The following is a 114,070-nucleotide window of genomic DNA, read 5'->3' on the forward strand; positions in this document are numbered from 1 at the left end:
CCCCCACCGCCATGTCCGCATACGTTCGTCCCGCTGCGAGCCGCCGGGTCAACGGCGGCTCCCCATACGGGAGATCGGGGGTGCGCGGGTGCGCATCGGACTGCTTACGGAGGGTGGCTATCCGTATGTGAGCGGTGAGGCCAGACTCTGGTGCGACCGGCTCGTGCGCGGGCTCGGGCAGCACGCGTTCGACATCTACGCGCTCAGCCGCAGCGAACAGCAGGAGGACGAGGGCTGGGTCCAGCTCCCGCCGCAGGTCAGCCGGGTGCGCACCGCGCCGCTGTGGACGGCGGAGGACGACGGCGCAGCACACGGGCGCCGAGCGCGGCGCCGCTTCGCCGAGCACTACGGGGACCTGGCGCGAGCCGTCTGCGCGGGGGACTCGGCCGGGAGCGCGACGGCCGGAGGCATCCCGGGGGACACGTCCGAAGAGGTGGCGGACCGTTTCGGCAGCGCGCTGTACGGGCTCGCCGAGCTGGCCCGCGAAGAGGGCGGCCTCGTCGGCGCCCTGCGCTCCGAGACCGCCGTGCGCGCCCTGGAACGCGCCTGCCGCGCGCCCGGCGCCCTGCGTGCCGCGCGCGGCGCCCGCGTACCGGATCTGCTCTCCGTCGCGTCCCAGGTCGAACGCACCCTGAGACCGCTCTCGCTCGACTGGTACGAGGACGACGGTCTCGGTTCGGTCGACCTGTGCCACGCGACGTCCGGAGGGCCCGCCGCCCTGCCGGGACTGCTCGCGCGGCACTTCTCGGGCGTACCGCTGCTGGTCACCGAGTACGGCGTACAACTGCGGGCGCACTACCTGGGCGCGCACGAGGACCCGGAGGGGCGCACGACGCCCGCCCCGGCGCGGGCGCTGCTCGCCGCTTTCCACGGACGGCTGGCCGCCGAGACGTACCGGCAGGCCGCCGTCGTCACCCCCGGCAACACGCACGCCCGCCGCTGGCAGGAGCGCTGCGGCGCCGACCGCGCGAAGATCCGCACGGTCTATCCCGGCATGGAGGCGTCCCGCTTCGCGCACGTCGGGGAGGGCGCCGAGCACGCAGACCCGGACACCCTGGTGTGGGTGGGCCGCATCGAACCCGCCAAGGACCTGGTCTCCCTGCTGCACGCCTTCGCGGAGGTCCGCGCCGAGGAGCCGAAGGCACGGCTGCGGATCGTCGGCGCACCCGCCGACGGGCCCGAGGGCGAGACCTATCTGGCGCACTGCCGCGCCCTGGCCGCACGGCTCTTCCCCGACGAGACGGAGGGCGTCCACGCCGTCGGCGACAACCCCGTCTCCTTCGAGGCCATCGGCGGGCCCGAGGTGTCCACCCTCCCCGAGGCCTACACGGCCGGCGCCGTCGTCGTACTGTCCAGCGTCGTCGAGGGCTTCCCCATCAGCCTCATCGAGGCGATGTTCTGCGGACGCCCCACGGTGTCCACGGACGTCGGAGCCGTCGTCGAGGTCATCGGCGGTACGGGTCTGGTGGTGCCGCCACGCGATCCGCGGGCGCTCGCCGAAGCGTGCGTCGCCCTGCTGCGCGATCCCGAGCGCCGTGCGCGCCTGGGCGCGGCGGCACGCGCACGCGCGCTCGAACTGTTCACCGTCGAGCAGAACATCACGGCATTTCACAGCATTTACCTCGACATCGTCTCGCGCTGTCCGGTACAGCGCGTCGTCGTCGACGACGCGGGCGAACCCCTGCCGTTCGCCGTACCCGCCGAGGCGCATGTGCCGGGCCGTTGGGCGGAGTCGGGTCGATGGGCCGAGTCGGGCCGATGGGCCGAGTCGGGGACGCGGCTTGGCGCCGGGCGACCCCCTGGCTGGGCGGCGGGCCCGCCCGTACGGGGCGTACCGCTCGACCCCGACCCGTACGACATGCCGGCCGCGTCGGACCCAGGGGTGGCCGCGGTGGCCGCGGGTGCGGCGGGTGCGGGTGCGGGTGCGGGTGCGCTGGGCGAGTCGGATGTCTCGGGAGTCTCGGGCGTTGAGGACGCGATGGCGTCGGCGGCCTCGGACGTGTCGGACGCGCGCGTGCCGGCGGGGGAGGGTGCGCGGTGAACGCACGACGGGGCGCAGACGTGGAACGGCCTTCCGCGCCGGGAGGTGCGGGGGAGTCCGAGGCCGCCGGGCCTGCCGGTGCCGCCGGAGCAGTCGGGGCCGTTGAAGAGCCGGGTGGGCGTGGGGAGTTCGAGGGGCGCGCGGAACCCGGCGAGGTCGGGGAGCACCGGGAGGCCGCCGAACCGGCCGGACCCGCCGAAGTCGTCGGACCCTCCGAACTGGCTGGACCCTCCGAACTGGCCGGACCCGGCGAAGCCGTCGGACCGGCCGGGTCCGCTGAGGCCTCCGGCCCCGCCGACCGTGACGGTTGCGGCGAGCGCGGCGAGCGCGGCGAATTCGAGAACCTCGAGGACATCCAGAGCCTCGAGGACGCCCAGAGCCTCGAGGACGCCCAGAACTTCGACGACATCGGGAACTCGGACGCCGAGGTGGGCGAGACACGCGTCGTGGACGTCCGGCCGGGCGAGACACGCGTGGTCGACGTGCGGCTCGGAGAGTCGAGAGTGGAGGACGCGCCGCTCGCCGGAGCGCCAGCCGCGGTCCCCGGGCCACGCGACGCCCACGCGGCGGAGCGGGAGACCCGCGCATGGGAACAGGACGTCCTCGCGGGGGCGCGGAACGCCGTACCCGGGTCGTCCCACCTGCTCTCCGGCATCGAGGACGCCACGCCCGCCGGTTCCGGCTCCTCGGCCCGACGCGGCGGCGCCGACCCCGTGAAGGCCCTGATGGAGCGCCACCGTGAACTCTGCGAACGGGCCGTGGACCCCCTGGAGATCGCCGCGGGCCTGGAGGCGCACGGCGTGACCGACCGGACCGCCACCCGGTTCCGGCACCGGGACGTCTTCTCGCTCGCCGAGGAGATGTACGCACGCGTCCCCCGCGCGGCCGAGACCGAACCGCGAACCGAGACGCCCGGCTCCTCCGGGACCCGCGCCGACTGGGCCCTGCTCGCACTGCTCCCCGGCGCGCTGTGCGCCGCTGTCGTGGCCGGACTGCGGCTCACGGAGGGCCGGCCACGCCTCGCGGTGACCGTCGTCGGGGTGTTCGCCGTCAGCCTCGGCCTGCGCGCCGCCCTGCGACGGGGACCCCTGCACGCCACCCGCGCCTGGTACCCGACAGCGGCCACCCGCGCCTGGACCTACTGGCTGGTGGCCTACGCGCTCCTCGGCGAAGGCCTGCTCGTCACCGGTATCGACGGCGGCCCCGAGGGACTGCCGACCGGAGGCTCCGGCAGCCCCTGGCCGATCGCCCTGGCCCCGGTACTGGCACTCGCCCTGGCCTGCGCGCCCGCCGCCTGGTTCGCCCAACTCTTCGCCGTACGCGCCCGGCACCGCCTCGCCGCCAGCCGCGGCCTGGAGGAGTTCGCCTCCTCCGTGCGCCCCCTGCTCCTCGGCGCGGTCGGACTCTTCCTCTGCGCCCTGGCCGGACTCCTCGCCCTCTGCGCGGCGGTACTCGACGAGCCCGCCCCCTACGCGGCGACCTGCGCGCTCGGCGCACTCCTCCTGCTCGCCCGCCTCCTCACCGTGCACGGCTACACGCACGCGCCCGCCATCGCCCTGGCCGTCGCGGGCACCGCCGAGACCGCCGCGCTCGTCAGCGTCTTCGCCGGACGCGTGCCCGGCTTCTCGGCGCCGGCCGTGCCCGTGCGGACGCTGACCGACGCCTGGGGCCCGGGCGCCCTGCCCGCCCTCGTGTGCGGGGCCGCGGCGCTCCTCCTCCTCGCCCACGCGGCCAGGACCCTCACCAGGGCATCCGCCCACGCGACGCACGGCGACACACCGTGAGCCGCCCCCTCCGCCCGGCGTGCGCGCCGAGCCCCTTCCTTCCCGCGGGGCCGACACCGCGGGCCTTCCGTACGACCCACGGCAACACCCTGAAGGAGAAAGCCAGATGATCACCCTCCGCATCGGAGAATCCGCCCCGGGAGCCGCCCGATGAGGGTGCTGCTGATCGGAGCCAACGGATACCTCGGCCGCTTCGTCGCCGACCGTCTCCTCGCCGACCCCGCCGTCCAGCTCACCGCGCTCGGCCGGGGTGACGACGCCGACGTGCGCTTCGACCTCGCGAGCGGCAGCCCCGGCGCGCTCACCCGTTTCCTGGACGCGGTGCACCCCGGTGTCGTCGTCAACTGCGCCGGCGCCACCCGCGGCGGTGCCCGCGAGCTGACCCGGCACAACACGGTCGCCGTCGCCACCGTCTGCGAGGCGCTGCGGCGCAGTGGCTGCGGAGCCCGCCTCGTGCAGCTCGGCTGCGGCGCCGAGTACGGGCCCAGCCAGCCCGGCTCCTCCACCGCCGAGGACGCGGTGCCCCGCCCGGGAGGCCCGTACGGCGTCAGCAAGCTCGCCGCGACCGAACTGGTCCTCGGCTCCGGCCTGGACGCCGTCGTCCTGCGCGTGTTCTCGCCCGCGGGACCGGGCACCCCGGCGGGCTCCCCCCTCGGCCGCCTGGCCGAGGCCATGCGCCGCGCCATGCAGTCCGGCGACGGCGAACTCAAACTCGGCGGCCTCGGCGTCCAACGCGACTTCATCGACGTGCGGGACGTCGCCCGCGCCGTGCACGCCGCCTCCCTGTCCGCCGCGCAGGGCGTCATCAACATCGGCTCAGGGCGCGCCGTACGCCTTCGCGACGCCGCCAGTGTCCTGGCGCGCGTCGCCGGATACGGCGGAGCACTGCACGAACTGGACGGACCGCCCAACCCGCTGCGGCCGTCCATCGGCCACCCCCGCTCCGAATCGGAGCACACGGCACCGGCCGCGTACCCGTACCCGGACGGCTGCGGCAGTTGGCAGCAGGCCGACGTGCGCACGGCACGCGACCGGCTCGGCTGGCGGCCCCGGATCAACCTCGAGGAGTCACTCGCCGACATCTGGATGGAGGCGGCATGTCGTATCTGACGCGCGCCGCCACGGAGTCGCGGAGCACGGACCTGGGCCTCGGCTTCGGCGTACCCGGCTACGCGCACCCGCTTCTCGCCCCCCTTGAATGGGGCGGACTGACCCGCCCCGGAACGCCCCTGCGGTGGGTCGCCCTGAACGTCGCGGACGGACCCGGCACCCGGCCCGACCCCCACTGCCTGGAAGCCGCCGGACGGCTGCGCAACGGAGGAGTCCGGGTACTCGGCCACCTGGATGTGACGTACGGGGCACGTCCCTTCGGCGAACTCGTCTCCGAGGCACGCCGCTATCTCGACTGGTACCGCGTCGACGGCTTCCTTCTGGACCGCTGTCCCACGGAGCGGACCGCGCTCCCCGAGATCCGGCGCACGGCCGCCGCCCTGCGCGGGCTGCTCGGCGGGGGCCATCTCGTCCTCGGCCACGGCACCCATCCGTATCCCGGATACGCCGAGACCGCCGACCAGTTGGTGACCTTCGCCGGGCCCTGGGGCGACTACCGCTGGTCGCAGGTGGCCGAGTGGACCGCCGAGTACCCGCCCGAGCGGTTCTGCCACTTCGTGCACAGCGTGCCGCGCAGGCATCTCGACGAGGCGCTGCGCGTCGCCCGCTGGCAGGGCGCCTCGACGATCTACTTCACCGACCGCACGGATCAGGGCGGTTCGGTCGATCCCTGGGCGTCCCTGCCCGGCTACTGGGACGACATCGTCTCGCGGATCGGAACGGGTGTCTCGGAATGAAGAAGGGCGTGGCAGTGTTACGGGGAGAACAATTGTAGTGATTGACCGACCAACGGAGTCCCCGTGTCGCTGCCACCCCTGGTCGAGCCAGCTGCTGAGCTCACCGTAGACGAGGTCCGCAGGTACTCCCGCCACCTGATCATCCCCGACGTGGGCATGGACGGGCAGAAGCGGCTGAAGAACGCCAAGGTGCTGTGTGTGGGCGCCGGCGGCCTGGGCTCGCCGGCGCTGATGTACCTGGCCGCCGCGGGCGTGGGCACGCTCGGCATCGTGGAGTTCGACGAGGTCGACGAGTCGAACCTGCAGCGCCAGATCATCCACAGCCAGGCGGACATCGGCCGCTCCAAGGCCGCGTCGGCCCGCGACAGCGTCCTCGGCATCAACCCGTACGTGAACGTGGTCCTGCACGAAGAGCGGCTCGAAGCCGAGAACGTGATGGACATCTTCAGCCAGTACGACCTGATCGTCGACGGCACGGACAACTTCGCGACCCGCTACCTGGTCAACGACGCGTGCGTGCTGCTCAACAAGCCGTACGTCTGGGGCTCGATCTACCGCTTCGACGGCCAGGCCTCGGTCTTCTGGTCCGAGCACGGACCCTGCTACCGCTGCCTGTACCCGGAGCCCCCGCCGCCGGGCATGGTCCCCTCCTGCGCCGAGGGCGGCGTCCTCGGCGTGCTCTGCGCGTCGATCGGCTCCATCCAGGTCAACGAGGCCATCAAGCTCCTCGCCGGCATCGGTGAGCCGCTCGTCGGCCGACTGATGATCTACGACGCGCTGGAGATGCAGTACCGGCAGGTCAAGGTCCGCAAGGACCCCGACTGCGCGGTCTGCGGCGAGAACCCCACCGTCACCGAGCTCATCGACTACGAGGCCTTCTGCGGCGTCGTGTCCGAGGAGGCCCAGGAGGCGGCCGCCGGCTCGACGATCACTCCCAAGCAGCTCAAGGAGTGGATCGACGACGGCGAGAACATCGAGATCATCGACGTCCGCGAGGTCAACGAGTACGAGATCGTCTCGATCCCCGGCGCGAAGCTGATCCCGAAGAACGAGTTCCTCATGGGCACCGCCCTGGAGGGACTCCCGCAGGACAAGAAGATCGTGCTGCACTGCAAGACGGGTGTCCGCAGCGCGGAGGTCCTCGCCGTCCTCAAGTCGGCAGGATTCTCTGACGCCGTGCACGTGGGCGGCGGCGTGATCGGCTGGGTCAACCAGATCGAGCCGGAGAAGCCCGTCTACTAATCGGACGCGCCCTCCTGGACGAACGTCTCCTTCGAAGAACGGGCTCGGCACCTCGCGTGCCGGGCCCTTCTTCGTCGCCCGGGGCGGGTTCCGCCCCGGGGCCCGCGTGGGGTTCAGGAGGCGCAGACCTTGTTGTCGTCCGGCACCTTGCCGTCCAGCAGGTACTCGTCCACCGTGTCGTCGACGCAGTCGCTCCCGCTCCCGTACGCCCCGTGGCCCTCGCCCTTCCACGTGAGGTGGACACCGACGCCCTTGCCGAGCTCGTCCGCCATCTTGCGGGCGCCCTCGTACGGTGTCGCCGGGTCGCCGGTGTTGCCCACCACCAGGATGGGTTCCGCACCGGGCGCGCTCACCTCCGGGTTCTCGAACTGTCCGGGCACCGGCCAGTCGTGGCACCAGCCGGCCGTGTCCCAGCCCATCGACTCGCCGAACACGGGGGAGATCTTCCGGAACTCGGGGAGCAGGCGCTTCGCCTCCTCGGCCGTCGGCCGCTCCTTGTCGTCCAAGCACGATATGACCCGCTGGGAATGCGTCGTCGTGCCGTAGCGGCCCGACGGGTCACGGTCGTTGTAGCCGTCGGCCTGCACGAGCAGTTCCGTGCCGTCGCCGCTCTGCGCCGCTTCGAGCGCGCTGGTGAGGGCGGGCCAGGACGACTTGCTGTAGAGCGGGTACACGATGCCGGTGAGGGCGAGCTGCTGGGTGAGCACCCGGCCGCTCGACGTGGGCAGAGGCTCGGCGTCGATCCGCTCCAGGAGGTCCACGATCTTCCGCGAACCCTCCTCGGGATTCTGGCCCGCCGCCTTGAGGTAGTCCTCGAGAGCCCGCTGGAAGCCCTTGGCCTGGTTCTTGGCGTGACCGACCATGCCCGCGCTCGGGTCGACGACCGCGTCCAGGACCAGGCGGCCCACCCGCCCGGGGAACAAGTGGGCGTACACGCCGCCCAGTTCGGTGCCGTACGAGATGCCGAAGTAGTGCAGTCTCTCGTCGCCGAGGACGTGCCTCATCAGGTCCATGTCCCGGGCGGTGTCGGTCGTCGAGACGTGCTCCATGAGCTTGCCGGCGGACTTCCGGCAGCCCTTGCCGAAGTCGACGGCGTCCTTCAGGTACGTGCTCTGCTCGGCGGCGGTGTCCGGTGTCGTGTCGACGGCCTCGGCGGCTTCGATCTCCTTGTCGCCGCGGCAGCGCACGCCCTCGCTCGCGGCGACCCCGCGCGGGTCCCAGCTGACGAGGTCGTACCGCTCGTGGAGCTTCGCGAACGTGGGCCCGTACGGGGGCAGGTAGTCGACGCCGGAGCCGCCCGGGCCACCGAAGTTGAACAGCAGGGAGCCGACGCGCTCGCCCGAGGAGCCGCTCGACTCGCTGCGGATCAGCGCGAGGCCCATGGTCTCGCCGGCGGGCTTCGCCCAGTCCACGGGTGTCCTGAGCGTCGCGCACCGCCACTCACCGCCCGGCGCGGGACCTGTGGCGGTGGCCTTGCAGCGGTTCCAGTCGAGCTTCTGCGAGGTCAGGGAGGCCGGCAGCCCCGGAGTCGTGACGGTCGGCTTCGAGGCCGAGGGGCCGCTCCCGTCCCCGCTCTTGTCGTCGTCCCCGGACGATCCGCTGCAGCCGGCCATCAGCAACGCGGTCGCCACCAGAGCCGCGCACCGTGCGAAACGCGCCATGAGCACTCCCCCCTCGCGATGTCCTCCGCCGGATGTCGCGGATGACAGTCAGGCCATACTAGGCGGATCTCCGAAACCGGGTTCCTGGCCTGTGGATAAGTCCCTGACCTGCACTTACGCGAGTGCGGATGAGTGGGCAAGGGTGCTTCGCGGAGCGGCCGCGGGCGTTCCGGAGGGGCCGAACCCGCCCTCTCAGGTGCAGACCTTGCCGCTCGGCGGGACCTCGCCCTCCAGCAGATAGCCGTCCACGGCCTGCCGTACGCACTTGCTTCCGCTGTCGTAGGAGCCGTGCCCCTGCCCCTTGTACGTCAGCTCGACCCCGACTCCCGGGCCCAGCGCCTCCACCATCTTGCGGGTGCCCTCGTAGGGCGTCGCGGGGTCGCCCGTGTTGCCGACCACGAGGACCGGGGCGGAGCCGGGCGCGCTCACGTCCGGGTGGTCCGCCGCGCCCGCCACGGCCCAGTCCGTGCAGCCGACCATGCCCCACGCCAGGTAGTCGCCGAACACGGGGGAGGCAGCGCGGAACTCGGGGAGCCTCGCCCGCACGTCGTCGACGGTGTAGCGCGGCTTGTCGTCGGCGCAGTTGATGGAGACGTTGGCCGCGACGATGTTGCTGTACTCGCCGTCCTGGTTGCGGCCGTTCATCGCGTCCGCCAGCAGCATCAGGTCCTGGCCGTCCCCGTCGTACGCCTGCTGGAGCCCCTGCGTGAGGAACTCCCAGAAGTCCTGGGAGTACAGGGCCTGCGCGATGCCGCTGGTGGCGGCGGTCTGCGTCAGTTCCCTCGGGAAGATCCCCGGGATCGGTTTGCTGTCGAGGTCCTTGAGCAGTTTCGCGATCCGGTCCTTGACGTCCTGCGCGGTGTCGCCGATGGGGCAGTCCTCCACCTTGGTGGTGCAGTCCTCGGCGAAGTTGTCCAGCGCGCGCTGGAAGCCCCTGGCCTGCCCGAGCGAGCCCTGCTCCGGGTTCTGGGTCGGGTCGACGACCGCGTCGAAGACGGCCCGGCCGACCTTCTCGGGGAACAGGTGTGCGTACACGCCGCCGAGTTCGGTGCCGTACGAGATGCCGAAGTAGTGCAGTTCGTCGTCGCCGAGGACCTGCCGCATCAGGTCCATGTCGCGGGCCGCGTCGGTGGTGCGTACGTGCGGGAGGATCTTTCCCGAGTTGTCCTCGCAGGCCGCGTTGAAGTTCTTGGTGTTCGCCAGCAGGGTGTCGCGTTCCGCCGCGTCGTCGGGCGTTCCGTCCTGCTGGAAGTACTCGTCGAGCTGCTCGTTGTCCTCGCACTCCACGCCGTCGGAGCGGCCGACGCCGCGCGGGTCGAAGCTGACCAGGTCGTAGCGGGTGCGCAGGCGCGTGTAGTCCTGGCCGAAGGCGGGCAGGGTGGTCACCCCCGAGCCGCCGGGACCGCCGAAGTTGAAGATCAGCGAGCCGATGCGCTCGTCCTTCGGGCCGCTCGACTCGGCGCGGATCAGCGCGAGCCCGATCGTGTCGCCGTCGGGGTCGTCCCAGTCGAGCGGTGCCTTGAGGGTGGCGCACTGCCAGGTGTCGCCGTCCGGGAGGGGCGAGGGGGCGTTCCCGCCGCCCTCGGACTCCGACGGTTCCGGGCAGTCCTCCCAGCTGAGCTTCTGCGCCGTCAGGTCCTCGTCCTGCGAGTCGTCGTCACCGCTGCCGCAGCCGGCGAGAGTCGCTGCCAGCAGCACGGCGGAGACGGTCAGGGCAGCGGCGCGCAGCGGGGAAGGGTTCGGCATGATCCCATCCTGGGGCCGCCCGGGACGGGGCGCTCGGGGCGCGGTCCGTGCGGGTGAGGGCCCTGCGCGGTGCCTACAGCGCGCCCTTGCGCGTCAGGTGGTTGAAGAACAGCCATCCCGGCAGCACGGGCAGCCACAGGGTCAGGAGCCGGTAGAGGAGCACCGCGGGGGCGGCGACCTCCTTGGGGAGTCCGACGGCGATCAGGCCGACGGTGAGGGTGGCCTCGACCGCGCCCACGCCGCCCGGGGTGGGCGCGGCGGAGCCGAGCGCGTTTCCGGCGAGGAAGACGACGGCGACGCTGGCGATGCTCAGCGCGGGCATGTCCTCGCTGCCGAACGCCCTGATCGACGCGTCCAGGCACATCACGAAGCAGGCGGTCAGCAGCAGCATGCCGCCGATCCCGGTGATGAGCTTCTGCGGGCGCTGCAGGACGTCCAGCATGCGGGGTACGACACCGGCGAACAGCGACCTCACGCGCGTGACGACGAATTTCCGCAGGAACGGCACCGAGGTCACCACGAGGACGAGCACCGCGACCGTCAGCAGACCCGCGATGACGGTCCGGGACGGCGACAGGGAGGGCGTCTTCTCGGTACCGGTCAGATAGCCGAAGGCCAGCAGCATGAGGATGTGGCAGCCGAGGCCGAACAACTGCGAGGCTCCGACACTCGCCACGGCGAGCCCGGGGCGGACCCCCGAGCGCTGGAGGAACCGCGTGTTGAGGGCGACTCCGCCGACCGCCGCCGGCGCCACGATCTTCACGAACGACCCGGCGACCTGCGCGGCCACGGCCCGCATGAACGGCACGCGCTCGGGCACGAAGCCCAGCAGGCTCATGGCGGCCGCGAAGTAGCTGAGCGCCGAGAACAGGACCGCCGCGGCGACCCAGCCCCATTCGGCGTCGCTGAAGAGTCTGCCGAACTCGATGTGCGTGAGCTGGGAGAGCAGGAAGTACGCGCCGATCGCGCCCGCGATGAAGCTGATCAGCGTGCGCGGCCTGATGCGCTCCAGACGGGCCGGTTCCACCGGTGCCTGGGGTCTGATGAGCAGCACCTGGTGGCGGATCTGGGTGAGCAGGTCCTCCTCGCGCGCCTCGTCCAGGGCTTCGTCGATGGCCTGCTTCTCGGCCCGCTGCTCGGCGCGTACGGCCTTCTTGTCGGCCTTCTTGTCCGGCTTCTCCAGGGTGGGTCCGGACTTCTCGGAGAGGGCCGCGTGCTCCGCGGCACGGGCCAGCTTCGCCTGGTGCGACGCCTCCAGGACCGCCTCGCGTTCGCGCTGCGAGCGCTCCCTGGCCAGTTTCCGCAGCGTCCCGCGCGTGGCGCGCGTCAGCGCGATGGGCTGAAGCATCGGCAGGCAGTCGGCGACCACGTCGGGGCCGAGCACGCCCACGGCCGAGGCGACCGCGCGCTCGGCGCCCACCCGCAGTCCGACGGTGGTCACCAGCTGGGCGACGTCCATGCGCAGCAGCAGTTCGCCGGCGGCGATCTCGCCGTGCCGCATGTTCGTGAGGATCACCGTGCCGGAACGATCCACCAGGATCGCGTCGCCGGCGAGCCGGCGGTGCGCGATGCGCCGCGACTGCAGCGCCTGCACCTGGTGCCAGGTGTCGCGCAGCAGCTCGTCGGTGATGTCCTCCTCGGGCAGCGAGTCCAGGGTGCGGCCGCCGATGTGCTCGTAGACGAGCATCACGGCGTCCGGGCCCAGCTCGGAGGTGGCGATCAGCTTGGGCGCGTTGGCGCCGGCCGCGATGGCCGCGTAGGCGAGGAGCGCCTCCTGCTCCAGCGCCTGCCGCAGCGACTGGAGACTGCGCCGGGTCGCGAAACCACGGAGGGTCAGGTTCCGCCACGCGCGGTAGAAGAAGCCCTGGGCCTGTTGTTCCCGGTCGACGACGGTGACGTCCAGCGGTGGACCGTCCTCCAGGGTGACGAAGTACCGGCGGCCCCGGTCACCGGACTCCGTGGCGTCGGTCGTCTCCTCGCGGGCCGCGGTCACGGGGTGGAAGCCGACGTGCCGCAGTCCCGCCATGAGGGTGCGCCCGGTGGGCCGCACGTTGGGCGAGCCGACCGCGTACAGCGTTCCGTACGCGACGCTCCAGCCGATCAGGACCGTCAGGATGATCGAGAACGGCGTCGTGTAACCGGTGACCAGCATGGAGAACGCGTCGAGCAGCAGCACGACCCACAGCACCGCGCGCCAGCGTGGTCGGCGCGACATGCCGACGGCAGTCATGTACGCGATCACCGGCGCGAGATAGCCGTGCACCGGGTCGGTGAGGGCGTGCATGTCGGCCGGTGAGGGCTGGGTGAGCGCCTTCTGGATCGAGTCGGGGGCCGCCTTGGCGACCCACAGGTCCGTGGCGAGGGTCACGCCGTGGGCGAGGACCGCGGCCAGCACGCCGTCGGCGATCCGCAGCCCGTCCCGTTTGATCAGCCGTTCGATGGCGAACGCGACCGGCACGAGCAGGATCGCGATGCTCGACGCGAGCCCCGCGATCTTGATGAGCAGGTCAGGCGCCTCGTCGGTGCCCTTGTTGATGTCCTGCGCGAGCCCCGAGGTCGTGCCGTGGGCGAAGGCCGCGATCGACAGCAGGACGACGATCGCGAGGACGCCCACCAGCAGGCGCATCAGGTCGGAGGGGCGGTGCACGCGCGCGGGGAGCAGCGGTTCGTCGCCCTCGACCTCTTCGACCTGGGCGTCGTCGTCGCAGTCGTCGTCCGACCCGCCGGCCTCGTGGGATCCGCCGGACCCGTGGGATCCGCCGGACCCGTGGGATCCGCCGGCATCGTCGGACGCGCCGGACCCGTGCGACGTGCCGGACCCGGGAGGGCCGCCCCGCGTCTTCGGGCCCGTCCGCCCGTTCGCGGCCGGGTCCTCGGACCGGTCCGCCTTCGACCCGTCCGTCACCGCCCGCTCCGGGGACTTCCTGCTCAGCGCCGCGGAAGCGTCCGGAGCGGACCCTTCCGTCTCGGCGCCGGCGTCAGGGCGCGACGAAACCTCAGAGGTGCCCTCCGCGTCTTCGGGGTGCACGCCCTGCTGCTTCATCGTCTCTTCTTGATCTCGTATCACCAGTAACCGCCCGCACGATGGTGGCATGTCCCACCGACACAGGGGGGCATCAGGGTGCAATCCGGGGGCGCACAGTCTGCCTCAAGCGCTGCTCGGGGGCGAGGAATACGCACAGTCGCCGCCCCGTCACATTGTCGGTGGGGTGGGGCAGGATGGGCCGGATGAGCGAGCAGAGCCTTCCGGCGGACGCCCTGCCGGAGTACGCGGAACGAGTCCTCGACGTCGCCGAGCTGATCCCGCCCGGGCGCGTCATGACGTACGGGGACGTCGCCGAATGGCTGGAGTCGGGCGGGCCGCGCCAGGTCGGCCGGGCCATGGCCCTCTACGGAGGTGCCGTTCCGTGGTGGCGTGTCATCCGCTCGGACGGCGTGCTGCTCCCCGGCCACGAACTGGAGGCGCTGGAGCACTACCGGGCCGAGGGCACCCCCCTGAGACAGGCGGGCAGAGCCGCCGAGGGCCATCTCCCGCGCGTCGACATGAGACGGGCGCGATGGGACGGCGGCACGTGTGCGGATGGTCACACCTGACAGCTTCCGCCATGGGACGCCCGCGCGTGGCGTCGACCGCCCGTACGAGGGAAGCGGGGCACGTCCGCCGCATGCCGTACGTTCGTGATGCGGGGGACGGACGGGTCGTGAGCGAACCGGAGGAACACCGGCTTCCACCGCACCCGCAGGCGTAGCGTCGACGAGACGCATCCCGCTTCATCCCGCGGACACCGCCCTCCCCGCAGGGCGGCCCGCCCGCCCGTCGCCCGACCGGCAGCCCTCGACGGCCGGCGCGCCGCGCCGACCGTGACGAACCACAGCACACCCACCAGGACCGGCGAACCACGTGAGCTCCTCCTCCACCACCAGGCGCCTGCCGCACCCCCAGGGGCGACAGGGGGCCCGTGGCGCCTACCGACTGGTCCGTACCCCGCCGGTCCGGGTGGCTCCCCCTGAGCTGGACGCAGGGCAGCGCGCCGTGGTTGACCACGAGGGCGGTCCGCTGCTCGTCCTCGCAGGTCCGGGCACCGGGAAGACCACCACCCTCGTCGAGTCCGTCGCGGCCCGGATCGCCCGGGGCGCGGACCCCGAACGGGTCCTCGTGCTGACCTTCAGCCGCAAGGCCGCCGTGGAACTGCGCGACCGCATGGCACTGCGGATAGGAGCCGCCCGGTCGCCCAGGGCCACGACGTTCCACTCCTTCTGCTACGCCCTGGTCCGCTCCCACCAGGACAGCGAACTGTTCGTGGAGCCCCTGCGGCTGCTGTCCGGCCCCGAGCAGGACGTGGCCGTCCGGGAACTCCTCGCGGGCCAGCCCGGCCTGGAACGGCTCGGCCTCGCCCACGTCCGCTGGCCCGACGAACTGCGCGCCTGCCTGACCACACGCGGCTTCGCCGACGAGGTCCGCGCGGTGCTCGCCCGCAGCCGCGAGCTGGGACTCGGCCCCGACTCGCTCCAGGCCTTCGCACGCCGCACCGGCCGCCCCGACTGGCTCGCCGCCTCCGCGTTCCTCGCCGAGTACCTCGACGTCCTCGACATGCAGGGCGTACTCGACTACGCGGAACTGGTGCACCGGGCCGTCCTGCTCGCCCGGCGCCCCGGCGTGGCCGAACGGCTCGCCGCGCAGTACGACGCCGTCTACGTCGACGAGTACCAGGACACCGATCCCGCGCAGGTCCGCCTGCTGCACGCCCTCGCCGGCGGCGGCCGCACCCTCGTGGCCTTCGGCGACCCCGACCAGTCGATCTACGCGTTCCGCGGCGCCGACGTGAACGGCATCCTGGAGTTCCCCGACGCGTTCCCGCGCGCCGACGGCACGCCGGCGGCCGTCGAGGTCCTCGGGACGTCACGCCGCTCCGGCGCGGACCTCCTGGCCGCCACCCGGCTGCTCACCCAGCGCATGCCCCTGACCCGGCTCGCCGCCGAGAAGGTACGCGCACACCGGGAACTCGCCCCCGTACGCGGAGGGGGCCACGTCGAGGTCCACACGTACCCGACGGCCGGCACGGAACTGGACAACATCGCGGACATCCTCCGGCGCGCGCACCTGGAGGACGGCGTCCCCTGGAACGAGATGGCCGTCCTGGTGCGCGCGGGCTCCCGCACCATCCCGACGATCCGCCGCACCCTCACCGCCGCCGGAGTGCCCCTCGACATCGACGGCGACGACCTGCCCCTGCGCCACGAACCGTCCGTGGCGCCGCTCCTGACCGCGCTCAGGGCCGTGGCCGCGGCGGAACTCGGGGAGACGACGGGGGTACCGGGCGAGCCCGGAGCTCTGGAGGCCGACGGTCCCGAGGCGGTTGCCGGTTCGGAGACGGCCGAGGCTCCGGGGGCGGCCGAGGCTCCGGGGGCGGCCGAGATGGCCGAGGCTCCGGGGACGGCCGAGGCTCCGGGGGCGGTGGAGGTTCCTGGGGCGGTGGAGGTTCCGGGGACGGTCGGCGTCACGGGAGAGGCGGCCGATCCGACGGAACTCGGTGCTCCGGAGGCTGACGTTCCGGTCGATGCCGGTGCTGCGGAGGTCGGAGGTCCGGCGGATGCCGGTGCTGCGGAGGCCGAGGGTCCGGTCGAGGCCGAGAACCCGCGGCCGGAGCAGGCATGGCTCGACACCGAGACCGCGCTCACCCTCCTCGCGTCCCCGCTGGGAGGCATGGACGCCGCCGACCTGCGGCGCCTCGGCCGGGCCCTGCGCGAGGAGGAGCGCGCCGGAGGCAACCACGTACCTCCGCCCTCCGACGAACTGCTCGCGCGCGCCCTCGCCGAGCCGGAACGGCTGGTCGCCCACGACCCGTCGTACGCGCGCGGAGCACAGCGGCTCGGCGCGCTGCTGCAGAAGGCCCGCGAGCGTCTCGCGGGCGGCGGCACCGCCGAGGAGGCGCTCTGGGAGCTGTGGGACGGCACCCCCTGGCCGCAGCGACTGGAACGGGCCGCCCGGCGCGGCGGCGCCGCCGGACGCAACGCCGACCGCGACCTCGACGCCGTGTGCGCCCTGTTCGCGACGGCCTCCCGCGCCGAGGAACGCACCGGAGGCCGGGGCGCCCTCAACTTCCTGGAGGAGGTCGAGGCCCAGGACATCGCCGCCGACACCCTCACCCGCAGGGCCGTACGCCCCGACGCCGTACGCCTGATGACCGCGCACCGCTCCAAAGGCCTGGAGTGGCGCCTCGTCGTCGTCGCGGGCGTCCAGGAAGGGCTGTGGCCCGACCTGCGCCGCCGCGGCTCACTCCTGGAGGCCGACCGCATCGGACGTGACGGCCTCGCCGAACCCCTCACCCCCGGAGCGCTCCTGTCCGAGGAGCGCCGCCTGTTCTACGTGGCCGCCACGCGCGCGCGTGAACGCCTCGTCGTGACCGCCGTGAAGGCCCCCGCCGACGACGGCGACCAGCCCTCCCGCTTCCTCACCGAACTCGGCGTCGAGCCCAAGGACACGACCGGCCGCCCGCGCCGCCCCCTGTCCGTCGCCGCCCTCGTCGCCGAACTGCGCGCCACCACGGTCGACCCGCGCGTGTCGGACACCCTGCGCGATGCCGCCGCACGCCGGCTGGCCAGACTCGCGTCGCTCGGCGACGAGGACGGCCGCCCCCTCGTACCGTCCGCGCACCCCTACCGCTGGTGGGGCATGTACGACCCGACCGAGAGCAAGGTGCCGCTGCGTGACCGCGACCACCCCGTCGTGCTCTCCGGCAGCGCCCTCGACCAGCTCGCCAACACCTGCACCCTGCAGTGGTTCCTGGGGCGCGAGGTGAAGGCCGACGCGCCCGCCACCGTCGCCCAGGGCTTCGGCAACGTCGTGCACGTCCTCGCCGACGAGGTCGCCTCCGGCCGCACCCCCGCCGACCTCGCCGTCCTCATGGAACGCCTCGACTCCGTGTGGGACGCGCTCGCCTTCGACGCGCCCTGGAAGTCCGCTCAGGAGAAGGAGCACGCGCGCGTGGCGCTCGAACGCTTCCTGAAGTGGCACGTCATGGACCGCACCGGCCGCACACCGGTGGCGAGCGAGCACGACTTCGACGTCACCCTCGAAGCGGGCTCGTACGAGGTGCGCATCCGCGGCTCCATGGACCGCGTCGAGCGCGACGCGCAGGGCCGCGCGTACGTGGTCGACTTCAAGACCGGCAAGCAGGCGCCGAGCGCCGCCGACGTGGCCCACCACCCGCAGCTCGCCGTCTACCAGCTCGCCGTCCGCGAGGGAGCCGTGGACGAGGCGTTCGACGGGGAACGCCCCGAGGCGGGCGGCGCCGAACTCGTCCAGCTCCGCCAGGGCGCCCCCAAGAAGGACGGCGGCGAGACCCTGCCCAAGGTGCAGGGGCAGGAGCCGCTGGACGGGGAGTGGGTCGGCGACCTCCTCGCCACGGCCGCGGGGAAGGTCCTCGACGAGCGGTTCGGCCCGACGACCGGGCAGCACTGCACCCACTGCGCCTTCCGTGCCTCGTGCAGCGCGCGTCCGGAGGGACGGCACGTCGTGGAGTGACAGTCCGCTCACCGGCTCACCGGCTCACCGGCTGACCGGCTGACCGGCTGACCGGCTGACCGGCTGACCGGCTGACCGGCTCACCGGCTGAACGCCTGGCGGGCTGACCGGCGGCAGGGGGACGGGCGGCCCCCAGGGGGGACCACACCCCGCCCGGAGACCCGCCGGGGGGAACCCCTCGGACGGCACGGTTCCGCCCGGCGGACCGCATGCCTCCGGTGCCCGAGCGGTCCGCCGGCCACAACGTGACGTACCGCACCACCCGTGCTGACCAGCACATCTACCGACCCGGCCGTCGATACGGCACCGACTGTCAGTGGACGCGGCTAGCCTCTCTCACGTGCCAGCCCGTATCACTGATCCCGAGCAGCTCAAGGAGCTCCTCGGGATCCCGTTCACCCCGGAGCAGACGGCCTGCATCACCGCACCGCCCGCCCCGCAGGTGATCGTGGCCGGAGCCGGCTCCGGCAAGACCACGGTCATGGCCGCCCGCGTCGTGTGGCTCGTCGGCACCGGGCAGGTCGCCCCCGAGCAGGTACTCGGCCTGACCTTCACCAACAAGGCGGCCGGCGAACTGGCCGAGCGCGTCCGCAAGGCCCTCGTCAGGGCGGGCGTCACCGATCCCGACGTCATCGACCCCGACAACCCCCCGGGCGAGCCGGTCATCTCCACCTACCACGCCTTCGCCGGCCGACTCCTGACCGACCACGGGCTGCGCATCGGACTCGAACCCACCGCACGCCTGCTGGCCGACGCGACCCGCTTCCAACTCGCCGCACGCGTCCTGCGCGAGGCCCCAGGCCCGTACCCGTCGCTGACCCGGTCCTTCGCCGACCTGGTCAGCGACCTGCTCACCCTCGACTCCGAGCTCGCCGAGCACCTCGTACGCCCCGAGGACCTGCGCGCCCACGACGCCGGGCTGCTGCGCGAGCTGGAGAGTGCCCGGCTCACCAACGCCGACCTGCGCAGGATCCCCGAGACGGCCGCCGCCCGACGTGAACTGACGGACCTGGTCAGCCGCTACCGGGCCGCCAAACGCGAACGCGACCTGCTCGACTTCGGCGACCAGATCGCCCTCTCGGCGACCCTCGCCGACACCCGCCCCGAGGTCGGCGCCATCCTGCGCGACGAGTTCCGCGTCGTCCTGCTCGACGAGTACCAGGACACGTCCGTGGCCCAGCGCATCCTCCTGGCCGGCCTCTTCGGCGCCGGCACGGGCCACCCGGTGACCGCCGTCGGCGACCCCTGCCAGGCCATCTACGGCTGGCGAGGCGCCTCCGTCGCCAACCTCGACGACTTCCCCGAGCACTTCGCTCACGCCGACGGACGCCCCGCCACCCGCCAGTCCCTCAGCGAGAACCGCCGCAGCGGAGGACGCCTCCTCGACCTCGCCAACGGCCTCGCCGAGCCCCTGCGCGCCATGCACGCGGGCGTGGAGGCGCTGCGCCCCGCGCCCGGCGCCGAACGCGACGGCACCGTGCGCTGCGCCCTGCTGCCCACCCACGCCGAGGAGATGGACTGGCTCGCCGACTCCATCGCCCACCTCGTCCGCACCGGCAAGGCGCCCGGCGAGATCGCCGTCCTGTGCCGCACCGCCACCGACTTCGCCGAGATCCAGGGCGCGCTCGTGGCACGCGACGTGCCCGTCGAGGTCGTCGGCCTCTCCGGACTGCTGCACCTGCCCGAGATCGCCGACCTCGTCGCCGTCTGCGAGGTCCTCCAGGACCCCGGGGCCAACGCCTCCCTCGTCCGGCTGCTCACCGGTCCCCGCTGGCGCATCGGTCCCCGCGACCTGGCCCTCCTCGGACGCCGCGCCCGGCTCCTCGTGTCCCACGCGCGCGTAGGACACGACGACGACCCCGACCTGCGGCTGGCAGCCGCCGTCGAGGGAGTCGACCCCGCCGAGGTCATCTCCCTCGCCGACGCCCTCGACACCTTCCTCGAAACACCCCTGACCGGGGACCGCGACGACGACGGACTGCCCTTCTCCGCCGACGCGCGCGTACGGTTCGCCCGGCTCGCCACCGAACTGCGCGACCTGCGCCGCTCACTGGCCGACCCCCTCATGGACGTCCTGCACCGGGTGCTCGCCACCACCGGCCTGGAGGTCGAACTCTCCGCCTCCCCGCACGCCCTCGCGGCCCGCCGCCGCGAGACCCTCTCCAACTTCCTCGACGTGGCCGCCTCCTTCGCCGCCCACGAGAGCACGGCCACACTCCTCGCCTTCCTCGGCTTCCTGCGCACCGCGGCCCAGTACGAGAAGGGCCTCGACAACGCCCTGCCCGGCGGTGAGAACACCGTCAAGGTCCTCACCGCGCACAAGTCCAAGGGCCTGGAATGGGACGTCGTCGCGGTCCCCGGACTCGTCACCGGAACCTTCCCCAGCAGCCAGGGCCGCGAGAAGTGGACCGCCCAGGCCAAGGTCCTGCCGCACGTGCTGCGCGGCGACGCCGAGACGCTCCCCGACATCGACGCCTGGGACTCCCGCGGCATGAAGGCCTTCCAGGAGGCCATGAAGGAGCACCAGCACACCGAGGAACTCCGACTCGGATACGTCACCTTCACCCGACCCCGCTCCCTGCTGCTCGGCTCCGGGCACTGGTGGGGGCCCTCCCAGAAGAAGCCCCGCGGCCCGTCCGACTTCCTGCACGCCCTCCACGACCACTGCGCCGCGGGACACGGCGAGATCGAGGCCTGGGCGGACGAACCCGACGAGGACGAGGAGAACCCCGCGCTCCGCGAGGCGGGCGCCGACCACGCCTGGCCCCTCCCGCTCGACGACGCGGCCATGGCACGCCGGCGCGCGGCCGCGCAGACGGTGCTCGACCACCTCGAAGCCGGCCACTCCCACGAGGCCGCCCACCCGTCCGCCCACGAGGCCCACGACACCCCGGGCCCCTACGGCGACCCGGACTGGCCGCCCCCGCCCGAGGACGACGAACCCCCCTACGACGCCGACGACAACTACGACGCCTACGCCGACTACGACGAGTACCCCGACCACGACGGCGACCCCGACCGCGCCCCCCACAAGGGCCACGTTCCCGCGGGCGAGGACCCGGGCGACTGGGACTCCTGGACCAGCGCCCGGCCGAAGGTCCCCCACCAGGCCCCCGCTCCCGACGCCCGCCCCCACCCCTCCACGCCCGGGGACGCCGACCCCCACCCGCCCGCGGCCCGGAGCCGGAACGCCCGCCACCACCCGTCCGGCACCCCGCCCCTCACCCCCGAGGAAGCCCGCACCATCGCCTCCTGGGACCGAGACCTGGACGCCCTCTCCGGAGAACTCCTGCGCGCCCGCGCGAGCGTCACCGACGTACCCCTGCCCGCCTCCCTCACCGCGTCCCAACTGCTCCGCCTGGCCGCCGACCCCGACGGCTTCGCACAGGAACTCGCCCGCCCCATGCCCCGCCCGCCCCAGCCCGCCGCCCGCCGCGGCACCCGCTTCCACGCCTGGGTCGAAGCCCGCTTCGAAGCGCTCCGGCTGCCCATGCTCGAACCGGAGGACCTGCCCGGCAGCGACGCCGAGATCGCCGACGAACGCGACCTCGACGCCCTCAAGGACGCCTTCGAACGCACCCCGTACGCCCATCGCACCCCCCACCGGGTCGAAGCGCCCTTCCAACTCGCCATCGCAGGACGCGTCCTCAGCGGCCGCATCGACGCCGTCTACAAGGAAGAGGACGCCGACGGAGCGATCACGTACGAGATCGTCGACTGGAAGACCGGGCGCACCCGCACCGGAGACCCCCTCCAGCTCGCCCTCTACCGACTCGCCTGGGCCGAACAGCACGGCATCCCCCCGGAATCCGTACGCGCCGCCTTCCTCTACGTACGCAGCGGAGAGGCCGTACGGCCCGACCCCCTGCCCGACCGCGCCGCCCTGGAACGACTCCTCCTGGAGGAACCACCCGAACGGGTCCCCGAAGAACCGTCCGACGAGCACGCACGCGTGGACGGATAGGCTCGTGACCATGAGCAAGACTCCGGACAGCGCCGTCCGCGCGTACATCGAGCAGCACCGCGCCGCCTTCCTCGACGACCTCGCCGAATGGCTGCGCATCCCGTCCGTGTCGGCACAGCCCGAACACGCCGCGGACGTACGGCGCAGCGCCGACTGGCTCGCCGCCAAACTGCGGGAGACAGGCTTCCCCACCTGCGAAGTCTGGTCCACACCCGGCGCCCCCGCCGTCTTCGCCGAATGGCCCTCCGACGACCCGCAGGCACCCACCGTCCTCGTCTACGGGCACCACGACGTACAGCCCGCCGCACGCGAGGACGGCTGGGACACCGACCCCTTCGAACCCGTCGTCCGGGGAAACCGGCTCCACGCGCGCGGGGCCGCCGACGACAAGGGGCAGGTGTTCTTCCACACACTCGGAGTCCGCGCCCACCTCGCCGTCACCGGCCGCACCACCCCCGCCGTCCACCTGAAGCTGCTCATCGAGGGCGAGGAGGAATCCGGCTCACCGCACTTCCGCTCCCTCGTCGAAGCACACAGCGACCGCCTCGCCGCCGACGCCGTGATCGTCTCCGACACCGGCATGTGGTCGGAGGACACCCCCACCGTCTGCACGGGCATGCGCGGCCTCGCCGAATGCGAGATCGAACTCCGCGGACCCGACCAGGACATCCACTCCGGCTCCTTCGGCGGCGCGGTACCCAACCCGGCCACCGAAGCCGCCCGCCTCGTCGCAGCCCTGCACGACGACCACGCACGCGTGGCCGTCCCCGGCTTCTACGACGGCATCACCGAACTCACCGACCGTGAACGCGACCTCCTCGCCGAACTGCCCTTCGACGAGACGCAGTGGCTGCGCACCGCAAGGTCCACGGCCACCCACGGAGAGGCCGGACACACCACCCTCGAACGCATCTGGGCCCGCCCCACCGCCGAGGTCAACGGCATCGGCGGCGGCTACCAGGGCCCCGGCAGCAAGACGATCATCCCGTCCACCGCCATGGTCAAACTCTCCTTCCGACTCGTCTCCGGCCAGGACCCCGACCACATCGAGAAGTGCGTCCGCGCCTGGGCCGCCGACCGGCTGCCCGCCGGAATCCGCCACGAGATCACCTTCGGCGCCGCCACCCGCCCCTGCCTGACCCCGCTCGACCACCCGGCCCTGCAATCCCTCGTACGCGCCATGGGCCGCGCCTTCGAGCAGGAGATCCGCTTCACCCGCGAAGGGGGATCGGGGCCCGCCGCGGACCTCCAGGACGTCCTCGGCGCACCCGTGCTGTTCCTCGGCATCTCGGTCCCCTCCGACGGCTGGCACGCACCCAACGAGAAGGTCGAACTCGACCTCCTCCTCAAAGGCGTCGAGACCACCGCCCACCTGTGGGACGACCTGGCCCAGAACTGGCGAGACACACCCTGACCGAGCACCGCAGCGCACCTCCCGCCGTACGACCCGCTGAACCACCCGCCGAAACAACCGTTCCACCGGGGGAGTTGGAAGCACCCGTGACCACCTGGACCGACCACACCGCCGACCGTCCCATCTCGCTCACCGTCCCGAGCGGCATCGACCGGGCCGCCCACCACCGGCTCGACGAGGCCTGGCTCGCCGCGGCGTGGAGCCACCCCACCACCCGCGCCTTCGTGGTCTCCGGCGGTCAGGTACTCATCGACGAGACACCGGACGGCACCACCGAACTCGTCATGACCCCGTCCTTCGAAGCACCCCTCACCGAGGCCCACCGCTACTTCCTCGGCACCGACGACGACGGCGTCAGCTACTTCGCCCTCCAGAAGGACACGCTCCCCGGACGCATGGACCAGTCCGCGCGCGCGGCAGGTCTGCGCGAGGCCGGACTGCTCCTCTCCCCGCGCGACGCGGGCCTCATGGTGCACGCCGTCGCCCTGGAGAACTGGCAGCGCCTGCACCGCTTCTGCTCGCGCTGCGGAGAACGCACCGTGATCGCCGCGGCCGGCCACATCCGACGCTGCCCCGCCTGCGGCGCCGAGCACTACCCGCGCACCGACCCGGCCGTCATCATGGCCGTCACCGACGAGGACGACCGCATCCTGCTCGGCCGCCAGGTCCACTGGCCCGAGGGCCGTTTCTCCACCCTCGCCGGATTCGTCGAGCCCGGGGAGTCCATCGAGCAGTCGGTCCGCCGCGAGGTCTTCGAGGAGGCGGGCGTCACCATCGGCGACGTCGAGTACATCGCCAGCCAGCCGTGGCCCTTCCCCTCCAGCCTCATGCTGGGCTTCATGGCCCGCGCCACCTCCGCCGAGATCAACGTCGACGGGGAGGAGATCCAGGAAGCGCGCTGGTTCTCCCGCGAGGACCTGCGGGCCGCCTTCGAGTCCGGCGAGGTGCTGCCGCCCTACGGCATCTCCATCGCCGCCCGACTCATCGAACTCTGGTACGGGAAGCCGCTGCCGACGCGGGGTGTCGCGGGCTGAGGCGGGGCTCCGGCCGGGGGTGCCCACGGAGCCGGGGGTTCCTTCCGGGCCCGCGGGGCCGAGGGCTCACCTTCGGGGCCCGCGGAGCTGGGGGCTTCCCGCGGGGGCCGCTGAGCCGGGGCTCCTTGCCGGACCTGCCCGGCACATCCTTCGGGACCCGCTGGGCGGGGGACTTTTCCTTAGGTGCCAGGTGCCAGGTGCCAGGTGCCAGGTGCCAGGTGCCTGGGGGCAGGTGGGCTGGCGGGTGGCGGGTGGCGGGCGTGCCGCGGCAGCCGTTCGGGCGTCTCTCGGGAACCTGCCCGGGCTCACCGCGGGCGCCCTAGCCGCAGAGGCATGAAAGAGGCTCCCCCGAGATGTTCTTCGGGGGAGCCTCTTGCCAACCGGTTGCCGGAGCCGGAGCCGGAGCCGGAGCCGATCTGTGCGGCGGTCCGCCTGCGCCGGCCGAGGGGCCGCCGGCGGGGTCCCGTTGACCGCCCCGCCGGTCGCCGCGGCCGGTCGCCGCGCTGTCAGCCTGCGGCAAGCGCCTGCTTGACCTGCGCCAGCGAGGGGTTCGTCATGACGGCGGACGGCGTCTCCTGCCCGGACGTGAAGACCACGACGGTCGGAACCGTCTGGTTTCCCCCGTTCGCCTTCTCCACGAAAGCCGCGGACGCCGGGTCGTGCTCGATGTTGATCTCTTCGTACGTGATGCCCTCGCGGTCCATCTGGCTCTTCAGCCGACGGCAGTAGCCACACCACGTGGTGCTGTACATCGTCACAGTGCCCGGCATGTCTCTCGTGCTCCTTCGCTGCGGGTCGGGGTTCGGGGTTGGTTCCCGTTCGGGGTTGGTTCGCTTCGGTTCGCTTCGCAGAAGGGGAACGTACGCGACAGGGCCGCCATTCCCGTAGCCCGCGGGGGCGGAACGGCAATCGGCCCGGCACGCAGCCAGGGACCAAGCCCGGCACCCGGTACGAGTCCGGTCGCCTGACAGTTGTCCCGTGCGGAGGTGCGCCGGGAGCAGTGAGTCCAGTCACCCGGACCGGACGTCGCGGCGCGAGGCCGGCAGCGTACGAATCAGGCCACACGGAAGCGCCCCCGGCTGGGTCCGCCAAGTCCCGCAGAGTCGAGCCAAGTCCTGTCTCGTCCTGACGGTCCCGTCTTGGAGGCGCCACCGAGCCCAGAGGCAGGCGGGCCCGCCCGGCACGGATGCCGAACGGCACCCGGACGCGAACATGAGCCTGGTCACCTGCCCGGGGCACGGCCCCGACGCGCCCCTGACCCACGGACACGGGACCCGGCCCGAACAGCCAGGCAAAGCCGCCACGGCAGCCGCCCGCGCCGACCACAGCGGCTGCCGCATTAGTACGACCGCACACGCTCCCCTGTGGACAACCGGCACACCCGCCCCCACCGACCTGGCAGCATGGCGGGGTGACAGCAGCAACGCATTCCACCCTTTTCCCGCAGGCCCCGGACTCGGCCGACGCGGTGCTCGAAGGGCTCGACCCCGAGCAGCGCGAGGTCGCCACCGCCCTGCACGGTCCGGTGTGCGTCCTCGCGGGAGCCGGCACGGGCAAGACCCGCGCCATCACCCACCGCATCGCCTACGGAGTGCGCGCGGGCATCCTCCAGCCCTCCAGCGTGCTCGCCGTCACCTTCACCAGCCGTGCCGCCGGAGAGATGCGCGGCCGCCTCCGCCAGCTCGGCGCCACCGGAGTCCAGGCCCGCACCTTCCACTCCGCCGCCCTCCGCCAGCTCCAGTACTTCTGGCCGAAAGCAGTCGGCGGCAGCCTGCCCCGGATCGTCGACCGCAAGATCCAACTCGTTGCCGACGCCGCGGCCGCCAGCCGCATCCGCCTCGACCGCGGAGAACTGCGCGACGTCACCGCCGAGATCGAATGGTCCAAGGTCACCCAGACCGTCCCCGCCGAGTACGCCGCCGCCGCGGCCAAAGCCGGCCGCGAAGCCCCGCGCGACCGCGCGGAGATCGCCGCGCTCTACGCCGCGTACGAGGACGTCAAGCGGGACCGCGGCGTCATCGACTTCGAGGACGTGCTGCTGCTGACCGTCGCCATCCTCCAGGACCAGCACGACATCGCCGAAGCCGTCCGCGCCCAGTACCAGCACTTCGTCGTCGACGAATACCAGGACGTCAGCCCCCTCCAGCAGCGCCTCCTGGAACTCTGGCTCGGCGAACGCGACAGCCTCTGCGTCGTCGGCGACGCGAGCCAGACCATCTACTCGTTCACCGGCGCGACCCCCGACCACCTCCTCGACTTCCGCACCCGCCACCCCGGAGCCACGGTCGTCAAACTCGTCCGCGACTACCGCTCCACCCCCCAGGTCGTCCACCTGGCCAACGGTCTGCTCATCCAGGCCCGCGGCCGAGCCGCCGACCACCGCCTGGAACTGATCTCCCAGCGCGCCTCGGGCCCCGAACCGACCTACGCCGAGTACACCGACGAACCCGCCGAGGCCGAAGGCGCCGCGCGCCGCATCCGCGACCTCATCACGTCCGGCGTCCCAGCGAGCGAGATCGCGATCCTCTTCCGGACGAACTCGCAGTCCGAGACCTACGAACAGGCCCTCGCCGACGCCGGAGTGCCCTACCAGCTGCGCGGCGCCGAGCGCTTCTTCGACCGGCCCGAGGTCAAGCGGGCCATCCACGCCCTGCGCGGCGCGGCCCGCTTCGGCGGCAACGACTCGCTCCTCGACGACGCCCCCGACCTGCCCGCACAGGTCCGAGCCGTCCTCTCCGGAGACGGCTGGACCAACCAGCCCCCGGCGGGCTCCGGAGCCGTCAGAGAGCGCTGGGAGTCCCTCGCCGCTCTCGCACACCTCGCCCAGGACTTCGCCACGGCCAAACCCGAGGCCACCCTCGGCGACCTCATGTCCGAGCTGGACGAAAGGGCCGGCGCACAGCACGCGCCCACCGTCCAGGGCGTCACCCTGGCCTCCCTGCACTCCGCCAAGGGCCTCGAATGGGACGTCGTGTTCCTCGTCGGCGTCGCCGAGGGAATGATGCCCATCACCTACGCGAAGACCGAGGAGCAGATCGAGGAGGAACGCCGCCTCCTCTACGTCGGCGTCACCCGCGCAAGGGAACACCTCTCCGTCTCCTGGGCCCAGTCCCGCTCGCCCGGCGGCCGCGCCAGCCGACGCCCCAGCCGCTTCCTCGACGGTCTGCGCCCCGGCTCCGGCAGCACCGCCACCCGCACCGGAACCGCCGCCGGCGGCACGGGAGGCATCGAGCGAGGTATCCCCGGCACCATCCCCAGCGCCGTCCGGCGCACCACCCGCACCCCCGCCCGCTGCCGCGTCTGCGGCCGCACCCTCAGCGACGCCGGCGAGATGAAGCTGATGCGCTGCGACGACTGCCCGTCCGACATGGACGAGGGCCTGTACGAGAGGCTGCGCGACTGGCGGGCCATCCAGGCGCAGCGCAGCGGGCAGCCCGACTTCTGCGTCTTCACGGACAAGACACTCATGGCCATCGCCGAGAACGTTCCGTCCAGCCCGGCCGAGCTCGCCCGCATCCCAGGCGTCCGCGCCCGCAAGCTCAACCGCTTCGGACCCGATGTCCTCGCCATCTGCGCAGGTCAAGAGCTTGAGGGTGAGGGTGACGACGAATGATTCAAACTCGTCGAGAAAATAGTTTGCGCATGCCCCAGCAATCCCCATAGGTTCTTAAGCACGGAGACGGTGGCCTTCTCGAAGGCCCTGGTTCCGTGCTGTACTTAACAACCGACGGACCGGCTCACCCCGGTCCCAGAGACGCCGAGAGGAGGCGATTCCAGTGATCAGCATCAACAGCAGCTCAGTCCGCGCCGTCAAAATGACCGATCGCTCGGTCGTCTCCGCCTGCCTGCTCGGCTTCTCGAACCTGGGCACCGGTCTGTCCGGCATTCCCGCCGTCCGGCCGGCCTCCCCTGTGTCTCTCGCGGTCCTTCCCGTCCGTGAGCGCAATGAGCGACCGATGAAGGCACTGGAAGCAGTAGACGCACAGGCCCAGGCCTATGCCTTTGCGGCCACCGGTGCCGGATCCAGCAAGCAGACGCACCACACGATGTGGGCCTTCCGTGGGCCTGAACCCTGGAGTGATCCAGCCTGATCGACGATCAGGCCGGCGCCTTCAGGGCCGCGGAACCCCACCCGGGATCCGCGGCCCTTCTGTTTGTCCCCGACCAGGGACGGCGGAGCGAAGGGGCCTCGGGACAAGACAAGAACCCGGTACCAGCCGCCAACCGGCCAACCGGCCGGCACGACCAGACGAGGAAGAACACCCCGTGCAACTCGAAGCGCACGCCCCGTCCGTACCGCCTTCCGAAACGCTCCCCCCGCCCGGTCTCACGGAGGACTCCACCTTGACCCCGCTCACTGCGCTCACCGCGCTTGACGACGCCATCGAGAACCTCGGCGTACCCGTCCCCTGCCGTTCCTACGACCCGGAAGTCTTCTTCGCCGAGTCCCCGGCCGATGTCGAGTACGCCAAGTCCCTCTGCCGCACCTGCCCGCTGATGGAGGCCTGCTTCGCCGGCGCCAAGGAGCGGCGTGAGCCCTGGGGCGTCTGGGGCGGCGAGCTCTTCGTCCAGGGTGTCGTTGTCGCCCGGAAGCGGCCGCGTGGTCGCCCGCGCAAGAACCCGGTTGCGGCATGAACACCCCAGGAACGATCGATCGCCCCCTCACGAACGACCCCAAGAAGCAGGCCCCGATGAAGCCGTCCGCCAACGAGCCCACCGGCTCCGCGACACCAGATTTCACCACCGCCGGCGCGAACGACTCGCGTCAGAACAGGACACGAGAGATGCAACTCATCCCAGAAGCCCTGGCTCGTGCGCATATGCACGACCGGCTGCACGCGGCTGAGCAGGAACGCCGGGCCATGCGCCTCGCGACTGCCCGCCGCATGCAGCGCCGCGCCGAGCGCGCGTCGCTGCGCGCCCGCCGCGCCCTGGCCATGGCAGTCATGCAGTAACAGCCGTTCACACAACGGCAACAAAGGAAAGCGCAGGTCGCGGGGGTCGGTCCGAACGGACCGACCCCCGCGGTGCGTTGTGCCTCCGGAACCGCGGGCGCCGGAGCTATTGTCGCCGCGTGACGAGTGATCACGGCGACAAGAACGACGACGGCGACAGCGGCAGCGGCAAGAACAGAGGCGACAGCGCTCTCACCGAACAGCCCCGGCCTGTCGTGTGCGCCCACTGCGGAACCACATCACCGGACCCGCAGCCGACCTGGACCTGCTCCGTGGAGAACGGCGCCCGCCACTACTTCTGCGACACGTGCGCCCGCGCCAACCTCCGTGCCATTGAAGGGCGGTTGGACTCGGGGTGGTGGTGAGGGGGAGTGGATCGGTTGTTGCCCCTCTTGGGGGCCTCCCCCCCCGCCCCTCCCCCCGACCCCCATCCCACCCCACCCCAAACCGGCAGCCCGAGGTCACGCCCCGGCGGCCGAACCCTCCTGGTCGAACTCGTCACCGTCGAGCGCAGACTGCTCCGCTTCCGATTCCTCTGCCCCCGGGACGACCTTCACTACCGCTTCCGGTTCGGTCTCCTCGTCCGGCAGGAAACCGGGCAGCCAGCCCTCGAGTTCCTCCCGCAGGCGCACGGTCGCGCCCAGTTGGCAGAGCACTCCGATGGTGCTCAGCGTGACGCGGTGGATGAGGAGATACGCCGGGGGCAGGTTGAGTTGCTTGCCGAGTTGGTGGGCGGGGGAGCGCGGGTCCGCGATCCTGGCCGCCTGGCTGCGCATCCAGCCCCGGGTGAAGGTGAACTCGTCGACTTGCGCCGGCTCGATGATCGGGAGCAGGTAGTCGAGGACGGCGTCGGGGTCCAGTTCTATGGACTCCTTGACGAAGCCGTCCGTGCGGAGCAGGTCGTAGACGGCTTCCGCCTCGCCGTCGAGGGTCATGCGGAGCGACTCGCCTATCGTGGACGGCAGGCCGCCGGGAAGGCGGTCGACCGTGCCGAAGTCCAGTACGCCCAGCCGCCAGTCGCCGTTCTCGAGGTCGTCCGGGTCGTCGGGCAGCAGGCGGAAGTTGCCCGGGTGCGGGTCCGCGTGCAGTAGCCCGGTGCGGGTCGGGCCGGAGAAGAGGAAGCGGGCCAGGAGCTGTCCCGCGCGGTCACGCTGTTCCTGCGTGCCGTCGGTGATCACCTCGGACAGGGGGATGCCGTCGATCCACTCCGTCACGAGCACCTGATCGCACTGATGGACCACGGCCGGCACCAGGACGTCCGGATCGTCCTCGAACTCCTCGGCGTGAGCCCGCTGGGCCTGCGCCTCCAGGCCGTAGTCGAGTTCCTCGGACACGCGGTCGCGAAGCTCCGTGATCAGGGGCTTGATGTCCATGCCCGGGATCAACGGGCCCAGCAGCCGTGCGAAGCGGCTCAGTTGGGTCAGGTCGGACAGCAGGGCCTCGCCCGCGCCCGGGTACTGGACCTTGACGGCGACCTCGCGGCCGTCGCGCCACACCGCTCGGTGGACCTGGCCGATCGAGGCCGCCGCGGAGGGCTTGTCCTCGAATTCCAGGAAGAGGTCCGGCCAGTCCGCGCCGAGCCGCTCCGCCAGTACGGCGTGCACCGTGCTGGTCGGCATCGGAGGGGCCGCTTCCTGGAGCTTCGTCAGCGCCGCGCGGTAGGGGCCCGCGACCTCCTCGGGGAGCGCCGACTCGAAGACGGACATGGCCTGCCCGAACTTCATCGCTCCGCCCTTGAGCTCGCCGAGCACCTTGAACAGTTGCTCCGCGGTGCGCTGTTGCAGCTCTCGGCCGACGATCTCCGCGGACTTGCCGCCGATCCGTTTGCCGAGTCCCCAGGTCGCCCGCCCGGCGAAGCCGAGCGGTAGGGCGGCGAGTTTGGCGGTCCGGGTGACCGCCTTCCGGGGAAGATCAGACATGCGCCCTCCAAGTACCGGACAGCCGTGCCGCGTGCGGCTGTTGCCCGGACATTGTCTCGTGCGGCCTCTCGTCGTCCGAGGTGTGCTCCCCCTTGGCTCTCTCAGCAGCCGCGCAGGTGCATGCCGGATGCTGCCACACCGGCTCGGCGTGCCAGTGGAAACCCGGTACGGAGACTTCCCAGCGGGCTCCCGTGCTCGTCGGCGTCTCCCCGTCCAGGAAGGCGAGGGCGTGCCCCGCCGCAAGCCCGGCGACTGCCGCCGACAGTGCCAGATCGCAGGCCTGTACGTCACGGGTCCGGCCGGAGCGCCATTGCGCGACCAGCCGGGGCCAGGTCGGGTCCCGGTCCGTGCGCCCCAGGTCGAGGCAGCCGGCGCAGGCTGTGTCGCCGGGCAGGACGAGGGGGCCGACGATCCCGGTGCCTTCCACGACCCCGGCGTACAGATGAGGGGTTCCCGAGTCGATCAGTGGCTCGGAGACGGCCGGGTCCGGTGCGTGGACGGCGAGCCCGTCGCGCGGCGCGACGACCACGAGGGAGAGCCCGGGCTGCTCCTCCTCGGTCGACTTCGCTCCGCCGCGCCGGGGAGGGCGGTCCGGGGCGGCCCGGTGCACCGCACGGCGCGCGGCTTCGTCCCTGCGCTCGCCGATGGACTCGACGGGCAGGCCGCCCGGTGCGACGTCCCACGGTTCGACACAGCCGCCGTCGCGCACGTCGACGTGTCCCACGCCCGCGCCGGCCAGCGTGGCGGCGATGACCGTGCCGACGCGGCCGGCGCCGCGCACCTGTACGCGCAGTGAGCGGCGGGCCGCCAGGCGGCGCGGGGCGTCGCCCGGTCCCCTGGCGACCAGCGAGAGGGAGGCGAGGTCGGGCCGCAGCCGGTCCATGACCTTGTGCTTCTCGCGCAGGGCGTCGACGGCGGGGCCTCCGCCGGTCGCGTCGTCGAGGAGTCCCGCTCCGGCGAGCCGCTCGACCAGACCGTCGACGTGGCCGTCGGGCAGACCCATGCCGCGCGCCTCGTCGCGGAGGAGAGGCAGCCCGCGGGTCCCGTCGAGCAGGTTCAGCAGGCTGCCGGTCGCCGTGTCCATCGGGCCGAGCACCATCGCGTGAGCGGGTGCCATGCCGAACTGCACGGTGTTCAGGTCCCGCCAGCCGCGCCGCAGCGCGGGCTTCACCCTCGGATGCATCATCGACCCCCGTATGTTGCAGTGTTCCCGTTGTCCTTGCCCGTTCAGCGGTGCTGCTGCCCAGTCGTCCGGCGGCTTCGTGGCTCGGCCTCGACGCCCAGGCGGCTGGCACCGCCGGTCCTGCCGGTCCTGCCGGTCCTGCCAGTCGTGCCGGTCCTGCCTGCCCAGCCAGTCGTGCCGGTCCTGCCAGTCGTGCCGGTGCTGCCGGCGTTGCGTGTGTTGCCCGTGTTGTTCATGTGGTGCGTGTTGCCCGTGTGGACCTTGTCGGCTGTGTCGGCCGCGCTGCCCTGGGGCGGGCCCGTACATCCCGCCGGGTCCGTGGCGTGGTGTCGGCGGGGTTCGGTCGGGTCGGCCGGACGAATGTCAGCATGCCCGGTTTGCCCGGCGCGTGGCGAAAGTTGTCCACAGGCGGTGGATGTTCGTCGTACAAATCTGGCTCGTGGGGTGCGGTTCGGCATCGATGCGTTCCGGGGGCGGGACTTCCCGCGTGTGCAGCGGGTAACGTCGGGGCGTGCCCGCCGACCCACTGCACCGCGCCGGAAACCCACAGCGCAGCACGACGAGCCAGCCGCCAAGCGGCTCGGGGGCGAGCGCGATCGAGGTCCGAAGGAGCGCGCGCCGGCGCAGAACGGTGTCCGCGTACCGCGAGGGCGATCGCACCGTCGTGCTGATCCCCGCCCGGATGTCCGAGGCGGAGGAGCAACGCTGGGTGACGGTCATGCTCGACAAGCTCGCCGCGCAGGAGAGCAAGCGGGTGCTCGGCGACACGGAGCTGTCCGAGCGTGCAGGGAGGCTGTCCGAGCTGTACTTCGCGGGCCGGGCGAGGCCCGCGTCTGTGCGCTGGGTCACCAATCAGAACACCCGCTGGGGATCGTGCACCCCGGCCGAGGGCAGCATCCGGCTCTCGCACCGCCTGCAGGGCATGCCCGAGTACGTCGTCGACTACGTGCTCGTCCACGAACTCGCGCATCTGCTGGTGCCCGGCCACGGCGCCGATTTCTGGCGGCTGCTGGAGGCCTATCCGCGTACGGAGCGGGCGCGCGGCTACCTCGAAGGGGTGGTGGCGGCCGACCGGCTGCCCCACCTGCCCGCCGCGCGCGGCGAGTGAGCGCCGGTCCGGCGGCGAATCCGCTGCCGGGCGGTTGCGGACGGTGATTCTGTACCGGGTCTGTACCGGCCTCGTCGGGGGCCGGATTTTGCCGTTAGCCTGACGCGACGCACTTGTATTCGGGATGGGGGACGGTCGTTACGCATGGCCAGGGAATTCCAACGCGGCCACAAGGCCAAGATCAGTGACCTCACAGCAGGCACCGATCTGTACGTAGGTGTGCAGATCACGGGCCCCGGGCTGACCTTCGACATCAGCTGCTTCGGTCTGGACGCCGACGAGAAGTTGTCGGACGACCGGTTCTTCGTCTTCTTCAATCAGCCGAAGACCCCCGAAGAGTCCATTCAGCTTCTCGGCGCGCAGGCGGGTGACACGGAGTCCTTCCGGGTCACGCTCGACAGGATTCCGCCGCAGATCCAGAAGCTGTCCTTCACGGCGACGATCGACGGCGGCGGGCAGATGTCGCAGGTCGCCCCCGGATACCTGCGCATCGTCGCGGGCGGCGAGGAGGTGGCCCGCTACTCCTTCAACGGTGGCGAGTTCTCCACCGAGCGTGCCGTGATGCTGGGCGACTTCTACCTGAAGGACGTGTGGCGGTTCGCCGCGGTCGGCCAGGGATTCGACGGCGGTCTCGACGCGCTGCTGAAGAACTTCGGCGGCGAGGTCGCCGAGGAGGAGCCCGCCGCGGCGCCGCAGACGGGCGCCCCGTCGTTCGCGCCGCCCGCCCAGGCGACCGCGCCTCCCGTGTTCGGCGCGCCCGCGGGTCCCGCCGCGCCGGCTCCGGCGCCGCAGCCCGCCCAGGGCTTCGCGCCGCCGCCCGGGGCGACGCCACCCCCGCAGCCCGCGCCGCCGGTGCACGCCGCGCCGACCATCGTCGCGCCCCTGACCCCGCCCGGCGGCGGCACGGTGCCGCCTCCGGCGCCCGCTCCGGCGCCGTACGGGCAGCCGCCGGCCCCGCAGCCCGCGTACGGCCAGGGCCAGACCGGGTCGCTGCCACCGGGCTACGGCCAGCCGCCGGCGCCGCACGCGCCCCAGGCGCCGACCGCGCCGCCCGGCTACGGCCAGCCGACCCCGCCTCCGGGGTACGGCCAGCAGCCGCCCTTCGGCCAGGTGCCCGGCCAGCCCGGCGCGCCGGGAGCACCCGCCGCGTACGGAGTCCCGCAGGGGACTCCCCAGGGTGCCGCCGGTGTCGCCGCCGCGCTGCAGCCCTACAAGGAGGCGCCCACCGGCCAGCGCTGGACCCAGCAGAACAAGAAGATGGTCCGTGTCGACCTCGGCACGGCCGGCGACCAGGCCGTACTCGCCCGTCAGGGCAGCATGGTGCTCTACCAGGGCAAGGTCGACTTCAGTTACAAGGGGGCCGGGTTCGCCGGCCGGATCGTGGGCAACGCGACCGGCCAGGAGATGCAGCTGATGCGCTGTTCGGGCCGGGGCCAGGTGTTCCTCGCGGACAACTCCTCGATGCTGCACCCGATCGAACTGCAGGGCGACGCCGTGTGCGTCTCCGCCGAGAACGTCCTCGCGTTCGACGAGACGCTCCAGTACGAGGTGCGCCGCATCGAGGGGCACGGCATCCCCGGTGGCGCCCTGTTCACGATGCAGTTCCAGGGGACCGGCACGATCGTCGTGAAGACCCGCGGTGTGCCCGTCGTGCTGCCGGTGACGCCGACGACGTTCGCTGACTGCAACGCGGTCGTCGCCTGGTCCGCCGCGTCCCAGGTGATCGTCTCCAGCCAGGTGCGGATGCGCCGCAACGCCTACCCGGGCGACACGGGCGAGAGCGTGAACCTGCAGTTCCGCGGCGCGCCCGGCAATTTCATCGTCGTCCAGCCGTACGAGGTCTGAGGGAGCCCGTCCAAATGAACCAGCAACTAGCGGGCTTCGCCCCGGCACCGGTCGCCGCGCGCATGGAGAACCATGGCAACCACATGCTCAAGGTCGCCATGCAGACCGGAAACGACCTCCTCGCGCGCGTGGGGTCGATGGTCGCCTACGAGGGCTTCGTCCAGTACGAGCCGAATCCGCCCGCCGTGCGCCAGATCGCGCGCGACTGGGCCACCGGTGAGGGCGCTCCCCTCATGAAGTGCTCCGGTGACGGCCTGCTGTACCTCTCCGACTACGGCGCGAACGTCGTCGTGATCAACCTCAACGGTGACGCGATCTCCGTCAACGCCACCAACCTGCTCGCCTTCGACGCCCATCTCACGTGGGGCGTGGAGCGCGTGAAGGGCCTGGCGAAGTTCGCCGGGCAGGGCTTGTGGAACACGAAGATCTCCGGGCAGGGCTGGGTCGCGCTGACCTCCCGGGGCAAGCCCATCGTCGTCGACTGCGGCGGTGGCGAGGACGAGACGTACGTCGACCCGGACGCGCTCGTCGCCTGGTCGCCGAACCTCAAGGTGAAGGGCAAGCGGAGCTTCAAGGCGCAGTCGCTGATCGGGCGGGGCAGCGGCGAGGCCTTCCAGATGGCCTTCTCCGGACAGGGCATCGTCGTCGTCCAGCCCAGCGAGGACAGCACCGACCGTCTCCGGGTCCGGGGCTGAGGGGGAGGACACACACCATGCAGAGCCCGCTTTTCGCCTACAACGACCAGCAGTCCCAGGAGCGCTACAGCCTGCAGAACAAGCAGATGCTGCGCGTCGTCCTGGAGGGCCACGACGACATGCTCGCCCGCAAGGGCACCATGGTCGCCTACCAGGGCCTGGTCGAGTTCGACGCCGAGTACCAGAACTCCGGTCAGCGGCGTTCCCGCGCCCACACCGGTGAGGGACTCGACCTCATGCGCTGCCACGGGCAGGGCATCGTCTACCTGGCCAACCTGGCCCAGCACGTCCATGTGGTGGACGTGGACCACGACGGGCTCACCGTCGACAGCAGCTATGTGCTGGCGATGGACTCGTCGCTGCACCACGACGTGATCGCCGTGGACAGCCAGTACGGCATCTCCGGATCCGGCAAGTACCAGCTCAACATCACGGGTCGCGGCAAGGTTGCCCTGATGACGTCGGGCATGCCGCTGATGCTGCACGTCACACCGGACCGGTACGTCAACTGCGACGCCGACGCCATCGTCGCCTGGTCGACGAGTCTGCGTGTCCAGATGCAGGCCCAGACGCACTCCTCCGGGGTGTTCCGCCGCCGCGGCAACACCGGCGAGGGCTGGGAGCTCAGCTTCATGGGCCAGGGCTTCGCCCTCGTGCAGCCCAGCGAGATGCTGCCGCCGCAGAACGCCGCGATCGGGTCGGGTCTCGGCGCGCAGTACGGCATGGGCCAGCAGGGGGTCCGCGCACAGAACCAGGGCAACGCCTGGAGCTAGGCGCCCAGGAGAGCACGGGTAAGGGGCGGTCGCCAATGGCGACCGCCCCTTACCCGTGGGTCGGGTCCACCGACCCGTCGGGCGTCACCGCGGCCACCGGCCGGGTCGCGCGGGCGGGCGGATCAGAGCCTCGCGCGCGTCGCGTCGAGGAGCCGGACGACCGACTCGTCGGCGACGTCCGCCACCTCGTCGTAGGCGAACCAGCGCAGGTCGAGGGACTCGTCGCTGATCTCCTGCACGGCTCCCGGCCCGGCCACGGCCGCGTACTGGACGTCGAAGTGCCAGTTGCACGGCGAGGGGATCGGATGCCGGTCGAGCCGCACGGGTCCGCCGGGGAGCAGCTTCAGGTCCGCGATGCCCGACTCCTCCGTGGCCTCGCGCAGCGCGGCGGCCTCCAGGGTGAGGTCCTCGGCCTCGCAGTGCCCGCCCATCTGGAGCCACATGCGCAGTTTCCTGTGGAGGGTCAGCAGCACCCTGCCCCGCTCGGGGTCGACGACCAGGGCGCTCGCCGTGACATGGCCGGCCGTGCACGCCTTCCACATGCCGTCCGGGTGGGCCCGCAGGTGGTCGAGATAGGCGTCTCGCAGCGCGTCCTGGCCCTCGGTGCCCTTCAGGACCAGGACGGCGTCGTCGTGCAGGGTCACTTGTTCTCGTCGTCCTTGCCGTCGCTCTTGTCGCTGCCGCCGTCGCTGTCGCCGCCTGTGGCCGGGTCGCCGTGCCCGCCCTTGGTGAGGTCCGGCTTGCCGGACGCGCCGCCCGCGGCCTCGCCGAGCATCTTGTCCAGCTCGGAGAAGTCCATGTGCTCGCGGTGCACGAAGCCGTCGGGGTCGTCCAGGTCGGAGGCGGTCGGCAGCATGTCCGGGTGGGCCCACAGGCCGTCGCGGCCGTCCACACCGCGCGCGTCCGTGAGCGAGGCCCACAGCCGCGAGGCGTCCCGCAGGCGGCGCGGACGCAGCTGCAGGCCGATGAGGGTGGCGAACGTCTGCTCGGCCGGTCCGCCGGTGGCACGGCGGCGGCGCAGGGTCTCGCGGAGCGCGTCGGCGGAGGTCAGACGGGGCTTCGCGGCGGAGTGGACCACCGCGTCGACCCAGCCCTCGACGAGTGCGAGTGCCGTCTCCAGCCGGGCCAGGGCGGCCTTCTGCTCGGGCGTGTCCTCCGGCTGGAACATGCCCTGCTGGAGTGCCTGCTGCAGCTCTTCCGGGTTCTGCGGGTCGAACTGGCCGACCACGTCCTCCAGCTTCGCCGTGTCGACCTTGATCCCGCGCGCGTAGCCCTCGACCGCGCCGAACAGGTGCGAGCGCAGCCACGGCACATGGGCGAAGAGCCGCTGGTGGGCGGCCTCGCGCAGCGCGAGGTAGAGCCGCACCTCGTCCTTCGACACGCCGAGGTCCTTGCCGAAGGCGTCGATGTTCAGCGGCAGCAGCGCGGCCTTGCCCGTCGGGCCGAGCGGCAGCCCGATGTCGGTCGAGCCGACGACCTCGCCCGCGAGGACGCCGACGGCCTGCCCGATCTGGGTGCCGAACATGGCGCCGCCCATGGAGCGCATCATCCCGAGCAGCGGGCCCGCCATGGCCTGCATCTCCTCGGGGAGCACGTCTCCCATGGCCGCGCCGACACGCTCGGCGACCGGGTCGACGAGCTCCTTCCACACGGGCAGGGTCGCCTCGACCCACTCCGCGCGGCTCCAGGCCACCGCGGAACCGGCGCCGGACGGCAGGGAGGTCGCGTCGTCCAGCCACAGGTCCGCCAGGCGCACCGCCTCCTCGACGGCCGAGCGCTCGGCGGGGCCGATGCTCGCGTCCTTCGTGCCGTCGGAGGTGCCCTGGGCGACGGTCTGGCGGGCGATCTGCTTGGCCATGTCCCAGTTCACGGGCCCGCCCTCGTACGAGAGCATCTGGCCGAGCTGCTGGAACGCGGCGCCCAGGTCGTTGGGGTTCAGCGAACCGAACATGGCTGCGAGCGGGTTGTCCGCCCCGGGGCCTCCGGGCCCGAAACCGAACGGGTTGGCAGGTCCCTGACCACCACCGCTCTCCTGGTCCTTCTTCTTGCCCTTGTCGCCGTCGTCCGGCTCCTCCGGCGGAAGGCCGAATCCGAATGGGGTGTCACTCACGGGATTCCTCGGCTGTTAAGGCCGCCGGTTCGTCCGACGGCGGCTGCCCTACATCACCACCCAGCGTAGACACCACAACCGGTTCGGGCCTCGGTGCTTCGCCGACACAGCGGCTGCGGCAGGATGGATGCCACCTGGTACGTACGCGTCACGCGCGTCCGTACTGAAGACAACCGCTGGAGACGCCCGGTGAGTTCCCCAGATCCGCAGGTTCGCGCAGCGCGAAACCCGTCAACCCACCCGTCGCCCGACCACCGTCCCACGCCGGCGCCGCAGCGTGTCGGCGAGTCGTCCGCCGCGCGCGGGCCCGTCGTCGCGGTCACCGGCGCCGCGGCCGGGATCGGCGCGCTGCTGACCGAGCGGCTCGCGGCCAGCGACGCGATCAAGCAGGTCATCGCCATCGACGAGCGCCGGGGCGAGTGCTCCGACGCGCAGTGGCACATTCTGGACGTCCGCGATCCGGCCATCGCCGAGAAGCTGCGCGGCGCCGACGTCGTGGTGCACCTCGCCCTCGACCTCGACCTGGAGACGGACGCGGCGGCACGAACGGCCTACAACGTGCGGGGGACGCAGACGGTGCTCACGGCCGCCGCCGCGGTCGGCGTCCACCGCGTCGTGCTGTGCACCTCCGCGATGGTCTACGGAGCACTGCCGGAGAACGAGCTGCCGCTGTCCGAGGACGCCGAACTGCAGGCGACCGCCGAGGCCACGGGCGTCGGCGACCTCCTGGAGGTCGAGCGGCTCGCCCGGCGCGCCCCGCGGGCCCATCCGGGGCTCAACGTCACCGTCGTACGGCCCGCCGTGCTGGTCGGCGGCACCGACACGGCGCTGACCCGGTACTTCGAGTCCCCGCGGCTGCTGGTCGTCGCCGGATCACGGCCCGCCTGGCAGTTCTGCCACGTCGAGGACCTGTGCAGCGCCCTGGAGTACGCCGTCCTGGAGAAGGTCGAGGGCGAGCTGGCCGTCGGCTGCGACGGATGGCTGGAGCAGGAGGAGGTCGAGGAGCTCAGCGGCATCCGCCGGATGGAGCTGCCGTCGGCCGTCGCGCTGGGGGCCGCGGCCCGGCTCCACCGGATCGGGCTGACGCCGTCGCCCGCCGGGGACCTCGCCTACACGATGTACCCCTGGGTGGTGAGCGGGAGCCGGCTGCACGACGCGGGCTGGCGACCGCGGTGGACCAACGAGGAGGTGCTGGCCGAACTCCTGGCGGAGGTCGCCGGCCGCCACACCGTCGCCGGACGCCGGCTCGGGCGCAGGGACGCCACCGCCGCAGGCGCCGCCGGTGCGACCGTCGCGCTGCTGGGCACGGCCGCGCTGGTACGGCGGGCGCGGAAGGCACGGCGTCGGTTCTGAGCCCGCGCGGCCCCGGGCGCGAGCGGAAACGGGCCGCGGCGCGGGCGCCCGCCTGTAGGAGTCTCCAATCGCCGACGCGCGCGTGCCGGGTGAAAACGCTGTTCCGCGCCGTCGGCGGCGTGGGGCACGATGGAGGGCATGGCGACCATGAGCGATCACCCCGGTGAGCAGGCGGCGCAGGACCCCATCAGGCTTCTGGCGATCAGGGACACGGACCTCTCCCTGGACGAGGTCTTCCGGGCCGTCGGCGACGACGCCTCCGGCGGTACCGCCCTGTTCGTGGGCACCGTGCGCAACCACGACGGCGGAGCGGACGTCGACGCCCTCGGGTACTCGTGCCATCCGAGCGCCGAGGCCGAGCTGCGCAGGGTCGCCGAGAAGGTCGCCGCCGAGTACCCGGTCCGGGCGCTGGCCGCCGTCCACCGGATCGGTGACCTGCGGGTCGGGGACCTCGCCGTGGTCGTCGCCGTCTCCTGTCCGCACCGCGGCGAGGCGTTCGAGGCCTGCCGGAAGCTGATCGACGACCTGAAGCACGAGGTTCCGATCTGGAAGCACCAGACGTTCTCCGACGGCACGGAGGAGTGGGTCGGGGCCTGCTGACACCGGCGCGCCGACGGAGCCCGCCCGCCCCCCGGTGACGCAGCGCGCCGCCTGCGCGCCGCGCGCGCCGCGCAGGTTCGGCCCTCCGGTTGCGTAACCCGACCCCGGGCGTGAGCGTTGACCATGCGGATGTTTAATCTGCTGATCAGTCAGTTGCGGTCGCTCTTGGGGTTGGGAGGTCGGCATGGCGGCGCTCGCCTGGTTGCTGATTCCGCTTTTTGCCGCGATCGGAGCCGGACTCTGGGGCAGTTGGGCGGGACGCAACCGCAAGACCATCGGGGACGGTACGGAGCTCGCGGGCTACACACGGTTCCGTGAAGCCATGGAGAAGTCGCACACGGACGCCTGAGCGCCTCCGGGGACCCCGGACGGACCGGCCCTGACGGCGCACTGACAGAGCGGTCCCGTACTGTCGTTCCATGCCACGCCGCACCGCGACGATGCTCGCCTCCACCCTGATGCTGATCGCCCTGCTGTGCGCGGGCGTCTTCATCACCGTGCCGTACTCGGAGCTGTCACCGGGCCCCACGGTGAACACACTGGGCGACCACGACGGCGAGCCGGTGCTCCAGATCTCCGGCCGGAAGACGTATCCGACGACCGGGCACCTGAACATGACAACCGTCCGGGTCACCAGCGCCGACTACCGGATGAACCTCGTCGAGGCCGTGTACGGCTGGCTGGCCCACGACAACAAGGTGGTCCCGCACGACACCCTCTATCCGGACGGCAAGACGGAGGAGCAGTCGACGCAGGAGAACGCCGAGGAGTTCAGCCAGTCCCAGGAGAGCGCCAAGGTCGCGGCCCTCAAGGAACTCGACATCCCCGTGAAGTCCTGGGTGATCGTCTCCACCGTCGTCAAGGACACGCCGGCCGAGGGCAAGCTCCACGCCGGTGACGTCATCAAGGCCGTCGACGGCACCGAGGTGAAGGCGTACGGCGACGTCGCCAAGCTGGTCACCAAGCACAAGCCCGGCGACAAGGTCGTCTTCACGATCGTGCCCGCCAAGGAGCAGGTCGCCGCCGAGAAGGAGAAGCGGACGCCGACGGTGACGCAGGACGTCACGATCACCACGGCGAAGTCCGACGACGCCCTGGAGGACCGTGCGATCGTCGGCATCTCGGCGGGCACCGACCACACGTTCCCCTTCACCATCGACATCAAGCTGGCCGACGTCGGCGGTCCCAGCGCCGGTCTGATGTTCGCCCTCGGGATCGTCGACAAGCTCACCCCGGGCAGCCTGACCGGGGGCACGTTCGTGGCCGGCACCGGCACCATCGACGACGCGGGCAAGGTCGGCCCGATCGGCGGCATCGAGATGAAGACCGTCGGCGCCCGCGACAAGGGCGCCAAGTTCTTCCTGACGCCCAAGGACAACTGCGCGACGGCCGCCCGTGACGTCCCTGACGGGCTCACCCTCGTCAAGGTCGACACCATCGACGACGCGGTGAAGGCCCTCAAGGACATCCGCGGCGGCGACACCGCCGACCTGCCGAAGTGCACCACGGGCAAGTAGCCGGCCCGCGGGCCCCGGAGACCCGCGAGGGCTCCGGAGGCCCCGCGGGGCGAGCGGGCGGTTCCTACTCCGCGAACGTCGCGACCAGGGCCTCGGCCAGCCCCGGCACCAGGTCGGACCCGGTCAGCACATCGGTCGCCGAGTCCTTCTCGCGCAGCCGCAGCGCCGACTCGCGCTTGCCGCCGCGCAGGACCGCCACGGTCATCCGGACCTCCTGGCGCTCCGGGTGCTCGGCGACCCACTTCGTCAGCCGCTTCCCGTCCAGGCCCTGCGGTACGGAGGCCTCCGCGGACGGCGGCAGCATCAGCCGCTCCACGGACAGTGCGCAGCCGACCACGGCGTCGGGCCAGGCGATGGTGCCGAGGAACTCGTCGAGGGGACTGCCCGCCGGGAGTTCGTCCTGCTCAATGGGGGTAAGGGTGCCTTCCGGGGCGTCCTCGGTCAGACCGAGGCGATCGGCGAGGCCGGGCTCCTGGGAGCGCAGCCGGGCGGTGTCGACCAGGGCGAAGAGACGGGCCGGCTGATCCCAGCCGAGCCCCGAAACGTACTCGTCGATCTCGAGGACGGCGCGGGTGAGTGGCCCGGCCGCCATGGGGGTGCCTGAGGAGGCGGTGTTGGACATGGTCACAATCCTGCCTCGTTCGCCCCCGGAAGCGGGAACCGAGTAAAGCATCAGTAAGTTGCATAGATGTGGCCCTGCGTTCGCGGGCCCCCGAACACCAACAGCGAACTTCGAGGTGCGCACCTTGGCTTTCCAGATGCCGGACCGCGGCGGAGGCCCGTCGGGCCCACGGATGAGAGTCGGCCGACCGTCCCGGCGCGTTCGGACCCTGCTCATGACACTGGGCGTGCTGGCCGTGCTGGCCATGGCCTTCGTCATGTTCGCGGGGTTCTGGACGGACTGGCTCTGGTATCGCTCGGTCTCCTACTCGTCCGTCTTCACCACCACCCTGTGGACCAAGATCGGACTGTTCTTCGTCTTCGGACTGCTGATGGCCACGGCCGTCGGCGTGAACATCTGGCTGGCCCACCGGCTGCGACCACCGCTCAGCGCCATGTCCATGGAGCAGCAGAGCCTGGACCGCTACCGGATGGGCGTCGCCCCGTACAAGAAGTGGATACTTCTCGGGCTCACCTCCCTGGTCGGGCTGATCGCGGGCGCCTCCGCCGCCGGCCAGTGGCGCACGTGGCTCATGTGGGTCAACGGCGTGCCCTTCAACCAGAAGGACCCGCAGTTCCACCTCGACGTGTCGTTCTACGCCTTCGACCTGCCCTGGTACCGCTTCCTGCTGGGCTTCGGCTTCGCGGCCGCGATCCTCTCGCTGATCGCGGCCGCGCTGACGCACTACCTGTACGGCGGGCTGCGCGTCACGAGCCCCGGCGCGCGCGCCACGGCCGCGGCGACCGGGCACCTCTCGGTGCTGCTCGGGATCTTCGTCACACTGAAGGCGGTCGCCTACTGGCTCGACCGGTACGGCCTGGCCGTGAAGTCCAGCGACTTCAAGGCGACGGGCAACTGGACGGGCCTGCGGTACGTCGACGCGAACGCCTACCTGCCGGCCAAGACGATCCTCTTCTGCATCGCCGTCATCTGCGCGCTGCTGTTCTTCGCCACGCTGTGGCGCAGGACCTGGCAGCTGCCCGTCATCGGCTTCGGCCTGATGGTCCTCTCGGCGATCCTCATCGGCGGCCTGTACCCGGCGATCGTGCAGAAGTTCCAGGTCCAGCCGAACGAGCAGGCCAAGGAAGCGCCGTACGTCGAGAAGAACCTCAAGGCGACCCGCGACGCGTACGGGATCAACGGCACCGAGGTCACGGACTACCCGGGCACGGCCGACACCCAGGACAAGACCAAGCTCCGCGACGACGCCGACACCGCCGCGAGCATCCGGCTCCTGGACCCGAACATCGTCTCGCCGACGTTCCAGCAGCTCCAGCAGGTGCGCAACTACTACGCGTTCCCGTCGAACCTGGACGTGGACCGCTACAGCAAGGACGGCAAGGACCAGGACACGGTCATCGGTCTGCGCGAGCTGAACCTCCAGGGCATTCCGAAGAACAACTGGATCAACGACCACTTCCGCTACACGCACGGCTTCGGAGTGGTCGCCGCCAAGGGCACCTCCGCCGACGCCGAGGGGCGCCCGGAGTTCACCGAGTACGACCTGCCGTCCAAGGGCGACCTCGGCGACTACCAGCAGCGGGTCTACTACGGCGAGAAGACCTCGCAGTACTCGATCGTCGGCGGTCCCCAGAAGGAGATCGACTACTCCGACGACTCGGGCGAGAAGACGACCAGCTACCGCGGCAAGAGCGGGGTCAGCCTCTCCAGCCCGATCAACCGCGCGGCGTACGCGGTCGCCTTCAGCGAGCCGCAGATCCTCTACTCCGGCGCCATCGGCGACGGGTCGCGGATCCTGTACAACCGCACGCCCAAGGAGCGCGTCGAGGCGGTCGCCCCCTGGCTGACCATCGACGGTGACGCCTACCCGGCGGTCGTCGGCAACAAGATCGAGTGGATCGTCGACGCGTACACGACCACCAACGGCTACCCGTACGCGTCCCGCACCACGCTGGGCGACACGACGGCCGACTCGCTGACCGCCGCGAACAACCAGCGTGCCGTGGTGGCCCAGCAGAACCAGGTCAACTACATCCGCAACTCGGTGAAGGCCACCGTCGACGCGTACACCGGCAAGGTGACGCTCTACGAGTGGGACACCAAGGACCCGGTCCTGAAGACCTGGAAGAAGGCGTTCCCGGGCACGGTGAAGGCCAAGGGCGACATCCCGCAGGCCCTCATGGACCACCTGCGCTACCCGCAGGACCTGTTCAAGGTCCAGCGCGAGCTGCTGACCCGCTACCACGTGAAGGACGCGGAGACGTTCCTCAGCGGCAGCGAGGTGTGGCAGGTGCCGGACGACCCGACCAACAAGTCGGGCAACGCGGTGCCGCCGTACTACCTCAGCATGAAGATGCCCGGCGAGCAGTCGCAGGCGTTCTCGCTGACGACGACGCTCACGCCGAACGGCCGGGACAACCTCAGCGCCTTCATGTCCGTCAACGCGGAAGCGGGCACGAGCGAGTACGGCCGGATCAGCATCCTCAAACTGCCCACCGGCAGAGCGGTCGACGGCCCGACACGGGTGCAGAGCCAGTTCAACTCCGAGCCGTCCATCGCCGAGTCGATCAGGCTCCTCAGAGGTGGTGACTCGGAAGTCGAGTACGGCAACCTGCTGACCGTGCCGCTCGACGGAGGCCTGCTCTACGTGGAGCCCGTCTACGTGCGCGGCGGCGACCTCAAGTACCCGCTGCTGCGCAAGGTGCTGGTGACCTACGGAGGCGCGACCGCCTTCGAGGACACGCTGGAGGCGGCGCTCGACAAGGTCTTCGGTGCGGACGGCTCGACCACCGAGCCACCGGACAAGGACGAGACCAAGCCGCCGCCGACGTCCAACGACCCCACGGTCCAGGAAGCGCTCGACGACGCGCAGACGGCCTTCGAGGGCGGCCAGGAAGCCCTCAAGAAGGGCGACTGGGAGGCGTACGGCAAGGCCCAGAAGGATCTTGAGGACGCGCTCCAGCGTGCCGAGGACGCACAGGCCAAGGTCGACAAGGGCGCAGGCAGCGGCGGCGGGGGCGGCGACGGGGACAAGAAACCCGAAGCGAGCGGCAGCCCCAGCAGCAGCCCGAGCGCAGCCGCCGACTGAGTCCGGAGCCCACCCCGCGCCGTGGTACGGTTGCAACACAACGGCGCGGGGTGGAGCAGCTCGGTAGCTCGCTGGGCTCATAACCCAGAGGTCGCAGGTTCAAATCCTGTCCCCGCTACTCAAGTCGAAGGACCCGGATCCTCTTAGGATCCGGGTCCTTCGCGTGTGCGGCCCGTGTGGGGGTGCCGTCGCTCAACAGTGCTGCCGCGGCGAAGGCCGCGTCGTGCAGGGGGAGTTGGCGGAACTGTGTTTGACTTGTCTCTCTGTGGGCATGTCGACAAAACGCTGAAGTGACCTCACTGGCTGCGGTATACCAGGTGTACCCAGGTTGCGGGTGGTGCGACGATGGACGTTATGGGGGACAAGGCAACTCTGTTGGAGACAGGGCGGTTTGTGCAGCCTTCCGACCGGGACGAGACCGGCGAGGCCGCTGAGGAGGCACGCCGACGGCCGGCCGCGGAAGCGGGCGACGTCGAGGCGATGAGTGTCCTCGGGGCCATGCTGCTCCGCCGCGGCGACCTCGACGGAGCCGAGTCCCTGCTGCGCGCCGCCACGGCCGCCGGCGACCGGGCCGCCGCCAACAACCTGGGTGTCCTCCTCCACCAGCGCGGCTACGCCGAGGAGGCCGCCGGCTGGTGGCGGATCGCCGCCGTCGCGGGATCCGCGGCCGCCGCGCACGCGCTGGGCCGCCATCACCGGGAGCGGGGCGACGAGCCCGCCGCCGAGTACTGGCTGCGCCAGTCCGCAGAGCAGGGGCACGCCCTGGGCGCGTACGCGCTCGCCGACCTCCTGGAGCACCGCGCAGATGCGGGCGCCGAGGAGTGGATGCGGGCCGCCGCCGAGCGCGGGCACCGCGAGGCCGCGTACCGGCTCGCGCGCGCACTGGACCGGAGGTCCGCCCCGGCGGGAGGCCCCGACCCGGACCACGGCGTCGGCGCCGACGAGCAGGAGGCCGAGCAGTGGTACCGGCAGGCGGCGGCGCGCGGTCACCGGCGGGCCGCCCTCCAGCTCGGCGGCATCCTCGAGAAGCGCGGCGAGCTGAAGGAGGCCGGCCGCTGGTACCTCAGCTCCGCCAAGGAGGGCGAGGCGCAGGCCGCCTGCGCCCTCGGCTTCCTGCTGCGCGACGCGGGCGACACCGAGAGCGCGGCCGTGTGGTGGCTGCGGGCCGCGCAGGACGGCGACGGGAACGCCGCCAACGCGCTGGGCGCGCTGCACGCCGAGCGCGGTGAGACGCAGACCGCCGAGCGCTGGTACCGGGCGGCGATGGACGCGGGCGACGTGAACGGCGCGTACAACCTGGGCCTGCTCTGCGCGGAGCAGGCCCGTACCGCGCAGGCCGAGCAGTGGTACCGGCGCGCGGCGTACGCGGGGCACCGGGAGGCCGCGAACGCGCTGGCGATCCTGCTGCTCCAGGTCGGTGACGCGGCCGGCGCCGAACCGTGGTTCTCCAAGGCCGCGGAGGCGGGCAGCGTGGACGCCGCGTTCAACCTCGGCATCCTGCACGCGGGCAGGGGTGAGGAGGAGGCCGCGCTGCGCTGGTACGAGCGGGCCGCCGCCGCAGGGCACACCGAGGCCGCGCTCCAGGTCGGCATCGCGCGGCTGCGGGACGGGGACGAGCCGACCGCCGAGCGGCATCTGCGGTGCGCCGCCGGGGGCGGTAGCGCGGAGGCGGCGTACCGGCTGGCCAGCGTGTTGGACGCGCGGCGCACGCCCGCGCCCGAGCACGAACTCGGCGAGCCGGCCACCGAGAAGAGCGAGTGCGAGGAGTGGTACGAGCGGGCCGCGACCCAGGGCCACCGGCGGGCCCAGGTGCGCGTCGGCATGCTCGCGTCCGCGCGGGGTGACGTCGTCGAGGCGGCCCGGTGGTACCGCGAGGCCGCGGAGGCCGGCTCGCGCAACGGAGCGTTCAACCTGGGGCTGCTCCTCGCCCGGGAGGGGAGCGAGCCGGAGGCGGCCCTCTGGTGGGCGCGGGCGGCCGACGCGGGGCACGGTCGGGCGGCGTTGCGGCTCGCCCTCGTCTACGCGCGGCGCGGCGAACTCGCCGAGGGGCAGCGGTGGGCGGACCTCGCCGTGTCGCTCGGCCCCGGCGAGGTGTCCGAGCGCGCGGCCCGGCTGCGGGACGCGCTGCGGCAGGAACTGTCCGCGTGACGGGCGGGCCCCTCGCGGGCCCGCCCTCCGGGCGGCCCTCCGACGGGTCGTCCACGCGGCGCCCGGCCTCCCTCCACGGGCTGCGGCGCCCGGCCCCTTCTCCGGTCCTCCGGCCCCGCGGCAAGCGATTTGCGCTGGTCGGCAGGGTGACGTACTGTTCAGTTCATCGACGCGGGGTGGAGCAGCTCGGTAGCTCGCTGGGCTCATAACCCAGAGGTCGCAGGTTCAAATCCTGTCCCCGCTACTGAAGGCCGAAGGCCCGGAACCAATGGTTCCGGGCCTTCGGTGTGTTTCGGGTGGGCACGACGCAGCAAGGCCCCGGCGTCCCGGGGTGGATTCCGGGGCTCGGGGCCTTCGAGGCGTCCTACGGGTCAGGCGGCCGCGCAAGTGGGGCAGACGCCGCGGTACGTCACCTCGACGTCCGACACCGTGAAGCCGAAGCGCTCGGAGTCGGGGAGGTCCGCCAGCGGGTTGCCGCCGGGGTGGACGTCACGGATCGTGCCGCACCGCGCGCAGACCAGGTGGTGGTGGGGCCGGTGCGCGTTCGGGTCGTACCGCTTCGCGCGCTTGTCCGTGGCGACCTCCAGCACCTCGCCGAGCGAGACCAGCTCGCCCAGGGTGTTGTAGACGGTCGCCCGGGAGATCTCCGGCAGCTTGGCGACGGCGCGGATGTGGACCTCGTCGGCCGTCAGATGTACGTGGTCGCCGTCGAGAACCTCGGCTACGACACGTCGCTGCGCGGTCATCCGCCATCCGCGTCCGCGCAGCCGTTCCAGCAGGTCGCTCATGGGGTCAGCGTAACAGCAGGTCGAACAGTTTCCGAATAGGTGTGACTTTGGAACCCGCCCGTAATTGGACTAAGTCCATTGTAGGATCGGATCGTCCGTGGCGGTGACTTCGCGCCGTGGGAGGCCTGCGGCGCCGGCCTCCGCGGGCGCCACGGGCCACCCGGTCGGCAACACCGTGGCCCTATGGCGAATGTCTCGCACGACGGCGTCGCCGGGCGTGCGATCGGCAACTACCGTCGGACGGGCAGGACTTCGGCAAGTGGCTGGTGGCCGCGGTCCAGGAATCGCGCGGCCGACGCCGGCACTGGAACGCTTGCCGTCGAGGGTGGGCCGGGCCCCGTACCGGGGGTCCGGCCCACCTGTCGTTCCGGCCCGGCCGGCCGCGGACCGGCGGTCCGCGCGTACGGCCCGTGCAGTGGCGGACTCGGTGGGTCAGGCCGGGGCGTGCTGCCGCAGCGGGGCCCAGCAGCGGATGATGTCGCGGACCGAGACGATGCCGACCGGCTCGCCGCGGTCGAGGACGACGAGGTGGCGGAAGCCGCCGTGGGACATGGCCTGTCCGGCCTCCTCCAGGGTCCAGGTGGGCGCGGCGAAGACCACGTCGTTGGTGGTGTGGGCGTGTGCCCTCTCGGTGTCCGGGCTCTGGCCCAGGCCGACGGAGTTGAGGATGTCGCGCTCGGTCAGGATGCCGATCCCGTTCTCGTCGGGATCGAGGACGACGGCCGCGCCGACGCGGCGGGCGGACATCAGCGCTGCGGCCTGCCGGAGAGTGTGAGCGGGACCGATGGTCAGGACCACCGTGCTCATGGCGTCACGGACGAGCATGGGCGGAGCCACCTCCTAGGAATCCGCTAGTTAACGGATTCACAAGTTCACAAGTGGGGGAGCTCTCAGAGTCGCAGTTAAAGAGAGGGTCAACAAGAGGGCGCGTGGAGCCGCCTCGGGGCGTGGGAGCCCGCGTCCGGTGCCCCCGATGTTCCCGGGGCGCCGGTTTCGCCGCCCGCAACGCGACCGCGGTCGTCGCCGTGCGGTCGTTGCGGGCTGCGGGCCGGTGGGTGTCGTCGGCGGTGTCGCCCCCGCGCGAAGGCCGGCGCCCGTCCGGTTTGGGACGGCCCGCCACGGCCACCGCGCCGACGGCGAGGCGGCCGCCCGGGCCGGGAGCAAGGGGCGGGCGGTGTCAGTAGCGCTGGTTCAGGTATCCCAGCAGCTCGTCGTGGAGGACCCCGTTCGACGCGGCCGCGTTGCCGCTGTGGGGGCCCGGGCGGCCGTCGAGGCCCGTGAAGGTGCCGCCCGCCTCGGTCACCACGATGGCGGTCGCCGCCATGTCCCACAGCGACAGCTCGGGCTCGGCGCAGATGTCGACCGCGCCCTCCGCGACCATCATGTACGGCCAGAAGTCGCCGTACGCGCGCGTGCGCCACACCTCGCGGGTCAGGTCCAGGAAGCCGTCCAGGCGGCCGCCCTCCTCCCAGCCGCTCAGCGAGGAGTACGCGAACGAGGCGTCCCGCATGTGCGCGACCTTGGAGACCTTCAGCCGGGTCGCCGACGACAGGCTCCGCCCGCTGTAGGCGCCGTGGCCCCTCGCGGCCCACCAGCGGCGGCCGAGCGCGGGCGCCGACACCACGCCGACGACCGGCCGGTAGCCGCCCTCGGCCGCCTCCATCAGCGCGATCAGCGTGGCCCAGACGGGAACCCCGCGCACGTAGTTCTTCGTGCCGTCGATGGGGTCGATCACCCAGCGGCGGGGGCCCGTGCCCTCGACGCCGTACTCCTCGCCGAGGATCGCGTCGCGCGGCCTGGCCCGCTGGAGATGACCGCGGATCAGCTCCTCGGCGGCCTTGTCGGCCTCGCTCACCGGAGTCATGTCCGGCTTGGTCTCGACCTTGAGGTCGAGCGCCTTGAACCGGTCCATCGTCGCGGCGTCGGCGGCGTCCGCCAGGACATGGGCGAGGCGCAGGTCATCGCGGTAGTCGGGCATGGGTGAACCGTATCTGCCCGGGTCCTGACGGGGCCACACCGGACGGGGGTCACCACGGGACCTCCCCGTCCCCCGCCGCCCCGCACGTCGGCGGCGCACGCCCCCGCGGTGCCGCCGCGAACCCTTGACAGTGCCCCGGTGCGCGTCAACCCTGAAGCGCAGAGCCGATCGCCCGGGGAGGCGACGATGCCTGGAGCGCGGGAATCCCTGCTGGACTCCGCCTACGCGGCGCTCGGACGCCGTCCGTGGTCCGCCGTGCGGATGGTCGACGTGGCCGCGGTGGCCGGGGTGTCCCGGCAGACCCTCTACAACGAGTTCGGCAGCAAGGAAGGGCTCGCCCGGGCGCTCGTACGGCGTGAGGTGGACGCGTATCTCGCGGGTGTGGAGCGGGCCCTGACGAGTCATCCGGAGCCCGGGGAGCGGCTGGTGGCCGCCGCGCAGTGGACGGTGTCCGCCGCCCGCGGCAACGTCCTGGTGAGGGCGATGCTCACGGGGTGCTGGAGCGAGAGGCTGCCCTCCCTGACCCTGTCGGCCGTGCCGTCCTCCTCCACCGTGCCGGCGCAGCGCAGGGCCGACGGGCCGCTGCCCTCGCCCGGGGACTTCGTGGGGCTGGTGCGGGACCGGGCCGTCGCCTCGCTCGCCCGGCCGGGCGCGTCCCAGGCCGAGTCGGGCGACCTGGTGCGGGCGTGCGAACTCGCGGTGCGGCTGGGACTGTCGTGCGTGCTGGCGCCCGCGGGGGAGAAGGGCACCGCCGAGATGGTCAGGCGCGTCCTGGCGTCCACGCGCGCGGCGGTCTGAGGCCCCCGACGCGTGGGACCCCTGGGATCAATGGGTCCGGTGGGGTCCGGTGGGGTCCGGTGGGGTCCGGTGGTCCGGGGGATCAATGGGTCCGTCGGGGACGGTGGGACCGGCGCGACCGAGGGGACCGGGCGGGCCGGGCGGCTCGCGAGGACGGGGCGGGGCGCGCGTTCGCGGGGCGGCCCTCCGGGCGGTGCCCGGAGGGCGGGCTCACTGCGCCGAACCCGACAGCTGGAGGCCGATCACGCCCGCGATCACCAGGCTGATGGAGACGATCTTCAGCGTGGAGACCAGGTCGCCGAGGAAGACCATCCCGTAGATGGCGGTGCCGGCCGCCCCGATGCCCGTCCAGACCGCGTAGGCGGGACCCACGTCGAGCTTCTTCAGGGACAGGGTGAGCAGACCGAAGCTGCCCAGCGCGAAGATGCAGAACGCGACCGTCGGCCAGAGCCTCGTGAAACCGTGGGACAGCTTGAGGCAGACCGCGAAACCGGTCTCCAGCAAGCCCGCCACGACGACCAGCAGCCACGCCATGTGATGCCCTCCCACGCTCCGTGACCGCTTCGTCTCGCTTGCATCCGGCTTGGTGCGATTATGCCTTTACCGTTGGCGCGGGGATGCAAACAACGCTGAGGTCACAGGGATCAGTCTCCCTCCCGCCGCTCCCGGGTGGAGAGCAGCCGGCGCAGCGAGTAGAGCCGGGCCGGGTCCGCGTGCCCCTGCGCCACCCACTCGTCGAGCGCGCAGTCCGGCTCGTCGTGGCTGCAGGCGCGCGGGCAGCCCTCGGTGCCCGGCTCCAGGTCGGGAAACGCCTTGATGACCCGGGACGGGTCCACGTGGTGCAGGCCGAAGGACCGTACGCCCGGTGTGTCGATGACCCAGCCGCCGCCCTCCGGCAGCGGGATCGCCCGCGCCGACGTGGTGGTGTGCCGTCCCCGGCCGGTCACCGCGTTGACGTGGCCCGTGGAGCGCCGCCGCTCCAGCGACACGAGGGCGTTGACCAGGGTCGTCTTGCCCACGCCCGAATGCCCCACGAAAGCCGTCGTCTTGCCGTCGAGCAGCTTGCGGACCCGGTCGACCGCCTCGCCGCTCTCCAGTTCCGCGCGGCTCGTCACGACGTACGGCACGCCCAACGCCCCGTACAGCTCCAGCAGTTCGTCGGGGGTCGCGAGGTCCGACTTGGTGAGGACGAGGAGCGGTTCGAGCCCGCCGTCGTACGCGGCGACCAGGCAGCGGTCGATCAGGCGCGGACGCGGCTCCGGGTCGGCGAGGGCCGTCACGATGGCCAGTTGGTCGGCGTTGGCGACGGCCACGCGCTCGTACGGGTCGTCGTCGTCGGCCGTGCGGCGCAGCACCGAGGTGCGCGGCGCGATGCGGACGATGCGGGCCAGGGTGTCCTTCTGGCCGGACAGGTCGCCCACGAGGGCCACCCGGTCGCCCACCACGGCCGCCTTGCGGCCCAGTTCGCGGGCCTTCATCGCCATGACGACCCGGTCGTCCACCAGGCAGGTCAGCCGGCCGCGGTCGACGGTGAGGACCATGCCGTCCGCCGCGTCCTCGTGCTTGGGCCTGATGCTCGTCCGCGGCCGGTTGCCCTTGCGGTTCGGGCGCGAGCGGATGTCGTCCTCGTCGGTGTGCTTGCCGTAACGGCGCATGATCCCGGTCCGCCCGTCAGTTCCCGAGCATTCCGGTCCACAGATCGGGGAAGTCCGGCAGGGTCTTCGCCGTCGTCGCCACGTTCTCGATCTGGACACCGTCGACCACGAGGCCGATGATCGCGCCCGCCGTGGCCATGCGGTGGTCGTCGTACGTGTGGAAGATCCCGCCGTGCAGGCGGCGCGGGCGGATGTGGAGTCCGTCGGCGGTCTCGGTGACGTCGCCGCCGAGCTCGTTGATCTCCTTGGTGAGCGCGGCCAGCCGGTCCGTCTCGTGCAGCCGCAGGTGGGCCACCCCGCGCAGCGTCGAGGGGGAGTCGGCCAGGGCCGCCACCGCCGCGATGCCGGGGGTCAGCTCGCCGACCTCGCCCAGGTCCACGTCGATGCCGTGGATCGAGCCGGAACCGGTGAACTCGAGCCCGCGGTCCGTCAGTTCGCAGGAGCCACCCATCTCGGTGAAGATCTCCCGCAGCTTGTCACCCGGCTGGGTGGTGCGCGCGGGCCAGTCGGGCACGACGACCCGGCCGCCGGTGACCAGGGCGGCCGCCAGGAAGGGCTGGGCGTTCGACAGGTCGGGCTCGACCGTGAGGTCGCGGCCGAGCAGCGCGCCCGGGGTGACCCGCCAGACGTTGGGCTCGCCGCCCGACTCCGGGGTGTCCACCTGGGCGCCGATCGAGCGCAGCATGTCGACCGTCATCCGGATGTGGGGCAGCGAGGGGAGGGTCGAGCCGGTGTGCCGCACCTCCACGCCCTGGTTGAAGCGCGGGCCGGACAGCAGCAGCGCGGACACGAACTGGGAGGACGAGGACGCGTCGATGGACACCGGGCCGCCCTCCAGCGCCCCGCCACCGTGCACGGTGAGAGGCAGGGAGCCCCGGCCGTCGTCGTCGATACGGGCGCCGAGGGCGCGCAGGGCGTCGATCACACCGTTCAGGGGGCGCTCGTGGGACCGTGCGTCGCCGTCGAACCGGATCGGGCCGTCGGCGAGCGCGGCGACCGGTGGCAGGAAGCGCATGACCGTGCCGGCGTTGCCGACGTCGACGGTGGCCGGACCGCGCAGGCCCGAGGGGATGACCCGCCAGGCCTCGCCCGAGCCCTGGCCGCCGCCCGCGACCGAGGAACTCGACGACACCGTCTCCTCGATGCCGACGCCCATCGCGCGCAGGGCACCCGCCATCAGCAGGGTGTCGCGGGAGCGCAGGGGCCGGCGGAGCCAGCCCGGCTCCGCCGCGAGGGCGGCGAGCACGAGCGCGCGATTGGTGACCGACTTGGAACCGGGCACGTGGACCGTCGCGTCGACGGCCGCGCTCGCTTGCGGGGCGGGCCAGAGGGAGGTGTGGGCGGGGTTCACGGTCATACCCCTCACTTTAGTGGGGGTTCGGCCCGTCGGGTTCGGCCGGGGAACGGGCCGGTCCGCCCCCGGAGGCGTTCGTCGCGGCAGGTCGCGCGGGTCGCGGGCCGTGCGTCACACGGACCCGGCCGGCCTTCTCCGCCCTCGGCGACGCAGGGGACGCACCTCTCGTACGGAGTCACGGGCGCCGCACCCCTCGTACGGAGTCACGGGCGCCGCACCCCTCGTACGGAGTCACGGGCGCCGCACCCCTCGTACGGAGTCGCGGGCGCCGCACCCAGCACACCGGTCGCACCCGGCACACCAGCCGCACCCGCCCACCGGGCCCCGCCTGCGCAGGACCGCGCGCACCCGGTCGGCGCCCCGCTCCGCTCGCAGGCCCCCCGGCCCGTGCCTGACGCCGCCCCGTGCCGCGTCACACCTGGAGCAGCCAGCGCCCGCCGCCTATCAGGGAGCACAGCGACACCGCGTGGAAGAGGAAGAGCCACAGGCCCGGCGGGACGTGGGTGAGCCGCGCCAGCTGGTCCGCGTCGGAGTCGCCCGCCCCGCCGCGGCGCCGCTTGGCCTGGAGCTCGAAGGCCGGGCGGACCCCGCCGAGCAGCAGGAACCAGACCACCGCGTACGCGAACGCCGCCTGCACCTGGGGGCCGGTCAGCCAGGACACCACCACGAAGGTGGCGCCGGTGAGGAGCACCGTGAGCGCGCCGTACGCGTTGCGGATCATCACCAGCATCGCGACGAGGAGCAGCGTGGCCAGCCACAGCAGGGCCGTGATGTGGCCGGCGGCCAGGAGCGCGGCGCCGCCGAGGCCGAGCAGCGGGGGAGCGGTGTAGCCCGCGGCCGCGGTGAGGATCATGCCGAGGCCCGTCGGCTTGCCCCTGCTGACGGTGAGGCCGCTGGTGTCCGAGTGCAGCCGGATGCCGCTGAGGCTGCGGCCCGTGAGCAGCGCGACCAGACCGTGGCCGCCCTCGTGCGCGATGGTGATCGCGTTGCGGGAGAGCCGCCAGAGGGCGGGCGGGACGACCACGGCGAGCGCCGCGACCAGAGTGGCCACGACCACCCAGGTGTCGGGGTCCGGCTGGCCGCCGAAGACCTCGTCCCAGAGGGTGGCCAGCGAGGTGGCTGCGGTGCTCTGCATGGTGGGCTCGGGCTCCCTTTGGCGATGGGGGATCTGGCAGTGTGGCACGTATGTGCGGACGGTATGCGGCGAGTCGTGGACCAGAGGATCTCGCAGGAACCTTTGAGGTCGAGCGGTGGGAGCCGGAGGAGGCACCTGACCCCGACTACAACGTGGCTCCGACGAAGGAGGTCTACGCGGTCCTGGACCGCCCCTTGAAGGACGCAGCGGACCCGAGACCGGTTCGGCAGCTGCGCAGGCTCACCTGGGGACTGGTCCCGTCCTGGGCCAGGACGCCCGAGGGCGCCGCCCGGATGATCAACGCCCGCGCCGAGACCGTGCACGAGAAGCCCTCGTACCGGCGGGCCTTCGCCGCCCGGCGGTGCATCATCCCGGCCGACGGCTATTACGAGTGGGTGACCGGGACCGGCGAGCGCGAGCTGGAGGTCGAGGGGAGGAGGAAGCGGCAGCGCAAGCAGCCGTACTTCGTGCTCCCCGCCGACGGGTCGGTCTTCGCGATGGCCGGGCTGTACGAGTTCTGGCGGGACCGCACGCTCCCCGACGACCACCCCCGGTCCTGGTGGGCGACGTGCTCCGTGATCACCACGGAGGCCGAGACCGCTCCGCTCGCCGTGCCCCCGGCCGAGGGTCCCGGCTCCCTGGCCGACATCCACCCGCGGATGCCGCTGATGCTCACTCCCGACCGCTGGGACGCCTGGCTCGACCCGTCCCGCACGGACGTGGAGGAACTGCGCACGCTGCTCGCCCCGCCGCCGCACGGCCTGATGCGGGCCTACCCCGTATCCACCGCGGTGAGCAACGTCCGCAACAACGGCCCGGAGCTGCTGAAGGAGCTGGAGGGGCCGGAAGAGGGCACACTCTTCTGACGTGACACAGATCATCGAATCGGTCGAGACCGTCGCGACGGACGCGGGCGAGGCCCGCGTCACCTGGCACCGGACGGGGAAGGCACGGCTCGTCCTCGCCGCGAGCCACGGAGCGGGCGGCGGGATCGAGGCGCGGGACCTGCGGGCGCTGGCCGCGGAGCTGCCCGCGCACGGCGTGACCGTGGCCCTGGTCGAGCAGCCGTGGCGCGTGGCCGGGAAGAAGGTGGCGCCCGCGCCCAGGACCCTGGACGAGGGCTGGCGGGGCGTGTGGCCGGTGCTGGCCGCGCCGGGCCTGCCCGTCGTCGCCGGCGGGCGCAGCGCCGGGGCCCGCGTCGCGTGCCGGACGGCCGCGGAGCTCGGCGCCCACGCCGTCCTCGCGCTCGGCTTCCCGCTGCATCCGCCGGGCAGGCCCGAGAAGTCCCGCGCGGCCGAGCTGCTCGGAGCCGGGGTGCCCACCCTCGTGGTGCAGGGCGGGAACGACCCCTTCGGCAGGCCCGCCGAGTTCCCCGAGGGCTCGTACACCCTCGTCGAAGTGCCGTACGCAGATCACGGGTTCGCCGTGCCGAAGCGGGCGCCGCTCGGCCAGGACGAGGCGCTGCGGATCCTCTCCGACGGCGTGCTGGAGTGGACTTCAGGGCTGGCGTGACGGCCGGGAATGCCGAGCCGCGGACCACTGTTGTGCGAATCAGACAGCACGACCGTGCTGTGACCGTTCGTACGAGAGGATGTCCGCCGCATGGGTTCGACCATCTGCCCGAGCCGCCGCAGCGCCGCTGACCTGGAGTGGACGGTGCTGCACTCGGCGAAGGCCGCCCCGATTCGAGCGGCGGGCGGACCGGATCGTCGTCTATCCTCCGATTCTGGTGGGTCCGGTTTCGGTCCTGCCCAGACTCTTGAGGAGGTGGGTCCGGTCACTGGGACCGACGCAGGGACCGAACACGGCCAGGCGGAGCAGCCCGAGGGCCCGGGCGGCAGCGAGTCGACCGCCGAGCGCAGTGCGCGCTTCGAGCGGGACGCGCTGGAGTTCCTCGACCAGATGTACTCGGCCGCGCTGCGCATGACGCGCAACCCGGCGGACGCCGAGGACCTGGTGCAGGAGACCTACGCGAAGGCGTACGCGTCCTTCCACCAGTTCCGCGAGGGCACCAACCTCAAGGCGTGGCTGTACCGGATCCTGACGAACACCTTCATCAACTCGTACCGCAAGAAGCAGCGTGAGCCCCAGCGCTCGGCCGCCGAGGAGATCGAGGACTGGCAGCTCGCGCGCGCCGAGTCGCACATGTCGACGGGTCTGCGTTCCGCGGAGTCGCAGGCGCTCGACCACCTGCCCGACTCGGACGTCAAGGAAGCCCTTCAGGCGATCCCCGAGGAATTCCGCATCGCCGTCTATCTCGCGGACGTCGAGGGCTTTGCGTACAAGGAGATCGCGGACATCATGGGGACACCCATCGGTACGGTGATGTCCCGGCTGCACCGGGGCCGCCGCCAGTTGCGCGGCATGCTCGAGGACTACGCCAAGGACCGCGGGCTGGTCCCGGCGGGCGCCGGGGAGTCGGACGGAACGAAAGGCTCGGGCTCATGAGCTGCGGAGAGCCGCACGAGACGGACTGCAGTGAAGTACTCGATCATCTCTACGAGTTCCTCGACCACGAGATGCCCGATGCCGACTGCACCAAGTTCGAGGTGCACTTCGAGGAGTGCTCCCCGTGCCTCGAGAAGTACGGCCTGGAGCAGGCCGTGAAGAAGCTGGTGAAGCGCTGCTGCGGTCAGGACGACGTGCCGACCGACCTGCGCGCCAAGGTGATGGGCCGCATCGAGCTGATCCGCTCGGGGCAGACCGTGCCGGAGCACGACCTGACGGCCTCGCCGCAGGCCGCCGCGAGGCAGGAGCCCTGACGGCCGGCCCGACCGCCGCAGAACCGACCAGGAGGCCGCGACACGCCGTCGCGGCCTCTTGTCACCCGAACGTGCTAATCCCAGGTCCGCAGGCCTGCTGAATCGGCTGTAGCCACCCCCGCGCCACCCCGCGTCGCAATAGTCTCCGGAACCGAACGGACGTGAGCGAAGTCCGCCGGACACGGGTCACGGGGAGGGGCGCGCGATGGGACCGATTCCGCCGCGGGCCCTGTGCTGCGTCGCCCTCGCCGTACTGGGCGCCCTGGCGTGCCTGGCCCGGCTGCCGGACGGCCGCACCCCCTGGGCGGCCCTCGCGCTCCTCGCCGCCCTGTGCGCCGGCTGCGAGCAGCTCAGCCGGTGGCGCCCCGCCGGGCGGCACGCCCCCCAGGGCATGGGCGCCTTCTTCCCCGTACTCCTCGCCGGGGCCTTTCTGCTGCCGCCGTCCGCCGCGGCGCTCGTCGCGCTGCCGGGGGCGCTGCTGACCCGGGTGGAGCAGCGGCCGCGCCGGATCCGCCGGGTGTGGCGGGCGGCCCAGCTCGTCGTCGCGGTGTGGACGGCGTCCCGGGTGCACGGGGCGCTCGGCGGCCGCGAGTCCGTGGTCCGGGCCGAGTCCCCGTACGCGCTCGTGCCGGCCGGAGCCGCGGTGCTCGCCCTCTGCGCGGTGCTCACCCTCCTCGACGGGGCCGTCCTCGTGGCGGCCGAACGCGTTCCGGCGCGGACGGCCTGGCGCGGGCTCTTCGCACGCTCGCTCGCCCCGCTCGCCGTGCACGGACTGGCCGGACTGATGATGGCGGTGCTGTGGCGCAGCCCCTACGGGCCCGCGGCGGCGCTGCTCGTGCTGCTGCCGATGTACGTCTCCTGGTGGGTGTTCGCGCAGTACCACCGGGAGCGCGCCGCCCACCAGGCCACCATCCGGGCGCTCGTGCAGGCCGTCGACATCAAGGACGGCTACACCCGAGGGCACAGCGAACGCGTCGGGCGGGCGTCGATGATGATCGCGCGCGAGATCGGCATGGACGACGAGCGGGCCGAGGTGCTCAGGTTCGCCGGAATCCTGCACGACGTGGGCAAACTCGGCGTGCCCACCCGGCTGCTGCGCAAGGACGGCCCGCTGACGCCCGAGGAGCGCCGGGTGATCGAGCTGCACCCCGAGTACGGGCACGAGATGGTGCGGGGCATCGGCTTCCTCGGCGAGGCGAGGTCCGCGATCCTGCACCACCACGAGCGCATCGACGGCAGCGGATACCCGTACGGACTGGTGGGACGTCAGATCCCCGAGTTCGCGCGCGTGGTGGCGGTCGCCGACGCCTTCGACGCCATGACGTCCACGCGTTCGTACCGGCGGGCCAGACCCGTCGCGGCGGCCCTCGCGGAACTGGAGCGGTGCGCGGGCAGGCAGTTCGACCCGCGCATGGTCACGGCTCTGGCGCGCGCCCTCGGCCGGCACGGCTGGCATCCCGCGGTCACCGCCGACGAGGCCCGGCCGGGGGTGCCCGCCCAGACACCGGGGGGCTCCCGGCGGACGGAGTCCGCGCCGTGACCGGGGCCGGGTGGGCGGGCGCCCGTCCGACGCTGCCGGTGCACGCGCTCGCCCTCGTCCTGGCCGCCGCCGCGCTGGCCCATACGCTCTGGCACGGAGTCGACCAGCGTGGCGCGGCCCTCGCCTTCGGGCTGCTGACGGCGGTCGGGGAGTTCGCGCGGTGGAGCGGCGCCGGGGAGCGCGAGCCCGCGCCGCTCGGCGCCGCGGGGGCCCTCGCGTACGCCCTGCTGGGGGAGAACGCCGGCCGGGCCACGCACCACGACGTGCCGCAGGTCGTCGCCGTGGTCGCGGCGGCCTCGCTGCTCGGCTGCGTCCCCCATGTGGCCCGGGGGCGGGGCCCCACCGCCGACCACCTCGCACGCCGCGTCCTGACGGTCGCCTTCGCCGCCGTGTGCTTCCAGCCGCTCTACAACCAGGGCCGGTGGCAGGAGTGGACCGGCGGGGGAGCCGGGTACGCGGCCCTCGTCGTCGCGCTGCTCGTGCTGACCGCGCTGTGGGACGCGGTGCTGGCGGCCGCGATGGCGCACGCGCGCACGCGCTGGCCCTTCGGGCCGCTGCTCAGGGACGAGCTGCGGGGCACGCCGGGCATCGGCTCGGCCGTCTGCGCGACCGGCGCGGTCATGGCCCTCGCGGTGGCCGTCGCCGGGCTGTGGGCGCTGCCCGTGTTCTCGCTGCCGCTGCTGCTCACCCAGCTCTCCTTCCGGCGGTACGCGGCCGTCCGGGCCACGTACCGCCAGACCATCGCCTCGCTCGCGAGAGCCACCGAGATCGCCGGGTACACACCCGCGGGTCACGCCCGGCGGGTGGCCGCGCTCAGCCGGGCCGTCGGCCGTGAGCTGGGCCTGTCCGAGCCGGAGCTGACCGTTCTGGAGTACGCGGCGCTGATGCACGACATCGGACAGCTGTCCCTCGTGGACCCGGTGCCCGCGGGCGCCACCGCCGTCCTCGCGCCGGAGGACCAGCGGCGCATCGCGCTGCTGGGCGGCGCCGTGGTGCGCCAGACCGGCGTGGACGCGGACGTCGCCGTGGTCGTGGAGCGGCAGGCGGACCCGTACCGGGAACAGCCGGTCAGCGCCAGAATCGTACGGGCGGTCAACGCCTACGAGGAGAAGGCCAGGGAGGCGGGCCCGGGCGGGCCGCTGCGCGCGCTGGAGGAGCTGCGGCTCGGCACGGCGCGCGACTACCAGCCGGAAGTGGTGGAGTCGCTGGCCCGGGTGCTGGCGCGGAGTGGAGGGGTGGCACGTGGACACCTCGGCTGAGGGGCGGTGGCGGGAGACGGGCAGGCGGTCTTACCCGCCCGCCGACTGGGTAACCCATGGGTAATGAGCGCCCGTCCGACCGTCCGTGGTTGGATGCGAGGAAGAGGACATCAGGGGGCACAGTCCAGCCCGAGGCTGCACGCTCTTCAAAGAACTGGCAGGCGGGAATCGTGAGGATCTTCGGCAAGGGACGGCACCGGCCCTCCGCCTCATGGCGGCAGGCCACCGACCGCGCGTTCACCCTGATCGGCGACGGCCGGTACGAGGACGCGGGGGCTCTGCTCACACGTGCGGCCGATCTGGAACCCTGGCTGTCCGAGTCCTGGTTCAACCTCGCGCTGCTGCACAAGTTCCGGCACGACTGGGAGCAGGCCCGGGCGGCGGGCCTGCGGGCCGTCGCGCTGCTCGACCGGGAGACCGGGGCCCCCGACTGGTGGAACGTCGGGATCGCGGCGACCGCCCTGCAGGACTGGCCGCTGGCCCGGCGGGCCTGGCAGGCGTACGGGCTGCGGGTCCCCGGCGGGGCCACGGTCTCCGGGGAGCCGGTGGGCATGGACCTCGGCAGCGCCGCCGTGCGGCTGTCGCCCGAGGGCGAGGCGGAGGTGGTCTGGGGGCGGCGGCTCGACCCCGCCCGCATCGAGGTCCTCTCCATCCCCCTGCCGTCCTCCGGGCGGCGCTGGGGCGAGGTCGTGCTGCACGACGGCGTGCCCCACGGCGAGCGCACCACGGCCGCCGGGCACTCCTACCCGGTCTTCGACGAGATCGAGCTGTGGGCGCCCTCGCCCGTGCCCACCTGGGTCGTGCTGCTGGAGGCGGAGACCGAGGAGGACCGGGACGCCCTGGAGCGGCTCGCGGCCGACGCGGGCTTCGCCGCCGAGGACTGGTCGTCGTCCGTACGGCTGCTGTGCCGGATGTGCTCGGAGTCCCGGATGCCGTCCGACGAGGGCGACGGCGAGCACCTGGACCCGCACGACCACAGCGAGCCGGGGCATCCAGGACCCCTCGGCCACCGCACCGACGGCCAGCTCTGGGTGCCCGAGCGCGAGTGCGGGGTCGCCGCCCCGGCCTCGCTGGTCAGGGGCCTGCTGGACGGGTGGGTGGCGGACAATCCGGACTCCAGGGCCTGGCGGGACCTCGAAGAGGTCTGCTGACACGGGGTCCCGCGGGCCGGGGCTCCGCAGGGACGGACTTCCGGGCCGGGACCTACCTCGCCGCGGCGGATCGCCGCGGGGACCGGGCCGCCGGGCCGCCGGGAAGCGGCCGGACTGCCGGGCGGCACCCCGGTGGGTGGTGTCCTCCGGGGCGCGGATGGCCGCCCCCCGATCGCCGTAGGCTGTACCCGCAACTTTTTTCTTGAGGATCCCAGGAAGGCATACGTCGGTCATGGCGCAGCAGGACACCGATCAGCAGCACGCGGGCGTGCTGCCCGTGGACGACGAGGGCTTCGTCATCGACACCGAGGAGTGCGAGGAGCGCGAGGCGGCCTACCGCGAGCGCGGCACCTCGCGGCCGATCACCGTCGTCGGGAACCCCGTCCTGCACAAGGAGTGCAAGGACGTCACGGAGTTCGGCGCGGAGCTGGAGGGGCTGGTGGCCGACATGTTCGCCAGCCAGCGCACAGCCGAGGGCGTCGGCCTGGCCGCCAACCAGATCGGTGTCGACCTGAAGGTCTTCGTCTACGACTGCCCCGACGACGACGGCAAGCGGCACACCGGCGTGATCTGCAACCCCGTGCTCGTCGAACTGCCCGCCGACCAGCGCCGCCTGGACGACAGCAACGAGGGCTGCCTGTCGGTGCCGACGGCCTACGCGCCGCTCGCCCGCCCCGACTACGCGGAGGTCACCGGGCAGGACGAGAAGGGCAACCCGGTCAAGGTGCGCGGCACCGGGTACTTCGCGCGCTGCCTCCAGCACGAGACGGACCACCTGTACGGGTACCTGTACATCGACCGCCTCTCCAAGCGCGAGCGCAAGGACGCCCTGAGGCAGATGGCCGAGAACGAGCCGCGGTACCCCGTCGTCGCCAACGACTGAACGACCGCTGTGAACGGTTGAGTCGGAGAACGACAACCGGGGCGCGAGTGCCCCGGACGAACGGCGCCCGGTCGGATTCCCCTCCGACCGGGCGCCGTTCGCGTGTGCGTCGCATGTTCGATCCCGTGTGCGCCCCCACCGATCCAGATTCAGTCACACAAGGGGAGATTCTCGGCATGCCGGGGTAGTGAGTGAAGCAAATCCGTTCCCAGAACGGTCAGTTGTGGTGCTGAATGGGAAGTGCGGGGATATGCAACGGCGCGCGCCCGGCACAGCGGGAGGGGTGTGCGGCCGACAGGCGGCTGAGAGGGGTTTGTTCGTGCCTGCCTTCCCACGGAGCACCACGACGTCACACACCGCGATCAGGGTTCCACCGGCACTCTCCCTCCCGGTGATCGAGACCGGGTTTCCCCGTCAACTCCATCCGTATTGGCCGCGACTGCAGGACAGGACCAAGGCCTGGCTCCTGCGAAAGCGGCTCATGCCGGCGGACAAGATTGAGGCATATGCCGACGGGCTTTGCTACACCGACCTCATGGCGGGCTACTACATTGGCGCGCCCGACGAGGTTCTCCAGGCGATAGCCGATTACAGCGCGTGGTTCTTCGTCTGGGACGACCGCCACGACCGCGACGTCATCCACGGCCGGCCGGCCGCCTGGCGGCGGCTCAGGACGCGACTGCACGCGGCACTCGACTCCCCGCGGGACCACCTGCACCACCAGGATCCCCTGGTGGCGGGGTTCGCGGACAGTGTGGGGAGGCTGTACTCGTTCCTGGGGCGGGGGTGGAACGCGCGATTCGCGGGTCATTTCCACGATGTCATCGAGGCCTACGACACGGAGTTCCGCAACCGCACCTCGGGAGTCGTCCCGACCGTCGACGAGTATCTCGAACTCCGGCGGCTCACCTTCGCGCACTGGATCTGGATCGACCTTCTGGAACCCAGTGCGGAGCTTGAACTCCCGGTGGCCGTGCGCAGGAATCCTGCATTTCTTCGCGCTGCCCTCCTGTGCCAGGATTTCGCCGCCTGGTACAACGATCTCTGCTCGCTTCCGAAGGAAATGGCGGGCGACGAGTTCCATAATCTCGGAATCAGTCTCATTCACCACGAGGGAATGCGGATCGAGGAAGCGGTCAGGGAATTGCGACGCCGGGTCGAGGGATGTGTCACTGAATTCCTCGGTGCCGAGCAGGAGGTATTGAGGTACGCAGCACGCCTCGACGACGGAACAGTTCGGGGCGCCGAGACGGCGAGTGCCGTAAGGGTCTGCGTCCGCAATATGCGGAACTGGTTCAGCTCCGTGTACTGGTTCCACCACGAGTCCGGCCGGTACCGGGTCGACAGCTGGGACGACCGCTCCACACCCCCGTACGTCAACAACGAAGCGGCAGGTGAGAAATGACCGTCGAGTCCTCCCCCGAGCTCTCGGACGCCGGCGGGCAGGGCGCTTCCGCGCCGCCCGCGGCCGCCCTGACGCAGCCGCGTGTCCCGCCCCTCGCGGGGGGCGGTGTGCCCGGCCTCGGCCATGGGCTGAAACTGGTCCGCGACCCGCTCGGCTTCCTCGGCCGGCTGCGCGACGAGGGTGATGTCGTCCGGCTGAGGCTGGGCCCCAAGACGGTGTACGCCGTCACCACGCCGGCCCTCACCGGGGCCCTGGCGCTCAGTCCCGACTTCAAGATCGACGGGCCCCTGTGGGAGTCCCTCGAGGGCCTGCTCGGCAAGGAGGGGGTGGCGACCGCCAACGGCCCGCGGCACCGGCGCCAGCGCCGCACGATCCAGCCCGCGTTCCGGCTCGACGTCATACCCGAGTACGGGCCGATCATGGAGGAGGAGGCGCACGGCCTCGCCGGGCGCTGGCAGCCGGGAGAGACGATCGACTGCACGGCCGAGTCCTTCCGCGTCGCCGTCCGCATCGCCGCCCGGTGCCTGCTGCGCGGCGAGTACATGGACGAGCGTGCCGAGCGGCTGAGCGTCGCGCTCGCGACCGTGTTCCGCGGCATGTACCGGCGCATGGTGATCCCGGCGGGCCCGCTCTATCGGCTCCCGCTGCCGGCAAATCGCAAATTCGACCGGGCATTGGCCGATTTGCACCTTCTGGTCGACGAGATCATCGACGAACGGCGGGCATCTGGTCAAAAGCCGGACGATTTGCTGACGGCATTGCTGGAAGCGAAGGACGGGAATGGCGACCCCATCGGGGAACAGGAGATCCACGACCAGGTGGTCGCGATACTCACGCCGGGCAGTGAAACCGTCGCCTCCACGATCATGTGGCTGCTGCAGGTCCTGGCCGAACACCCGGAACACGCGGACCGGGTGCGCGAAGAGGTCGAATCCGTCGCAGGGGACCGGCCCGTCGCATTCGCGGACGTAAGGCGGCTGACCCACACGAACAATGTCGTCGTCGAGGCCATGCGGCTGCGTCCCGCCGTATGGATATTGACGCGCCGTGCGGTGGCCGAGACCGAACTGGGCGGGTATCGCATTCCGGCCGGGGCCGACATCGTCTACAGTCCGTACGCGATCCAGCGCGATCCGCGTTCGTACGACGGCCATCTGGAGTTCGACCCCGACCGCTGGCTCCCGGAACGGGCCAAGGACGTTCCGAAGTACGCGATGAGCCCGTTCAGCGTGGGCAATCGGAAGTGCCCGAGCGACCACTTCTCGATGGCGCAGCTCTCGCTCGTCACGGCGGCGGTGGCCACGCGCTGGCGGTTCGAGCAGGTGTCCGAGTCCAACGACGCGACACGGGTCGGCATCACGCTGCGGCCCCACCGGCTGCTCCTGAGGGCCGTACCGCGGTGAACCCGCGGCGCACGTTCAGGCGGCCCGCGGGCCCCTGAACGTGCGCCGGTAGGCGTGCGGGGTCGTCCCCAGCGAGCGGACGAACTGGTGGCGCAGCGCGGCCGCGGTGCCGAACCCCGTGCGGTCCGCGATGAAGTCCACCGTCTCGTCCGAGCCCTCGAGCAACTCCTGTGCCAGCAGCACCCGCTGACGCAGCAGCCAGCGGTACGGGGTCGTCCCGGTCTCCTGCTGGAAGCGGCGGGCGAAGGTGCGTGGGGACATGTGGGCGCGCGCCGCGAGCTGCTCGACCGTGACCTCCTCGTCGAGGTGGCGCCCCATCCAGACGAGCACCTCGCCCACCGTGTCGCACTGCGAACGCGGCAGCGGCCGCTCCACGTACTGGGCCTGGCCGCCGTCGCGGTGCGGGGGCACCACCATGCGCCGCGCGATGCTGTTCGCCACCTCGGGGCCCTGCTCCTTGCGCACGATGTGCAGGCAGGCGTCGATGCCCGCTGCCGTGCCGGCCGAGGTGATCACCGGGTCCTCGTCCACGTACAGCACGTCCGGTTCGACGACCGCCCGCGGGAACTGCCGGGCGAGCTCGTCCGCGTGCTGCCAGTGCACGGCGCAGCGGCGCCCGTCCAGGAGCCCGGCCGCGCCGAGGGTGAACACCCCGGAGCAGACGCTGAGCACCCGTGCCCCGCGCTCCACGGCGCCGCACAGCGCGTCGAGCAGCCCGGGCGGGAAGCCGCGTACGGCATAGGTGGTCCCCGCCGGCACGACGACCAGGTCGGCCGCCTCCAGCCGGTCCAGCCGGTGCGGGGTCGAGACCGTGAACCCGGGAACATGGGTGGAGAGGGTCGGTCCTTCGGCCGAGACGACCGCGAAGTCGTAGACGGGCAGCCCCTCGTCACTGCGGTCGAGTCCGAACACCTCGCAGACGACGCCGAGTTCGAAGGGATGTACGCCGTCGAGCACGACGGCCGCCACGTTTTTCAGCATGGGGGCAGTGTGCACCCGCGGTGGCAGGAAATCGAGGGTTCGCGGCAGTCCTGCCACTCACGCGGGCGTCCGCCGCGCGGGAGAGTGGCGGCATGAACACATTCCTCGGCTACCTGACCGTCCTGTTCGTCGCCGCCGTCCTCGTCGGCCCGGCCCTCGTCGGCCTGGTGCGGGAGCGCGGCATCGACCGCCGCATCCGCGCCGCCGCGGACCGGTCCGTACCGGCCGCCCGGGTGCGCCGCGCCCTCGTCGCGCACGACGTGGCCCGCGCGGCCTGAGCCGGTCGCCCGAGGGCGACCGGCCCACCGCCCACCGCCCTAGAAGTCCTCGTCCAGGTCGACGGTGCCCTCCACCGCGACCTGGTACGCGGACGGGCGCCGCTCGAAGAAGTTCGTCAGCTCCTGGACGCCCTGCAGCTCCATGAACGAGAACGGGTTCTCGGAGCCGTACACGGGGGCGAAGCCCAGGCGGGCCAGCCGCTGGTCCGCGACGCACTCCAGGTACTGCCGCATCGAGTCGGTGTTCATGCCCGGCAGGCCCTCGCCGCACAGGTCCCGCGCGAACTGCAACTCGGCCTCCACGGCCTCCCGGAGCATGTCGGTCACCTGCTGTTCGAGCTGGTCGTCGAAGAGGTCCGGCTCCTCCTTGCGGACCGTGTCGACCACCTCGAACGCGAAGCTCATGTGCATCGTCTCGTCACGGAACACCCAGTTGGTGCCGGTGGCCAGACCGTGCAGCAGACCCCGGCTGCGGAACCAGTAGACGTACGCGAACGCCCCGTAGAAGAACAGCCCCTCGATGCACGCGGCGAAGCAGATCAGGTTGAGCAGGAAGCGCCGGCGGTCGGCCCTGGTCTCCAGGCGGTCCAGCTTCTCGACCGAGTCCATCCAGCGGAAGCAGAACTCGGCCTTCTCCCGGATCGACGGGATGTTCTCCACCGCGTCGAAGGCCGCGGCCCGGTCCCGGGGATCGGGCAGGTAGGTGTCCAGCAGCGTCAGATAGAACTGCACGTGCACCGCCTCCTCGAAGAGCTGCCGACTCAGGTACAGCCGCGCCTCGGGGGAGTTGATGTGCTTGTAGAGCGTGAGCACGAGGTTGTTCGCCACGATCGAGTCGCCCGTCGCGAAGAACGCGACCAGCCGGCCGATCATGTGCTGCTCGCCCTGCGACAGCTTCGCCAGGTCGGCGACGTCCGAGTGGAGGTCGACCTCCTCGACGGTCCAGGTGTTCTTGATGGCGTCCCGGTAGCGCTCGTAGAAGTCCGGGTAGCGCATCGGGCGCAGGGTCAGTTCGAAGCCCGGGTCGAGCAGGTTCTTCTCGTTCTTGGCGGACTTCTCGGGTTCGGTCGTCATCACTGGCAGGCCTCGCAGGACTCGGGGTTCTCAAGGGAGCAGGCGACGGCGTCCTCGTCGGGGGCCGCCTGCACGGGGATCGGCGTCTGCGCCCGGGCGGCGCGGGCGATGCGCGTCGCCGGGCGGGAGCGCAGGTAGTACGTCGTCTTCAGCCCCGACTTCCAGGCGTACGCGTACATCGAGGAGAGCTTGCCGATGGTCGGCGTCTCCAGGAACAGGTTCAGCGACTGGGCCTGGTCCAGGAACGGCGTCCGGGCCGCGGCCATGTCGATGAGGCCGCGCTGCGGGATCTCCCAGGCCGTGCGGTACAGGTCCCGCACCTCCTGCGGCACCCAGGTGAAGCCCTGCACCGAGCCGCCCGACTCGCGCAGCGCCTCCCGGGTCTGGGCGTCCCACACGCCGAGCCGCTTCAACTCGGCCACCAGGTACGAGTTCACCTGGAGGAACTCGCCGGACAGCGTCTCGCGCTTGAACAGGTTGGAGACCTGCGGCTCGATGCACTCGTAGACACCGGCGATCGACGCGATGGTCGCGGTCGGGGCGATCGCCAGCAGCAGCGAGTTGCGCATGCCGACGGCCGCGATGCGCTCCCGCAGGGCCGTCCAGCGCTCCGGCCAGTTCAGTTCGACGTCGTAGTGGTCCGGGTGCAGCACGCCCTGGGCGGTGCGGGTCTTCTCCCAGGCGGGCAGCGGCCCGTTGCGCTCGGCGAGGTCCGCGGACGCCTCGTACGCCGCGAGCATGATCCGCTCGGCGATACGCGTCGACAGGGCGCGGGCCCGCGGGGAGTCGAAGGGCATCCGCAGCTTGAAGAACACGTCCTGCAGGCCCATGGCGCCCAGCCCCACGGGCCGCCACTTCGCGTTGGAGCGGCCCGCCTGCTCGGTCGGGTAGAAGTTGATGTCGACCACGCGGTCGAGGAACGTCACGGCGGTACGGACCGTCGCGTCCAGCCGCTCCCAGTCGATGTCCCCGGCCGTCGTGTCCACGAACGCGCCGAGGTTGACCGACCCGAGGTTGCAGACCGCGGTCTCCCCGTCGTCCGTCACCTCCAGGATCTCCGTGCAGAGGTTCGAGGAGTGGACGGTGTGGCCGGGCAGCGCCGTCTGGTTGGCGGTGCGGTTGGCTGCGTCCTTGAACGTCATCCAGCCGTTGCCGGTCTGGGCGAGCGTGCGCATCATCCGGCCGTACAGCTCGCGGGCCGGGATGGTCCGCTTCGCCAGCCCCGCCTCCTCCGCCCGGCGGTACGCGGCGTCGAACGCGGTGCCCCACAGGTCGACCAGTTCCGGCACGTCCGAGGGCGAGAACAGGGACCACGGGCGGTCCTCGTTCACCCGGCGCATGAACTCGTCCGGAATCCAGTGCGCCAGGTTCAGGTTGTGCGTACGCCGGGCGTCCTCACCGGTGTTGTCGCGCAGCTCCAGGAACTCCTCGATGTCGGAGTGCCAGGTCTCCAGGTAGACCGCGGCCGCACCCTTGCGCCGGCCGCCCTGGTTCACGGCGGCGACCGAGGCGTCCAGGGTCTTGAGGAACGGCACGATGCCGTTGGAGTGCCCGTTGGTGCCGCGGATCAGCGAACCGCGGGAGCGGACGCGGGAGTACGAGAGCCCGATGCCGCCCGCGTGCTTCGAGAGGCGGGCCACCTGGTGGTAGCGGTCGTAGATCGAGTCCAGCTCGTCCAGCGGCGAGTCGAGGAGGTAGCAGGACGACATCTGCGGGTGCCGCGTACCGGAGTTGAACAGCGTGGGGGAGGACGGCAGGTAGTCGAGGCGGCTCATCAGCCCGTACAGGGAGGCCACTTCGTCGACCGAGCGGAGGCTGTCGTCCTCGGCGAGACCGCAGGCGACCCGCAGCATGAAGTGCTGGGGCGTCTCGACCACGGACCGGGTGATCGGGTGCCGCAGGAGGTAGCGGCTGTGCAGGGTGCGCAGCCCGAAGTAGCCGAAGCGGTCGTCCGCGCCGGCCGCCGCCGAGGCGTCGACCAGGGCGTCGAGGCGGTCCGCGTGCACGCGCGCGAACTCGGCCGTGCGGTCGGCGATCAGGCCCTCGCGGTGACCGACGGCGACCGACTCGGAGAACGAGCGCACGCCCTGCGAGGCGGCCTCCTCGGCGATGCCGATCGTCAGCAGGCGGGCCGCGAGGCGCGAGTACACCGGGTCCTCGGAGATGAGGCCCGCGGCCGACTCGGTGGCCAGCTCGCGCAGCTCCGCGGTGATCCCGGCCGCGCCCACGGCGGACCGGCCGCGCAGCGCCGCGGCGGCGACCCTGCCGGGGTCGGCGCCGGGGAGGTCCGCGGTGAGGTCGGTCAGGGTCCGCAGCAGCACGGTCCCGGGACCGTCGGCCTCCGCCTGGTCCTGTGTCGCTGTGGCCGGATCGACTGGCGCGATGGTCACGTGGGGCTCTCCCTCGCTCGGCACGGGGCCTGCGGGGAGAGGGGGACCGGGCACACGGGGGTACACGCGCTGCGCAGCGGTACGCCGCGTCCACCGGCCCACTCCGCGAGGCCCGGACGTCTGGCACCCGGGCCGGACGGCCTGGGTGCGCCGTCGGCAGGTGCTCGGACTCGACCGGTGCGACGCCTTCCCGGAGGGAATTCCGGGACGGAAGCGCACGGGTACACCGTTGCGGGACAGTTCCGGATTCGCACCGGATTCCCCTGCGGCGACAGCGAGCATGAGCATACATCTTGTGCCGGGCTGCGGAAGCACCCCCACATGTTGTGCCGTGTCGGCTCCGGAGGGTGTCAGAGCGTCAGTTCGTAGGTGAGCAGCACGAGGTCGTCGAGGTGCGGCACGGGGTTCCAGTCGCGGTCCGGGGTACGGGTGAAGCCGAGGCGTTCGTAGATCCGGTGGGCGCCGCGCATGGCGCTCTGGGTCGACAGCACGAGCCGTACGCAGCCGTCCGTCGCCCGGGCCCGCTCGACGCAGGCGCGGACCAGGGCCTCACCCGCCCCGGTCCGGCGCGCCTCCGCGGCGACCGCGAGCATCCGGATCTCCGCCTCGCCCTCCCGCGCGCGGTCGGCCATGGGCCCGCCGGACGGGACGAAGGTCACCCCGCCGACGACCCGGCCGTCCCGGACGGCCACCAGCACCTCCGCCGTGGCGGCCCGCTTGGCGACGTCCCGCAGCTCGACCAGGTAGGTGTCGCTCTCGCCGAAGTCCAGCAGCCCGTCACCGAGGTATGCCTGTGCGGTGATGCCGCCCAGCTCCGCGTACTCCGCGGGCTCCGCCCGTCTGATCACGATGTCCATGCAGCGCAGTGTGCCGGAGCGCGCGCCGGGTCCGCCGCCGGATTGCGGCGCGGGCCGCGGTGCGGGGTGCGGGGCCGCGGTGCGGGGTCGGGGCGTGGGCTGCCGTGCCGGGGCCGGGGTGCGGGTGTCGTTCGGGGAGGCGTGCGCGGAGGCGCACGGGAGTCGAGGGTGTCGCGCGGGGCGGGCCGCGCTCAGACCGTCGCGGGCCAGCGCGGCAGGGTCGCGACGAAGTCCTGCGTGAAGTCGCGGGGGCCGGGCCCCAGCGCCACCCGCCCGGTGCGGCGGATCCGCGCGGTCAGCGCAGGCGAGCCGGCGTAGTGGACCCGCTGGGCGGCCGTGGGGACGAACACGGTCTGGCCGCGGGTGAGTTCGCTGTCGCACTCCACGACCACGGCACCCTCGGCGAGGGTGACGAACGACGGGTCCGCGCACACGCCCACGGCGAGCGGGTCGTGCAGAGGACAGGAGTCGCCGCCACCGTGGCTGCGGTACGCCTCCAGGTAGAACCGCAGCAGCCGTACGGCGAGCCCGGTGCCGGGGCCGGCCGACTCCAGCGCCGCGAGCTCCCGGGGGCCGAGGAGCCAGCCGTGCGAGGCGTCCAGGTCGACCATCGTGAAGGGGATGCCGGAGGAGAGGACCACCTCCGCGGCGTCCGGGTCGGTCCACGCGTTGAACTCGGCGACCGGCGTGACGTTGCCCGGCACCCGGGCCGCCCCGCCCATGAACACCAGGGAGCCCACGCGCCGGGCGAAGGCGGGGTCCTCCAGGAGCGCGACGGCCACATTGGTGAGCGGACCGGTGGCGCAGACGGTCAGTTCGCCCTCGTACTCCCGGGAGAGCCGCAGCAGCGCCTGGGCCGAGGACTCCGCGGGACGGGCCGCCGTGGAGTCGGGCAGGGACTCGACGCCGAGGCCGCGGGCGCCGTGGAAGGCGGAGGCCGCGGCGTACGGGAGGCGGGTCAGGGGGCGGCCCGCGCCGCGGTGGACCGGGACGTCGGCGTCGATGCGCAGGGCGCGTGCCAGGGCCCGGGCGTTGCGGTGGGTGACGTCGCCGGGCAGGTTGCCGCCCACCGAGGTGTAGGCCCTGAGGTCCCAGAGTCCCGTGCCGAGCAGGTACTGGAGGGCCAGGGCGTCGTCGATGCCGGGGTCGCTGTCCAGCACGATCGGGCGGCGGGGGGTCACGACGTCCAGCCTAGCGGCGTACGGCCTCCGCACCGGGGAACGCGGGAGCGGGTGGCCGGGGTCGCGCCCCGGCCACCCGCTCACCGTCTCAGTGGCCCGAGCCCGCCGTGGCCGGGGGAAGCTCCACCTGGACACCCTTGTCGCCCGCGTCGGCCGTGTAGTCCTCCGGGGACGTCTCGTCCACACCCTCGGGAGCCTTGAGCGCCCTCAGGGCGAAGGTCACGACGACCGTCACCACCAGGTTCAGCACGAAGGCCGTCAGACCGATGTAGCCGATCTCCCCGATGCCGGGGATCTCCTTGGAGCTGCCGCCGAAGTGCTTCTGCGTGGGCGAGGCCACGCCGTACGCGGCGATCGTGCCGTACAGCATGCCGACCGCCCAGCCCGCGAGCAGCGCCCAGCGGTGGAACCAGCGGGTGAACAGACCGCCCACCAGGGCCGGGAAGGTCTGCAGGATCCAGATGCCGCCCAGCAGTTGGAAGTTGATCGCGACCGTCTTGTCCATGGTGAGGACGAAGACGAGGGCGCCCACCTTCACCAGCAGCGACACCAGCTTGGAGACCTTGGTCTCCTGCGCCGGCGTGGCGTCCGGCTTGATGAAGTCCTTGTAGATGTTGCGGGTGAAGAGGTTCGCGGCCGCGATGGACATGATGGCCGCCGGGACCAGCGCGCCGATGCCGATCGCCGCGAAGGCGACCCCCGCGAACCAGGCCGGGAACATCGTCTCGAAGAGCTGGGGGATCGCCAACTGCCCGTTGGAGACCTTGACTCCGGCCGCGATCGCCATGAAGCCGAGCAGCGCGAGCAGGCCCAGCATCAGCGAGTACAGCGGCAGGATCGTGGTGTTGCGGCGGATCACCTCACGGCTGCGGCTGGACAGCGTCGCCGTGATCGAGTGCGGGTACATGAACAGCGCGAGCGCCGAGCCGAGAGCGAGCGTCGCGTAGGTCCACTGGCCCGCCTCGCTCGGGGTCAGGGCCCCTCGCGGCGCCCCGGTCGCCGGGTTGGTCTGGCCGTACGCCTCGCCGGCCTTCGCGAAGATCTCGTCGAACCCGCCCAGCTTGATCGGGATGTAGATGATCGCGACCGCGATGACGATGTAGATCAGCGTGTCCTTGACGAACGCGATCAGCGCCGGGGCCCGCAGCCCGGACGAGTACGTGTACGCGGCCAGCACACCGAACGCGATGAGCAGCGGCAGGTCCTTGACGAACCAGTTGGTGTCCTCGCCGCCGCCCACGCCCATCACGTCCAGGACGGCCTGGATGCCGACCAGTTGCAGGGCGATGTACGGCATCGTCGCGAGGATGCCGGTGACGGCGACTGCGAGCGAGAGCCCCTTGGAGCCGAAGCGCCCGCGGACGAAGTCCGACGTCGTCACGTACCCGTGCTTGTGCGACACCGACCACAGGCGGGGGAGGAAGGTGAAGATCAGGGGGTAGACCAGGATGGTGTACGGGACGGCGAAGAAGCCGGCCGCGCCCGCCGCGTAGATCGCCGCCGGGACCGCCACGAAGGTGTAGGCCGTGTAGAGGTCGCCGCCGAGCAGGAACCAGGTGACCCAGGTGCCGAACGACCGTCCGCCCAGGCCCCATTCGTCGAGCGTGTGCTCGTTGTCGGACCGCCGCCAGCGCGAGGCCAGGAAGCCCATGACGGTGACGGCCAGGAAGAAGAAGATGAAGACGGCGAGTGCCACGCCGTTCACGCCGTCGTTCACGCGGACGCACCCCCGTCCCGTGCCTTGCGGGCGCGCTGGTCACGGTTCCACAGCGTGAACGCGGTCATCGTGAGCGCGGTCGACAGGAGCACCCACAGCATCTGGTACCAGTAGAAGAACGGGATGCCGATGAAGGTGGGGTCGACCTTCGCGTAGGACCCCACCCAGAGCATCGCCACGAACGGCGCGACCAGGCAGAGCCCGATCACCACGCGGATGGGTGTCACGACCGGCGGTTTCACTTCGGGCGCGCTCGGCGCTTCCGGTGCTTCTGACATGCGGCGGTTCCGTCCCCTCGCTGATCACCTGTGCGACGCGCAGGAAATCTAAAGGACGCTTCCGCTTTATGGAACCCCGGCCGCGCGGCGGATGTGACCCGCCGTCGGGAGGGCGAGCGCGGCGTCCCGGTGGCCTGCCCGTGCCGGGCCGGGGGCGGGCCTGTGCGGCCCGGTTCGGGACGCACTGGAGAGGTCGGGAAGGTCGAACCGCCGCGGACGGCACGCTTTCTGACGGTCCGTCCGCGACGGTGCACGAGCGCGGCGGGCGGGTCCGGGGCGGAGCGCTCGGGGCGCGCACACCCTCGTCGTGTCCCCGGCCGCGACGATCGGAGGGGCGGGGAGCGCGGGCGGGGCGCCGGCCGCCGTGGAGTTCGTGACGATCCTGTGGACGCCCTCCACGGGCCCGACGGGGCGATGACCTCACGCTGTCGACGCCGGTGGCGACCGGGGCGGGCTCCCGGCTCACGTTCTTGAAGGGTTTGTGGAGGTTCCCCGGAGCGGCCCGGACCGTCAAGCGGCACACCCCGATGCGCGGGTGCGAGGGGACTCACTCCGACCCTCGGGCCGCGGGCTTTCGGGTGCCGGTGCCGGTGCGGGAGGGACCGCGGGTGGGGCCGAGGACGGGCCTCGGACCCGTACCTACTCCTGCGGACGCTTCAGACGCGCCACGAACTTGTACCGGTCGCCGCGGTAGACCGAGCGCACCCACTCCACGGGCTGCTCCTGCCGGTCCAGCGAGTGGCGGGAGAGCATCAGCATCGGCAGTCCCACGTCCGTGCCGAGCAGTCCGGCCTCGCGCGGTGTGGCCAGCGAGGTCTCGATGGTCTCCTCGGCCTCGGCGAGATGGACGTCGTACACCTCGGCGAGCGCCGTGTAGAGGGAGGTGTACTTCACCAGGCTGCGGCGCAGGGCGGGGAAGCGCTTGGCGGACAGATGCGTCGTCTCGATCGCCATCGGCTCGCCGCTGGCCAGGCGCAGCCGCTCGATGCGCAGGACCCTGCCGCCCGCCGTGATGTCGAGGAGCCCGGCCAGGGTGTCGTCGGCGGTGATGTAGCCGATGTCCAGGAGCTGCGAGGTGGGTTCGAGTCCCTGCGCCCTCATGTCCTCCGTGTAGGAGGTGAGTTGGAGGGCCTGCGAGACCTTCGGCTTGGCGACGAACGTGCCCTTGCCCTGGATGCGTTCGAGGCGGCCCTCGACCACCAGTTCCTGAAGGGCCTGGCGCACGGTCGTCCGGGAGGTGTCGAACTCGGCGGCCAGGGTCCGCTCGGGCGGCACCGGCGTGCCGGGCGGCAGCGTCTCGGTCATGTCGAGCAGGTGCTTCTTGAGGCGGTAGTACTTGGGCACGCGCGCGGTACGGATGGGGGCCCCACCCTCGTTCTCCGCACTGCTGACGTCGGTGCTCATACTCTGCCTTCCCGGCTTCGGGTGCCGATGCGGCCGACGTGTGCGCCGGCCACGGTTCACATCGTGGCACGCCTTGCCGTGCGAGTGTCCCCCCGCACGCTGCGTGATCCCCTCTATATACCGTCGGGGTCCCTTTTGGTCTAGTCCAACGCCTGCCGCGGGCGCGGTGGTCCACCTCACGGGGCGGCGGCGGGGAGGGCGCCCGTTCTGTCGCCCGTGTAGTGAAAGGTCCCTGCATATGTAGGTCGCGTAACGGAGCGTCGGAGCGGGGTTACCGACCCTTGACACCCCTCTAGGTCTAGGCCAAGCTCCCCGTACTGGTCTAAACCATTGAGGGCCAGGTCCCAGCCCCACGGGCAGTACTCGTCGTAAGTCACGCGGTGGGCAGGGGGGTTGCTGGCATCCTGAGGAGGGTGACGTGAAGCGCAAGCTCATCGCGGCTGTCGGTGTCGCGGGCATGTTGATGTCGGTCGCGGCCTGTGGCGGCGACGACGGTGACGGTGGCGGCAAGGCGGGGGCCGACGGTTTCAAGGGGCAGACCCTGACCGTCTGGGCCATGGACGGCTCGACGCCGCCCGGGTGGACGAAGGACCTGACGAAGGCCTTCGAGAAGAAGACCGGCGCCAAGCTGAAGTTCGAGACCCAGAAGTGGGACGGCATCCAGCAGAAGATCACCACGGCCCTCTCCGAGTCGACCCCGCCGGACGTCATCGAGGTCGGCAACACGCAGACCCCGGCGTACGCGGCCACGGGCGGCCTCGCCGACCTGAGCGACCTCAAGAGCGGGATCGGCGCCGACTGGTCCGAGAACCTCAACGAGTCCGCCGTCTACGAGGGCAAGCAGTACGCGGCCCCGTGGTACTTCGCCAACCGCGTCGTGATCTACAACAAGAAGGTCTGGGCGGACGCCGGCATCGAGGCGCCCCCGAAGACCCGGGACGAGTTCTTCGACGCCCTGGAGACCATCGACAAGAAGACCGACGCCGAGCCGATCTACCTGCCCGGGCAGAACTGGTACTTCTTCGACGGCCTCACCATCGGTCAGGGCGCGGACCTGGTGAAGAAGGAAGGGGACAAGTACGTCTCCAACCTCGCCGACCCCAAGGTCGCCGCCGCCATGGAGATCTACAAGAAGTACCAGTCCTACTCCAAGGCCCCCAAGGACAAGGACGAGGCGACCCCGCAGCAGGCCGAGGTCTTCGCCAAGGGCAACGTCGGCGCGTTCGTCGGCATGGGCTGGGAGGCCGATACGGCCGTCGCGGCCAACAAGAAGATCGAGAAGGACATCGGCTACTTCACCATCCCCGGTGAGACCGCCGACAAGCCCGAGGGCGTCTTCCTCGGCGGCTCCAACCTCGCCGTGGCCGCGGGCAGCAAGAAGCAGGAACTCGCCAAGGAGTTCCTGAAGATGGCCCTCTCGGACAAGTTCGAGGGCGCCCTCGCCAAGGAGAACGGCGTCATCCCGAACAAGGAGTCGCTGAACACCGTCCTGGCCGGCAACGCCGTCGCCGAGGCCGCCGCCCCGGCCGCCGCGCAGGGTGGCACCACCCCGCTGATCCCCGCGTGGGCCGCGGTGGAGAACACGCCGAACCCGATCAAGACGTACATGACCGCGGTTCTGAAGGGCAAGTCGCCCGCCGAGGCGGCCAAGCAGGTCGAGGCCGAGATCAACAAGCGGCTCGCGCAGAGCAGCTGATCACCCTGGTGCCGGGGGCGGACCCGTCCGCCCCCGGCACGTCAGCGCACCCAGCGATCTGCAATTCGCGATGTGGAAGAGATGGCGAGCATGTCAGTGCAGACCGAACGCGCGGACACGGCCGCGGCGCCCGGTGTCCGTGAGAGCGAAGCGTCCCCGCCCGGACCGAAGGCCCGCACGCAACGACGCGGCGGCGCCCCGGCTCCGTACCTCCTGCTGCTGCCCGCACTGCTCGCCACGGTGGTGCTGCTCGGCTGGCCACTGATCAAGAACGGCATGCTGTCGTTCCAGAATCTCAACCCGCGCCAGCTGATCCTGCACCTCACCGAGTGGAACGGGTTCGACAACTACACCGAGGTCGTCGGCAGTTCGGACTTCTGGAAGGTCGTCCAGCGGACGGTCGTCTTCACCGCCGTCAACGTCGTCCTCATCATGGTGCTGGGCACGCTCGTCGGCCTGCTGCTCGCCCGCCTCGGCAAACGCATGCGGCTGCTGCTGATGCTCGGCCTGGTGCTCGCCTGGGCGATGCCGGTGATCGCCGCGACCACGGTCTACCAGTGGCTGTTCGCCCAGCGCTTCGGCGTCGTCAACTGGCTGCTCGCCAAGGCCGGCTGGGAGTCGATGGCCGACTACAACTGGTTCGGCACCCAGCTCTCCACGTTCTCCGTGATCGTCCTGCTGATCGTCTGGCAGTCCATCCCCTTCGTGGCGATCAACCTCTACGCCGCGACGACCACGATCCCCAAGGAGCTGTACGAGGCCGCCTCCATCGACGGGGCCGGTGTGTGGAAGAGCTTCACCTCGGTGACCTTCCCCTTCCTCAAGCCGTTCCTCTGGGCGACGACGTTCCTCGAAGTCATCTGGGTCTTCAAGGCGTTCCCGCAGATCTTCGCCATGAACGCGGGCGGCCCCGACCGCCTGACCGAGACCCTGCCGATCTACGCGTTCGTCGAGGGCCCCGGCAACCAGCACTACGGCATGGGCGCGGCGATCTCGTTCCTGACGATCCTGATCCTGCTCGGCCTGACGGCCTACTACCTGCGTACCGTTCTCAAGCAAGAGGAGGACGAGCTGTGAAGCGGCCTGTCTCTTCCACGGCCTCCCGGCTCTGGCCCAACGTGACGGCGGCCGTCCTCTTCGTCGTCTTCGCGTTCCCCGTCTACTGGATGTTCGCGACCTCGCTGAAGCCGACCGGCGACATCATCGCCGACGACCCGGTCTTCCTGCCGACGGACATCACCTTCGACCACTTCGAACGTGCCGTCGGCGCCGACCACTTCTGGACCCTGGTCGGCAACTCCCTGACCGTGACCGTCCTTTCGGTGGTCTTCTCCCTGATCATCGCCCTGCTCGCGTCCTTCGCGCTGGCCCGGATGCGGTTCAAGGGCCGGCGCGGATTCATCCTGACGTTCATGATCGCGCAGATGGCCCCCTGGGAGGTCATGGTCATCGCGATCTACATGATCGTGCGCGACGCGGACCTGCTCAACAGCCTCGTGCCGCTCACCGTCTTCTACATGATCATGGTGCTGCCCTTCACGATCCTGACGCTGCGCGGCTACGTCGCCGCCGTGCCGAAGGAGCTGGAGGAGTCGGCGATGGTCGACGGCTGCACCCGCACCCAGGCCTTCGTGAAGGTCATCTTCCCGCTGCTGGCCCCGGGGCTGATGGCGACCTCGCTCTTCGGCTTCATCACGGCCTGGAACGAGTTCCCGCTGGTCCTGATCCTCAACAAGGGCATCGAGAAGCAGACGCTTCCGCTGTGGCTCTCCAGCTTCCAGACGACGTTCGGCGACGACTGGGGCGCCACGATGGCGGCGGCCTCGCTCTTCGCCGTGCCGATCCTGGTCCTGTTCGTCTTCCTCCAGCGCAAGGCCGTCAGCGGACTCACCTCCGGCGCGGTGAAGGGATAACGCGACCCGATGACCACCATTGCACCCGGCACGGACACGCTGACCCGTGACGCCCTTGCCGTCCTCCAGCCCGGCTTCACCGGGACCACCGCCCCCTCCTGGCTGCTGCGGCGGCTCGGCGAGGGACTCACCTCCGTCGGCCTGTTCGGCCGCAATGTCGCATCCCCCACGCAACTCGCCGCTCTGACGGCCCAGTTGCGCGCGGAGCGGGACGACGTCCTGGTCGCCATCGACGAGGAGGGGGGCGACGTCACCCGGCTGGAGGTACGCACGGGTTCGTCGTTCCCCGGCAACCACGCGCTCGGCGCCGTGGACGACATCGCGCTGACCGAGGCGGTCTCCCACGAACTGGGCCGCCGGCTGGCCGCCTGCGGCGTGAACTTCAACTGGGCCCCGTCCGCGGACATCAACTCCAACCCGGTCAACCCCGTCATCGGAGTACGGTCCTTCGGCTCCGACACCTCGCTGGTCGCCCGGCACACCGCCGCGTACGTCTCCGGGCTCCAGGCCGCCGGAGTCGCGGCCTGCACCAAGCACTTCCCCGGCCACGGCGACACGGCGGTGGACTCGCACCACGCGCTGCCGCGCATCGACGCCGAGCTGTCCGTCCTGGAGTCCCGCGAACTGGTCCCGTTCCGCGCGGCCATCGAGGCGGGCACCCGGGCCGTGATGAGCGCGCACATCCTGGTCCCGGCCCTCGACCCGGTCCACCCCGCGACCCTCTCGCGGCGCATCCTGACCGGCCTGCTCCGCGAGGAGCTGGGCTACGACGGGCTCATCGTCACCGACGGCATGGAGATGCAGGCCATCTCCGCGACGTACGGCATCGAACGCGGCAGCGTCCTCGCGATCGCGGCGGGCGCCGACGCCATCTGCGTCGGCGGCGGACTCGCCGACGACGCGACGGTCCAGCGGCTGCGGGACGCGCTGGTGGCGGCGGTCCGCTCGGGCGAACTGCCCGAGGAACGGCTGGCGGACGCGGCGGACCGGGTCAGGGCGCTCGCCGCCTGGACCGCGTCGGCGAAGGTACGGGCCCTCGGCGGGACGCCGGGCGCGGGCTCCTCGCCGCAGGCCCGGGCACAGGCACAGGCCGCCGCCGAGAGCGCGGGCATCGGCCTGGTGGCGGCGCGACGCGCGTTGACCGTCACCCGGGGCGGCCACTTCGCGCCGGTCACCGAGGCCCCGTACGTGGCGGCCCTGACCCCCGTCGCCAACATCGCCGTCGGCGACGAGACCCCGTGGGGTGTCGCCGCCGAGCTGAGCCGCGTCATGCCGGGCACGGAGACGGGGAGCTTCACGGGGGAGGGGGCCGGAGCCGAGGCGCTGGCCGCCGCGGGAGCCCGGCGCGTCGTCGCCGTGGTGCGCGACCTCCACCGGCACCCCTGGATGGCCGCCGCCCTCGACACCCTGCTCGCCGCCCGGCCGGACACGGTCGTGGTCGAGATGGGCGTGCCGCAGGCCCCGCCCCGGGGCGCCCTGCACATCGCCACGCACGGCGCGGCCCGCGTGTGCGGGATCGCGGCCGCGGAGGTCATCGCCTCCGGGGCGTGAGCCGGGAAAAGGAACGGGCCCGCCGAGGCGGGCCCGTCCGTACGGCGGAGGACGCCGGGTTCACCGCGGGGGGACCCGGCGCCCTCGTGCGCGCGCCGCTCAGATGCCCTGCCACGCGGGCTTGGCGGCGAACGTCTGCCGGAAGTAGTCCGCGAGCTTCAGCTTGGAGGCGGCCGCCTCGTCCACGACGACGGTCGCGTGCGGGTGGAGTTGCAGCGCCGACGCCGGGCACACCGCCGCGACCGGGCCCTCGACCGTGGCCGCCACGGCGTCCGCCTTCCCCTCGCCCGTGGCGAGCAGCACCAGGTGACGCGCCTCCAGGATCGTCCCGATGCCCTGCGTGATCACGTGGTGCGGCACCTGCTCGATGTCGCCGTCGAAGAAGCGCGCGTTGTCGACGCGCGTCTGCTCGGTCAGCGTCTTGATCCGGGTGCGCGAGGCGAGCGAGGAGCACGGCTCGTTGAACCCGATGTGCCCGTCGGTCCCGATGCCCAGCAGCTGCAGGTCGACCCCGCCGGCCTCGGCGAGCGCCCGGTCGTACGCCTCGCACGCGGCCCGTACGTCCTCGGCGGTCCCGTCGGGTCCGATGAACGCGTCCATGCCCAGCCCCAGCGGCTCCAGCACCTCGCGCCGGAGCACGGACCGGTACGACTCCGGATGGTCGGCGGGCAGCCCCACGTACTCGTCGAGCTGGGCGATCCGCGCCCGCGAGACGTCCGCGGCCCCGGAGCCGGCCCGCGCCGCCAGCGCCTCGTAGACGGGCAGCGGCGTCGATCCGGTGGCCACGCCGAGCAGGGCGTCGGGCTTGCGCCCGAGCAGTTCCGCCATGGCCCCGGCAATGAGCGCGCCACCGGCCTTGGCGTCCGAAACGATGACAACTTCCACGCTGGGCCTGCCGTTCTGAAGGGGGACTCGACTACCTATGTGGTATAGACCAATCTAGCAGAACGGCCCTCCGCGGTCGCGGTTTCGCGGCCCTCGGCGAGCCCCGCCCGCCGGCCGTCCGCCGCCGGTTGTCCGTCGGCGGCTGTCCGCCGGTGGACGGCCTCCGGCGTCCGCCCGGCGGCTGGATTGCCCGGCGCGGGACGCCCGGACGCGTGAGGAGTGCCGCGGTGGTGCCCCGTAGGGGGGATTCGAGGGCGTTCACCGCACTCGGCGCGCCGATCCGCCCCGCTCGTGAACCGCCCGGGGTTAGGCTGCGTGGTGGATGGCGGGTGCCGGTCGTGGGCCTTCGGGCAAGTCGGTCGGGGGCTTCGGTCCTCGGTCCTCGGTCCTCGGACAAGGAGACAACGGCCGACAGGGACCGACAACGACAAACATTCGCCAACGCATGGACAGATCCGAGTGGTCTAGTCCACAATGCGTAGATAAAGCTTGAGGACGCAACTGAATGATCACCCGCCGGACCGTACGCGGCCCGGCGGGCGGACCGGTCGAACGGCCCGGGCACCAGAGGCGTCCGCACGACGAAGCCAACTGAACGACCAGGCTCCGTCTTCCCCGCACAGGAAGACGGAACGAGGACCCGGGGCTCTCTGCCCTGACTGCGCCGGATCCTCACCCTTCGGCCGAATGGGACCGCACACCCCGCGGCCGTTGTTGCTCCGGGCTGCGGTGCCGGGAGGGCTGAGGGTCCCTCCCAGGCGCCGCGGCCCGCGGGTGTTCCCGGGGCCTTGGAGCCGCTTCCGGACCACCGCGGCGGCGCCTATTTCGGGCCATGTCCGAACTCCCGGGTACGCTCGCACACGTGCCCTCCATGAACGACCTCGTCCGCCAGCACACCGCGCTCGGTGACTCCGACCTCGAGTGGCTCCATCTGCTGGTCTCGGAGTGGCAGCTGCTCTCCGACCTGTCCTTCGCCGACCTCGTCCTGTGGGTCCCCACACGCGACGGCACCCGCTATGTCTCGGTCGCCCAGATGAGGCCCAACACGGGCCCCACCTCGTACCAGGACGACATGGTCGGACACCTCGTCCCGCGCGGCCGCCGCCCGATGCTCGACGCCGCCCTGGACGAGGGCCGCATCGTGCGCGAGGGCGACCCGGAGTGGCGCGAGGAGGTTCCCGTACGGGTCGAGTCCATCCCCGTACGCAGGGAGGGCCGCGTCCTGGGCGTCATCGCCCGCAACACCAACCTGCTCACCGTGCGCACCCCGTCACGGCTCGAACTCACCTATCTCCAGAGCGCTTCCGACCTCGCCCAGATGATCGCGGCGGGCTCCTTCCCGTTCCCCGACCAGCAGGTCGACATGGACGCCTCGCCGCGCGTGGGGGACGGCCTGATCCGGCTCGACGCAGACGGCATCGTCCAATACGCCTCGCCGAACGCCCTGTCCGCCTACCACCGGCTGGGTCTCGCCGCCGACCTGGTCGGCCACCACTTCGGCCTGACCACCGCGGAACTCGCCCCGACGCGCGGCCCGGTGGACGAGGCCCTCGCCAAGGTGGCCAGCGGGTGGGCGCCCCGGGAGTTCGAGATCGAGAGCAACGAGGGAGTCATCCAGCTTCGCGCGATCCCGCTCAAGCCCAAGGGCACCCGCGTCGGTTCGCTCGTACTACTGCGCGACGTCACCGAACTGCGCCGCCGCGAGCGCGAGTTGATCACCAAGGACGCCACCATCCGGGAGATCCACCACCGGGTGAAGAACAACCTCCAGACGGTCGCCGCCCTGCTGCGCCTCCAGGCCCGCCGCATCGACTCGGAGCGGGGCCGTGAGGCGCTGGAGGAAGCCGTGCGCCGCGTCGGGTCGATCGCGATCGTGCACGAGACGCTCTCGCAGAACCTGGACGAGCGCGTGGAGTTCGACGAGATCGCCGACCGGGTGCTGGCGATGGTCGCCGAGATCTCGCCGGGCAAGGTCACGGGCCGGCGCACCGGTCGCTTCGGCATACTCGACGCCGAGGTGGCGACACCGCTCTCGATGGTCCTCACCGAGATCCTGCAGAACGCGCTGGAGCACGGTTTCCGCGAGGGCGACCGCGGCACGGTGGAGGTGTCGGCGGTCCGCGGCGGCGGTTCGAAGGAGCCCCGCCTCCTCGTCACCGTGCAGGACGACGGCGTCGGCCTCCCCGAAGGCTTCGATCCGCACCGTTCGGGCAACCTGGGCCTTCAAATCGTTCGCACTCTGGTGGAGGGCGAGTTGGGCGGCACCTTCGACATGGTGCCGGCTCCTGAGCGGGGCACGCAGGTCGTTCTGGACATTCCGGTACGAGCCCACAAGTAACGCGTGCCCTTGGGGTGAAGTGTGCTCCCCATTCGTGAATACTCTGTGTGACCGTCGTGCGCAAGGGTCCTCCGCCGGGGTCGTCCACGACCCCTCCGGACCGGGGCCGGAGTGATGCGGCGTCGAAGGCGTCGGGCCTGCGGCGGTCCCGCCGCCGGCGGCGCGTCCGGTGGGGCGATCGGCCCGGGCGCGGCGACTCGGGCACAGCAATGAGCCCCGGACCATTTGCGGTCCGGGGCTCAGAGTGCTCGTTTGCTGTGGGGCTGTGTCCCGCTCGAGCGGAGTCGAGTGCGTCGGGGGTACTGCGCGCTGCGGCTCGGGGGCGGGATGTGCGTACTCGCTGTACGCGCCGCCAAGCTCAGGCTCGTGTGGGGCGGGTTGTCAGGCGGAGGCCTGACGTGCCCGGTTGCGGGCGGCGCGGCGCTTCATGGCGCGGCGCTCGTCCTCGCTGAGACCACCCCAGACGCCCGAGTCCTGGCCGGACTCGAGCGCCCACTGCAGGCACTGCTCCATGACGGGGCAGCGACGGCAGACGGCCTTGGCTTCCTCGATCTGCAGCAGCGCAGGACCGGTGTTGCCGATGGGGAAGAAGAGCTCGGGGTCTTCCTCGCGGCAAACGGCGTTGTGACGCCAGTCCATGGCTGCTACCTCTCCTTGGTATTACATGCACGTTGCTTGTGAATGTGAACGCTTTCACGAATCCCTCAACAAGTGAAGGGCCGACTACCAGACGGACTGGCGTGGTCCTTGATGTGAGGAGGGGTTCCGGTGCTCTGCGGGGCCGATGTTGCGGGCCGCCCCGAGCGCCACGTAGAGACTCGCAAACCTCAGCGGCGGATACAACCCCTTCAGGAAAGTTTTTTTTGATTCCTCGGTGTCGACTAGGTCACAGCCGTACTTCCATGGGGTGGACCCTGGCCTAAACGTTCGAGTGGAAGGAGTTTGGCCCCTTCCGCTCACACAATCACACGCAGTGCACGGCGAACGCCTGTGAACGCGACGCTCGTACGCAGTCCGAGGTGGTCGCCGTCCATCTGGAGGGGGAGTGGGACCTTCGAATGCAAGGTGAAGTCCGTCAGGTCGTGCAGGGACAACGCGTGCTTGCCGTGGGGTCCCCGGTCGGGGGACGAAGTGAGCAACTGGGTGCCATACCGGGCGACAGCGGTCGTCGACATGCGGCTGAGGCCGAGTACGTCGAGGCCGGTATCGAACGAGGCCTTAGGTGAGGCGTACACCGGGCGATTGCCCAGATACGTCCACGGAGAGGTGTTGCAGACTATGGACAGCACCAGACTGGTCACCGGGTCCGCGCCCGGCCGCTCCAGACTGATGGTCCCCTGGCGCCGGTGGGGCTCCCCGAAGAACTGGCGCATGGCCTGACGCAGATAGAGGGAGTGCGTCGAGCGCTTGCCCTGCTCGCGCTGCTGTTCGACCCGGCCGACCACGCCCGCGTCGAATCCCAGACCGGCGTTGAAGGTGAACCAGCGGGCAGGGACGCCGTCGTCCTCACTGCCCGGGACGCCGGCCGTGAGGCCGAGGCCCACCGTGCGCTCCCGGCCCTCGCGCAGTGCGTCGAGGAGGGCGCCGGTCGCCTCCACCGGGTCGTTGGGCAGACCCAGGGCGCGCGCGAAGACGTTGGTGGAACCTCCGGGGACGACCGCGAGGCCGGGCAGCCGGTCCGGGTCGGGCCCGTTGTGCAGCAGGCCGTTCACGACCTCGTTCACCGTGCCGTCGCCGCCGAGGGCGACCACCAGCTCGACGTCCTTGCTCTCCGCCGCCTGCCGGCCGAGGTCTCTCGCGTGCCCGCGGTACTCGGTGGTGACCGCCTCGAGTTTCATCTCGCTGGCCAACGCGTGGATCAAGACATCACGCGTGCGCGCGCTTGTGGTGGTTGCTGCCGGATTGACCACGAGAAGTGCACGCATGCGATGCAGCGTACCTACCGCGTGGTACTCGGCCCATACCGAGGTGAGGGTCGGACGGGGATGCGCGGTGTGAGCCCCCGCACAATCGGGACGGATTGGTACGGGTCGTCCGCGGTCCGGCGGCGGCCCGTCAGCTGTCCGTCAGCGGCCCTCGGGCCCGGGCTCGGAGTGCCGTGCCGGCAGGGTCCCGGACCGGGCGGTCACGGCCCGGTCCCGGCCGTGACCGCCCGCGACGCCCGGGGTGCCGAGCTGCGCCCGCCCGGGGTGCCGGGCCGCGCCCGCCCGGGGTGCCGGGCCGCGGCTGGGCGGCGGCCCCGGCCCGCGCCCGTGTCCCCGCTCGGGCGCCGCTGGGGTCGTACTCGGGCCGTGCTCGGGCCCCGCTCGGGCCGCGGTGGGGATGCGCCGGGCCGCGGCTCGGAACGTACGGCCGCCGTGTCCGGAGTCGTACCCGGGGCCCGCGTCGGGCGGAGGCCGAGGGCTACCCTGCTGGGGTGAGCGCTGAGCCGAACCCCACCCCGGAAACCCCCGACGCCGAACCCCGTCCCAGGCGGCTGACCGCCGCGGCGGCACTGGCCGCGCTGGAGGGTCTCGCCGTCCTCGCGGGCGGTCTCTACATGCTCGTGCTGGGCTTCACCGGAGACCCTGACGGCCGCAGGCAGGCCGTCACCGGTGGCGTGACGCTGATCGTGCTCGCGCTGCTGCCCCTGCTGGCGGCGCGCGGACTGCTGCTGCGCCGGAGCTGGAGCCGGGGTCCCGCGATCATCACGCAGCTCATGGCGCTGCCCGTCGCGTACAACCTGCTCCAGGCCGACAGCCTGGCCATTCCCGGCGGGATCGCGCTGGCGGTGGTGGCGGTCGCGACCCTGGTCCTGGTCGTGAACCCCGAGACGACGCGCGCCCTCGGGATCACCGGGCCGGGCGGGGCGCGGGACCCGAAGCGCGAGAGCTGACGCGGGAGGGCCGGCACCTGGGCCGAGGCGTACGGAACCCTCCGCCGTGCCCGAGGCGCGCTGCCGGGCGGCTGCCTCCGGGTCGTCGGGAGCTGGCCGGACGGAGAACGGTTGCCGCCGGGCTGTCCGCCCGGAGCGCCGGCCGTCGTTCCCGACGGGTCGTGCGGCGGCTTCCGCGCCCCTGACGGGGCGCGGTCCCGCGTGCCGCGGCCATGGGCCACGGGCGGTGCTACTCCTCGACGAGGAGCTTCTCGCGGAGCTGGGCCAGCGTGCGCGCCAGCAGTCGGGAGACGTGCATCTGGGAGATGCCGACCTCCTGCGCGATCTGCGACTGGGTCATGTTGGCGAAGAAGCGCAGGAGCAGGATCCGCTTCTCGCGGGGCGGCAGGTCCTCCAGGAGCGGCTTCAGGGACTCGCGGTACTCGACTCCCTCCAGGGCCTCGTCCTCGGAGCCCAGCGTGTCCGCGACCGCCGGGGACTCGTCGTCCGTGTCGGGGACGTCGAGGGAGAGCGTGGAGTACGCGTTCGCCGACTCCAGGCCCTCCAGGACCTCCTCCTCCGAGATGGCCAGCTTCTCGGCCAGCTCGTGCACGGTGGGGGAGCGGCCGTGCTGCTGCGAGAGCTCCGCGGTCGCCGTGGTCAGGGCGAGCCGCAGTTCCTGGAGCCGGCGCGGCACCCGGACCGCCCAGCCCTTGTCGCGGAAGTGGCGCTTGATCTCGCCGACCACCGTCGGAGTCGCGTACGTCGAGAACTCGACGCCGCGCTCCGGGTCGAAGCGGTCCACCGACTTGATCAGGCCGATGGTGGCGACCTGCGTGAGGTCGTCCAGCGGCTCGCCGCGGTTGCGGAAACGGCGCGCGAGGTGCTCGACGAGCGGCAGATGCATGCGGACGAGCTGGTTGCGCAGCTCCGCGTACTCCGGGCTGCCGTCCTTCATCTCGCGCAGCTCGATGAACTTCGCCCGCGCCCCGCTGCGGTCGTGGGGGTTGTGGTGTGCGCCCGACGCGTCGTTGTCGGCATTTCGCTCGTGCTCGTGCTGCTCGCTCATGATCCCGCCCGTCACGCGCCGCCGCCCTTCCGAGGACGCTCCCCCAGACTCCGTCCGGGGGGACCCCCACTGCGCGGCAACGTCTGGATCCTGTCGCCCGTCACTGCCGGAGAGCGCTTCGCGCTCGTCCTTGCCGATCGGGTCCCCCCGGGACGCCTGGGCCGCCGAGGAGTGGTTCTCCGGGTGCGGTCTGGCCTGCTGCTCGGGAATGCCGTCGACACCCTCCGACAGGCGCCGCGGCCCGCCGGGGCCGACCGCGCCCTCGGCGGGAGGCTCCCGTGTGCCGCGCTCTTCGTCCCGCACCGGCCCGTCCCCGTTCCTCACGCCGGCCCGGGTCCCGCGCCGCGCTGTTTGTAGAGGCTGATCGAAACGGTTTTGTCGTCGGCCACGGAGGAGGAGACCTTGCCCGCCAGGGCCGACAGCACGGTCCAGGCGAAGGTGTCCCGCGAAGGGGCGTGGCCGTCCGTGGTGGGGGCCGAGACCGTCACCTCGAGCGAGTCGTCGATCAGACGGAAGACACAGCTGAGCACGGAGCCCGGCACCGCCTGTTGCAACAGGATCGCGCACGCCTCGTCCACGGCGATGCGCAAGTCCTCGATCTCGTCGAGGGTGAAGTCCAAACGCGCCGCGAGGCCGGCCGTGGCCGTGCGCAGCACCGACAGGTAGGCACCCGCAGCCGGCAGCCGGACTTCCACGAAGTCCTGGGTCGCGGGCTCGCCTGCGATCTGGGACACCCTCACCTCCAAGGTGGTACAAGCTGTTTCGGGGTCCGAGGGTCTCCCCCCGGGTTAACGCGCAACGTGGTTCAGCGGTGACGCTACCGCGCTCTCAGGTTTCCTGTCCCCGGGACCCCAACCCCTTGCTGTCACTCATAGTAAACCTGCGTATACGCACAGTGGCTAGGGGTCTGCGGGCCCAATTGGGAAGAGCGCGCGCCGGGTTGACGTACCCAGACGTCAGACGGTCGAACCGTCCGGATCCGGCGTCACACGAGTACATGGTCGACGAAGCACCAGCGCCAGCTCTCGCCCGGCTCGAAGGTGCGCATGATCGGATGCCCCGTCTCCTCGAAGTGCTCCGTTCCGTGCCGCAGCGGCGACGAGTCGCAGCAGCCCACGTGACCGCAGCCCAGGCAGAGGCGCAGGTGCACGGGGTTCGTGCCCGCGGCCAGGCACTCGAGACAGGTGTCACTACGAGGCGCCGGTTCGGGCTGTGGCAGCGCGTCGGCGTGCGTGCACTGTTTCATGATTGCCAGATTACGTCGGGCGTGCGGGAATCCGCGCAGAAACGAAGGCGGGCCGAAGTCGATGCATGAGATGCCCCTCCTCCTGCTGATCGCGGGCAGTGTCGTGGTCGCCGGGCTGGCCCGGCGCACCCCCGTGCCCGCGCCGCTGCTGGTGGTCACGGCGGGTCTGGCCGTCTCCTACCTGCCCGGGGTGCCCGACTACACGCTCGACCCCCATGTGGTGCTGCCGCTCCTGTTGCCCCCGCTGCTGTACACGGCGGCCACGGACAGCTCCTACCTCGACCTGCGCGCGCAGTTCCGGCCCGTCGCGCTGCTGTCGGTCGGCTACGTGCTCTTCGCGACGCTCGTCGTCGGCTGGGCCGCCTATCTGATCGTGCCCGACCTGTCGCTCACGGCGGCGCTGGTCCTCGGGGCGGTCGTAGCGCCGCCGGACGCCGTGGCGGCCACCGCCGTGGCCCGCCGGGTCGGCCTGCCCTCGCGGCTCACGACGATTCTGCAGGGCGAGTCGCTGGTGAACGACGCCACCGCCATCACCGCCTTCAAGGTGGCGCTCGCCGCGGCCGTGGGCGAGGGGGCCACCTGGGCCGGGGGAATCACGGAGTTCCTGGTGGCGGCCCTCGGCGGCATCGGGATCGGGCTCGTCCTGATGGTGCCGATCCACTGGCTGCGCACCCATCTGAGGGAGCCGCTGCTGCAGAACTCCCTGTCGTTGCTGATCCCGTTCTTCGCGTACGCCGTCGCCGAACAGGTGCACGCCTCCGGAGTGCTCGCCGTGGTCGTCGTCGCGCTCTACCTGGGGCACCGCAACTGGGAGGTCGACTTCGCCACGCGGCTCCAGGAGGAGGCGGTGTGGAAGATGGTCGCGTTCATCCTGGAGGCGTCGGTGTTCGCGCTGATCGGGCTCCAACTGCCGGTCGTCCTCAAGGGCCTCGGGGACTACGAGGGGACGGAGGCGGCCGTGTACGCGTTCACCCTCTTCGTCGTGGTCGTCGCGGCCCGCTTCGTCTGGGTCTACCCCGCGACCTTCCTGCCGCGGATGCTGTCCCGGCGGATCAGGGAACGCGAGGACAACCCCACCTGGAAGGCGCCCTTCATCATCGGCTGGGCGGGGATGCGGGGCGTGGTGTCGCTCGCCATCGCCTTCTCGATCCCGCTCGCCATGGACGACGGCGAGGACTTCCCCGGCCGCAACATGATCCTCTTCCTGACCTTCACGACGGTGATCGGGACGCTGGTCGTGCAGGGGCTGACGCTGCCCCCGCTGATCCACATGCTGAAGCTGCCAGGGCGCGACGCGCAGGCCGAGACGCTCGCCGAGGCGAACGCCCAGGCCCAGGCGTCCCAGGTGGCCGAGCAGCGGCTCGACGAACTGCTCGCGGACGAGCGCAACGCCCTGCCCGCCCCGCTCGGCGACCGGCTCCGCTCCGTGCTGGAGCGGCGCCGCAACGCCGTGTGGGAGCGGCTCGGCACGGCGAACCCGGTGACGGGGGAGTCCGTCGACGACACGTACCGGCGGCTGTCCCGCGAGATGATCAGCGCCGAACGGGAGATGTTCGTGAGGCTCAGGGACGGGCGCTACATCGACGACGAGATGCTGCGGAGCCTGCTGCGCAGGCTGGACCTGGAGGAGGCGGCCGCGTTCCGGGAGGCCGGATGAACCGGGGCGACGCGCAGCGCGCGCCGCGGATCAGGGTGCGGGCGCCGGGAAGGGGCTTCCGGTGACGACCGCGGCGACCGCGGTCCCCCGCTCGAAGGCGCCCTCGTCCGCCAGGACGACAAGTCCGTACAGCAACTTGGCGACATAGAGGCGCTCGACCGGCAGGCCGTGGCGCTGCTCGAAGTCGGCCGCGAACGCGTCGAGTCCGGGCGTCGTACGGGCGTAGCCGCCGAAGTGGAAGCGGTCGTCGAGCCACCAGTCGCCCCGGGGGCCGCCGAACGCCGCGTCCTGGAGGGCTCGTACCTCGGCGCCGAGGAAGCCGCCCCTGAGGACGGGTACGCCGAGAGCGCGCCCGCCCGGTCCGAGGCCCGCGGCGAGGCCCGCGAGCGTGCCGCCCGTGCCGCAGGCGACCGCTGCGACACCGACACCGCCGTGCCCGGCCAGCTCCTCGCCGAGGGCCGCGCAGCCCCGTACGGCGAGGGAGTTGCTGCCGCCCTCGGGCACCACGTACGCGTCCGCGGCGCCGGCCGAGGCGAGCAGGGCGGCGAGGGTGTCCGGCTCGCCCTTGCGGCGGTACGTCGACCGGTCGACGAAGTGGAGCCGCATGCCGTCGGCCGCGCACCGGGCCAGTGAGGGGTTGAGCGGTCGGTCGGCCAGCTCCTGTCCGCGGACCACACCGACGGTGGGCAGGCCGAGGAGCCGGCCCGCGGACGCGGTGGCCCGCAGGTGGTTGGAGTACGCGCCGCCGAAGGTGAGGACCGTGCGGCCCTCGGCGGCCCGCAGGTTGGGGGCCAGCTTGCGCCACTTGTTACCGACCAGGTCCGGGTGGATCAGGTCGTCCCGCTTGAGCAGCAGACGGAGCCCGCGCCGGGCGAAACGCTCGTCCGCGACCTCCAGCAGCGGTGACGGCAGGCGCGGCCGCAGGCTGCCGAGGACCGGTGCTTCCGGTGTGTCGTGGCTGGTCACGCGACCATTCTCGGACATGCGTCCGGGAGCCGCGCGAGGCCGGGGCGGACGGACCCGCGGTGGCGCACGCCGAGACCGGCTCCGCGGTCGCCACCGCGGGAGCCGTCACTTCAGGCGGTCGCGGATGCGCCCGCGCATCGCGGCCATCGTGAAGCCGCGCGGGTCGATCTTGCCCGGCTGCCATTCGAGGTGGCCGATCACCGAGCGCTCCGTCCAGCCGTGGTGACGGCAGATGGCCGCCGCGGCCCGCTCGATGGCCTCCAGCTGGGCCCCGGGCCAGGGGTCGTCGCCGTCGCCGAGGTTCTCGCACTCGAAGCCGTAGAAATGGCGGTTGCCGTCGGTGTTCGCCTCGTTGTCCGGAGGGAGCGCCTTCTCCGCGATGACCGCCCGCAGCACCTCGTCGTCGCCGAGGCCCGCGTGGTTCGCCCGTCCGTGGCCGACGAGATGCACCCGGCCGTCCTTGGTGATGACGCCGTGGCACAGCGGACCGGGCAGCCCGCTGTAGCCGTCGCGGCAGAGCTCGACCGTGCGCGCGCTGCCCGACGTCACCGTGTGGTGGATCATCACGCCGTGGACCGGGCCCCACGGGCCCTTGTGGTTGCGGTTGTGGTGCTCCCAGTCGCCGACCTCGACGACGGTGAGCCCCTCCGACCTGAGTCGGCTCAGGATGCTGCTCGCGGACATGGGTGGGGCCATGACCGCCTCCTCACACGTGCCGCGACGGCTGCCGGTCGCAGTCGCCTCGTACCGCTGCATGTACCCGAACTCCCGGGCGGAGATCACCTCTTCGCACGGTGTGCGAGCCGATCCGGTCAGCGGCACGGGACGAAGGCGGGGCGGTGCGACGCCCGTACGGCGATCCCGGCCGGGCGCGACGGGCACTGGAGGCACCCGCGAACGCCATCGGTGGCATCAGCGCCATGACTGCCACGGGCGCCCGCGGCGCCGCGGGCGGGCCGCACGCGTGTGGGCGGGTGCGTCAGGCGCGCAGGAAGCCGTCGCCGTGCGTCGCGATGTGGCTCTCCAGCGCCTGGAGGGCCTGCTGCGTCGCCTGGGGCGAACCGCTGCCGCGCCGCTCCGCGTAATAGGCCGCGCCGAGGCTCTTCAGGAGATCGCCGCCCGCCCGCTGCGCCTGAACGTCGTCGAGCTTCTGCTTGCCCTGTGTGAGGCCGCGCTGTGCTTGTTCTTTGGCGCGATCCAGAAAGCCTGCCATTGCAATCCCCTCGTCGTGGTCCGTCTCGACTGTTGAACGAGCGACCGGATCTTGGAGTTCCCGTTCGGTCACGTTCGGTATCGGTCGGGCGGGCCGCGAGCGCTGGTTCGTCGCTGTTCGTCCCCGTTTCGCACCTTGTCCGTCCGGAGGCGGTGGCGGGGCACCCGGGGCGTGAGGGGTCGCCGGGGCCGTCAGAGGCGCGCGAAGCCCGCCGGCGGGGGTCCGGAAGGCCGGAAAAGGCTCTCCATGCCCCGGATGTCGAAGATCCATTCCCGCTCTTTCGTGTAATAGCACGAGCACGTTCCGTGATGGAGGCTTGTCGTCGCAGCTCAATGCACGATGGGGAGGACGTTTTCATGTCGGTAGGCGAAGAGATCCGCGCGGACCAGGATCAGCCGCAGAAGAGTCTCGGCACATCCGCGGCGCGGAACCTGGCCACCACCACCAAGTCGGCACCGCAGATGCAGGAGATCAGCTCGCGCTGGCTGCTGCGCATGCTGCCGTGGGTGAATGTGCAGGGCGGCACGTACCGGGTGAACCGCAGGCTCAGCTACTCAGTGGGAGACGGCCGGGTCACCTTCGTGAAGACCGGGGACCGCGTCCAGGTCATCCCGGCGGAGCTCGGCGAACTGCCGGCGCTGCGAACCTACGAGGACCAGGAGGTCCTCGGTGAGCTGGCCCAGCGCTGCCAGCAGAGGGAGTTCGCCCCGGGCGAGGTGCTCGCCTCGTTCGGCAGCCAGGCCGAAGAGGTCTACCTGCTGGCCCACGGCAGGATCGAGAAGATCGGCACGGGTCCGTACGGGGACGACGCAGTCCTCGGAGTCCTCGCCGACGGCGCCTACTTCGGCGAGCAGGCGATCACCGACCCCGAGGCCATCTGGGAGTACACGGCCCGCGCCGTCACGGCCTGCACGGTGCTCGCGCTGCCGCGCCGGGACATCGACCAGGTCGCGGAGCGGTCGGAGTCCCTGCACGAGCACCTCCAGCAGCTCCGGGCGATCCCCGAGCAGCGCACCAACAAGTTCGGCGAGAAGGAGATCGACCTCGCCGCCGGCCACACCGGCGAGCAGGCCATCCCGGGGACCTACGTCGACTACGACGCGGCACCCCGGGAGTACGAACTGAGCGTCGCCCAGACCGTGCTGCGCATCCACACCCGCGTGGCCGACCTCTACAACCAGCCGATGAACCAGACCGAGCAGCAATTGCGGCTCACCGTAGAGGCATTGAAGGAGCGCCAGGAGCACGAACTGGTCAACAACCGGGAGTTCGGACTGCTCCACAACTGCGAGTACGACCAGCGGCTCCAGCCGCACGACGGCGTGCCGAGCCCCGACGACCTCGACGAACTGCTCAGCAGGCGGCGCGGCACCAAGCTGCTGCTCGCCCACCCGAGGGCCGTCTCCGCGATCGGCCGCGAGCTCAACAAGCGAGGGCTCGTCCCAGAGACCATCGACGTGGGCGGCAACCGCATCCCCACCTGGCGCGGGGTGCCGATCTTCCCGTGCAACAAGATCCCGGTCACCGAGGCCAGGACGACCTCGATCATCGCGATGCGTACGGGCGAGGCCGAGCAGGGCGTCGTCGGACTCCAGCAGGCGGGCATCCCGGACGAGATCGAGCCCAGCCTGTCCGTGCGGTTCATGGGCATCAGCGAGCAGGCGATCATGTCCTACCTCGTGACGACGTACTACTCGGCCGCGGTCCTGGTGCCCGACGCGCTGGGAGTCCTGGAGAACGTCGAGATCGGCCGATGGCGGTGACATCCCGCGCACCGCGTGCGGTGTGCCCGCCCCGCGCCGAGGCCGGCCCGGGAGGCCGCGACCGCGGTGGCGCGACCGACGTAGGACGCGCACACCTCGTCCCGGATCGACGGGTGGCCCCATGACGGAGACGCGACAGAGCCCGCTGTCTGCCGTCACCGGCCAGGGGCGGGGCGGGCACCGGGTGCCGGACGGGCGGCACGGTCCACCCGACGGGTGGCAGTGCCCCCCGGACGGGCAGGAGGCGGCGGCGATCCTGGACGGGGCGAGAACGACCGTCGACCCCGAACTGCGCCGGGCCGTCGAGTCGTTGCCCGGTTCGATGCGAAGGGTCGCGCTCTACCACTTCGGATGGGAGCACGCGGACGGCACTCCGGCTGCGGGGAACGCGGGCAAGGCCGTCCGGCCCGCGCTCGTCCTGGCCGCGGTGCGCGCGTTGGGCGGCCGGGAGGCCTCGGCCGCCCGGGTGGCGGCGGCCGTGGAGCTGGTGCACAACTTCACGCTGCTCCACGACGACGTGATGGACCGGGACACCACCCGCAGGCACCGGCCGACCGCATGGGCCGTGTTCGGTGACGCCGCCGCCGTCCTCGCCGGGGACTCGCTCCAGGCGCTGGCCCACCGGCTGCTCGCCGACGACCCGCATCCGGCGGCCCCGGCCGCCGCCGCGCGGCTGGCCGCCTGCGTCGTCGAGCTGTGCGAGGGGCAGCACGTGGACACCGCGTTGGAGAGCCGGGGCCCCGAGGACGTGACCCTCGACGAGGTGCTCACGATGGCCGAGGCCAAGACGGGGGCACTGCTGGGCTGCGCGTGCGCGATCGGAGGGCTGTACGCGGGCGCCGGTGCGGAGGACGTCGACGCGCTCGACGCGTTCGGCCGGGAGGCAGGGCTCGCCTTCCAGCTCATCGACGACGTGATCGGCATCTGGGGGGACCCGGGACGTACCGGCAAGCCGGCCGGGGCGGACCTCATGGCCCGCAAGAAGTCCCTCCCCGTGGTCGCCGCGCTCACCTCCGGCACCCCGGCGGCGGCCGAACTCGCCGAGCTGTACCGGCTTCCGTACCGCGACGGCGACCTGGAGGCCACGGTCCTCGCCGTCGAGCGGGCGGGCGGGCGTGACTGGGCCCAGGTCCAGGCGGCCGACCGGATGGCCAGAGCCCTGCACCACTTGTCGCGCGCGGTCCCGGACCCGGAAGCGGCGGGAGGTCTGCTGTCGCTCGCCGAGTTCGTGACGCGGCGCACGACGTGAACGCGTGAGCGGAGACGGGACACGGAGGAGCACCGGGAACACGGAGGAGGAGCACCGGGAGCAGCTAAGGCCGGGAGCGGAGAAGGGAGAGCACGGCTCGGGGGAGCGGTGAAGGGGGAGCGCGCTCGGGGGAGCGGTGGATGAGGAGACGGCCGGGGGAGCGGAGAGGGAGGGAGCGGAGAAGGGAGAGCACGGCTCGGGGGAAGCGGCAGGGGCGGCCGGGGTGGCGCGGGGGACGGACCGGCCGGGAGTGGTGAAGAGACGGAACGGGCGCGGCCCGGGAGCGGCCGAGGAGGAGTGCACGGGGAGCGGTGGGGGCCGGCGGAAGGAGTGCTGCGAGCAGGGCGAAGGCAGGTGGGTGAGGGAGAGGGGGCCGGCCGGGACGGGAGGAGGGGGCGGAGGGGCGCGATCACGAGGGACACGTGAAGGAGGAGTGAAAGGGTGGGACGAATGCAGCGATCGGCCGGTCGACGCAGTGCGGTGCCCGCGGGGACGAGGCAGCCTGAGCTGTGCGGCGTCGGAGGCGTGAGGCGCGAAAGGCGTGAGGCGGCTCCGGCGGGAAGGAGCCGAGCGCGCAGGTGACCGCCTCGCGGTGAACGGTTCGGCGTTGCGGCGGCCGAGGGTGCCCGGAGCCGAGGGGACCCTGCCGCGGCGCGGTGTACCGGGGTCGCCCGGCGATGCCACCCCGCGGTGCCACGTGCGGTGCCTCGTCCGGGACACCGCATCCGGCGGGACGGTTCCAGCGGCCGTGCCGCCCCGGAGGCACCGGAGCCCACTTCGTCGTGCGGTACCTGACGGCGCGGCCTGGCGAAGAGGTTCCGGTTACGGCGGGCCCCGCACATCCCCACGGTGTGCGGGGCCCGTCGCCCTGCCCAGAAGTGATCGCCTAGGCTGCAACGGCCGAACAGGCATGCGTAGTTGAGGCGAAGGGGCGGGGCATGGGAGTGGCGATCCGAAGAGCGGGCGAGGCCGATCGGGAGGCCGTGACACGGCTTCTCGACGAGGCGTTCCAGAACGACCCGGTGAGCAGCTGGGTCTTTCCCGACGCGGAGCACCGGCGGCGGACCCACCCCCTGCTGATGGGGGCCTTCCTCGATCTGGTGATGGACGAGGGCTATGTGGACCTCGCCGAGGACGGTTCGGCCTGTGCGCTGTGGCTCTCCGTACCGGCCGAGGGGCACGAGGGGGACGGCGCCGGGGGCGGCGACGACGGCCCGGCCCTGATACGGGAGGCCGTCGACCCGGGCAACCCGAGGGTCGAGCAGATCGCGCGGCTGACGGCCGAGATCCACCCGCAGGGCAGGGCCCACGAATACCTGTGGATGATCGCCGTGGCCCCCGGCCGGCAGTGCGAGGGCCTCGGCACGGCGCTCATCGAGCACGTGCTCGACCGCTGCGACCGCGAGGAGCTGTCGGCGTACCTGGAGGCGAGCAGCGCCCGCAGTCGCGACCTGTACGAGCGGCTCGGCTTCGCCCCCGTCGACCAGCCGCTCGAACTTCCCTCCGGGCCCCTGATGTGGCCGATGTGGCGGAACCCCAGGGCGTAACCGGCGAACGCGTTGGGTCACCCGGTGGCAGCCCCGGCCGCCGCCGGGTGAGGCCGCGTCCCGCCTCGCCCCGCAGCACCCTTCAGCTCCCGGCGCCTCGACCCCCCAGCTCCCCCAGCTCCCCAGTTGCTCAGGTCTCCACCTGCCCAGCGCTTCGGTTTCCCGGCTGCTCGGCTCCTCTGTTCCTCCGCTCTCGCGTTCTCGCGTCCCCTCGGCCTCCCTCGTCCGGTGTTCTCTCCGGGCGCCCGCGCCTGCCGCCTCCCGGCTCCGCCCGCGCGCGCTCGCCTCCCGGCCTTCGCCCGAGGTCGACCGAGGCCCGGCCTTCGAAGCAGGGCATCCGCCCGGGCCTCCGCGCGCTGCGGACGCGGAACGCCGCCCTCCACCGCCGATCAGGGCGCCTTCCTGCCGTGCGTTCCGGCAATACCCTTGCAACCACTACAGGTGAAGCACTATGAATGGAGTGGTCAACGTAACCGACGGAAAGAGACCGGCTTGCGAAAGCTCACGTATTTCATCGCCTGCTCGATCGACGGCTTCATCGGCGACCCGAGCGGCGACGCACAGGCGATGTACCCCTTCGTGGACGAGGAGTTCCTCGCGTTCCTCAAGGAGGAGTATCCGGAGACGATTTCGACCCCCGGTCGCCGCGCGATGGGCCTCGACCACCTGCCGAACCGGAAGTACGACACGGTCGTCCAGGGGCGCGTCAGCTACGACATCGCCATGGAGATGGGCGTCACCAGCCCGTACGCCCATATGCGCGAGTACGTCGCCTCGCGCACCCTCGGCGAGTCGCCCGACCCGAACGTCACCGTCGTCTCCGAGGACCTGCTCGGCACCGTCCGGGCGCTCAAGGCGGAGGAGGGCAACGGGCTCGGCATCTACCTCTGCGGCGGCTCCGCGCTCGCGGGTGAGCTGATCGACGAGATCGACGAACTCGTGATCAAGACGTATCCCATCGTGCTGGGCTCCGGGATGCCGATGTTCGGCTCCGGGTTCGCCGTGGCCGAGTTCTCGCTCGGAGAGGTGCGCACGTTCAAGAACGGCGCGGTCGTACGGACGTACGACAGGAAACGCTGACCCCGCAGCCGCAGCCGCAGCCGCAGCCGCAGCCGCGCCGCCGGGCTGTGTCCCTGCCGGCTGCTGCGTCCCGGCGGGGCGCGGGGCGCCGGGCGTCGGCGTCGGGGCGGCTCGCCTGTCGGCGGTGCTCCTCCCGCCCTACCCTGGAGGCATGACCAGTGATGAATACGTTTGTCCGGTCTGCAAGCAGCCGGTGGAGACGGTCGTGCACCGGCACAAGACCCTCGGGGTCTTCGTGCCCGTCTGGGGCCGCGGCCCCTGCGTGAACACCGAGTGCGGCGAGTACCGGGGCCGGGCGGCGGAGGGGGTCGCGCCCCCCGGGGCGGAGGCCGGGCCCGCGCTCGCGGCGGAGCCCGGACCGCCGGACGTTGCGGGGCCGCCCTCGGCACCCGGCGCCGAGCCGTCGCCGTAGCCCCCTCGACCCATTCGCCGCAGCGGCCCCGTCGCCGTGGCCCCGTGACGGTCGGCGGCGTCGGCGGCGGTCGGGTCGCCGGAAGAACTTTCGCCAAGTGTGTAGAGAAGCGCGGGCCGGCTCCGACGTCTCCTGTGAGAGCCGCCCACCGAGGGCGGCCCAGGCCGAAGGAGCGGACTCATGAAGTACCTCGTGATGGTCCAGGGCACACAGGCGGACTACCGGGGCATGCGCGGTGAGGCCTCCGCGGACCGGCCCGTGTGGACGGAGCAGGAACTCCAGGCGATGTTCGCGTACATGGGCGCGATCAACGACGACCTCGCGGAGACCGGTGAACTGGTCGACGCGAACGGCCTCGCGGAGCCGGCGCAGACCCGGTTCGTCTCCGCGGACCAGGACGGCAAGCCGGTGATCACCGACGGCCCGTACGGCGAGACCAAGGAAGTGCTGGCCGGCTACTGGGTCCTCGACTGCGCCAGCCTGGAGCGGGTCACGGAGATCGCCGCACGGGTCGCCCGCTGCCCCGGGCCCGAAGGGCTGCAGGACCCCCCGGTCGTCATCCGCCCCATCGTGGACGGCGGCGGCGACTTGTGCGTGTGAGCCGTCCTGAGGGAGGCCCCCCGGGGCGCCCTCCGAGAGGGACGAGCGAGACCGAGGACCTGTTGCGCCGTCACGCGCCGCAGGTCCTCGGCGCGCTCGTGCGCCGGTACGGGCACTTCGACGCCGCCGAGGACGCCGTGCAGGAGGCCCTACTCGCGGCGGCCGGGCAGTGGCCCGGGTCCGGCATCCCCGAGAATCCGCGAGGCTGGCTGATCAGGGTCGCCTCGCGGCGGCTGACCGACGCGCTGCGCAGCGAGGGGGCCCGGCGGCTGCGCGAGGAACGGGCCGCGGCGCTCGTCCCGCGGGACGCGTACACGGCGCCGCCGCCCGGCGCCGACCGGGCCCCGTCCGAGGACGACACGCTCACGCTGCTCTTCCTGTGCTGCCACCCCGACCTGAGCCCGCCCGCGCGCGTCGCGCTGACCCTGCGGGCCGTCGGCGGTCTCACGACCGCTGAGATCGCGCGGGCGCACCTGGTGCCCGAGGCGACCATGGCGCAGCGGATCAGCCGGGCCAAGCGGAAGGTGCGGGGGGCGGACTTCGGGCGCCCGGCCAATTGGCAGGAGCGGCTGCCCGCGGTCCTGCACGTGCTCTACCTGACCTTCAACGAGGGGTACACGGCGACCTCGGGGACCTCGCTCCAGCGGGCCGAACTCGCGCGGGAGGCAATCCGGTTGACGCGTACGACACACCGGCTGCTGCCCGACGACTGCGAGGTGGCCGGGCTGCTGGCGCTGATGCTCCTCACCGACGCCCGCCGCGACGCGCGCACGGGAGCGGACGGCGACCTGGTCCCCCTCGACGAGCAGGACCGCGAGCGCTGGGACCGGGCGGCGATCGAGGAGGGCGTGGCCCTGGTGACGGGGGCCCTCGCGCGACGCCGGCCGGGGCCCTACCAGGTGCGGGCCGCCATCGCCGCAGTGCACGACGAGGCGGCCTCGGCCGACGACACCGACTGGCACGAGATCCTCGGCCTCTACGACGTCCTGGTCCGCCTCGTTCCCGGCCCGGTCGAGCGGCTCAACCGCGCGGTGGCCGTCGCGATGGCGCACGGCCCACGGGCGGGGCTCGCGGAACTGGACGCACTGGAAGCCGAGTCGGCCGAGTTGGCCGCGAACCACCGCCTCGACGCGGTCCGGGCGCATCTGCTGGAACGCGCCGGTGACACCGAGGCGGCCCGAGCGGCATACGAGTCGGCGGCCGGCAGGACCCTCAGCCTTCCGGAGCAGCGCTATCTGCGGTCCCGCGCGGCTCGTCTGGGTGGGTGATCCCCGCACGCCGTAGCGTGGAGGCCATGCCCGAACCAGAGATCCTCCACATCACCGAGCGCTCCCTGTGGGACGCGGCCCGCGAGCGCGGCACGTACGAGATGTCGACCCGCGGCCGCACCCTGCGGGAGGAGGGCTTCATCCACTGCTCGACCCGCGGCCAACTGCCCCGCGTCGCACAGTTCCTGTACGGCTCGTACGAGGGGCCCGACGAACTGGTCGTCCTCGTCATCGACGCCGGGCGGCTCGACGCGCCCCTGAAGTACGAGGCGCCCGAGCCCGGCGGTGAGGAGTTCCCGCACGTCTACGGGCCCGTCCCGGTGGCGGCCGTGAGCGCCGTCGAGGTCTGGTCCCGCCCCTGACGCCCGCCCCGACCCGCGGGACGGTCCCGGCTACGCCTTGCGCTGGGTGAAGCGGAGCAGGTTGCCCGCGGGGTCGCGGACCGCGCAGTCGCGCACGCCGTAGGGCTGGTCCGTCGGCTCCTGCAGGACGTCGGCGTCGGCGGCCAGCAGGCGCTCGTACGTCGCGTCGCAGTTCTCCGTACGGAAGATGACGCCGCGAAGCATGCCCTTGGCCATGAGTTCGGCGACGGCCCTGCGGTCGGCCTCCGACGCGTTGGGGTCGGCCAGCGGCGGTTCCAGGACGATCTCCACGTCCGGCTGGAGCGGAGAGCCGACGGTCACCCAGCGCATCCCCTCGAAGCCGACGTCGGTGCGGACCTCCAGGCCCAGCACGTCCCGGTAGAAGGCGAGCGCCTTGTCGTGGTCGTCGACCGCGATGAAGCACTGCGAGAGTGAGAGGTCCATGCCGTCAGGCTACGGGCCGGGGGCCCGCGCCGCGCACCGGTCGCGTGTACATCTTCGCCACGCACGCGGGAATCGGCGCCCCCTGCTCGTGCGACCGGGCCCGGTAGGCGCTCGGGGTCTCGCCGACCAACTCGGTGAAGCGTGAACTGAAGGACCCCAGCGAGGTGCACCCCACCGCCATGCAGACCTCGGTGACGGTCAGGTCCCCCCGCCGCAGCAGGGCCTTCGCGCGCTCGATACGGCGCGTCATGAGATAGCCGTAGGGCGTCTCACCGTAGGCGGCCCGGAAACTGCGCTGGAAGTGGCCGGGCGACATGAGTGCCGTGCGCGCGAGCGCGGACACGTCGAGCGGTTCGGCGTACTCGCGGTCCATGCGGTCGCGTGCCCTGCGCAGACGGACCAGGTCCTCCATGCTCATGCCGTCAGGATGCCACGGACCACTGACAGCGGACCCTGCCCCGAACGGCCGACGGCCGACGGTGGGCGGTGGGCGGTGGGCGGTGGGCACCGGCCCCGGTGGCCGGGTGCGGCGCGAGTCGGTGCGGGCGCGGACCGCCGGCGCGAACGGTGCGGGTACGGCGAAGGGGCCCGGCCGCATTCCGGCCGGACCCCTTCGACGACATTCACCGGACGATGCCCGACGGCCTGCGAGGATGCACCGCTCGCGGGTCGCGCGAACCGGCCTCGGCCGGTTTCAGGCCTTCTTGGTCTCCCAGAAGATCTTGTCGATCTGGGCGATGTAGTCCAGCGCCTTCTGGCCCGTGGCCGGGTCCGTCGACGCCTTCGCGGCCGAGAGGGCCTTGAGGGTGTCGTTGACCAGCTGGTGCAGCTCCGGGTACTTCTCGAAGTGCGGGGGCTTGAAGTAGTCGCTCCACAGCACCGAGACGTGGTGCTTCGCGAGCTCGGCGCGCTGCTCCTTGATGACCGTGGCGCGGGCCTTGAAGTGCGGGTCGTCGTTGCCGACCATCTTTTCCTGGACGGCCTTGACCGACTCCGCCTCGATGCGGGCCTGGGCCGGGTCGTACACGCCGCAGGGCAGGTCGCAGTGCGCGCTGACCTTGACCTTGGGGGCAAACAGGCGGGAAAGCATTGAGCTGTCCTTCCTCGTGATCGTCTTCTCAGGTGGGACATTACTCCGTGAGGGACGGGTTTTCGCGAGTGCCCCCATGGGCTTGGGACAAAAGTCCGGGGTGAGACTGGGACTCGTGGAGGATGGACCGGGGAGGTGTCGGTGATGCCGGAGCTGTCGCAGGAGACCGAGCGGGGGAGGGCCCTCCTGCCCTTCGGGGCGGCCGAGGTGACGGGGCCGTCCATGGTGCCCACGCTGCACCACGGAGACCGCCTCGTCGTGCAGTGGGGGGCCAGGGTGAGGCCCGGTGACGTGGTCGTCCTGCGTCATCCGTTCCAGCAGGACCTGCTGGTCGTCAAGCGTGCGGCCGAACGGCGCGACGGGGGCTGGTGGGTGCTCGGCGACAACGCGTTCGCGGGCGGGGACAGCACCGACTACGGGACCGTGCCCGAGGAACTCGTCCTCGGGAGGGTGCGGTTCCGCTACCGGCCGCGCGCGACGGGTCAGCGTTCGCCGCTCGCGCTCGCGCGCTGGGCGGTGTCGGCCGCCAGGCCCGTGCTGTCCGACCGCTCCGCCTCCAGGCGCTTGCGGGCACGGTAGGCGGCCACGTTCGCCCGGGTCGCGCAGCGGTCCGAGCAGTAGCGCCGGGAGCGGTTCGTCGAGGTGTCGAGGTAGGCGTTGCGGCACGGCGCCGCCTCGCACAGGCCGAGGCGGTCGACCCCGTACTCGGTGAGGTGGAAGGCCAGGCCCATCGCGGCGATCGCGGCATAACCCGCGGTCGCGTTCGACGGGTGGTCCGCGAGGTGCATGTGCCACAGCGGGCGGCCGTCGTCGTCGCGGAAGTCGTGGCCCGAGATCTGGGGGCTCACCGGGAACTCCAGCAGCAGCGAGTTCAACAGGTCCACGGCGAGCGTCTCGTCGCCGCCGTCGGCCGCCTCGAACACCGCGCGCAGCCTGGCCCGCACGCCGCGGAAGCGGGTCACGTCCGCCTCCGCCGCGCGGCGGGCCGCCGAGGCGTTGCCCCCGAACAGGTCACGGACGGCCTCGACCGAGGTGAGCGCGTCCTTGCCCCGGGCCGGCTCCTCGCTGTTGACGAGACGGACGGCGTAATCCGAGTAATAGGCCAGTTCCACTTGTAGTCCTTACGAGGGCACTCTATGGTCGTGGTGCGGGCGAGTAATGGCTAATCGTGCTTCCAGGGTATTACATGCTGGGGGAGAGAGGGGCTTCCATGACGACCACCGCCGGGGCCGACTGGCACGCGTGGCAGCAGAGCTGGGACCGGCAGCAGGAGTGGTACCTCCCGGACCGCGAGGAGCGCTTCCGGGTCATGCTCGACATGGTCGAGGCCCTCGTGGGCCCCGAGCCGCGCGTCCTGGACCTCGCGTGCGGCACGGGCAGTATCACAGCCCGGCTCCTCGAACGGTTCCCGAAGGCCGTCAGCACCGGCGTCGACCTCGACCCCGCCCTGCTGGCCATCGCCGAGGGCACCTTCGCGGGCGACGACCGGGTCGCCCTCGTGACGGCCGACCTCAAGGACCCGGAGTGGACCACCCTCCTGCCGTACGACTCGTACGACGCCGTCCTCACCGCCACCGCCCTGCACTGGCTGCACACCGAACCCCTCGCCGCCCTCTACTGCCGGATCGCGGACATCGTCCGTGACGGCGGCGTGTTCATGAACGCGGACCACATGATCGACGAAACCACCCCGCGGATCAACGCCGCCGACCGCGCCCAGCGGCACGCCCGCATGGACCGGGCCAAGGATGCCGGTGTCCTGGACTGGGCCGGCTGGTGGGAGCTCGCCGCCCAGGACCCCGTCCTCGCCGGACCGACGGCCCGCCGCTTCGAGATCTACGGCGAGCACGCCGAGGGCGACACCCCGTCGGCCGACTGGCACGCCCGCGTCCTGCGGGAGAGCGGCTTCGCCGAGGCCCGCCCGGTGTGGCGCTCCCCGTCGGACGCTTTGGTCCTAGCGCTCAAGTAGGCACGGCCAAAACGCCCGAAGGGGCGGTACAGAGAGCTCTCTGTACCGCCCCTTCGCGTCGGTGCCGGGCTCCGGCGTGCCTCCGCTAGAGCACCTTCGACAGGAACGACTGCGTCCGCTCGTGCTGCGGGTTCGTCAGTACGTCACGCGGGTGGCCGGACTCGACCACCACGCCCTCGTCCATGAAGACCAGCGAGTCGCCGACCTCCCGGGCGAAGCCCATCTCGTGGGTGACGACGACCATCGTCATGCCGGACTCGGCGAGGTCGCGCATGACGTCGAGGACGTCACCGACCAGCTCCGGGTCGAGCGCCGAGGTGGGCTCGTCGAACAGCATCAGCTTCGGGTCCATCGCCAGGGCCCGCGCGATGGCGACGCGCTGCTGCTGGCCGCCGGAGAGCTGGGTCGGGTAGTTGCCCGCCTTGTCGGCGAGCCCCACCCGCTCCAGGAGCTGGCCCGCGCGCTCCCGCGCCTGGGCCCTGCTGACGCCCTTCACCTGGACGGGCGCCTCCATGACGTTCTCGAGGGCCGTCATGTGGGGGAACAGGTTGAAGCGCTGGAACACCATGCCGATGTCCCGCCGCTTCAGCGCGACCTCGCTGTCCTTGAGCTCGTACAGCTTGTCGCCCTTCTGGCGGTAGCCGACCAGCTCCCCGTCCACGTACAGGCGGCCGGCGTTGACCTTCTCCAGGTGGTTGATGCACCTGAGGAACGTCGACTTGCCGGAGCCGGACGGGCCGATGAGGCAGAACACCTCGCCGGGCTTCACTTCCAGGTCGATGCCCTTGAGGACCTCGACCGGGCCGAAGGACTTGTGGACGCCTTCGGCCTTCACCATCGGCGTACCGGAGTCCGCCTTGGTCACCTTGGAGGTCATGCCTTTGCTCCTCCGCCCGAGCGGTTGGACAGTGACAGCAGGTTCGCCCTGATCTTCTGCAGCGGCGTGGCCGGGAGCGAACGGCTCGAACCGCGGGCGTAGTACCGCTCGACGTAGTACTGCCCGACGCTCAGGACCGAGGTCAGCACCAGGTACCAGGCGGCGGCCAGGAAGTACATCTCCACCGGCGCGCCGGAGGACTGGCCGATGTCCTGGGCGTACCGGAACAGTTCGGAGAACTGCACCACGGACACCAGCGAGGTCGTCTTCAGCATGTTGATGACCTCGTTGCCCGTGGGGGGCACGATCACGCGCATCGCCTGCGGGATCACGATCCGGCGCAGGGTCTTGCTGTGGCTCATGCCCAGGGCGTGCGAGGCCTCGGTCTGGCCCTCGTCGACCGAGAGCAGACCCGCACGGCAGATCTCCGCCATGTAGGCGGCCTCGTTCAGGCCGAGCCCCAGGAGCGCCGTCAGCAGCGGCGTCATGAAGCTGGACCAGTAGTCCTTGTAGACGAAGCCGAGGTTGATGTACTCGAAGACCAGGCCCAGGTTGAACCAGACGACGAGCTGCACCAGGACCGGCGTGCCGCGGAAGAACCAGATGTAGAACCAGGCGATCGACGAGGTCACCGGGTTCTTCGACAGGCGCATCACCGCGAGGACGACACCGCCCACGATGCCGATGACCATCGACAGGACGGTCAGGAGCATCGTCTGCCCGACGCCCTTGAGGATCCGGTCGTCGAAGAAGTACTCCGGGATGGCGTCCCAGTTGATCTGGCCCTGGGCGAACGCGTAGACGATCGAGACGAAGATCGCGATCGCGGCGACCGCCGAGATGTACCGCCCGTAGTGCCGGACCGGGATGGCCTTGATGGCCTCCGGTCCGGCCGGGGGAGTGCTCTCGGGACCGGCCGTCTTGTCGATGTCAGCAGTCACGGATGTTGCCTTTCAGCGCCGCAGGGAACGCTGTCACTTGCCGCCGTTGACGGCGGCTTCCTTGACGGCGCCGGCCTCGACGCCCCACTTGGCGATGATCTTGTCGTACTCGCCGTTCTTGATGATCGCCTCGAGCGCGGCCTGCAGGGCGTCCCGCAGCTCGGTGTTCGACTTCGCGACCGCGATGCCGTACGGGGCGGCCTCGACCTGCTCGCCGACGACCTCGAAGTCCTTGCCGCCGCCCGAGGTCTTCGCCGCGTAGGCAGCGACCGGGAAGTCGGAGGAGCCGGCGTCGGCGCCGCCGGAGCGCAGGCGGGTCTGGGCCTGCTGGTCGTTGTCGAACGCCTCGATCGAGAGCTTCTTGCCGCTCGGGCACTCCTTCGCCTGGGCCTTGGCCAGGTCGTGGGAGACGGTGTTGCGCTGCACGACGAGCTTCTTGCCGCACAGGTCCTCCCAGGTCTTGATGCCCTGGTCGTCGCCCTGCTTGGTGTAGATCGACACGCCCGCGGTGAAGTAGTCGATGAAGTCGACGCCCTCGCCGACCTTCTTGCCGGTCTCGGAGTCGACACCGTCCTGACGGTCCTTCGTGTCCGTCATCGCGGACATCGCCAGGTCGTAGCGCTTGGAGCGCAGACCGGTGAGCAGCGTGTCGAAGGTGCCGTTCTCGAACTCGAACTTCACGCCGAGCTGCTTGCCGAGCGCGTCGGCGAGGTCGGGGTCGATGCCGACGGTCTTGCCGGCCTCGTCCTTGAACTCGACCGGCGCGTACGCGATGTCCGAGCCGACCTTGACGACGCCCTTGTCGCGGATGGCCTGGGGCAGCTTGTCGGCCAGGGGGGCGGTGCTGGACTCCTTGGTGGCCGAGCCGCCGTTGTCCTTGTCCTTCGTCTGGTCACCGCAGCCGGTGAGCAGCAGGGCGCCTGCGACCGCGATCGCGCCGACCGCGGCTATCCGGGACTGCGCGGCGGTGGTACGACGGGTGGAGCTTGCGGTCATGGTGGGTTCCTCCGGCGAGTGGGTGGAGTTGCCGACGGGTCGGCAGGAGCCGATGGGTCGACGACAACACACACCTTCGGGTGTCGCGACCTCGTGTGATTACGGCATCTTGCCATTCGGACTTGCGCCTTCAGGGTGCTCGCCATGTCAAAATCGGATAACGGGTGACACTCGAACCCGGCCAGGCCGGTACATCAGACCGGATCTTGTCCGGGAAACCTCGGTCGCAACCGGAAGATCTCCGGCGCGACCCGCGATTCGAGCGGCTACTTCTCCACACTTCAGCGTCATAAACGTGTTTAGGTGATCTTTCCCAAAACGGGCGCTTTCGACACATTCGGTCATGAGTCATGTCACCGGTATGTGACCTACGCCCTCCGGTATGTGGTCGCCTGCCGCCCGTCGCGCACCCTTCGCGTCCCGGTGTGTGACCTTCGCGCCATGGACTCGTCCGCGGTGTGGTCCGTCCGGTAAGAAGGTTCCTTACACCCCTCATCCGGGGCTCAGGGCGCGTGTGCGGCGCGCCCGTCGCGCGTGTTCCGTACGTACCCGTACGTAACAGCCAACCAGGGACATGCGCGGTGCCCGCCCGCTCCTCACCCGGAGTGGAGACCCTCAACCATTAAGACTTAAGGGGTAAACAAAGTGGCAGCGGAGATCGTCAATCCTCGCAGCGACAGCACTACGGATCAGGAAGGCGGGGCCGAGCCCCTCGATTCCTTCGACCCCGCGTTCGCGCTGCACCGCGGAGGCAAGATGGCCGTGCAGGCCACCGTGCCGATCCGCGACAAGGACGACCTGTCCCTGGCGTACACGCCCGGCGTCGCGAAGGTCTGCACGGCCATCGCGGAACAGCCGGAGCTCGTCCACGACTACACGTGGAAGTCGTCCGTCGTCGCCGTCGTGACCGACGGCACCGCCGTGCTCGGACTCGGTGACATCGGGCCCGAGGCCTCGCTCCCCGTCATGGAGGGCAAGGCGATCCTGTTCAAGCAGTTCGGCGGCGTGGACGCCGTCCCGATCGCCCTCGCCTGCACGGAGGTCGACGAGATCGTCGAGACCGTCGTGCGGCTCGCGCCCTCCTTCGGCGGCGTGAACCTGGAGGACATCTCGGCACCCCGGTGCTTCGAGATCGAGCGGCAGCTCCAGGAGCGGCTGGACATCCCGGTCTTCCACGACGACCAGCACGGGACCGCGGTCGTCACCCTGGCGGCCCTGCGCAACGCGGCCAGGCTCACCGGGCGCACGCTCGGCGAACTGCGCGCCGTGATCTCGGGCGCGGGTGCGGCGGGTGTCGCGATCGCGAAGTTCCTCCTCGAGGCCGGTCTCGGGGACGTCGCGGTCGCCGACCGCAAGGGCATCGTGTCGGCCGACCGGGACGACCTGACCCCGGTGAAGCGCGAACTCGCCGCCATCACCAACAAGGCGGGCCTGTCCGGCTCGCTGGAGGCGGCACTCGCGGGCGCCGACGTGTTCATCGGCGTCTCCGGCGGTACGGTCCCGGAGCCCGCGGTGGCCTCCATGGCCGAGGGCGCGTTCGTGTTCGCCATGGCGAACCCGAACCCCGAGGTGCATCCGGACGTCGCCCACAAGTACGCGGCGGTCGTCGCCACGGGCCGGTCGGACTACCCGAACCAGATCAACAACGTGCTCGCCTTCCCCGGCATCTTCGCGGGGGCGCTCCAGGTGCGGGCCTCCCGGATCACCGAGACGATGAAGATCGCCGCGGCCGAGGCGCTGGCCGCGGTCGTCGGTGACGACCTTGCCGCGGACTACGTCATCCCGTCCCCGTTCGACGAGCGGGTCGCTCCGGCGGTGACCGCGGCGGTGGCCGCGGCCGCCCGTGCCGAGGGTGTCGCGCGGCGCTGATCCCCCCGAGTGGTGTGTGATGCGGGCCCCGTCCTTACGGACGGGGCCCGCATTGCTTGTGGGGTCCCGGCTGCCGGGGCCCGGCACGGATGCGTGTCGGGGCGGGGCGGGGCCGGGTGGTGTGCGGGGTTGCGGTGTTGCGTGGTCGGGCGCAGCGCGCGCCACCTTCGCGCGCGCCACCTTCGCGCGTGCCCGGTTCGGGTGGGGCGGGAGGGCGTCGGTCCGCGCTGGGGCGTGTGTCACAGCGGGGGGCGGTTCCTTCGGGGTGGGGTGGAGCCTAGGGTCGGAGGCATGTTCGCTGCCTACGCTGCCCGTATCGACCGTGACCAGCCCTTGAACGGCCTGGAGTTGGGTGAACGCCCCGCTCCCGGGACCCGGTCCGGCTGGACGACCGTGAACGTCAAGGCCGCCTCCCTGAACCACCACGACCTGTGGTCGCTGCGGGGTGTGGGACTCGCCGAGGACAAACTGCCGATGATCCTCGGGTGCGACGCCGCCGGTGTCGACGAGGACGGCAACGAAGTCGTCCTGCACTCCGTCATCGGTCAGACCGGGCACGGGGTCGGGCCCGAGGAGCCGCGCTCCATCCTCACCGAGCGGTACCAGGGAACGTTCGCCGAGCAGGTCTCCGTGCCCACCTGGAACGTCCTTCCCAAGCCCAGGGAACTCTCCTTCGCCGAGGCCGCCTGCCTGCCCACGGCATGGCTGACGGCGTACCGCATGCTCTTCACCAACGCGGGTGTGCGCCCGGGCGACTCGGTGCTCGTGCAGGGTGCCGGCGGCGGAGTCGCCACCGCGGCGATCGCGCTCGGCAGGGCCGCGGGGCTGCGGGTGTTCGCCACCAGCCGTGACGAGGCGAAGCGCAAGCGGGCCCTGGAGCTGGGTGCCGTGGAGGCGGTCGAGTCGGGAGCCCGGCTGCCGCAGCGCGTGGACGCGGTCATCGAGACCGTCGGCGCCGCCACCTGGTCCCACTCCGTCAAGTCGCTGAAGCCCGGCGGCACTCTCGTCATCTCGGGTGCGACGAGCGGCGACCGTCCCTCGCACGCCGAACTCACCCGCATCTTCTTCCTGGAGCTCAAGGTCGTCGGCTCCACCATGGGCACCAAGGACGAGTTGGAGGACCTGCTGTCCTTCTGCGCCGCCACCGGCGTGCGCCCCGTCATCGACGAGGTGCTGCCGCTGGACCGGGCCCGCGAGGGCTTCGAACGCATGGAGTCGGGCGAGCTGTTCGGAAAGGTCGTCCTCGAAACCTCCTGACGGCCGACCCGCTCCGGCGGGTGCTCCCGGCGGGCCCCCGCTCCGGCGGCCCGGCTCCCCGCTCGGGTGCCTTCCGCGTCGATGCCTCGGCGCCCCCGCGCCCCCTGTCCCGGCGTTCCTGGCCCCGGGTCGTCCCCGCCGAGGTGACGGCCCGGGGCTCTTCCTGTCGCCCTCCCGTTCCCTTCCTCCTCCGGCGCACGCCATGCGTCAACCAGGGTTGACATGACGGGTTGTGTCAATCTAAGTTGACGTCATGACCGAAGCAACGGATCTCGCCGAGCGCGCGGGCGACCGCGATCCGCGGATCGGGCTGCGGGCCGTCTCCGCGCTGCGGAGGCTGCTGGAGCAGCTCGAAGCGGTACAGGTGCGCAGTGCGCGCAATCAGGGCTGGTCGTGGCAGGAGATCGCCGCGGAACTGGGTGTCAGCAGGCAGGCCGTGCACAAGAAGTACGGGAGGCAGTGATGTTCGAACGTTTCACCAAGGACGCCCGGGCGGTGGTGGTCGGCGCGGTCGGCCACGCCGAGCGGCTGGAGGCGGAGACGGTCGAGGAGCAGCACATCCTGCTGGCTCTGCTCGACCGTGAGGCGAGCCGGGGCTCCTTCGCTCTTGCCTCACTGGGGCTCGCCGGCCGCGGGGAGTCCGTGGAGCGGGCACTCGCCGAGGCCAGGCGCCGGGGCGGTCTGTCCCGGGCCGACGAGGACGCGCTCTCCGGCCTCGGTATCCGCCTGGCGGACATCGTCTCCCGAGTCGAGGAGGCGCACGGCGAGGGGGCGCTCGAGTCCGAGAGCAGGACGGCCGGGCGCGGCAAGGGGTGGTGGTCCGGGCTCGTCGGCGGACACCGTCCGTTCGCCCGAGGGGCCAAGGACCTGCTGACGGAGTCCCTCCGGGTCGCCGTCGCCCAGCGGGACCGGCATATCGGCGACGAGCACCTCCTCCTGGCGCTCACCGCCCGTCCCGGTGTCCCCGCCGAGGTCCTCGCCGACCACGGGGTGACCCACGCGTCGCTGCGGCGTGTGCTGTACGGCGAGGGCGAGGGCGAGGCCAAGGCGGGCTGATCCGCCGGTGCGCTGATCCCGCCGGGCAGGCCGCTCGGCGGGGCAGACTGCTCGGCGGGACTCGGCGGGACTCGGCGGGACTCGGCGGGACTCGGCGGGACTCGGCGGGACTCGGCGGGGTGCCGCGGGAGTCGGCGGGACTCGGCGGGGTGCCGCGGGAGTCGGAGGGGTCAGGGGAGTCGGAGGGGTCGGGGGTCGGGCGAGCCGCGTCGGCTCGACGCGGGGTGCAGACCGGCTCGCGTCGCCCCGTCCTCTCCTCCCCGTCGTACCCCGCCTGGGGAATCCTCGCCCGGAGGGTCCCCGCAGGCGGGAGCGTCCCGTCAGACCTTGGGTGTCCGCAGTGCCGCGCCTATGCGCGCTGCCGCCGCAGACAGGTGGCGGCGGGCGTCGCGCAACTGCTCCTCGGTCACACCGTGGTCGCGTGCCGCGTCGCGGATGTCGTCGCGGAAGCGGTCGAGCAGCCGGTCCAGGTCGCGTGCGGGGTCGCCGGTGGTGTCCTCGTGCGCCCACGCGGGTTCGTAGTCGGCGGGGAAGTCCTCCGGGGTGGCCGTCCAGTCGGGCCCCTTCGGCCCGGACATGCCGGAAGTCCCGGCCTCGCCGGACTTGCCGGAAGTCCCGGACGTGCCTGACGTGCCTGACGTGCCGGTACGGCCGAAGGCGAAGTCCTTGCCGAAGTCCTTGCCGAAGTCGCCGAACTCCTTGGCCAGTTCGGAGAGGCCCTCGCGCACGCCCGTCGGCCAGTCGCCCCGCGTGAAGTGGTCCTGGACCTGGTCCTGGACCCGCTTGGCGATCCGCTGGAGCTCCTCCTGGGCCTGGGCCCGCACGTGCTCCTGCGCCTCCTTGGCCTGATGGCGGGCGCGCTGGGCCTCCTCGCGGGCCCGTCGGCTCTCGTCCTTGGCGCGCCGGGCCTGCTCCTTCCACTCCTGCTTGACGCGGCGCATCTCCTCCTTCGCGGCGCGCCAGGCCTCCTTGTCGCCGAGGTCCGTGAAGTCCCCCGAGGAGCCGTCGCCGGCCCCCTGCCGTCCTCCGGCGCCCGCTCCCGAGGCGCCGCGCCGGGCCTCGCTCGCCGCGGCCCTCATCTCCCGGCGCAGGTCGCCCGCGGCGCCCCGTACGTCGGCGCGGATCTCCGCCGCCAGCTCCGCCACCGACTCGCGGATCTCCAGCTCCAGATCGGCCAGCTCGCCGCTGCGGTCGGCCAGTTCGGCGCGGCCGGCGTCCGTGATCGCGTACACCTTCCGGCCGCCCTCGGTGGTGTGGGTGACCAGGCCCTCGGTCTCCAGCTTGGCCAGCCGGGGGTACACGGTGCCGGCCGAGGGTGCGTACAGCCCCTGGAAGCGCTCCTCCAAGAGCCTGATCACCTCGTAGCCGTGGCGCGGGGCCTCGTCCAGCAGCTTCAGCAGATAGAGCCGCAGGCGGCCGTGGGCGAAGACGGGAGCCATCTCAGAGCCCCTTCTCGT

General features: G+C 71.8%; 100 protein-coding genes, 2 tRNA genes and 1 riboswitch (1 of these 103 only partly in view). Of the genes, 60 read left to right on the plus strand and 42 right to left on the minus strand.

What is annotated here, in order from left to right; genetic code table 11:
* Window positions 1-88 precede the first annotated feature (88 nt).
* From IE265_RS01985 to moeZ, 5 genes are all read left to right on the plus strand, one after another.
* Entirely contained in the window at window positions 89-2,041 is a 1,953-nt protein-coding gene (locus tag IE265_RS01985; protein WP_190033502.1) for a DUF3492 domain-containing protein, read from the plus strand.
* Between the two features lie 641 nt (window positions 2,042-2,682).
* Window positions 2,683-3,825 (plus strand): hypothetical protein, encoded by a 1,143-nt coding sequence (locus IE265_RS39455; RefSeq protein WP_229915997.1) that lies wholly within the window; start codon window positions 2,683-2,685, stop codon window positions 3,823-3,825.
* 150 nt (window positions 3,826-3,975) lie between these two features.
* Entirely contained in the window at window positions 3,976-4,935 is a 960-nt protein-coding gene (locus IE265_RS01995; protein WP_190033503.1) for an NAD-dependent epimerase/dehydratase family protein, read from the plus strand.
* Window positions 4,923-5,672: a spherulation-specific family 4 protein gene (locus IE265_RS02000; protein WP_190033504.1), complete on the plus strand. Its 750-nt coding sequence runs from the start codon at window positions 4,923-4,925 to the stop codon at window positions 5,670-5,672. The genes IE265_RS01995 and IE265_RS02000 overlap by 13 nt, the downstream gene beginning before the upstream one ends.
* Window positions 5,673-5,735: 63 nt before the next feature.
* Entirely contained in the window at window positions 5,736-6,914 is a 1,179-nt protein-coding gene (gene moeZ, locus IE265_RS02005; protein WP_190033505.1) for an adenylyltransferase/sulfurtransferase MoeZ, read from the plus strand.
* A 113-nt stretch (window positions 6,915-7,027) separates the two neighbouring features.
* On the opposite strand, the gene IE265_RS02010 is transcribed toward moeZ, so the two are convergent.
* The 3 genes from IE265_RS02010 to IE265_RS02020 all read right to left on the minus strand — a co-directional run bounded on the left by IE265_RS02010 (window position 7,028) and on the right by IE265_RS02020 (window position 13,364).
* Window positions 7,028-8,575 (minus strand): alpha/beta hydrolase, encoded by a 1,548-nt coding sequence (locus IE265_RS02010; protein WP_190033506.1) that lies wholly within the window; start codon window positions 8,573-8,575, stop codon window positions 7,028-7,030.
* A 192-nt stretch (window positions 8,576-8,767) separates the two neighbouring features.
* On the minus strand, window positions 8,768-10,321 hold the full coding sequence (locus tag IE265_RS02015; RefSeq protein WP_190033507.1) for an alpha/beta hydrolase: 1,554 nt from the start codon (window positions 10,319-10,321) through the stop codon (window positions 8,768-8,770).
* A 73-nt stretch (window positions 10,322-10,394) separates the two neighbouring features.
* Window positions 10,395-13,364: a lysylphosphatidylglycerol synthase transmembrane domain-containing protein gene (locus IE265_RS02020; protein ID WP_190033508.1), complete on the minus strand. Its 2,970-nt coding sequence runs from the start codon at window positions 13,362-13,364 to the stop codon at window positions 10,395-10,397.
* Between the two features lie 185 nt (window positions 13,365-13,549).
* Between IE265_RS02020 and IE265_RS02025 the strand changes: the two genes are divergently transcribed.
* From IE265_RS02025 to nudC, 5 genes are all read left to right on the plus strand, one after another.
* Window positions 13,550-13,915: an MGMT family protein gene (locus tag IE265_RS02025; protein WP_308434764.1), complete on the plus strand. Its 366-nt coding sequence runs from the start codon at window positions 13,550-13,552 to the stop codon at window positions 13,913-13,915.
* A gap of 307 nt (window positions 13,916-14,222) precedes the next feature.
* Complete coding sequence (locus IE265_RS02030; RefSeq protein ID WP_190033510.1) at window positions 14,223-17,846, plus strand: ATP-dependent helicase; 3,624 nt, start codon at window positions 14,223-14,225, stop codon at window positions 17,844-17,846.
* A 340-nt stretch (window positions 17,847-18,186) separates the two neighbouring features.
* Window positions 18,187-21,810, plus strand: a complete 3,624-nt coding sequence (locus IE265_RS02035) for an ATP-dependent helicase (RefSeq protein WP_190033511.1) — start codon at window positions 18,187-18,189, stop codon at window positions 21,808-21,810.
* Window positions 21,811-21,820: 10 nt separating this feature from the next.
* The gene (locus IE265_RS02040) at window positions 21,821-23,224 is read left to right on the plus strand and encodes a dipeptidase (RefSeq protein WP_190033512.1); all 1,404 of its coding nucleotides are present in this window, start codon (window positions 21,821-21,823) and stop codon (window positions 23,222-23,224) included.
* An 86-nt stretch (window positions 23,225-23,310) separates the two neighbouring features.
* Window positions 23,311-24,258, plus strand: coding sequence for an NAD(+) diphosphatase (gene nudC, locus IE265_RS02045; RefSeq protein WP_229915971.1), 948 nt, complete (start codon window positions 23,311-23,313; stop codon window positions 24,256-24,258).
* A gap of 506 nt (window positions 24,259-24,764) precedes the next feature.
* On the opposite strand, the gene IE265_RS02050 is transcribed toward nudC, so the two are convergent.
* Window positions 24,765-25,028 carry a mycoredoxin gene (locus IE265_RS02050; protein ID WP_190033514.1) on the minus strand — a complete coding sequence of 88 codons (264 nt, stop codon included), beginning with the start codon at window positions 25,026-25,028 and terminating at the stop codon, window positions 24,765-24,767.
* A gap of 641 nt (window positions 25,029-25,669) precedes the next feature.
* Between IE265_RS02050 and IE265_RS02055 the strand changes: the two genes are divergently transcribed.
* From IE265_RS02055 to IE265_RS02075, 5 genes are all read left to right on the plus strand, one after another.
* Complete coding sequence (locus tag IE265_RS02055) at window positions 25,670-27,871, plus strand: ATP-dependent DNA helicase UvrD2 (protein WP_190033515.1); 2,202 nt, start codon at window positions 25,670-25,672, stop codon at window positions 27,869-27,871.
* A 163-nt stretch (window positions 27,872-28,034) separates the two neighbouring features.
* Window positions 28,035-28,349, plus strand: coding sequence for a hypothetical protein (locus IE265_RS02060; protein WP_190033516.1), 315 nt, complete (start codon window positions 28,035-28,037; stop codon window positions 28,347-28,349).
* Between the two features lie 175 nt (window positions 28,350-28,524).
* A complete protein-coding gene (locus tag IE265_RS02065) occupies window positions 28,525-28,893 on the plus strand; it encodes a WhiB family transcriptional regulator (RefSeq protein WP_190033517.1) in 369 nt (122 codons plus the stop codon).
* Window positions 28,890-29,213, plus strand: coding sequence for a putative WhiB-interacting protein (locus IE265_RS02070; RefSeq protein WP_190033518.1), 324 nt, complete (start codon window positions 28,890-28,892; stop codon window positions 29,211-29,213). Before IE265_RS02065 ends, IE265_RS02070 begins: the two co-directional genes overlap by 4 nt.
* A 119-nt stretch (window positions 29,214-29,332) precedes the next feature.
* Window positions 29,333-29,578: a hypothetical protein gene (locus IE265_RS02075; RefSeq protein WP_190033772.1), complete on the plus strand. Its 246-nt coding sequence runs from the start codon at window positions 29,333-29,335 to the stop codon at window positions 29,576-29,578.
* A gap of 96 nt (window positions 29,579-29,674) precedes the next feature.
* Here IE265_RS02075 and IE265_RS02080 read toward each other — a convergent pair whose 3' ends face one another.
* A complete protein-coding gene (locus IE265_RS02080; RefSeq protein WP_190033519.1) occupies window positions 29,675-31,132 on the minus strand; it encodes an ABC1 kinase family protein in 1,458 nt (485 codons plus the stop codon).
* Window positions 31,125-32,315: a ThiF family adenylyltransferase gene (locus IE265_RS02085; RefSeq protein WP_190033746.1), complete on the minus strand. Its 1,191-nt coding sequence runs from the start codon at window positions 32,313-32,315 to the stop codon at window positions 31,125-31,127. Before IE265_RS02085 ends, IE265_RS02080 begins: the two co-directional genes overlap by 8 nt.
* Window positions 32,316-32,826: 511 nt before the next feature.
* Here IE265_RS02085 and IE265_RS02090 point away from each other — a divergent pair.
* From IE265_RS02090 to IE265_RS02105, 4 genes are all read left to right on the plus strand, one after another.
* Window positions 32,827-33,423, plus strand: coding sequence for a M48 metallopeptidase family protein (locus IE265_RS02090; protein ID WP_190033520.1), 597 nt, complete (start codon window positions 32,827-32,829; stop codon window positions 33,421-33,423).
* Between the two features lie 144 nt (window positions 33,424-33,567).
* Window positions 33,568-35,268, plus strand: a complete 1,701-nt coding sequence (locus IE265_RS02095) for a TerD family protein (RefSeq protein WP_190033521.1) — start codon at window positions 33,568-33,570, stop codon at window positions 35,266-35,268.
* Window positions 35,269-35,282: 14 nt separating this feature from the next.
* On the plus strand, window positions 35,283-35,963 hold the full coding sequence (locus IE265_RS02100; protein WP_190033522.1) for an AIM24 family protein: 681 nt from the start codon (window positions 35,283-35,285) through the stop codon (window positions 35,961-35,963).
* Between the two features lie 17 nt (window positions 35,964-35,980).
* Entirely contained in the window at window positions 35,981-36,736 is a 756-nt protein-coding gene (locus tag IE265_RS02105; RefSeq protein WP_190033523.1) for an AIM24 family protein, read from the plus strand.
* 122 nt (window positions 36,737-36,858) lie between these two features.
* Here IE265_RS02105 and IE265_RS02110 read toward each other — a convergent pair whose 3' ends face one another.
* Window positions 36,859-37,380, minus strand: coding sequence for an NUDIX hydrolase (locus IE265_RS02110; RefSeq protein WP_190033524.1), 522 nt, complete (start codon window positions 37,378-37,380; stop codon window positions 36,859-36,861).
* A complete protein-coding gene (locus tag IE265_RS02115) occupies window positions 37,377-38,846 on the minus strand; it encodes a zinc-dependent metalloprotease (RefSeq protein ID WP_190033525.1) in 1,470 nt (489 codons plus the stop codon). The genes IE265_RS02110 and IE265_RS02115 overlap by 4 nt, the downstream gene beginning before the upstream one ends.
* 189 nt (window positions 38,847-39,035) lie before the next feature.
* On the opposite strand from IE265_RS02115, the gene IE265_RS02120 reads away from it, so the two are divergent.
* From IE265_RS02120 to IE265_RS02135, 4 genes are all read left to right on the plus strand, one after another.
* Window positions 39,036-40,199 (plus strand): SDR family oxidoreductase, encoded by a 1,164-nt coding sequence (locus tag IE265_RS02120; RefSeq protein WP_190033526.1) that lies wholly within the window; start codon window positions 39,036-39,038, stop codon window positions 40,197-40,199.
* 138 nt (window positions 40,200-40,337) lie between these two features.
* Entirely contained in the window at window positions 40,338-40,799 is a 462-nt protein-coding gene (locus tag IE265_RS02125) for a molybdenum cofactor biosynthesis protein MoaE (RefSeq protein WP_190033527.1), read from the plus strand.
* 184 nt (window positions 40,800-40,983) lie between these two features.
* On the plus strand, window positions 40,984-41,148 hold the full coding sequence (locus tag IE265_RS02130; RefSeq protein WP_190033528.1) for a hypothetical protein: 165 nt from the start codon (window positions 40,984-40,986) through the stop codon (window positions 41,146-41,148).
* Window positions 41,149-41,218: 70 nt separating this feature from the next.
* Window positions 41,219-42,316: a YlbL family protein gene (locus IE265_RS02135; RefSeq protein WP_190033529.1), complete on the plus strand. Its 1,098-nt coding sequence runs from the start codon at window positions 41,219-41,221 to the stop codon at window positions 42,314-42,316.
* 64 nt (window positions 42,317-42,380) lie between these two features.
* Here IE265_RS02135 and IE265_RS02140 read toward each other — a convergent pair whose 3' ends face one another.
* The gene (locus tag IE265_RS02140; protein WP_268255776.1) at window positions 42,381-42,938 is read right to left on the minus strand and encodes a PPA1309 family protein; all 558 of its coding nucleotides are present in this window, start codon (window positions 42,936-42,938) and stop codon (window positions 42,381-42,383) included.
* 136 nt (window positions 42,939-43,074) lie between these two features.
* On the opposite strand from IE265_RS02140, the gene IE265_RS02145 reads away from it, so the two are divergent.
* The 4 genes from IE265_RS02145 (at window position 43,075) to IE265_RS02160 (ending at window position 48,418) form a co-directional block, all read left to right on the plus strand.
* Window positions 43,075-46,026 carry a UPF0182 family membrane protein gene (locus IE265_RS02145; protein ID WP_190033747.1) on the plus strand — a complete coding sequence of 984 codons (2,952 nt, stop codon included), beginning with the start codon at window positions 43,075-43,077 and terminating at the stop codon, window positions 46,024-46,026.
* 44 nt (window positions 46,027-46,070) lie between these two features.
* Window positions 46,071-46,144: transfer RNA gene (locus tag IE265_RS02150), tRNA-Met, on the plus strand.
* 227 nt (window positions 46,145-46,371) lie between these two features.
* Entirely contained in the window at window positions 46,372-48,174 is a 1,803-nt protein-coding gene (locus IE265_RS02155; protein ID WP_190033531.1) for a tetratricopeptide repeat protein, read from the plus strand.
* Window positions 48,175-48,344: 170 nt separating this feature from the next.
* Window positions 48,345-48,418, plus strand: a tRNA-Met gene (locus IE265_RS02160).
* A 127-nt stretch (window positions 48,419-48,545) separates the two neighbouring features.
* On the opposite strand, the gene IE265_RS02165 is transcribed toward IE265_RS02160, so the two are convergent.
* From IE265_RS02165 to hisN, 3 genes are all read right to left on the minus strand, one after another.
* Window positions 48,546-48,962 (minus strand): Fur family transcriptional regulator, encoded by a 417-nt coding sequence (locus IE265_RS02165; RefSeq protein WP_190033532.1) that lies wholly within the window; start codon window positions 48,960-48,962, stop codon window positions 48,546-48,548.
* 432 nt (window positions 48,963-49,394) lie between these two features.
* Window positions 49,395-49,787 (minus strand): CBS domain-containing protein, encoded by a 393-nt coding sequence (locus IE265_RS02170; protein ID WP_190033533.1) that lies wholly within the window; start codon window positions 49,785-49,787, stop codon window positions 49,395-49,397.
* A gap of 352 nt (window positions 49,788-50,139) precedes the next feature.
* The gene (gene hisN / locus IE265_RS02175; protein WP_190033534.1) at window positions 50,140-50,940 is read right to left on the minus strand and encodes a histidinol-phosphatase; all 801 of its coding nucleotides are present in this window, start codon (window positions 50,938-50,940) and stop codon (window positions 50,140-50,142) included.
* Window positions 50,941-51,126: 186 nt separating this feature from the next.
* Here hisN and IE265_RS02180 point away from each other — a divergent pair, with 186 nt between their 5' ends.
* Complete coding sequence (locus IE265_RS02180) at window positions 51,127-51,738, plus strand: TetR/AcrR family transcriptional regulator (protein WP_190033535.1); 612 nt, start codon at window positions 51,127-51,129, stop codon at window positions 51,736-51,738.
* 210 nt (window positions 51,739-51,948) lie between these two features.
* Here IE265_RS02180 and IE265_RS02185 read toward each other — a convergent pair whose 3' ends face one another.
* The 4 genes from IE265_RS02185 to IE265_RS02200 all read right to left on the minus strand — a co-directional run bounded on the left by IE265_RS02185 (window position 51,949) and on the right by IE265_RS02200 (window position 55,882).
* Window positions 51,949-52,272 (minus strand): DMT family transporter, encoded by a 324-nt coding sequence (locus IE265_RS02185; RefSeq protein WP_190033536.1) that lies wholly within the window; start codon window positions 52,270-52,272, stop codon window positions 51,949-51,951.
* A gap of 110 nt (window positions 52,273-52,382) precedes the next feature.
* Complete coding sequence (gene rsgA, locus IE265_RS02190; RefSeq protein WP_190033537.1) at window positions 52,383-53,393, minus strand: ribosome small subunit-dependent GTPase A; 1,011 nt, start codon at window positions 53,391-53,393, stop codon at window positions 52,383-52,385.
* 16 nt (window positions 53,394-53,409) lie between these two features.
* A complete protein-coding gene (aroA, locus tag IE265_RS02195) occupies window positions 53,410-54,750 on the minus strand; it encodes a 3-phosphoshikimate 1-carboxyvinyltransferase (RefSeq protein ID WP_190033538.1) in 1,341 nt (446 codons plus the stop codon).
* Window positions 54,751-55,159: 409 nt separating this feature from the next.
* Entirely contained in the window at window positions 55,160-55,882 is a 723-nt protein-coding gene (locus tag IE265_RS02200) for a M50 family metallopeptidase (protein ID WP_190033539.1), read from the minus strand.
* Window positions 55,883-55,932: 50 nt separating this feature from the next.
* Here IE265_RS02200 and IE265_RS02205 point away from each other — a divergent pair, with 50 nt between their 5' ends.
* The 10 genes from IE265_RS02205 to IE265_RS02250 all read left to right on the plus strand — a co-directional run bounded on the left by IE265_RS02205 (window position 55,933) and on the right by IE265_RS02250 (window position 66,285).
* Window positions 55,933-56,748 (plus strand): SOS response-associated peptidase, encoded by an 816-nt coding sequence (locus tag IE265_RS02205; protein WP_190033540.1) that lies wholly within the window; start codon window positions 55,933-55,935, stop codon window positions 56,746-56,748.
* A gap of 1 nt (window position 56,749) precedes the next feature.
* Window positions 56,750-57,394, plus strand: a complete 645-nt coding sequence (locus IE265_RS02210; protein WP_190033541.1) for an alpha/beta hydrolase family protein — start codon at window positions 56,750-56,752, stop codon at window positions 57,392-57,394.
* 255 nt (window positions 57,395-57,649) lie between these two features.
* Complete coding sequence (sigR, locus tag IE265_RS02215) at window positions 57,650-58,330, plus strand: RNA polymerase sigma factor SigR (protein WP_190033542.1); 681 nt, start codon at window positions 57,650-57,652, stop codon at window positions 58,328-58,330.
* On the plus strand, window positions 58,327-58,644 hold the full coding sequence (gene rsrA, locus IE265_RS02220) for a mycothiol system anti-sigma-R factor (protein ID WP_190033543.1): 318 nt from the start codon (window positions 58,327-58,329) through the stop codon (window positions 58,642-58,644). Before sigR ends, rsrA begins: the two co-directional genes overlap by 4 nt.
* Window positions 58,645-58,849: 205 nt before the next feature.
* Window positions 58,850-60,184: an HD-GYP domain-containing protein gene (locus IE265_RS02225; protein WP_190033544.1), complete on the plus strand. Its 1,335-nt coding sequence runs from the start codon at window positions 58,850-58,852 to the stop codon at window positions 60,182-60,184.
* Window positions 60,181-61,443 (plus strand): HD-GYP domain-containing protein, encoded by a 1,263-nt coding sequence (locus IE265_RS02230; RefSeq protein WP_190033545.1) that lies wholly within the window; start codon window positions 60,181-60,183, stop codon window positions 61,441-61,443. Before IE265_RS02225 ends, IE265_RS02230 begins: the two co-directional genes overlap by 4 nt.
* Before the next feature lie 170 nt (window positions 61,444-61,613).
* Complete coding sequence (locus IE265_RS02235) at window positions 61,614-62,594, plus strand: tetratricopeptide repeat protein (protein WP_190033546.1); 981 nt, start codon at window positions 61,614-61,616, stop codon at window positions 62,592-62,594.
* 232 nt (window positions 62,595-62,826) lie between these two features.
* A complete protein-coding gene (gene def / locus IE265_RS02240) occupies window positions 62,827-63,477 on the plus strand; it encodes a peptide deformylase (RefSeq protein ID WP_190033547.1) in 651 nt (216 codons plus the stop codon).
* 319 nt (window positions 63,478-63,796) lie between these two features.
* The gene (gene cyc1 / locus IE265_RS02245; RefSeq protein ID WP_190033748.1) at window positions 63,797-64,882 is read left to right on the plus strand and encodes an epi-isozizaene synthase; all 1,086 of its coding nucleotides are present in this window, start codon (window positions 63,797-63,799) and stop codon (window positions 64,880-64,882) included.
* Window positions 64,879-66,285 (plus strand): bifunctional albaflavenone monooxygenase/terpene synthase, encoded by a 1,407-nt coding sequence (locus IE265_RS02250; RefSeq protein ID WP_190033548.1) that lies wholly within the window; start codon window positions 64,879-64,881, stop codon window positions 66,283-66,285. Before cyc1 ends, IE265_RS02250 begins: the two co-directional genes overlap by 4 nt.
* Window positions 66,286-66,300: 15 nt before the next feature.
* Here IE265_RS02250 and IE265_RS02255 read toward each other — a convergent pair whose 3' ends face one another.
* Window positions 66,301-67,266 carry a helix-turn-helix domain-containing protein gene (locus IE265_RS02255; protein WP_190033549.1) on the minus strand — a complete coding sequence of 322 codons (966 nt, stop codon included), beginning with the start codon at window positions 67,264-67,266 and terminating at the stop codon, window positions 66,301-66,303.
* Window positions 67,267-67,358: 92 nt separating this feature from the next.
* Here IE265_RS02255 and IE265_RS02260 point away from each other — a divergent pair, with 92 nt between their 5' ends.
* The gene (locus IE265_RS02260; RefSeq protein WP_190033550.1) at window positions 67,359-67,544 is read left to right on the plus strand and encodes a hypothetical protein; all 186 of its coding nucleotides are present in this window, start codon (window positions 67,359-67,361) and stop codon (window positions 67,542-67,544) included.
* 39 nt (window positions 67,545-67,583) lie between these two features.
* On the opposite strand, the gene IE265_RS02265 is transcribed toward IE265_RS02260, so the two are convergent.
* The 7 genes from IE265_RS02265 to IE265_RS02295 form a co-directional block, all read right to left on the minus strand.
* On the minus strand, window positions 67,584-68,618 hold the full coding sequence (locus IE265_RS02265; RefSeq protein ID WP_190033551.1) for a ribonucleotide-diphosphate reductase subunit beta: 1,035 nt from the start codon (window positions 68,616-68,618) through the stop codon (window positions 67,584-67,586).
* On the minus strand, window positions 68,618-71,008 hold the full coding sequence (locus IE265_RS02270) for a ribonucleoside-diphosphate reductase subunit alpha (RefSeq protein WP_190033552.1): 2,391 nt from the start codon (window positions 71,006-71,008) through the stop codon (window positions 68,618-68,620). Before IE265_RS02270 ends, IE265_RS02265 begins: the two co-directional genes overlap by 1 nt.
* A gap of 138 nt (window positions 71,009-71,146) precedes the next feature.
* Window positions 71,147-71,296: riboswitch (cobalamin riboswitch) on the minus strand.
* A 62-nt stretch (window positions 71,297-71,358) separates the two neighbouring features.
* Complete coding sequence (locus IE265_RS02275) at window positions 71,359-71,865, minus strand: GNAT family N-acetyltransferase (RefSeq protein ID WP_190033553.1); 507 nt, start codon at window positions 71,863-71,865, stop codon at window positions 71,359-71,361.
* 191 nt (window positions 71,866-72,056) lie between these two features.
* Window positions 72,057-73,046 (minus strand): nucleoside hydrolase, encoded by a 990-nt coding sequence (locus tag IE265_RS02280; protein ID WP_190033554.1) that lies wholly within the window; start codon window positions 73,044-73,046, stop codon window positions 72,057-72,059.
* An 88-nt stretch (window positions 73,047-73,134) separates the two neighbouring features.
* Complete coding sequence (mctP, locus tag IE265_RS02285; RefSeq protein WP_190033555.1) at window positions 73,135-74,763, minus strand: monocarboxylate uptake permease MctP; 1,629 nt, start codon at window positions 74,761-74,763, stop codon at window positions 73,135-73,137.
* Window positions 74,760-75,041, minus strand: a complete 282-nt coding sequence (locus tag IE265_RS02290) for a DUF3311 domain-containing protein (protein ID WP_190033556.1) — start codon at window positions 75,039-75,041, stop codon at window positions 74,760-74,762. Before IE265_RS02290 ends, mctP begins: the two co-directional genes overlap by 4 nt.
* 639 nt (window positions 75,042-75,680) lie before the next feature.
* Window positions 75,681-76,445: a GntR family transcriptional regulator gene (locus tag IE265_RS02295; protein ID WP_190033557.1), complete on the minus strand. Its 765-nt coding sequence runs from the start codon at window positions 76,443-76,445 to the stop codon at window positions 75,681-75,683.
* A 418-nt stretch (window positions 76,446-76,863) separates the two neighbouring features.
* Here IE265_RS02295 and IE265_RS02300 point away from each other — a divergent pair, with 418 nt between their 5' ends.
* The 4 genes from IE265_RS02300 (at window position 76,864) to IE265_RS02315 (ending at window position 81,605) form a co-directional block, all read left to right on the plus strand.
* Complete coding sequence (locus IE265_RS02300) at window positions 76,864-78,141, plus strand: extracellular solute-binding protein (RefSeq protein WP_190033558.1); 1,278 nt, start codon at window positions 76,864-76,866, stop codon at window positions 78,139-78,141.
* A 90-nt stretch (window positions 78,142-78,231) separates the two neighbouring features.
* Window positions 78,232-79,218, plus strand: a complete 987-nt coding sequence (locus IE265_RS02305) for a carbohydrate ABC transporter permease (RefSeq protein ID WP_190033559.1) — start codon at window positions 78,232-78,234, stop codon at window positions 79,216-79,218.
* Window positions 79,215-80,054 (plus strand): carbohydrate ABC transporter permease, encoded by an 840-nt coding sequence (locus IE265_RS02310; RefSeq protein WP_190033560.1) that lies wholly within the window; start codon window positions 79,215-79,217, stop codon window positions 80,052-80,054. The genes IE265_RS02305 and IE265_RS02310 overlap by 4 nt, the downstream gene beginning before the upstream one ends.
* Before the next feature lie 9 nt (window positions 80,055-80,063).
* Window positions 80,064-81,605: a glycoside hydrolase family 3 protein gene (locus IE265_RS02315; protein WP_190033561.1), complete on the plus strand. Its 1,542-nt coding sequence runs from the start codon at window positions 80,064-80,066 to the stop codon at window positions 81,603-81,605.
* A 99-nt stretch (window positions 81,606-81,704) separates the two neighbouring features.
* On the opposite strand, the gene nagB is transcribed toward IE265_RS02315, so the two are convergent.
* Window positions 81,705-82,490 carry a glucosamine-6-phosphate deaminase gene (gene nagB, locus IE265_RS02320; protein WP_190033562.1) on the minus strand — a complete coding sequence of 262 codons (786 nt, stop codon included), beginning with the start codon at window positions 82,488-82,490 and terminating at the stop codon, window positions 81,705-81,707.
* Between the two features lie 871 nt (window positions 82,491-83,361).
* Here nagB and IE265_RS02325 point away from each other — a divergent pair.
* A complete protein-coding gene (locus tag IE265_RS02325; protein ID WP_190033749.1) occupies window positions 83,362-84,828 on the plus strand; it encodes a sensor histidine kinase in 1,467 nt (488 codons plus the stop codon).
* Window positions 84,829-85,209: 381 nt separating this feature from the next.
* Here the strand turns inward: IE265_RS02325 and IE265_RS02330 are convergent, their stop codons facing one another.
* Together IE265_RS02330 and IE265_RS02335 are read right to left on the minus strand one after the other, a co-directional pair.
* The gene (locus IE265_RS02330; protein WP_016639615.1) at window positions 85,210-85,467 is read right to left on the minus strand and encodes a WhiB family transcriptional regulator; all 258 of its coding nucleotides are present in this window, start codon (window positions 85,465-85,467) and stop codon (window positions 85,210-85,212) included.
* A 317-nt stretch (window positions 85,468-85,784) separates the two neighbouring features.
* On the minus strand, window positions 85,785-86,753 hold the full coding sequence (locus IE265_RS02335) for a diacylglycerol/lipid kinase family protein (RefSeq protein WP_190033563.1): 969 nt from the start codon (window positions 86,751-86,753) through the stop codon (window positions 85,785-85,787).
* 491 nt (window positions 86,754-87,244) lie between these two features.
* On the opposite strand from IE265_RS02335, the gene IE265_RS02340 reads away from it, so the two are divergent.
* Entirely contained in the window at window positions 87,245-87,703 is a 459-nt protein-coding gene (locus IE265_RS02340) for a hypothetical protein (RefSeq protein ID WP_190033564.1), read from the plus strand.
* A 229-nt stretch (window positions 87,704-87,932) separates the two neighbouring features.
* Here IE265_RS02340 and IE265_RS02345 read toward each other — a convergent pair whose 3' ends face one another.
* The 3 genes from IE265_RS02345 to IE265_RS02355 all read right to left on the minus strand — a co-directional run bounded on the left by IE265_RS02345 (window position 87,933) and on the right by IE265_RS02355 (window position 89,997).
* A complete protein-coding gene (locus IE265_RS02345) occupies window positions 87,933-89,075 on the minus strand; it encodes an RNA polymerase sigma factor SigF (protein WP_190033565.1) in 1,143 nt (380 codons plus the stop codon).
* Complete coding sequence (locus tag IE265_RS02350; RefSeq protein WP_033320057.1) at window positions 89,072-89,485, minus strand: ATP-binding protein; 414 nt, start codon at window positions 89,483-89,485, stop codon at window positions 89,072-89,074. Before IE265_RS02350 ends, IE265_RS02345 begins: the two co-directional genes overlap by 4 nt.
* Before the next feature lie 251 nt (window positions 89,486-89,736).
* Window positions 89,737-89,997, minus strand: coding sequence for a UBP-type zinc finger domain-containing protein (locus tag IE265_RS02355; protein WP_190033566.1), 261 nt, complete (start codon window positions 89,995-89,997; stop codon window positions 89,737-89,739).
* A gap of 61 nt (window positions 89,998-90,058) precedes the next feature.
* Between IE265_RS02355 and IE265_RS02360 the strand changes: the two genes are divergently transcribed.
* Complete coding sequence (locus tag IE265_RS02360; RefSeq protein ID WP_190033567.1) at window positions 90,059-91,654, plus strand: Na+/H+ antiporter; 1,596 nt, start codon at window positions 90,059-90,061, stop codon at window positions 91,652-91,654.
* A gap of 30 nt (window positions 91,655-91,684) precedes the next feature.
* Here IE265_RS02360 and IE265_RS02365 read toward each other — a convergent pair whose 3' ends face one another.
* From IE265_RS02365 to IE265_RS02375, 3 genes are all read right to left on the minus strand, one after another.
* Complete coding sequence (locus IE265_RS02365; RefSeq protein ID WP_190033568.1) at window positions 91,685-92,638, minus strand: 1-aminocyclopropane-1-carboxylate deaminase/D-cysteine desulfhydrase; 954 nt, start codon at window positions 92,636-92,638, stop codon at window positions 91,685-91,687.
* Between the two features lie 87 nt (window positions 92,639-92,725).
* Window positions 92,726-93,316, minus strand: coding sequence for an N-acetylmuramoyl-L-alanine amidase (locus IE265_RS02370; RefSeq protein WP_190033569.1), 591 nt, complete (start codon window positions 93,314-93,316; stop codon window positions 92,726-92,728).
* A 283-nt stretch (window positions 93,317-93,599) separates the two neighbouring features.
* Window positions 93,600-93,833 (minus strand): hypothetical protein, encoded by a 234-nt coding sequence (locus IE265_RS02375; RefSeq protein WP_190033750.1) that lies wholly within the window; start codon window positions 93,831-93,833, stop codon window positions 93,600-93,602.
* Window positions 93,834-94,189: 356 nt separating this feature from the next.
* On the opposite strand from IE265_RS02375, the gene IE265_RS02380 reads away from it, so the two are divergent.
* The 8 genes from IE265_RS02380 (at window position 94,190) to IE265_RS02415 (ending at window position 102,114) form a co-directional block, all read left to right on the plus strand.
* Entirely contained in the window at window positions 94,190-95,596 is a 1,407-nt protein-coding gene (locus IE265_RS02380) for a family 2B encapsulin nanocompartment shell protein (protein ID WP_190033570.1), read from the plus strand.
* A 121-nt stretch (window positions 95,597-95,717) separates the two neighbouring features.
* Window positions 95,718-96,845, plus strand: a complete 1,128-nt coding sequence (locus tag IE265_RS02385; RefSeq protein WP_190033571.1) for a family 2 encapsulin nanocompartment cargo protein polyprenyl transferase — start codon at window positions 95,718-95,720, stop codon at window positions 96,843-96,845.
* A 938-nt stretch (window positions 96,846-97,783) separates the two neighbouring features.
* Complete coding sequence (locus IE265_RS02390; RefSeq protein ID WP_190033572.1) at window positions 97,784-98,392, plus strand: GNAT family N-acetyltransferase; 609 nt, start codon at window positions 97,784-97,786, stop codon at window positions 98,390-98,392.
* A 492-nt stretch (window positions 98,393-98,884) separates the two neighbouring features.
* Complete coding sequence (locus IE265_RS02395; RefSeq protein ID WP_190033573.1) at window positions 98,885-99,472, plus strand: dihydrofolate reductase family protein; 588 nt, start codon at window positions 98,885-98,887, stop codon at window positions 99,470-99,472.
* A gap of 151 nt (window positions 99,473-99,623) precedes the next feature.
* On the plus strand, window positions 99,624-99,884 hold the full coding sequence (locus IE265_RS02400; protein ID WP_190033574.1) for a hypothetical protein: 261 nt from the start codon (window positions 99,624-99,626) through the stop codon (window positions 99,882-99,884).
* A gap of 180 nt (window positions 99,885-100,064) precedes the next feature.
* Window positions 100,065-100,484, plus strand: coding sequence for a YciI family protein (locus IE265_RS02405; protein WP_190033575.1), 420 nt, complete (start codon window positions 100,065-100,067; stop codon window positions 100,482-100,484).
* A gap of 62 nt (window positions 100,485-100,546) precedes the next feature.
* Entirely contained in the window at window positions 100,547-101,752 is a 1,206-nt protein-coding gene (locus tag IE265_RS02410) for an RNA polymerase sigma factor (RefSeq protein ID WP_229915972.1), read from the plus strand.
* A gap of 26 nt (window positions 101,753-101,778) precedes the next feature.
* Window positions 101,779-102,114, plus strand: coding sequence for a DUF952 domain-containing protein (locus IE265_RS02415; protein WP_190033577.1), 336 nt, complete (start codon window positions 101,779-101,781; stop codon window positions 102,112-102,114).
* Between the two features lie 30 nt (window positions 102,115-102,144).
* On the opposite strand, the gene IE265_RS02420 is transcribed toward IE265_RS02415, so the two are convergent.
* From IE265_RS02420 to sodN, 3 genes are all read right to left on the minus strand, one after another.
* Window positions 102,145-102,558 (minus strand): VOC family protein, encoded by a 414-nt coding sequence (locus IE265_RS02420; RefSeq protein ID WP_190033578.1) that lies wholly within the window; start codon window positions 102,556-102,558, stop codon window positions 102,145-102,147.
* 4 nt (window positions 102,559-102,562) lie between these two features.
* The gene (locus IE265_RS02425; protein WP_190033579.1) at window positions 102,563-102,976 is read right to left on the minus strand and encodes a helix-turn-helix transcriptional regulator; all 414 of its coding nucleotides are present in this window, start codon (window positions 102,974-102,976) and stop codon (window positions 102,563-102,565) included.
* Window positions 102,977-103,252: 276 nt separating this feature from the next.
* Window positions 103,253-103,648 carry a superoxide dismutase, Ni gene (gene sodN / locus IE265_RS02430; RefSeq protein ID WP_190033580.1) on the minus strand — a complete coding sequence of 132 codons (396 nt, stop codon included), beginning with the start codon at window positions 103,646-103,648 and terminating at the stop codon, window positions 103,253-103,255.
* A 144-nt stretch (window positions 103,649-103,792) separates the two neighbouring features.
* On the opposite strand from sodN, the gene sodX reads away from it, so the two are divergent.
* On the plus strand, window positions 103,793-104,227 hold the full coding sequence (gene sodX / locus IE265_RS02435; protein WP_190033581.1) for a nickel-type superoxide dismutase maturation protease: 435 nt from the start codon (window positions 103,793-103,795) through the stop codon (window positions 104,225-104,227).
* Here sodX and IE265_RS02440 read toward each other — a convergent pair.
* Window positions 104,131-104,760, minus strand: a complete 630-nt coding sequence (locus tag IE265_RS02440; protein ID WP_190033582.1) for a CGNR zinc finger domain-containing protein — start codon at window positions 104,758-104,760, stop codon at window positions 104,131-104,133. The genes sodX and IE265_RS02440 overlap by 97 nt on opposite strands.
* Window positions 104,761-104,858: 98 nt before the next feature.
* Between IE265_RS02440 and IE265_RS02445 the strand changes: the two genes are divergently transcribed.
* Window positions 104,859-105,617 (plus strand): class I SAM-dependent methyltransferase, encoded by a 759-nt coding sequence (locus IE265_RS02445; RefSeq protein ID WP_190033583.1) that lies wholly within the window; start codon window positions 104,859-104,861, stop codon window positions 105,615-105,617.
* A gap of 85 nt (window positions 105,618-105,702) precedes the next feature.
* Here IE265_RS02445 and IE265_RS02450 read toward each other — a convergent pair whose 3' ends face one another.
* Genes IE265_RS02450 through IE265_RS02460 form a run of 3 tightly spaced genes read right to left on the minus strand, consistent with a single transcriptional unit; the run spans window position 105,703 to window position 108,431 of the window.
* Window positions 105,703-106,494, minus strand: coding sequence for an amino acid ABC transporter ATP-binding protein (locus tag IE265_RS02450; protein ID WP_308434765.1), 792 nt, complete (start codon window positions 106,492-106,494; stop codon window positions 105,703-105,705).
* Window positions 106,491-107,435 carry an amino acid ABC transporter permease gene (locus tag IE265_RS02455; RefSeq protein ID WP_190033584.1) on the minus strand — a complete coding sequence of 315 codons (945 nt, stop codon included), beginning with the start codon at window positions 107,433-107,435 and terminating at the stop codon, window positions 106,491-106,493. The genes IE265_RS02450 and IE265_RS02455 overlap by 4 nt, the downstream gene beginning before the upstream one ends.
* Window positions 107,436-107,468: 33 nt before the next feature.
* The gene (locus tag IE265_RS02460) at window positions 107,469-108,431 is read right to left on the minus strand and encodes an ABC transporter substrate-binding protein (protein ID WP_190033585.1); all 963 of its coding nucleotides are present in this window, start codon (window positions 108,429-108,431) and stop codon (window positions 107,469-107,471) included.
* A 645-nt stretch (window positions 108,432-109,076) separates the two neighbouring features.
* Here IE265_RS02460 and IE265_RS02465 point away from each other — a divergent pair.
* From IE265_RS02465 to IE265_RS02480, 4 genes are all read left to right on the plus strand, one after another.
* Entirely contained in the window at window positions 109,077-110,300 is a 1,224-nt protein-coding gene (locus IE265_RS02465; RefSeq protein ID WP_190033586.1) for an NAD(P)-dependent malic enzyme, read from the plus strand.
* Window positions 110,301-110,591: 291 nt separating this feature from the next.
* Window positions 110,592-111,557, plus strand: coding sequence for a zinc-binding dehydrogenase (locus IE265_RS02470; protein ID WP_190033587.1), 966 nt, complete (start codon window positions 110,592-110,594; stop codon window positions 111,555-111,557).
* 253 nt (window positions 111,558-111,810) lie between these two features.
* The gene (locus IE265_RS02475; RefSeq protein WP_010984411.1) at window positions 111,811-112,020 is read left to right on the plus strand and encodes a helix-turn-helix domain-containing protein; all 210 of its coding nucleotides are present in this window, start codon (window positions 111,811-111,813) and stop codon (window positions 112,018-112,020) included.
* The gene (locus IE265_RS02480) at window positions 112,020-112,613 is read left to right on the plus strand and encodes a Clp protease N-terminal domain-containing protein (protein WP_190033588.1); all 594 of its coding nucleotides are present in this window, start codon (window positions 112,020-112,022) and stop codon (window positions 112,611-112,613) included. Before IE265_RS02475 ends, IE265_RS02480 begins: the two co-directional genes overlap by 1 nt.
* Before the next feature lie 320 nt (window positions 112,614-112,933).
* On the opposite strand, the gene IE265_RS02485 is transcribed toward IE265_RS02480, so the two are convergent.
* Entirely contained in the window at window positions 112,934-114,052 is a 1,119-nt protein-coding gene (locus tag IE265_RS02485) for a PadR family transcriptional regulator (RefSeq protein ID WP_190033589.1), read from the minus strand.
* Window position 114,053: 1 nt separating this feature from the next.
* Window positions 114,054-114,070, minus strand: the final stretch of a protein-coding gene (locus IE265_RS02490; protein ID WP_190033590.1) for a DUF4097 family beta strand repeat-containing protein. It continues 1,048 nt past the right edge of the window; the window shows 17 of its 1,065 coding nt (coding positions 1,049-1,065); its start codon lies off the right edge, out of view; its stop codon occupies window positions 114,054-114,056.

The organism is Streptomyces fructofermentans (assembly GCF_014651055.1).
In the GTDB taxonomy this organism is placed as follows: Bacteria; Actinomycetota; Actinomycetes; order Streptomycetales; family Streptomycetaceae; genus Streptomyces; species Streptomyces fructofermentans.

Excerpts from the sequence above, each read along its gene's own strand:
- IE265_RS01995 (WP_190033503.1), top strand. The coding sequence starts at position 3,976 with ATGAGGGTGCTGCTGATCGGAGCCAACGGATACCTCGGCCGCTTCGTC.
- IE265_RS02000 (WP_190033504.1), top strand. The coding sequence starts at position 4,923 with ATGTCGTATCTGACGCGCGCCGCCACGGAGTCGCGGAGCACGGACCTG.
- IE265_RS02010 (WP_190033506.1), bottom strand. The coding sequence starts at position 8,575 with ATGGCGCGTTTCGCACGGTGCGCGGCTCTGGTGGCGACCGCGTTGCTG.
- IE265_RS02015 (WP_190033507.1), bottom strand. The coding sequence starts at position 10,321 with ATGCCGAACCCTTCCCCGCTGCGCGCCGCTGCCCTGACCGTCTCCGCC.
- IE265_RS02020 (WP_190033508.1), bottom strand. The coding sequence starts at position 13,364 with ATGAAGCAGCAGGGCGTGCACCCCGAAGACGCGGAGGGCACCTCTGAG.
- IE265_RS02025 (WP_308434764.1), top strand. The coding sequence starts at position 13,550 with ATGAGCGAGCAGAGCCTTCCGGCGGACGCCCTGCCGGAGTACGCGGAA.
- IE265_RS02040 (WP_190033512.1), top strand. The coding sequence starts at position 21,821 with ATGAGCAAGACTCCGGACAGCGCCGTCCGCGCGTACATCGAGCAGCAC.
- IE265_RS02050 (WP_190033514.1), bottom strand. The coding sequence starts at position 25,028 with ATGCCGGGCACTGTGACGATGTACAGCACCACGTGGTGTGGCTACTGC.
- IE265_RS02070 (WP_190033518.1), top strand. The coding sequence starts at position 28,890 with ATGAACACCCCAGGAACGATCGATCGCCCCCTCACGAACGACCCCAAG.
- IE265_RS02080 (WP_190033519.1), bottom strand. The coding sequence starts at position 31,132 with ATGTCTGATCTTCCCCGGAAGGCGGTCACCCGGACCGCCAAACTCGCC.
- IE265_RS02085 (WP_190033746.1), bottom strand. The coding sequence starts at position 32,315 with ATGCATCCGAGGGTGAAGCCCGCGCTGCGGCGCGGCTGGCGGGACCTG.
- IE265_RS02095 (WP_190033521.1), top strand. The coding sequence starts at position 33,568 with ATGGCCAGGGAATTCCAACGCGGCCACAAGGCCAAGATCAGTGACCTC.
- IE265_RS02100 (WP_190033522.1), top strand. The coding sequence starts at position 35,283 with ATGAACCAGCAACTAGCGGGCTTCGCCCCGGCACCGGTCGCCGCGCGC.
- IE265_RS02105 (WP_190033523.1), top strand. The coding sequence starts at position 35,981 with ATGCAGAGCCCGCTTTTCGCCTACAACGACCAGCAGTCCCAGGAGCGC.
- IE265_RS02125 (WP_190033527.1), top strand. The coding sequence starts at position 40,338 with ATGGCGACCATGAGCGATCACCCCGGTGAGCAGGCGGCGCAGGACCCC.
- IE265_RS02130 (WP_190033528.1), top strand. The coding sequence starts at position 40,984 with ATGGCGGCGCTCGCCTGGTTGCTGATTCCGCTTTTTGCCGCGATCGGA.
- IE265_RS02135 (WP_190033529.1), top strand. The coding sequence starts at position 41,219 with ATGCCACGCCGCACCGCGACGATGCTCGCCTCCACCCTGATGCTGATC.
- IE265_RS02140 (WP_268255776.1), bottom strand. The coding sequence starts at position 42,938 with ATGTCCAACACCGCCTCCTCAGGCACCCCCATGGCGGCCGGGCCACTC.
- IE265_RS02145 (WP_190033747.1), top strand. The coding sequence starts at position 43,075 with ATGCCGGACCGCGGCGGAGGCCCGTCGGGCCCACGGATGAGAGTCGGC.
- IE265_RS02155 (WP_190033531.1), top strand. The coding sequence starts at position 46,372 with ATGGACGTTATGGGGGACAAGGCAACTCTGTTGGAGACAGGGCGGTTT.
- IE265_RS02165 (WP_190033532.1), bottom strand. The coding sequence starts at position 48,962 with ATGAGCGACCTGCTGGAACGGCTGCGCGGACGCGGATGGCGGATGACC.
- IE265_RS02170 (WP_190033533.1), bottom strand. The coding sequence starts at position 49,787 with ATGCTCGTCCGTGACGCCATGAGCACGGTGGTCCTGACCATCGGTCCC.
- hisN (WP_190033534.1), bottom strand. The coding sequence starts at position 50,940 with ATGCCCGACTACCGCGATGACCTGCGCCTCGCCCATGTCCTGGCGGAC.
- IE265_RS02180 (WP_190033535.1), top strand. The coding sequence starts at position 51,127 with ATGCCTGGAGCGCGGGAATCCCTGCTGGACTCCGCCTACGCGGCGCTC.
- IE265_RS02185 (WP_190033536.1), bottom strand. The coding sequence starts at position 52,272 with ATGGCGTGGCTGCTGGTCGTCGTGGCGGGCTTGCTGGAGACCGGTTTC.
- rsgA (WP_190033537.1), bottom strand. The coding sequence starts at position 53,393 with ATGCGCCGTTACGGCAAGCACACCGACGAGGACGACATCCGCTCGCGC.
- aroA (WP_190033538.1), bottom strand. The coding sequence starts at position 54,750 with ATGACCGTGAACCCCGCCCACACCTCCCTCTGGCCCGCCCCGCAAGCG.
- IE265_RS02200 (WP_190033539.1), bottom strand. The coding sequence starts at position 55,882 with ATGCAGAGCACCGCAGCCACCTCGCTGGCCACCCTCTGGGACGAGGTC.
- IE265_RS02205 (WP_190033540.1), top strand. The coding sequence starts at position 55,933 with ATGTGCGGACGGTATGCGGCGAGTCGTGGACCAGAGGATCTCGCAGGA.
- rsrA (WP_190033543.1), top strand. The coding sequence starts at position 58,327 with ATGAGCTGCGGAGAGCCGCACGAGACGGACTGCAGTGAAGTACTCGAT.
- IE265_RS02225 (WP_190033544.1), top strand. The coding sequence starts at position 58,850 with ATGGGACCGATTCCGCCGCGGGCCCTGTGCTGCGTCGCCCTCGCCGTA.
- def (WP_190033547.1), top strand. The coding sequence starts at position 62,827 with ATGGCGCAGCAGGACACCGATCAGCAGCACGCGGGCGTGCTGCCCGTG.
- IE265_RS02250 (WP_190033548.1), top strand. The coding sequence starts at position 64,879 with ATGACCGTCGAGTCCTCCCCCGAGCTCTCGGACGCCGGCGGGCAGGGC.
- IE265_RS02255 (WP_190033549.1), bottom strand. The coding sequence starts at position 67,266 with ATGCTGAAAAACGTGGCGGCCGTCGTGCTCGACGGCGTACATCCCTTC.
- IE265_RS02260 (WP_190033550.1), top strand. The coding sequence starts at position 67,359 with ATGAACACATTCCTCGGCTACCTGACCGTCCTGTTCGTCGCCGCCGTC.
- IE265_RS02265 (WP_190033551.1), bottom strand. The coding sequence starts at position 68,618 with ATGACGACCGAACCCGAGAAGTCCGCCAAGAACGAGAAGAACCTGCTC.
- IE265_RS02275 (WP_190033553.1), bottom strand. The coding sequence starts at position 71,865 with ATGGACATCGTGATCAGACGGGCGGAGCCCGCGGAGTACGCGGAGCTG.
- IE265_RS02290 (WP_190033556.1), bottom strand. The coding sequence starts at position 75,041 with ATGTCAGAAGCACCGGAAGCGCCGAGCGCGCCCGAAGTGAAACCGCCG.
- IE265_RS02295 (WP_190033557.1), bottom strand. The coding sequence starts at position 76,445 with ATGAGCACCGACGTCAGCAGTGCGGAGAACGAGGGTGGGGCCCCCATC.
- IE265_RS02305 (WP_190033559.1), top strand. The coding sequence starts at position 78,232 with ATGTCAGTGCAGACCGAACGCGCGGACACGGCCGCGGCGCCCGGTGTC.
- IE265_RS02315 (WP_190033561.1), top strand. The coding sequence starts at position 80,064 with ATGACCACCATTGCACCCGGCACGGACACGCTGACCCGTGACGCCCTT.
- IE265_RS02325 (WP_190033749.1), top strand. The coding sequence starts at position 83,362 with ATGAACGACCTCGTCCGCCAGCACACCGCGCTCGGTGACTCCGACCTC.
- IE265_RS02330 (WP_016639615.1), bottom strand. The coding sequence starts at position 85,467 with ATGGACTGGCGTCACAACGCCGTTTGCCGCGAGGAAGACCCCGAGCTC.
- IE265_RS02335 (WP_190033563.1), bottom strand. The coding sequence starts at position 86,753 with ATGCGTGCACTTCTCGTGGTCAATCCGGCAGCAACCACCACAAGCGCG.
- IE265_RS02355 (WP_190033566.1), bottom strand. The coding sequence starts at position 89,997 with ATGAAACAGTGCACGCACGCCGACGCGCTGCCACAGCCCGAACCGGCG.
- IE265_RS02360 (WP_190033567.1), top strand. The coding sequence starts at position 90,059 with ATGCATGAGATGCCCCTCCTCCTGCTGATCGCGGGCAGTGTCGTGGTC.
- IE265_RS02365 (WP_190033568.1), bottom strand. The coding sequence starts at position 92,638 with ATGTCCGAGAATGGTCGCGTGACCAGCCACGACACACCGGAAGCACCG.
- IE265_RS02370 (WP_190033569.1), bottom strand. The coding sequence starts at position 93,316 with ATGGCCCCACCCATGTCCGCGAGCAGCATCCTGAGCCGACTCAGGTCG.
- IE265_RS02375 (WP_190033750.1), bottom strand. The coding sequence starts at position 93,833 with ATGGCAGGCTTTCTGGATCGCGCCAAAGAACAAGCACAGCGCGGCCTC.
- IE265_RS02380 (WP_190033570.1), top strand. The coding sequence starts at position 94,190 with ATGTCGGTAGGCGAAGAGATCCGCGCGGACCAGGATCAGCCGCAGAAG.
- IE265_RS02385 (WP_190033571.1), top strand. The coding sequence starts at position 95,718 with ATGACGGAGACGCGACAGAGCCCGCTGTCTGCCGTCACCGGCCAGGGG.
- IE265_RS02390 (WP_190033572.1), top strand. The coding sequence starts at position 97,784 with ATGGGAGTGGCGATCCGAAGAGCGGGCGAGGCCGATCGGGAGGCCGTG.
- IE265_RS02400 (WP_190033574.1), top strand. The coding sequence starts at position 99,624 with ATGACCAGTGATGAATACGTTTGTCCGGTCTGCAAGCAGCCGGTGGAG.
- IE265_RS02405 (WP_190033575.1), top strand. The coding sequence starts at position 100,065 with ATGAAGTACCTCGTGATGGTCCAGGGCACACAGGCGGACTACCGGGGC.
- IE265_RS02415 (WP_190033577.1), top strand. The coding sequence starts at position 101,779 with ATGCCCGAACCAGAGATCCTCCACATCACCGAGCGCTCCCTGTGGGAC.
- IE265_RS02420 (WP_190033578.1), bottom strand. The coding sequence starts at position 102,558 with ATGGACCTCTCACTCTCGCAGTGCTTCATCGCGGTCGACGACCACGAC.
- IE265_RS02425 (WP_190033579.1), bottom strand. The coding sequence starts at position 102,976 with ATGAGCATGGAGGACCTGGTCCGTCTGCGCAGGGCACGCGACCGCATG.
- sodN (WP_190033580.1), bottom strand. The coding sequence starts at position 103,648 with ATGCTTTCCCGCCTGTTTGCCCCCAAGGTCAAGGTCAGCGCGCACTGC.
- sodX (WP_190033581.1), top strand. The coding sequence starts at position 103,793 with ATGCCGGAGCTGTCGCAGGAGACCGAGCGGGGGAGGGCCCTCCTGCCC.
- IE265_RS02445 (WP_190033583.1), top strand. The coding sequence starts at position 104,859 with ATGACGACCACCGCCGGGGCCGACTGGCACGCGTGGCAGCAGAGCTGG.
- IE265_RS02450 (WP_308434765.1), bottom strand. The coding sequence starts at position 106,494 with ATGACCTCCAAGGTGACCAAGGCGGACTCCGGTACGCCGATGGTGAAG.
- IE265_RS02460 (WP_190033585.1), bottom strand. The coding sequence starts at position 108,431 with ATGACCGCAAGCTCCACCCGTCGTACCACCGCCGCGCAGTCCCGGATA.
- IE265_RS02470 (WP_190033587.1), top strand. The coding sequence starts at position 110,592 with ATGTTCGCTGCCTACGCTGCCCGTATCGACCGTGACCAGCCCTTGAAC.
- IE265_RS02475 (WP_010984411.1), top strand. The coding sequence starts at position 111,811 with ATGACCGAAGCAACGGATCTCGCCGAGCGCGCGGGCGACCGCGATCCG.
- IE265_RS02480 (WP_190033588.1), top strand. The coding sequence starts at position 112,020 with ATGTTCGAACGTTTCACCAAGGACGCCCGGGCGGTGGTGGTCGGCGCG.
- IE265_RS02485 (WP_190033589.1), bottom strand. The coding sequence starts at position 114,052 with ATGGCTCCCGTCTTCGCCCACGGCCGCCTGCGGCTCTATCTGCTGAAG.